General features: G+C 42.4%; 109 protein-coding genes, 3 pseudogenes and 1 riboswitch (2 of these 113 running past the window's edge). Of the genes and pseudogenes, 74 read left to right on the top strand and 38 right to left on the bottom strand.

Annotation, left to right across the window (positions count from 1 at the left end; all coding sequences use genetic code 11):
- Together wecB and AC1ECB_RS20600 are read left to right on the top strand one after the other, a co-directional pair.
- Positions 1-711: the 3' portion of a non-hydrolyzing UDP-N-acetylglucosamine 2-epimerase gene (gene wecB / locus AC1ECB_RS20605; RefSeq protein ID WP_485665542.1), read on the top strand. Its footprint begins 366 nt before the window's first position; only the last 711 of its 1,077 coding nucleotides appear in the window; the start codon falls outside the window, past its left edge; it ends in the stop codon at positions 709-711.
- Between the two features lie 23 nt (positions 712-734).
- Positions 735-3,677 (top strand): glycosyltransferase, encoded by a 2,943-nt coding sequence (locus AC1ECB_RS20600; RefSeq protein WP_485665541.1) that lies wholly within the window; start codon positions 735-737, stop codon positions 3,675-3,677.
- A gap of 134 nt (positions 3,678-3,811) precedes the next feature.
- Here the strand turns inward: AC1ECB_RS20600 and AC1ECB_RS20595 are convergent, their stop codons facing one another.
- The 4 genes from AC1ECB_RS20595 to AC1ECB_RS20580 all read right to left on the bottom strand — a co-directional run bounded on the left by AC1ECB_RS20595 (position 3,812) and on the right by AC1ECB_RS20580 (position 9,643).
- The gene (locus AC1ECB_RS20595) at positions 3,812-5,197 is read right to left on the bottom strand and encodes a glycosyltransferase family protein (RefSeq protein WP_485665540.1); all 1,386 of its coding nucleotides are present in this window, start codon (positions 5,195-5,197) and stop codon (positions 3,812-3,814) included.
- 54 nt (positions 5,198-5,251) lie between these two features.
- The gene (locus AC1ECB_RS20590; protein WP_485665539.1) at positions 5,252-5,926 is read right to left on the bottom strand and encodes a glycosyltransferase family protein; all 675 of its coding nucleotides are present in this window, start codon (positions 5,924-5,926) and stop codon (positions 5,252-5,254) included.
- Entirely contained in the window at positions 5,913-7,679 is a 1,767-nt protein-coding gene (locus AC1ECB_RS20585) for a glycosyltransferase (protein ID WP_485665538.1), read from the bottom strand. The genes AC1ECB_RS20590 and AC1ECB_RS20585 overlap by 14 nt, the downstream gene beginning before the upstream one ends.
- A gap of 236 nt (positions 7,680-7,915) precedes the next feature.
- Positions 7,916-9,643: a DUF6385 domain-containing protein gene (locus AC1ECB_RS20580; protein ID WP_485665537.1), complete on the bottom strand. Its 1,728-nt coding sequence runs from the start codon at positions 9,641-9,643 to the stop codon at positions 7,916-7,918.
- Positions 9,644-9,884: 241 nt separating this feature from the next.
- Between AC1ECB_RS20580 and AC1ECB_RS20575 the strand changes: the two genes are divergently transcribed.
- Genes AC1ECB_RS20575 through AC1ECB_RS20565 form a run of 3 tightly spaced genes read left to right on the top strand, consistent with a single transcriptional unit; the run spans position 9,885 to position 15,042 of the window.
- Positions 9,885-11,864 (top strand): glycosyltransferase, encoded by a 1,980-nt coding sequence (locus tag AC1ECB_RS20575; RefSeq protein ID WP_485665536.1) that lies wholly within the window; start codon positions 9,885-9,887, stop codon positions 11,862-11,864.
- Positions 11,861-13,609 carry a glycosyltransferase gene (locus tag AC1ECB_RS20570; protein ID WP_485665535.1) on the top strand — a complete coding sequence of 583 codons (1,749 nt, stop codon included), beginning with the start codon at positions 11,861-11,863 and terminating at the stop codon, positions 13,607-13,609. The genes AC1ECB_RS20575 and AC1ECB_RS20570 overlap by 4 nt, the downstream gene beginning before the upstream one ends.
- Entirely contained in the window at positions 13,588-15,042 is a 1,455-nt protein-coding gene (locus tag AC1ECB_RS20565; RefSeq protein WP_485665534.1) for a glycosyltransferase, read from the top strand. The genes AC1ECB_RS20570 and AC1ECB_RS20565 overlap by 22 nt, the downstream gene beginning before the upstream one ends.
- On the opposite strand, the gene AC1ECB_RS20560 is transcribed toward AC1ECB_RS20565, so the two are convergent.
- The gene (locus AC1ECB_RS20560) at positions 15,008-15,220 is read right to left on the bottom strand and encodes a hypothetical protein (protein ID WP_485665533.1); all 213 of its coding nucleotides are present in this window, start codon (positions 15,218-15,220) and stop codon (positions 15,008-15,010) included. The two genes, AC1ECB_RS20565 and AC1ECB_RS20560, sit on opposite strands and share 35 nt — an antisense overlap.
- A gap of 35 nt (positions 15,221-15,255) precedes the next feature.
- Positions 15,256-15,549, bottom strand: coding sequence for a PAS domain-containing protein (locus tag AC1ECB_RS20555; RefSeq protein WP_485665532.1), 294 nt, complete (start codon positions 15,547-15,549; stop codon positions 15,256-15,258).
- A gap of 335 nt (positions 15,550-15,884) precedes the next feature.
- Between AC1ECB_RS20555 and AC1ECB_RS20550 the strand changes: the two genes are divergently transcribed.
- The 4 genes from AC1ECB_RS20550 (at position 15,885) to AC1ECB_RS20535 (ending at position 19,034) form a co-directional block, all read left to right on the top strand.
- Entirely contained in the window at positions 15,885-16,286 is a 402-nt protein-coding gene (locus AC1ECB_RS20550; RefSeq protein WP_485665531.1) for a BCCT family transporter, read from the top strand.
- Positions 16,287-16,612: 326 nt separating this feature from the next.
- Positions 16,613-17,095: an ABC transporter permease gene (locus AC1ECB_RS20545; protein ID WP_485665530.1), complete on the top strand. Its 483-nt coding sequence runs from the start codon at positions 16,613-16,615 to the stop codon at positions 17,093-17,095.
- Positions 17,096-17,296: 201 nt separating this feature from the next.
- The gene (locus tag AC1ECB_RS20540) at positions 17,297-18,394 is read left to right on the top strand and encodes a uroporphyrinogen decarboxylase family protein (protein ID WP_485665529.1); all 1,098 of its coding nucleotides are present in this window, start codon (positions 17,297-17,299) and stop codon (positions 18,392-18,394) included.
- A complete protein-coding gene (locus AC1ECB_RS20535; protein ID WP_485665528.1) occupies positions 18,387-19,034 on the top strand; it encodes a corrinoid protein in 648 nt (215 codons plus the stop codon). The genes AC1ECB_RS20540 and AC1ECB_RS20535 overlap by 8 nt, the downstream gene beginning before the upstream one ends.
- Here the strand turns inward: AC1ECB_RS20535 and AC1ECB_RS20530 are convergent.
- Positions 19,020-19,712 (bottom strand): DUF3841 domain-containing protein, encoded by a 693-nt coding sequence (locus AC1ECB_RS20530; protein ID WP_485665527.1) that lies wholly within the window; start codon positions 19,710-19,712, stop codon positions 19,020-19,022. The genes AC1ECB_RS20535 and AC1ECB_RS20530 overlap by 15 nt on opposite strands.
- Positions 19,670-20,122, bottom strand: a complete 453-nt coding sequence (locus AC1ECB_RS20525) for a DUF3841 domain-containing protein (protein ID WP_485665526.1) — start codon at positions 20,120-20,122, stop codon at positions 19,670-19,672. Before AC1ECB_RS20525 ends, AC1ECB_RS20530 begins: the two co-directional genes overlap by 43 nt.
- Before the next feature lie 395 nt (positions 20,123-20,517).
- Here AC1ECB_RS20525 and yedF point away from each other — a divergent pair, with 395 nt between their 5' ends.
- The 8 genes from yedF to AC1ECB_RS20485 all read left to right on the top strand — a co-directional run bounded on the left by yedF (position 20,518) and on the right by AC1ECB_RS20485 (position 27,290).
- Complete coding sequence (gene yedF, locus AC1ECB_RS20520) at positions 20,518-21,108, top strand: sulfurtransferase-like selenium metabolism protein YedF (protein WP_485665525.1); 591 nt, start codon at positions 20,518-20,520, stop codon at positions 21,106-21,108.
- A 5-nt stretch (positions 21,109-21,113) separates the two neighbouring features.
- On the top strand, positions 21,114-22,256 hold the full coding sequence (locus AC1ECB_RS20515) for an aminotransferase class V-fold PLP-dependent enzyme (RefSeq protein WP_485665524.1): 1,143 nt from the start codon (positions 21,114-21,116) through the stop codon (positions 22,254-22,256).
- Entirely contained in the window at positions 22,257-22,493 is a 237-nt protein-coding gene (locus AC1ECB_RS20510) for a putative Se/S carrier protein (protein ID WP_485665523.1), read from the top strand. It begins immediately after the preceding gene.
- A gap of 19 nt (positions 22,494-22,512) precedes the next feature.
- On the top strand, positions 22,513-23,670 hold the full coding sequence (locus AC1ECB_RS20505) for a double-cubane-cluster-containing anaerobic reductase (RefSeq protein ID WP_485665522.1): 1,158 nt from the start codon (positions 22,513-22,515) through the stop codon (positions 23,668-23,670).
- Positions 23,671-23,673: 3 nt separating this feature from the next.
- A complete protein-coding gene (locus AC1ECB_RS20500) occupies positions 23,674-24,504 on the top strand; it encodes an acyl-CoA dehydratase activase (protein WP_485665521.1) in 831 nt (276 codons plus the stop codon).
- A 171-nt stretch (positions 24,505-24,675) separates the two neighbouring features.
- A complete protein-coding gene (locus tag AC1ECB_RS20495; protein WP_485665520.1) occupies positions 24,676-25,305 on the top strand; it encodes a glycine/betaine/sarcosine/D-proline family reductase selenoprotein B in 630 nt (209 codons plus the stop codon).
- 271 nt (positions 25,306-25,576) lie between these two features.
- Positions 25,577-26,485, top strand: a complete 909-nt coding sequence (locus AC1ECB_RS20490) for a selenium metabolism-associated LysR family transcriptional regulator (RefSeq protein ID WP_485665519.1) — start codon at positions 25,577-25,579, stop codon at positions 26,483-26,485.
- 13 nt (positions 26,486-26,498) lie between these two features.
- Positions 26,499-27,290, top strand: coding sequence for a cache domain-containing protein (locus AC1ECB_RS20485; protein ID WP_485665518.1), 792 nt, complete (start codon positions 26,499-26,501; stop codon positions 27,288-27,290).
- A 403-nt stretch (positions 27,291-27,693) separates the two neighbouring features.
- Here AC1ECB_RS20485 and AC1ECB_RS20480 read toward each other — a convergent pair whose 3' ends face one another.
- Positions 27,694-28,221 carry a DUF3794 domain-containing protein gene (locus tag AC1ECB_RS20480; RefSeq protein WP_485665517.1) on the bottom strand — a complete coding sequence of 176 codons (528 nt, stop codon included), beginning with the start codon at positions 28,219-28,221 and terminating at the stop codon, positions 27,694-27,696.
- 283 nt (positions 28,222-28,504) lie between these two features.
- On the opposite strand from AC1ECB_RS20480, the gene AC1ECB_RS20475 reads away from it, so the two are divergent.
- From AC1ECB_RS20475 to AC1ECB_RS20460, 4 genes are all read left to right on the top strand, one after another.
- Positions 28,505-29,056, top strand: coding sequence for a DUF3794 domain-containing protein (locus AC1ECB_RS20475; RefSeq protein WP_485665516.1), 552 nt, complete (start codon positions 28,505-28,507; stop codon positions 29,054-29,056).
- Positions 29,057-29,088: 32 nt separating this feature from the next.
- Positions 29,089-29,712 carry a DUF3794 domain-containing protein gene (locus AC1ECB_RS20470; RefSeq protein ID WP_485665515.1) on the top strand — a complete coding sequence of 208 codons (624 nt, stop codon included), beginning with the start codon at positions 29,089-29,091 and terminating at the stop codon, positions 29,710-29,712.
- Between the two features lie 24 nt (positions 29,713-29,736).
- Positions 29,737-30,300, top strand: a complete 564-nt coding sequence (locus AC1ECB_RS20465; protein WP_485665514.1) for a DUF3794 domain-containing protein — start codon at positions 29,737-29,739, stop codon at positions 30,298-30,300.
- A 280-nt stretch (positions 30,301-30,580) separates the two neighbouring features.
- Complete coding sequence (locus AC1ECB_RS20460) at positions 30,581-31,714, top strand: hypothetical protein (protein WP_485665513.1); 1,134 nt, start codon at positions 30,581-30,583, stop codon at positions 31,712-31,714.
- Between the two features lie 120 nt (positions 31,715-31,834).
- Here AC1ECB_RS20460 and AC1ECB_RS20455 read toward each other — a convergent pair.
- From AC1ECB_RS20455 to AC1ECB_RS20440, 4 genes and pseudogenes are all read right to left on the bottom strand, one after another.
- Positions 31,835-32,026: pseudogene (locus tag AC1ECB_RS20455) on the bottom strand (SPOCS domain-containing protein); the annotation flags it as partial.
- A gap of 137 nt (positions 32,027-32,163) precedes the next feature.
- Positions 32,164-32,658: a DUF3794 domain-containing protein gene (locus AC1ECB_RS20450; protein WP_485665512.1), complete on the bottom strand. Its 495-nt coding sequence runs from the start codon at positions 32,656-32,658 to the stop codon at positions 32,164-32,166.
- A 179-nt stretch (positions 32,659-32,837) separates the two neighbouring features.
- A complete protein-coding gene (locus AC1ECB_RS20445; RefSeq protein WP_485665511.1) occupies positions 32,838-33,272 on the bottom strand; it encodes a hypothetical protein in 435 nt (144 codons plus the stop codon).
- Positions 33,273-33,392: 120 nt separating this feature from the next.
- A complete protein-coding gene (locus tag AC1ECB_RS20440; protein ID WP_485665510.1) occupies positions 33,393-33,902 on the bottom strand; it encodes a hypothetical protein in 510 nt (169 codons plus the stop codon).
- Positions 33,903-34,182: 280 nt separating this feature from the next.
- On the opposite strand from AC1ECB_RS20440, the gene AC1ECB_RS20435 reads away from it, so the two are divergent.
- From AC1ECB_RS20435 to AC1ECB_RS20420, 4 genes are all read left to right on the top strand, one after another.
- Positions 34,183-35,295, top strand: a complete 1,113-nt coding sequence (locus tag AC1ECB_RS20435; protein ID WP_485665509.1) for a glycosyltransferase family 2 protein — start codon at positions 34,183-34,185, stop codon at positions 35,293-35,295.
- A 59-nt stretch (positions 35,296-35,354) separates the two neighbouring features.
- Positions 35,355-37,580 (top strand): glycosyltransferase, encoded by a 2,226-nt coding sequence (locus tag AC1ECB_RS20430; protein ID WP_485665508.1) that lies wholly within the window; start codon positions 35,355-35,357, stop codon positions 37,578-37,580.
- A 66-nt stretch (positions 37,581-37,646) separates the two neighbouring features.
- Positions 37,647-38,312, top strand: coding sequence for a glycosyltransferase family protein (locus AC1ECB_RS20425; RefSeq protein WP_485665507.1), 666 nt, complete (start codon positions 37,647-37,649; stop codon positions 38,310-38,312).
- Positions 38,313-38,337: 25 nt separating this feature from the next.
- The gene (locus AC1ECB_RS20420) at positions 38,338-39,726 is read left to right on the top strand and encodes a glycosyltransferase family 4 protein (RefSeq protein WP_485665506.1); all 1,389 of its coding nucleotides are present in this window, start codon (positions 38,338-38,340) and stop codon (positions 39,724-39,726) included.
- A 74-nt stretch (positions 39,727-39,800) separates the two neighbouring features.
- On the opposite strand, the gene AC1ECB_RS20415 is transcribed toward AC1ECB_RS20420, so the two are convergent.
- From AC1ECB_RS20415 to AC1ECB_RS20390, 6 genes are all read right to left on the bottom strand, one after another.
- Entirely contained in the window at positions 39,801-41,072 is a 1,272-nt protein-coding gene (locus AC1ECB_RS20415; protein WP_485665505.1) for a glycosyltransferase family 4 protein, read from the bottom strand.
- A 31-nt stretch (positions 41,073-41,103) separates the two neighbouring features.
- Entirely contained in the window at positions 41,104-42,681 is a 1,578-nt protein-coding gene (locus AC1ECB_RS20410) for a hypothetical protein (protein ID WP_485665504.1), read from the bottom strand.
- 65 nt (positions 42,682-42,746) lie between these two features.
- Complete coding sequence (locus AC1ECB_RS20405) at positions 42,747-43,727, bottom strand: FkbM family methyltransferase (RefSeq protein ID WP_485665503.1); 981 nt, start codon at positions 43,725-43,727, stop codon at positions 42,747-42,749.
- A gap of 90 nt (positions 43,728-43,817) precedes the next feature.
- Complete coding sequence (locus AC1ECB_RS20400; RefSeq protein ID WP_485665502.1) at positions 43,818-44,786, bottom strand: class I SAM-dependent methyltransferase; 969 nt, start codon at positions 44,784-44,786, stop codon at positions 43,818-43,820.
- A gap of 163 nt (positions 44,787-44,949) precedes the next feature.
- Positions 44,950-46,704: a peptidase G2 autoproteolytic cleavage domain-containing protein gene (locus AC1ECB_RS20395; protein WP_485665501.1), complete on the bottom strand. Its 1,755-nt coding sequence runs from the start codon at positions 46,702-46,704 to the stop codon at positions 44,950-44,952.
- A gap of 76 nt (positions 46,705-46,780) precedes the next feature.
- Positions 46,781-49,231, bottom strand: coding sequence for a glycosyltransferase (locus AC1ECB_RS20390; protein ID WP_485665500.1), 2,451 nt, complete (start codon positions 49,229-49,231; stop codon positions 46,781-46,783).
- Positions 49,232-49,583: 352 nt separating this feature from the next.
- On the opposite strand from AC1ECB_RS20390, the gene AC1ECB_RS20385 reads away from it, so the two are divergent.
- On the top strand, positions 49,584-50,732 hold the full coding sequence (locus AC1ECB_RS20385) for a glycosyltransferase (protein WP_485665499.1): 1,149 nt from the start codon (positions 49,584-49,586) through the stop codon (positions 50,730-50,732).
- A 69-nt stretch (positions 50,733-50,801) separates the two neighbouring features.
- On the opposite strand, the gene AC1ECB_RS20380 is transcribed toward AC1ECB_RS20385, so the two are convergent.
- The 3 genes from AC1ECB_RS20380 to gmd (AC1ECB_RS20370) form a co-directional block, all read right to left on the bottom strand.
- A complete protein-coding gene (locus AC1ECB_RS20380) occupies positions 50,802-52,967 on the bottom strand; it encodes a peptidase G2 autoproteolytic cleavage domain-containing protein (RefSeq protein WP_485665498.1) in 2,166 nt (721 codons plus the stop codon).
- 172 nt (positions 52,968-53,139) lie between these two features.
- Positions 53,140-54,201, bottom strand: a complete 1,062-nt coding sequence (gene gmd, locus AC1ECB_RS20375) for a GDP-mannose 4,6-dehydratase (protein WP_485665497.1) — start codon at positions 54,199-54,201, stop codon at positions 53,140-53,142.
- 63 nt (positions 54,202-54,264) lie between these two features.
- Positions 54,265-55,353 carry a GDP-mannose 4,6-dehydratase gene (gene gmd, locus AC1ECB_RS20370; protein ID WP_485665496.1) on the bottom strand — a complete coding sequence of 363 codons (1,089 nt, stop codon included), beginning with the start codon at positions 55,351-55,353 and terminating at the stop codon, positions 54,265-54,267.
- A gap of 294 nt (positions 55,354-55,647) precedes the next feature.
- On the opposite strand from gmd (AC1ECB_RS20370), the gene AC1ECB_RS20365 reads away from it, so the two are divergent.
- Together AC1ECB_RS20365 and fdhF are read left to right on the top strand one after the other, a co-directional pair.
- Positions 55,648-56,421, top strand: coding sequence for a class I SAM-dependent methyltransferase (locus tag AC1ECB_RS20365; protein ID WP_485665495.1), 774 nt, complete (start codon positions 55,648-55,650; stop codon positions 56,419-56,421).
- Positions 56,422-56,928: 507 nt separating this feature from the next.
- Positions 56,929-57,047, top strand: a riboswitch (molybdenum cofactor riboswitch).
- A 299-nt stretch (positions 57,048-57,346) separates the two neighbouring features.
- Positions 57,347-60,034, top strand: a complete 2,688-nt coding sequence (gene fdhF, locus AC1ECB_RS20360; RefSeq protein ID WP_485665494.1) for a formate dehydrogenase subunit alpha — start codon at positions 57,347-57,349, stop codon at positions 60,032-60,034.
- 599 nt (positions 60,035-60,633) lie between these two features.
- Here fdhF and AC1ECB_RS20355 read toward each other — a convergent pair.
- The 3 genes from AC1ECB_RS20355 to AC1ECB_RS20345 form a co-directional block, all read right to left on the bottom strand.
- The gene (locus AC1ECB_RS20355; protein ID WP_485665493.1) at positions 60,634-61,392 is read right to left on the bottom strand and encodes an energy-coupling factor ABC transporter ATP-binding protein; all 759 of its coding nucleotides are present in this window, start codon (positions 61,390-61,392) and stop codon (positions 60,634-60,636) included.
- Positions 61,389-62,201 (bottom strand): cobalt ECF transporter T component CbiQ, encoded by an 813-nt coding sequence (gene cbiQ, locus AC1ECB_RS20350; protein ID WP_485665492.1) that lies wholly within the window; start codon positions 62,199-62,201, stop codon positions 61,389-61,391. Before cbiQ ends, AC1ECB_RS20355 begins: the two co-directional genes overlap by 4 nt.
- Positions 62,202-62,368: 167 nt before the next feature.
- Positions 62,369-63,415, bottom strand: a complete 1,047-nt coding sequence (locus AC1ECB_RS20345; RefSeq protein ID WP_485665491.1) for an energy-coupling factor ABC transporter permease — start codon at positions 63,413-63,415, stop codon at positions 62,369-62,371.
- Between the two features lie 372 nt (positions 63,416-63,787).
- Here AC1ECB_RS20345 and AC1ECB_RS20340 point away from each other — a divergent pair, with 372 nt between their 5' ends.
- The 4 genes from AC1ECB_RS20340 (at position 63,788) to AC1ECB_RS20325 (ending at position 67,648) form a co-directional block, all read left to right on the top strand.
- Positions 63,788-64,801, top strand: coding sequence for an FAD:protein FMN transferase (locus AC1ECB_RS20340; RefSeq protein WP_485665490.1), 1,014 nt, complete (start codon positions 63,788-63,790; stop codon positions 64,799-64,801).
- A 14-nt stretch (positions 64,802-64,815) separates the two neighbouring features.
- Positions 64,816-65,472, top strand: coding sequence for an NUDIX hydrolase (locus AC1ECB_RS20335; protein WP_485665489.1), 657 nt, complete (start codon positions 64,816-64,818; stop codon positions 65,470-65,472).
- Positions 65,469-66,716 (top strand): sensor histidine kinase, encoded by a 1,248-nt coding sequence (locus AC1ECB_RS20330; protein WP_485665488.1) that lies wholly within the window; start codon positions 65,469-65,471, stop codon positions 66,714-66,716. Before AC1ECB_RS20335 ends, AC1ECB_RS20330 begins: the two co-directional genes overlap by 4 nt.
- Positions 66,717-66,787: 71 nt before the next feature.
- Entirely contained in the window at positions 66,788-67,648 is an 861-nt protein-coding gene (locus AC1ECB_RS20325; protein ID WP_485665487.1) for a response regulator, read from the top strand.
- 335 nt (positions 67,649-67,983) lie between these two features.
- Here the strand turns inward: AC1ECB_RS20325 and AC1ECB_RS20320 are convergent, their stop codons facing one another.
- The gene (locus AC1ECB_RS20320) at positions 67,984-68,541 is read right to left on the bottom strand and encodes a hypothetical protein (protein ID WP_485665486.1); all 558 of its coding nucleotides are present in this window, start codon (positions 68,539-68,541) and stop codon (positions 67,984-67,986) included.
- A 353-nt stretch (positions 68,542-68,894) separates the two neighbouring features.
- Between AC1ECB_RS20320 and gvpN (AC1ECB_RS20315) the strand changes: the two genes are divergently transcribed.
- The 7 genes from gvpN (AC1ECB_RS20315) to AC1ECB_RS20285 all read left to right on the top strand — a co-directional run bounded on the left by gvpN (AC1ECB_RS20315) (position 68,895) and on the right by AC1ECB_RS20285 (position 74,706).
- The gene (gene gvpN / locus AC1ECB_RS20315; RefSeq protein ID WP_485665485.1) at positions 68,895-69,824 is read left to right on the top strand and encodes a gas vesicle protein GvpN; all 930 of its coding nucleotides are present in this window, start codon (positions 68,895-68,897) and stop codon (positions 69,822-69,824) included.
- A gap of 6 nt (positions 69,825-69,830) precedes the next feature.
- A complete protein-coding gene (locus tag AC1ECB_RS20310; protein ID WP_485665484.1) occupies positions 69,831-70,145 on the top strand; it encodes a hypothetical protein in 315 nt (104 codons plus the stop codon).
- Between the two features lie 143 nt (positions 70,146-70,288).
- Positions 70,289-71,071 carry a GvpL/GvpF family gas vesicle protein gene (locus AC1ECB_RS20305; RefSeq protein ID WP_485665483.1) on the top strand — a complete coding sequence of 261 codons (783 nt, stop codon included), beginning with the start codon at positions 70,289-70,291 and terminating at the stop codon, positions 71,069-71,071.
- On the top strand, positions 71,065-71,319 hold the full coding sequence (locus AC1ECB_RS20300; protein ID WP_485665482.1) for a gas vesicle protein GvpG: 255 nt from the start codon (positions 71,065-71,067) through the stop codon (positions 71,317-71,319). Before AC1ECB_RS20305 ends, AC1ECB_RS20300 begins: the two co-directional genes overlap by 7 nt.
- Before the next feature lie 139 nt (positions 71,320-71,458).
- Positions 71,459-71,809: a gas vesicle protein gene (locus AC1ECB_RS20295; protein ID WP_485665481.1), complete on the top strand. Its 351-nt coding sequence runs from the start codon at positions 71,459-71,461 to the stop codon at positions 71,807-71,809.
- Between the two features lie 71 nt (positions 71,810-71,880).
- Complete coding sequence (locus tag AC1ECB_RS20290; protein ID WP_485665480.1) at positions 71,881-74,028, top strand: CDC48 family AAA ATPase; 2,148 nt, start codon at positions 71,881-71,883, stop codon at positions 74,026-74,028.
- A gap of 141 nt (positions 74,029-74,169) precedes the next feature.
- Positions 74,170-74,706, top strand: a complete 537-nt coding sequence (locus AC1ECB_RS20285; protein ID WP_485665479.1) for a DUF6143 family protein — start codon at positions 74,170-74,172, stop codon at positions 74,704-74,706.
- A 129-nt stretch (positions 74,707-74,835) separates the two neighbouring features.
- Here the strand turns inward: AC1ECB_RS20285 and AC1ECB_RS20280 are convergent, their stop codons facing one another.
- The 3 genes from AC1ECB_RS20280 to gvpA (AC1ECB_RS20270) all read right to left on the bottom strand — a co-directional run bounded on the left by AC1ECB_RS20280 (position 74,836) and on the right by gvpA (AC1ECB_RS20270) (position 76,421).
- Positions 74,836-75,255, bottom strand: coding sequence for a hypothetical protein (locus AC1ECB_RS20280; protein WP_485665478.1), 420 nt, complete (start codon positions 75,253-75,255; stop codon positions 74,836-74,838).
- Between the two features lie 201 nt (positions 75,256-75,456).
- The gene (locus tag AC1ECB_RS20275) at positions 75,457-75,975 is read right to left on the bottom strand and encodes a hypothetical protein (protein ID WP_485665477.1); all 519 of its coding nucleotides are present in this window, start codon (positions 75,973-75,975) and stop codon (positions 75,457-75,459) included.
- 209 nt (positions 75,976-76,184) lie between these two features.
- The gene (gene gvpA / locus AC1ECB_RS20270; RefSeq protein WP_485665476.1) at positions 76,185-76,421 is read right to left on the bottom strand and encodes a gas vesicle structural protein GvpA; all 237 of its coding nucleotides are present in this window, start codon (positions 76,419-76,421) and stop codon (positions 76,185-76,187) included.
- 98 nt (positions 76,422-76,519) lie between these two features.
- Between gvpA (AC1ECB_RS20270) and AC1ECB_RS20265 the strand changes: the two genes are divergently transcribed.
- From AC1ECB_RS20265 to AC1ECB_RS20235, 7 genes are all read left to right on the top strand, one after another.
- Positions 76,520-76,858: a hypothetical protein gene (locus tag AC1ECB_RS20265; protein ID WP_485665475.1), complete on the top strand. Its 339-nt coding sequence runs from the start codon at positions 76,520-76,522 to the stop codon at positions 76,856-76,858.
- A 593-nt stretch (positions 76,859-77,451) separates the two neighbouring features.
- On the top strand, positions 77,452-77,700 hold the full coding sequence (locus AC1ECB_RS20260; RefSeq protein WP_485665474.1) for a gas vesicle protein GvpG: 249 nt from the start codon (positions 77,452-77,454) through the stop codon (positions 77,698-77,700).
- 227 nt (positions 77,701-77,927) lie between these two features.
- Positions 77,928-78,503 (top strand): DUF4489 domain-containing protein, encoded by a 576-nt coding sequence (locus AC1ECB_RS20255; RefSeq protein WP_485665473.1) that lies wholly within the window; start codon positions 77,928-77,930, stop codon positions 78,501-78,503.
- Between the two features lie 421 nt (positions 78,504-78,924).
- Entirely contained in the window at positions 78,925-79,275 is a 351-nt protein-coding gene (locus AC1ECB_RS20250) for a gas vesicle protein (RefSeq protein ID WP_485665472.1), read from the top strand.
- A 66-nt stretch (positions 79,276-79,341) separates the two neighbouring features.
- Positions 79,342-79,632, top strand: a complete 291-nt coding sequence (locus AC1ECB_RS20245) for a gas vesicle protein K (protein ID WP_485665471.1) — start codon at positions 79,342-79,344, stop codon at positions 79,630-79,632.
- 10 nt (positions 79,633-79,642) lie between these two features.
- On the top strand, positions 79,643-80,473 hold the full coding sequence (locus tag AC1ECB_RS20240; RefSeq protein ID WP_485665470.1) for a GvpL/GvpF family gas vesicle protein: 831 nt from the start codon (positions 79,643-79,645) through the stop codon (positions 80,471-80,473).
- 45 nt (positions 80,474-80,518) lie between these two features.
- On the top strand, positions 80,519-80,794 hold the full coding sequence (locus tag AC1ECB_RS20235; protein WP_485665469.1) for a gas vesicle protein: 276 nt from the start codon (positions 80,519-80,521) through the stop codon (positions 80,792-80,794).
- 188 nt (positions 80,795-80,982) lie between these two features.
- Here AC1ECB_RS20235 and AC1ECB_RS20230 read toward each other — a convergent pair whose 3' ends face one another.
- The 3 genes from AC1ECB_RS20230 to gvpA (AC1ECB_RS20220) all read right to left on the bottom strand — a co-directional run bounded on the left by AC1ECB_RS20230 (position 80,983) and on the right by gvpA (AC1ECB_RS20220) (position 82,343).
- A complete protein-coding gene (locus AC1ECB_RS20230; RefSeq protein ID WP_485665468.1) occupies positions 80,983-81,375 on the bottom strand; it encodes a hypothetical protein in 393 nt (130 codons plus the stop codon).
- 244 nt (positions 81,376-81,619) lie between these two features.
- Positions 81,620-81,856 carry a gas vesicle structural protein GvpA gene (gvpA, locus tag AC1ECB_RS20225; protein WP_485665467.1) on the bottom strand — a complete coding sequence of 79 codons (237 nt, stop codon included), beginning with the start codon at positions 81,854-81,856 and terminating at the stop codon, positions 81,620-81,622.
- Positions 81,857-82,106: 250 nt separating this feature from the next.
- Positions 82,107-82,343, bottom strand: a complete 237-nt coding sequence (gvpA, locus tag AC1ECB_RS20220; RefSeq protein ID WP_485665467.1) for a gas vesicle structural protein GvpA — start codon at positions 82,341-82,343, stop codon at positions 82,107-82,109.
- 858 nt (positions 82,344-83,201) lie between these two features.
- On the opposite strand from gvpA (AC1ECB_RS20220), the gene gvpN (AC1ECB_RS20215) reads away from it, so the two are divergent.
- The 7 genes and pseudogenes from gvpN (AC1ECB_RS20215) to AC1ECB_RS20185 all read left to right on the top strand — a co-directional run.
- Positions 83,202-84,131: a gas vesicle protein GvpN gene (gvpN, locus tag AC1ECB_RS20215; RefSeq protein ID WP_485665466.1), complete on the top strand. Its 930-nt coding sequence runs from the start codon at positions 83,202-83,204 to the stop codon at positions 84,129-84,131.
- A 6-nt stretch (positions 84,132-84,137) separates the two neighbouring features.
- Positions 84,138-84,395, top strand: a complete 258-nt coding sequence (locus tag AC1ECB_RS20210) for a hypothetical protein (RefSeq protein ID WP_485665465.1) — start codon at positions 84,138-84,140, stop codon at positions 84,393-84,395.
- Between the two features lie 71 nt (positions 84,396-84,466).
- Entirely contained in the window at positions 84,467-85,525 is a 1,059-nt protein-coding gene (locus tag AC1ECB_RS20205) for a GvpL/GvpF family gas vesicle protein (RefSeq protein WP_485665464.1), read from the top strand.
- Positions 85,526-85,596: 71 nt separating this feature from the next.
- Positions 85,597-85,764, top strand: a complete 168-nt coding sequence (locus AC1ECB_RS20200; protein ID WP_485665463.1) for a GvpL/GvpF family gas vesicle protein — start codon at positions 85,597-85,599, stop codon at positions 85,762-85,764.
- 111 nt (positions 85,765-85,875) lie between these two features.
- Positions 85,876-86,142: a hypothetical protein gene (locus tag AC1ECB_RS20195; protein WP_485665462.1), complete on the top strand. Its 267-nt coding sequence runs from the start codon at positions 85,876-85,878 to the stop codon at positions 86,140-86,142.
- A 111-nt stretch (positions 86,143-86,253) separates the two neighbouring features.
- Positions 86,254-86,814 (top strand): archaeal heat shock protein Hsp20, encoded by a 561-nt coding sequence (hsp20, locus tag AC1ECB_RS20190; RefSeq protein ID WP_485665461.1) that lies wholly within the window; start codon positions 86,254-86,256, stop codon positions 86,812-86,814.
- A gap of 224 nt (positions 86,815-87,038) precedes the next feature.
- Positions 87,039-87,921: pseudogene (locus AC1ECB_RS20185) on the top strand (transposase); the annotation flags it as partial.
- Between the two features lie 724 nt (positions 87,922-88,645).
- Here AC1ECB_RS20185 and AC1ECB_RS20180 read toward each other — a convergent pair.
- The 5 genes from AC1ECB_RS20180 to gvpA (AC1ECB_RS20160) form a co-directional block, all read right to left on the bottom strand.
- A complete protein-coding gene (locus AC1ECB_RS20180; protein ID WP_485665460.1) occupies positions 88,646-89,065 on the bottom strand; it encodes a hypothetical protein in 420 nt (139 codons plus the stop codon).
- 118 nt (positions 89,066-89,183) lie between these two features.
- Positions 89,184-89,702 carry a hypothetical protein gene (locus AC1ECB_RS20175; protein WP_485665459.1) on the bottom strand — a complete coding sequence of 173 codons (519 nt, stop codon included), beginning with the start codon at positions 89,700-89,702 and terminating at the stop codon, positions 89,184-89,186.
- A 316-nt stretch (positions 89,703-90,018) separates the two neighbouring features.
- Positions 90,019-90,255 carry a gas vesicle structural protein GvpA gene (gene gvpA / locus AC1ECB_RS20170; protein WP_485665458.1) on the bottom strand — a complete coding sequence of 79 codons (237 nt, stop codon included), beginning with the start codon at positions 90,253-90,255 and terminating at the stop codon, positions 90,019-90,021.
- 250 nt (positions 90,256-90,505) lie between these two features.
- On the bottom strand, positions 90,506-90,742 hold the full coding sequence (gvpA, locus tag AC1ECB_RS20165) for a gas vesicle structural protein GvpA (protein WP_485665458.1): 237 nt from the start codon (positions 90,740-90,742) through the stop codon (positions 90,506-90,508).
- A gap of 252 nt (positions 90,743-90,994) precedes the next feature.
- Positions 90,995-91,213, bottom strand: a complete 219-nt coding sequence (gene gvpA / locus AC1ECB_RS20160; protein WP_485665457.1) for a gas vesicle structural protein GvpA — start codon at positions 91,211-91,213, stop codon at positions 90,995-90,997.
- A gap of 595 nt (positions 91,214-91,808) precedes the next feature.
- Here gvpA (AC1ECB_RS20160) and AC1ECB_RS20155 point away from each other — a divergent pair.
- Positions 91,809-91,962, top strand: a pseudogene (locus tag AC1ECB_RS20155) (GDP-mannose 4,6-dehydratase); the annotation flags it as partial.
- Positions 91,963-91,976: 14 nt separating this feature from the next.
- Here AC1ECB_RS20155 and AC1ECB_RS20150 read toward each other — a convergent pair.
- Positions 91,977-92,858 carry a LysR family transcriptional regulator gene (locus tag AC1ECB_RS20150; protein WP_485665456.1) on the bottom strand — a complete coding sequence of 294 codons (882 nt, stop codon included), beginning with the start codon at positions 92,856-92,858 and terminating at the stop codon, positions 91,977-91,979.
- Between the two features lie 171 nt (positions 92,859-93,029).
- Between AC1ECB_RS20150 and AC1ECB_RS20145 the strand changes: the two genes are divergently transcribed.
- The 20 genes from AC1ECB_RS20145 to AC1ECB_RS20050 form a co-directional block, all read left to right on the top strand.
- Positions 93,030-94,001 (top strand): DMT family transporter, encoded by a 972-nt coding sequence (locus AC1ECB_RS20145; protein ID WP_485665455.1) that lies wholly within the window; start codon positions 93,030-93,032, stop codon positions 93,999-94,001.
- Positions 94,002-94,222: 221 nt separating this feature from the next.
- Positions 94,223-95,236 (top strand): ABC transporter substrate-binding protein, encoded by a 1,014-nt coding sequence (locus tag AC1ECB_RS20140; RefSeq protein ID WP_485665454.1) that lies wholly within the window; start codon positions 94,223-94,225, stop codon positions 95,234-95,236.
- Between the two features lie 78 nt (positions 95,237-95,314).
- Positions 95,315-96,115 carry an ABC transporter permease gene (locus AC1ECB_RS20135; protein ID WP_485665453.1) on the top strand — a complete coding sequence of 267 codons (801 nt, stop codon included), beginning with the start codon at positions 95,315-95,317 and terminating at the stop codon, positions 96,113-96,115.
- Position 96,116: 1 nt separating this feature from the next.
- Positions 96,117-96,914 (top strand): ABC transporter ATP-binding protein, encoded by a 798-nt coding sequence (locus AC1ECB_RS20130; protein ID WP_485665452.1) that lies wholly within the window; start codon positions 96,117-96,119, stop codon positions 96,912-96,914.
- 16 nt (positions 96,915-96,930) lie between these two features.
- Positions 96,931-98,103 carry a pyridoxal phosphate-dependent aminotransferase gene (locus tag AC1ECB_RS20125; RefSeq protein WP_485665451.1) on the top strand — a complete coding sequence of 391 codons (1,173 nt, stop codon included), beginning with the start codon at positions 96,931-96,933 and terminating at the stop codon, positions 98,101-98,103.
- 88 nt (positions 98,104-98,191) lie between these two features.
- Entirely contained in the window at positions 98,192-99,307 is a 1,116-nt protein-coding gene (locus tag AC1ECB_RS20120; protein ID WP_485665450.1) for a glycosyl hydrolase family 18 protein, read from the top strand.
- 191 nt (positions 99,308-99,498) lie between these two features.
- Positions 99,499-100,887 (top strand): LCP family protein, encoded by a 1,389-nt coding sequence (locus AC1ECB_RS20115; protein WP_485665449.1) that lies wholly within the window; start codon positions 99,499-99,501, stop codon positions 100,885-100,887.
- A 213-nt stretch (positions 100,888-101,100) separates the two neighbouring features.
- Positions 101,101-102,006 carry a quinolinate synthase NadA gene (nadA, locus tag AC1ECB_RS20110; protein WP_485665448.1) on the top strand — a complete coding sequence of 302 codons (906 nt, stop codon included), beginning with the start codon at positions 101,101-101,103 and terminating at the stop codon, positions 102,004-102,006.
- Positions 102,003-103,595 carry an L-aspartate oxidase gene (gene nadB, locus AC1ECB_RS20105; protein ID WP_485665447.1) on the top strand — a complete coding sequence of 531 codons (1,593 nt, stop codon included), beginning with the start codon at positions 102,003-102,005 and terminating at the stop codon, positions 103,593-103,595. The genes nadA and nadB overlap by 4 nt, the downstream gene beginning before the upstream one ends.
- Positions 103,592-104,422 (top strand): carboxylating nicotinate-nucleotide diphosphorylase, encoded by an 831-nt coding sequence (nadC, locus tag AC1ECB_RS20100; protein WP_485665446.1) that lies wholly within the window; start codon positions 103,592-103,594, stop codon positions 104,420-104,422. Before nadB ends, nadC begins: the two co-directional genes overlap by 4 nt.
- 162 nt (positions 104,423-104,584) lie before the next feature.
- Complete coding sequence (gene mrdA, locus AC1ECB_RS20095; protein WP_485665445.1) at positions 104,585-106,396, top strand: penicillin-binding protein 2; 1,812 nt, start codon at positions 104,585-104,587, stop codon at positions 106,394-106,396.
- A 103-nt stretch (positions 106,397-106,499) separates the two neighbouring features.
- Complete coding sequence (locus tag AC1ECB_RS20090; protein WP_485665444.1) at positions 106,500-107,144, top strand: precorrin-2 dehydrogenase/sirohydrochlorin ferrochelatase family protein; 645 nt, start codon at positions 106,500-106,502, stop codon at positions 107,142-107,144.
- The gene (hemA, locus tag AC1ECB_RS20085) at positions 107,113-108,462 is read left to right on the top strand and encodes a glutamyl-tRNA reductase (RefSeq protein ID WP_485665443.1); all 1,350 of its coding nucleotides are present in this window, start codon (positions 107,113-107,115) and stop codon (positions 108,460-108,462) included. The genes AC1ECB_RS20090 and hemA overlap by 32 nt, the downstream gene beginning before the upstream one ends.
- The gene (gene hemC, locus AC1ECB_RS20080) at positions 108,425-109,360 is read left to right on the top strand and encodes a hydroxymethylbilane synthase (protein ID WP_485665442.1); all 936 of its coding nucleotides are present in this window, start codon (positions 108,425-108,427) and stop codon (positions 109,358-109,360) included. Before hemA ends, hemC begins: the two co-directional genes overlap by 38 nt.
- Before the next feature lie 22 nt (positions 109,361-109,382).
- A complete protein-coding gene (cobA, locus tag AC1ECB_RS20075; protein ID WP_485665441.1) occupies positions 109,383-110,900 on the top strand; it encodes a uroporphyrinogen-III C-methyltransferase in 1,518 nt (505 codons plus the stop codon).
- A gap of 2 nt (positions 110,901-110,902) precedes the next feature.
- Positions 110,903-111,868, top strand: coding sequence for a porphobilinogen synthase (hemB, locus tag AC1ECB_RS20070; protein WP_485665440.1), 966 nt, complete (start codon positions 110,903-110,905; stop codon positions 111,866-111,868).
- A 22-nt stretch (positions 111,869-111,890) separates the two neighbouring features.
- Positions 111,891-113,204 (top strand): glutamate-1-semialdehyde 2,1-aminomutase, encoded by a 1,314-nt coding sequence (gene hemL, locus AC1ECB_RS20065; RefSeq protein WP_485665439.1) that lies wholly within the window; start codon positions 111,891-111,893, stop codon positions 113,202-113,204.
- A 206-nt stretch (positions 113,205-113,410) separates the two neighbouring features.
- The gene (locus tag AC1ECB_RS20060) at positions 113,411-114,436 is read left to right on the top strand and encodes a GGDEF domain-containing protein (RefSeq protein WP_485665438.1); all 1,026 of its coding nucleotides are present in this window, start codon (positions 113,411-113,413) and stop codon (positions 114,434-114,436) included.
- Positions 114,437-114,776: 340 nt separating this feature from the next.
- Positions 114,777-115,193 (top strand): transposase zinc-binding domain-containing protein, encoded by a 417-nt coding sequence (locus AC1ECB_RS20055; protein ID WP_485665437.1) that lies wholly within the window; start codon positions 114,777-114,779, stop codon positions 115,191-115,193.
- A 65-nt stretch (positions 115,194-115,258) separates the two neighbouring features.
- Positions 115,259-115,343 carry the 5' end (the start) of a hypothetical protein gene (locus AC1ECB_RS20050; RefSeq protein ID WP_485665436.1) on the top strand. Its footprint extends 89 nt past the window's final position, so the window shows 85 of its 174 coding nt (coding positions 1-85); its start codon is at positions 115,259-115,261; its stop codon lies off the right edge, out of view.

The raw sequence follows: 115,343 nt of genomic DNA, 5'->3' as shown, positions 1-115,343 counted from the left end.
GATAAGGTACCTGAAGAGGTAAACAGACGTCTTATAGACCAATGCAGTGATATATTATTGCCTTATACTGAACGTAGTAGAGCCAACTTAATTAAGGAAGGCATTGCAAGTAATCGAATCTTTGTTACCGGGAATCCGATTGCAGAGGTTTTACAATATTATGAGTATCAGATTCAGCAAAGTAATATTCTTGAGCAGCTAAAGATTACGCCGAAAAATTATTTTTTGGTAACGCTTCATCGAGCGGAAAATGTAGATGATGCAAATAGACTGGTAAATTTTTTTGAGGCTTTTATAAGCTTAAAACAAAAGTATGACATACCGATTATTTTTAGTGTTCACCCTAGGACACGCTCACAAATAGAAAAAAATCAATCTATAACCAGTTGGGACGGACTTACTAGTTTAGAACCAATGGGTTTATTTGATTTTGTCCAATTAGAAAAAAATGCTGCTTGTATATTAAGTGATAGCGGTACAGTTCAAGAAGAATGTTGTATTTTGAAAGTACCTAGTATCACGCTGCGCGACGTTACTGAACGGCCAGAAACCATTGAGACTGGAAGCAACCTATTAACAGGAAGCAATCCTAATGACATATTACGTTCGGTAGAGTTAGTTATAAATAAAGCGTGTGAGTGGTCTCCACCGAGCGAATATGTAAAGCAGAATGTTAGCCAGACAGTTGCGAAAATAGTCCTAGGAAAATAGTTCTTTTATGGAGGGAGCTAAGTTTGAACAAATATTCAATAGTATGTATATGTCAGGTCTATAATGAAATTGAGAAAGGAAACCTCGATAGATTTATCCACTATATAAAGCCGATAGTGGATGCAGTGGTTGTATATGATGATGGCAGTACAGACGGTAGTTATGAACATATGCTAACTGTCACACCTTATGTTATCAGAGGAGTAAAGAATAACTTTGATAATAGGCGAAGGCATAAACAAAGATTATTAACTGAGGCTTTAAAGTTGTCACCGGATTTTATACTTTGGCTGGATGCAGATGAGGTTTTGGGTGCTAATACTGCTGAAAATCTGCAAAATTTATGTCAATTTTGTATACAAAACGATTTCGACGGGGTTTCCCTCCAAAATATAAATATCTGGAGGAGTAAAACGTGGAAAAGACTTGATAGCTTATATGATACGGAATGGTTTGTGCGGTTATGGCGTGTTACTCCTGAAATATCTTTTGATCAACGTACATCTGCTCTTTATCAACAGCCATATCCTGAAAACTTGAGGAAAATAGTATGTGTGACAAATTTTAAAGTTTTGCATTATGGATTCTCAACAATCAAGAACCTCGCTTATAGATATTTAAGGTATAAGTTAAAAGGACAGTGTGGATATAATATGTTGGACCGGCTCATTAGTGAAGAAACTCTTGTATTGGAACAAGTACCAAAACAAGAGTTTCCCGAGGGTTTATGGTTGGAGGATGATCCACCAATAGCAATGAGCTTTTTAGAATCTCTAACCGAAGTCGAAAAATACCGAAAGTCGGTATTCCGTCCCCAATATTCAATAATATGTTTAATATATAAAGATGTAGAATGGCTTAAATTTATATATAATCAAGTGTTGAAGTATACAGATTTAAGTGATAAAGAATTTTACTTTGTGGCAAATAATGCGACAGAAGATGTTTTAAATTATCTAAAGGATAACTATATACCACATTATATATATAATAATACCCTCAATCAGCCGGATGAATGGTACATTAATAATATATATCGTGCATATAACTATGGTGCAAAAAAAGCACAAGGTGATTTTTTAATCTTTATTAATTCTGATATGGCATTTTCCCCGAATTGGTTTGAAAACCTGTTAAAAGTATATAATGGAACTAATTGTGTAACATCTCGGTTGGTTGAATCTGGAAAGTTAACAAGCGGGATGTATGGGGTTGAAAAGAACTTTGGATATACGTATAACTCATATAATGAAGATGAATTTAATAAATATGTAGTCAAAATTATTGAAGATTCGCATCCTGATAGTAGGTTATATATGCCCCTATTAATCCGGAAACAGCATTTTGAGTTAGTGGAAGGATATCCGGAAGGTAATATTATTCCAAGCAGTAATATTTTTAGTCCTCAATTGGCGCAAAAAGGAGAAGCAAATATATCTGGAGATAAAGTCTTAATAAAAAAATTACTTATTCATAATATTAAACATCAGACATCATTTGATAGTATCGTTTATCACTTTCAATGTGGTGAATTAGATAGTGAACCAACAAAGAATTTTGATCAACCAGGTGCTAGAATTGCTATTTGTAACGATATTGTTACCGGCTCAATGGGAGAAAAAGTTTTATGGGACTTTCTGCTGGATAACTGTCCATCTACTATCGGTGTTGATACTAGGATAGTAGGTAAAAATAATTTTTCTTTAGAGGCAAAAAAATATATAGATTCCCAGCATCCGGAGGTATCAGTCGTTTTACAAAATGCAACATTTATAGACTTTGTTGATCAAGAAAAGTTCACAATTGCTTTTTTACAAGATAATTTACGCCAAATGGGAAAACCTTCCTTGCAGCAGGAAAGAAATCTAAAGTTAGCACACAAATTAGTAACAAATTCTATCCAAACTGCCTTATCCTATCCTGAGTATGATTTTGAAATTATTCCTATAGGTGTAGAGGAAACTTTATTTCAATGGAATGAACTATTTCAAAAGGTCTTGCAAGATATCTCCTGGCAACACAGTCGAGTAAGTAATAAATCAAAGCCTATGGTTTCAATAATCATGCCGACTTATAATCAAGATCAATTTATTGCCCAATCTATTCAAAGTGTAATAGAACAAACATTTACTGATTGGGAATTAATTATTGTAAATGATGGGTCAACAGATAATACGGTTGATATTATAAGGAAGTATAACACATATTGCTATGGAAAAATAAAAATAATTAATAAAGAAGTGAATCAAGGAATAGCGTTAGCAATTAATGATGGTTTGCGCGCAGCTAGAGGAAAATATTTTTGTTGGTTAAGTTCTGATGATCTATTCACTTCAAATAAGTTAGAAAAACAAGTATCATTTTTAGAACTACACTCAGAGTATGGTATGGTCTTCAGTGGGTATGACTGGATCGATGAAAAAGGCAATTATTTAGGAACTATTATAGAAAAGGAGTTAGAAGGAGCCACATTTTATCGAATATTATTAGTACGGGATTGTATACATGGTTGTTCTATTATGATTAGGAGGGAATGTTTGGACGAAGTCGGTATGTTTAATCCTGACTTCAAGTATGCCCAGGATTATGATATGTGGTTACGGTTGGCGACGAATTTAAATATATCCTACTTAGCTGAAAGTTTACTAAAAGGTAGAATTCATAGCAAGGCAGGTACGAATGAGGGGAAGAATGAAATAGATGCAATACATGTTATTTTTACTTTTATTTTGAACTATACTGCATCTACCAGATTATTTGAAAAAGCTGGATTTGACAACTCTAGCGATGCTTTAACTTGGATATTAGAAAGGTTATATGATCAATTCTGTAACAAAAATGAAGAATTGATGCAAATTAAACGAGGAATAGAGTGGATTTTAAGTAATAGAAATATTCCGGAAGAAGTATCTAACTTTATTATAATGCTTGATAAAAAAATTGAATGCAAATTAAACCAGACATAGATTTTTAAATAATGATGTCTGCCCTAATGCAACAAACCCGCGAATTTCGCGGGTTTGTTGCATTAGAGCAGAATTAATTGGAGGCGACTCATGAAAACAGTTCTTTTTATCATTAGGGTGGAGAATTCAATGACCTACATTTTGCAGTTGGTTTTTAAGTCATTAATGGTAGCTAGAAGGCTTATTATTTGATCCACATGCTCGGTTTCATCTGCAAATTTCCATTCAAGCAACTTACTATCACTCCAATCACAGAATGATATATTGCTATGAGAATTACTCAAATAACCAATGTTCTGCTTACTACTTTCGATCAAATCTTGCAATATACTATGGTTATTTACCAATATATACTCACATTTATTACCTCTGTATAACTCGATATCCTTTCGTACTTGCTTCACATCAGATAAGTATTCAATCAATTGCGGGAACCCATCAAATGATTTTCCGCAATTGTATTGCTTTATCTTTGCCGCGATGTTCCCGCTAATATTATTTGATAATATGAAACAACCTGCGGTCAGGCTTTCAAAGAATGTAAAGGAATAGGTTTCCGGACAAATTGACCAAAGAAAAGCTATATCAATTTTATGCGCTTGTATGGCCTCTACCATCTTTTCGTCTCCCTGTTTCAGCACCGAAACAGGAATATAAGAAACTCCCGCCAGTTCTTCCTGCCAGCTTCCGAGATGATAGAAGTCATAGCTTTCCTTACATTGGTTAACAACTTCTTTCCATTGGAGATAACCTTTAATTGGTGATTGCCCTCCAATATATCCGATTTTAATTTTAGGGCTTGGCATATCAATAGCATTTCTTAGCTTCATTAATACGTTTTGGTGAGGAACTACTTGGCATTTTTTTTCAAGGTCTCTATAAACTGATCCCCATATATGTTTAGGGATTTCTGAAGGGAAAATAAACTTGCCCTGAAAGCGATAAATAAAGGCTTCCATTGTACTCCCGATCCTATTTCGGACATCAAAATAGCAACAATCTTGGCATGCCTCTGATCCAAATGGTTGCGCTCCACAGTATTCAAAATTATTTTTAAGCAAGTTGTACTGTGGACAAATAGTGTAAAAATCATGTATATAAAGATAGCTTTGATGCGGTTGTAGTGATTCTTCTAAAATGCTTAGCGCTTTTAAAAAGAAACCCATCATGTGATGAATTAGAAGGGCCAGTACGTTTATTTGTTCGGTTTTCCTCAAACGCTCAAAAAAAAGTGATAATTGCTTAACCGAAAAAAAGCCTATAAAAACGCTGTCAATATTTAATCCTAATAATTGATTCCATTCAATATTTCCTTCTTCATAACCATAGTTTTGAAGAGGAAATATTTGCACATAATGCAGATTGTTGTCCTTACAAAATATTTCCTCTACTTTCATTAGTTTTTCCACGCCTCCGGTTGTCACCAGTAAATAATTTGTATGAGAAATTGCAACAATCACATTACGCCGTAAGAATAATTGATCAAGCATTTCAATCTTTATCTGTGATGAATTGGTCAATATAATACCTCCTTGTATAATAATAATCTACTATAGTTATGCTGTGAAAGTGATTTAACAAGGAAACAAGTTTTTTGAATATTCCTCCAAAAAAACCTTGCGGTATGCATCGAACCCGTTACTAACATTGACAATTCCGCAATCATGAACACACCAGGGCTCAACCTGGCAGGGAATACCTACCTGGTATCCGGCGCGGATAAACTCCATGCTTTGGGATAGATCATAAAAGTGCCAACCAGTAAAAATATCATCCCTCCACGGAACATCATACTGAGTAATCATCATAAGTCCATCTATACCCTGAACTTTTTGATATTCACCATTAATGTCCAAAAAAGAAAGCAGTTCCATTTTTCCGCTATGGCTGTCAAAGACTTTACCATAATTACACTTCGATTCCCACCAGACACCAGTAGTTGGAATTTTGGCACTACCCGCAAAGCCAATCATACCAATATTCGAATGTTTAAGAAATAAGTCAACAATATTGTTAATAAAGTTTTTATTAACAATAAAGACATCCTGGTGTAGATATACTTTATACTTCGCATCAGATGAGCGCATTGCAGAGTTGTATGCCTTAGTTATATATTCCGCATCCTTAATTTTAATAATTTCAATTTCAAAACCATCGGGTATAAGTAAATGATTTATATATAAAAGTGACTCCTGATATATTTCTTCATCATTTACACAGGTGATGAAGCATATTTTATTTGGATTCATGCTGTGCCTCCTTGACCTCAGCAATCAGTTCCAGAATCTTGGCATCCTTTTGATTTAATTGATTAAGCAAGCCCAGTGCAACCTCTGTCTTTCCCGTCTTAGAAAGAATATAAGCAAGATGGTAAGCCGTTATGGGATCTTGTTTATCCCTTTGATAGGCGTTCTCCAACAGTGTTAGCGCGCTTTCAGTCAATTTATGTTCATAACAGCAAACTGCTATTGTTTGTAGAAGTTCCTCTTTTTTAACAATATTATTTTCGGTAACCTGTATTATATCGTTTGTTGAGAAAACACTGCTTTCAATAAACTCCATAAGAGTATTGAGGGTCTGTGTTTTATCGATGTCGTGTTCTATTCGTCTTAATAAAAATACTAAATTAAGCGGTGCCTTTAATTTAGCTGCAAATATATATTGATTTGCCCGATATTGCTGGGCCAAGTTCGGATCCCCCATTAATTGAGTAACTTTTTTAATAAAATCACTATCTTGCTCAGTTTCAGGAAAAGTTGTCATTCGATACTCCTGAACACAGTACCCTAGTTCTTTAAAAGTTTTATCAATTTCATACAAGGTAAAAAAACGCAAGGGAGTTTTGTCTAAAATTCCGGCAGCCTCATAGGTCCAAAATCCTTGCAGCATTTTCTTTATTACACTAAAATGCATAACATTAGGAATAGACACTAATAATTTTCCATATGGTTTTAAATATTGTTTGAATATGGTAAGAGCCTTCCCGGGATTGTGTAAATGTTCCAACACATCCGCAAGTAGGATATAGTCAAAAAAATTCTGGGGATATGCTAATTCTAATTCCTCTATGTTTTGATCAGATACTTCTGCAAACAGTGCAGCACTACGTGCTGCAGTTTTATTTATTTCAATGCCATAAAGTGACGCTTTTTTATACTTATTTTTCAAGTGTAAAAGTGTTCCACCACAGGCACACCCAACTTCTAGAATATTTAGCGGAGTATCTTCCGGACTATCTGCCAATGCTGCAACCTCAAATCTAATTAAAGAAAAATAACTTGAGTCAAAACCCCATTTGTCCGCAAACTTATTACCGTTTTCTTTTAGTAGGGCCGCATATCTGAAGTTATCTTGTTTAAAAGATACACTTCCAAAATGATGGATAAACGTGTCTTTACATAAAATTAGGCGAAACCCCGCTAGCCGAATTCGATAGGAAAGGTCGTCATCCTCAAAATTTCCAGGGCTGAATTGCTCATCCAAGAGCCCAACCTGCTCCAAAACACTTCTCTTAATAAGCAGGCAAAAGCCAACAAGTTTCAGACGTTCTTCCCACATCTTGGGATTAAACCTATTTACCGTTTCTGCAAATAGCTGCATCTCTGTTTCAGAGTGATAATTTACGCTAATTGCCTGATAGTTGGATACATTGTTAGTTATGGGACCTACCGCCCCAATCTCATTTTCGCTATAAAGGCACTGCACAAGATTATCCAACCAATTACTTGTAACTATGACATCATTATTAAGTAATAAGATATTATCCCCAGTGGATACGGCAATTCCTTGATTGCAGCCTTTGGGAAATCCAACATTTTCCTTGTTATAAATAGTTTTTATATCTTGTTGCTCTTTGAGCCAGGAATTTGTTCCATCTGTGGAGTTATTATCAACAATGATAATCTCATACTCGTTCTTCTTAGTATACTGACGTATACTATCAATACATTTTTTTGTATACTCCAATTGGTTAAATGTTAATATTACAATGCTGGTTTTCATTGTGTCCCCCTATTTTAACTTAGAAAACAACATTTCTACTTGAGACTATCAGCTAAATGGCTCGGGAAATGCTGTTTACTAACAAAGGACTTCCGCTCCTTTTTTGATCATTCTATATATTAAACTATGCCGAACATATTTTTTTGGTTCTTAATAGGAAGGCACCAAAATAATACATTTCCCTCATCATATTGATGAGGGAAATGTATTTGGCAGTTGATGGTAAGGGTGTAACCTTATCCAACCGTATTACCTTGGAAGAAGACGTTGAGGGTTACGGCACTATTGGTGGCATCTTGTGCATAGTAGTACACACGGGCGTATTTGAGGAAGACACCGGCGACAAGGGCTGCTGTGCCGTTGTAGGCGATGGTATACGTGGCGCCATCTTTTATCCAATTGTTGCCGTCTGGGCTCATTTGCAGGTATGTTATTGCGTTATTTGGTGACGGGGAGGCGTTAACTACGCCATACGTCCATTGGCCAAGGCCCAATACTTGTCTTTCAAAGCCAGGACCGCCGTTAGTGATGCCTGTGAGAGAAGGAAACACGACATCAGTTGTAGCGAGAGACACGGAAACGGGAAGCAGTTCACTATTAGTAGTGATAGGCAGAGCGGTAGAAGCACTAATAGGAGTAATAGTGGTAGCACTGATAGGAAGAGCAGTATCAGCACTAATAGGAGTAATAGTGGTAGCACTGATAGGAAGAGCAGTATCAGCACTAATAGGAGTAATAGTGGTAGCACTGATAGGAAGAGCAGTATCAGCACTAATAGGAGTAATAGTGGTAGCACTAATAGGAAGCGCGGTAGAAGCACTAATAGGCAGAGCGGTAGAAGCACTAATAGGAGTAATAGTGGTAGCACTGATAGGAAGCGCAGTATTAGCACTAATAGGAGTAATAGTGGTAGCACTGATAGGCAGAGCAGTATCAGCACTAATAGGAGTAATAGTGGTAGCACTAATAGGAAGCGCGGTAGAAGCACTAATAGGCAGAGCGGTAGAAGCACTAATAGGAGTAATAGTGGTAGCACTGATAGGAAGCGCAGTATTAGCACTAATAGGAGTAATAGTGGTAGCACTGATAGGAAGCGCAGTATTAGCACTAATAGGAGTAATAGTGGTAGCACTGATAGGAAGAGCAGTATCAGCACTAATAGGAGTAATAGTGGTAGCACTAATAGGAAGCGCGGTAGAAGCACTAATAGGCAGAGCGGTATTAGCACTAATAGGAGTAATAGTGGTAGCACTGATAGGCAGAGCGGTATCAGCACTAATAGGAGTAATAGTGGTAGCACTAATAGGAAGCGCGGTAGAAGCACTAATAGGCAGAGCGGTATTAGCACTAATAGGAGTAATAGTGGTAGCACTGATAGGCAGAGCAGTATTAGCACTAATAGGAGTAATAGTGGTAGCACTGATAGGAAGAGCAGTATCAGCACTAATAGGAGTAATAGTGGTAGCACTGATAGGCAGAGCGGTATCAGCACTAATAGGAGTAATAGTGGTAGCACTGATAGGAAGCGCGATAGAAGCACTAATAGGCAGAGCGGTAGAAGCACTAATAGGAGTAATAGTGGTAGCACTAATAGGCAGAGCGGTGTCAGCACTAATAGGAGTAATAGTGGTAGCACTGATAGGCAGAGCGGTGTCAGCACTAATAGGAGTAATAGTGGTAGCACTGATAGGCAGAGCAGTATTAGCACTAATAGGAGTAATAGTGGTAGCACTAATAGGCAGAGCGGTATCAGCACTAATAGGAGTAATAGTGGTAGCACTGATAGGCAGAGCAGTATTAGCACTAATAGGAGTAAGAGTGGTAGCACTGATAGGCAGAGCGGTAGAAGCACTAACGTCTAAGCTTCCGGAAGTATCGGTTTTTAATGCTGCATTAGTATCACTACCATAAATTTGCACCTTCATTGATTGGGCTTGGTCTTGAAAGGCCTTATAGTTAGGCATAGTTTCTTTTTCCCCCTTAATTGAAGTTGGATTTCTGCAATAACATAAGAGGTAATAAGAATATTAACATAACGTGCTAATATCTACCTCATGATATAGTCTATGAGCGTTGATAAATAAAGGTTAACATCATAAACATAAAAAATAGATTTCTTCTATGTAATTTAAATAGGGGACTATTAGGCACCATGCGAACCAGTCGAACATATATTAAATGGGACACATATTCGGGGGTGGAGAAATGCCTGCAATTAGCTTATGTATGATTGTTCGTGATGAAGAAAAATGTCTTACCAAATGTTTAGCCAGTGTTCAAGAGGTAGTCAATGAAATCATTGTCGTAGATACAGGTTCTAAAGATGAGACAAAAAAAATTGCTGCTGGATTTGGCGCCAAGGTTATAGATTTTATTTGGAATGGTAGTTTTGCAGATGCCCGCAATGCATCCCTTGAAGCTGCCAACGAAGATTGGGTACTGTTCCTTGATGCCGACGAATATCTGGAACCTTCTTCACATGAGGCATTACGTAAGGCAGTGGCGCAAGCTGATGTAGAAGGCTACTATATACCTATTGTTAATATCTATGGCAATGAGCAGCAGCCTGAGCAGTGCCGGGACCTATTGTTCCGTCTGTTCCGTAATCGAAATGAATATAGATTCTGTGGCATTATTCATGAGCAAGTACTAAATTCAATCCTGGAGAAAGATCGCAATGCCAATCTTGCTATTGCCCATGATGTTACCATCTATCATTATGGATATTTAGACAATCAGGTTCAGGAAAAAGATAAGATAAACCGCAACCTTGCACTACTGGTGCAGCAGATTAAAGATTTTCCTGAAGACAAATATGTGTTGTATCAATATGGATTGGAGCTTTACCGGGCTGAGCGTTATGGGGAATCCATCGAAATGCTGAAAAAATCACTCGCAGGTCTGAAACCGGGAGGACCTGAAAGTATGTATTTGCCCAAACTAATCAGGCTGCTTGTTATGGCTCATTATCAGGCTCGCAGATATGAAGAGGCGGTCGAATATGTTAACTATGGTTTATCGCTATATCCGGACTACGCTGATTTGTATCATTATGGTGGGCTGTGTTTCTATGAACTTAGAGCGTTCGGCACTAGCTTTGAGTATTTTATGAAGGCTACAACACTAGGTGAGCAAGCCTATGTATATGGCTCCTATCCTGGTGTAAGAGGGTTTAGAAGCCATTTTTACATGGGGAAAATTTGTGAAGAGTTTGGCAGCGAGGAAGAAGCTCTTGGGCATTATTTGGCAAGTTTTCGGGAGAACTCTTCTTTTCATATCGCGTTAGAGCAGATCATACGAATTTTGGTGAAAGGTGAGGAAAGTGACGATGTAAGAATTGCCCTTGCTACTATGTGTGAGTGTTGTACGGCAGACGCTAAATTCCTGGTAGGGCGCATGTTATTTATGGAACGCTCTTATAAATTAGCAGGGGAATATCTTGAGGCAGCAGCCTCTGGTGGACTAAATACAGCTGAGGTTGCTATCTGCCTGGCTATTTGCCTTAGTCAGCAGGATCGGGTAATTGAGGCTGTAAACCTGCTTGATGAATATATAGATGACAGCGATCATTATGTCAGAGTAATGGTTAACAAAGCCATCATCTTCTGGCTTCAGGATAATGCTTTCAAAGTGCGAAGTATTACCGATAGTCTGCTACTAGTAGGCTTGGATGATGATTTTATGGCAATAGTTAAGCTGTTGAGGTTACAGCCTAATGAGGACGTGGGTTTCGTAAACGTAAGGCCGGACTCATCAGAGCTACTCTTTGATATATTACTAAGAGCCATGGATCATGGAGATTTTAAAAAAGTAGATGAGATATTAGCCAGGATGCAGCAGGCGTGGATAAAGAGACATGGCTATAGGCTCATGCAAATGTATTTAAGCCATAAGCGGCTTAACGATGCAGAGCGGTATGGACATATCTACTTAGTGAGTAATCAGGACAGTTTTGATGCACTTGTAGGCATGGGGGATATAAAAAGTAAAAAAGCAGAGTACTGGGAGGCAGCTGAATATTACCGGGTTGCTGTTAGCGTTGCTCCTTGCAGTCCCAGGGCATATGTCAGCTTATTGAAGATGTATGACAAACTCTGTCTGGAGACTTTGAAAACTGCTGTAGAAAAACATCCTGACGTCGAACTGTTTAAAGCGATGCTGGAGCAGGAGGCGGCAAGACAATGACAGGGCTGATCAGTATTGCTATGATTGTAAAAAATGAAGAAGATATGCTGAGAGCCTGCTTGGATAGTGTTAAAGCGGTAGTTGATGAGATTGTGATTGTGGATACAGGATCAGTTGATAAGACCATGGAGATAGCAAAAAGCTACACCGATAAAGTATATAATTATTCATGGCAGGGAGATTTTAGTGCTGCGCGTAATTTTGCTATCGCCCAGTGCAGTTGTGAGTGGATTTTGGCTGTAGATGCAGATGAACGTTTAGAGGTTGGGCATGAATTCTTGCGAGAGCTAATTACAAGTACAACGAAAGAGGCATTTATAATACCACTTAAAAATTATAGCGGCCCTGGCGGCAGTGATTATAATGTAATTGGCGTGTTAAGGTTGTTCCGCAACCTGCCGCATTATCGCTATATTGGCAAAATACATGAACAAATTGCCATTGCCGACCAAGACGTTGTCGGATACAGTGACTATCCGATTATCAGTCACAGTTATATAGAGCCGCGCCGTCGTCAGGACAAACGCAGGCGCAATATGCACATGCTTGCAGAACAGTTAAAACATGAGCCGGAGAATGAGGCATTTATAAAATATTATCTGGGTTGTGAATGGTTGGGACTGGGACGGTATCAGCAAGCCTGCGCTTGTTTTCGTTGTGCGTATGAGCAGCTTGATAAGAGTCATATATTTTTTCGGTCAAGTGCTGTACGAAGTCTGGTTGCCTGCTTACGATATATGGGAAAATTTGAGGAAGCGTTGGCTATTTGTATGAGAGAAACAGTGGTATATCCGGAATATACCGATTTGTTTTTTGATGGTGGGGTAGTGTTGGAACAAATGGGGGAGTATGAGGCAGCGCTGCGGTGGTTTGAAGCTGCTGTAGGTTTAAGAACGCCGCTTATTGTGTACCAGCATAGCAATGGGACGGAAAATTTTTTATCTCAATATCACTTAGGACATTGTTGTCAGAGGCTGGGGAAATCTGAGAAAGCTGCTGAGTGGTATGAAAAGGCGCTTGCGGCTAACAAAAATTTTATTTATCCGTTATATGGGCTTTTTATGGTGTTGGTGACTAAGAAAAGTTGCGAGGAATTAGTAAACTACTTCACCGAACGAGGGTATGTGGCAACTGGTGAAGGTCGGCGGGCGCTGGGGGCGCTTTTTTTTGCCAGTGGCCGGCCTGATTTAGCGATAAAAGTATGTAGTCAGGCAGAAAGACCAAGCATTCCTTCAATTGATTTGGCAAAGTATTACCTTTACGGTGGTGATTTTAAGCAGGCATTAACAATGATAGAGGAGCTTCAACCCAGACAAGACCCGAATGATGCGGTGATAATGAAGCTGGAAATACTTTGTTATATATTTCTGCGTGATTTAAGCGCCGCTAAAGCAAAGTGCCTGATTATGTGGCGATATGAGCCTAGGCGTGCTGAGGCTCTGGCTCTGTTAACGCTTATTAAAAGATTAGGCGGTCATCGACTGAAGATCAGTGAACAATATGAGTCTGTTTTGGTAGACAGTTTACTTAGGATAGTTGCTGATTGCGCGCGTTCGTACGGCGAAAATTCAGGCGTATATATTGAGGTGGCCAAGTGTTGTGAAGAAATCATGAGCGACTTAGAACAGGGAAGTAGAGCCTTGCTCGATTTTTGGAAGAGTGAAATAAAGGGTATAGAGATGCTGCTTGATGTAAGGTATAAAAGTGTGCGAGGTTTATATGTATGGAAAAAGGATGGTTGCTAACAGCTTGTCTTATTGTAAAAAATGAGGAGCATTGTTTAGGGGATTGTCTTAACAGTATTAAGGATTGGGTAGATCAGATTGTGGTTGTAGATACAGGCTCAACAGATAACACGGTGCAAGTCGCCAGACAATATGATGCCCAGATTGAGTACTTTCCGTGGAAGGATGACTTTGCTGCAGCACGAAACTATAGTCTGCAATTTGCTGAAGGTGACTGGATTTTGGTGTTAGATGCTGATGAACGGATCGAAGGAGATTTGACAATCCTATCAGACTTAGTGGCTAAAGATTATGAAGGCTATTATCTTACGGTAAAAAGTCCTTTAGGGACGGAAAAAATTGAGGTTGAGGATTATGTTGTGAGATTATTCCGTAATGGCCGGGGGTACAAATTTATCGGAGCGATCCATGAGCAGATTGCAGGCAGTATAAAAGAGCGTAAGGGACAGGAGGCACTTGCTTTTTCGGGTATTATTGTCAGTCACAGGGGATATGAGCCTGAAGAAATTTTACGCAAGCAAAAGATGGTGCGCAATAGCCAGATAATTAAAAGTCAGTTAGCACGGCGGCAGGATGATACCTTTATGCTATACAGCCTTGGTACTGAATTAATACAACAGGAAAAGTATGGAGAAGCATGCAAGGTACTTATGAAAGCGCTTAGACATATGACGGGGAGAGAAGGGTACTTTCGAGAAGTTATACTGCTTGTACTTATGGCAAGTCTCAAAAATGGTGCTTATGTAGAAACGGAAGATTTGTTTGTTAAATCGCTGGCAATGATGCCTGCGGATAGGGATATCTTATTTTTGGCAGGACTGAGGCAAGCAGCATTAGGAAATTATCGTTTGGCCGGGGAACTGTTTAACAAAGGGGGCATTAATACTGTACTAGTGCCGCCACCGCTACTTTATGCGATCGTTGGAGAGCTTTTTTTTAGGCAAGGAATCTGGCAGGAGGCGGGTATTTACTTTATGCAGTCATTGGAGGCGGCACCTTCGTTATATAGTGTGGTGAGGCTGATTGAAGTTATAAAACAAGGGGAAGCGGGGGCTGCTAAGAATTTGGCTGATGCTATGGGTGAGAATTTTGCCAGACTGGCACATGAGGCTTTTCAAAAAGAAGAATATTATGCGGCTGCTGCTATTTGTCTTGTTACCATGGATAAGGATGTTGGCCAAAATTTTGATCAGTGCAAAAGTTTATATCAATCTGTTATAAAACAAGCAGACGGAATGCCGATTAGTATTAAAGGCTATCTGGAATTTTTATTTAAACAAATGGAGATATGCAATGCGGTTTTAGTAAACGACAAAAAGTGCCAGATAGCACAAAACTATCTGGCAGAGGCAGCCAATAGAAGTCTTAGGGTATGGTTAACGTTGTGGCCGGAGCATATCATGCCGAAAAGTATTTGGGAGTATTGTTTGTAATTAGAATAACATCGGCGTCTAGTGTATCAACTTGTTCCTGGACTTTCTCGCGCAGATTTTCTGGCGAGTTATGCAAGCCTGATTCCAAGTATACTACAAGAAAATTAATGCCTGATTGCTGCATAGCAAGTTTAAGTTCGTCTTTCATAGTTTGGCAAGCCAAAATTATTGTTAGCATTAATGTCACTTCCAATCAGTCTCATACTATTTCGCTTAATTAATATTGCAAATATCATGCCAAGCAGTTGTGATGTTGAGGCTGTATATAGAAAGAGGACCTTGAAGAGCTTGCGTTATGGATTCCCTGGGCAAAGAGTTCTTTACCTTTTTTCCAAGCATAGTATGACGATCAGTGGCCTCAATTCTTTCAAAAGCCCGGTTATAAATTAGAATGGTTCCATCTTTATCTGCAGCATATACACCCTCTGATATAGCATCGATAATTTCATGTAATAACTGATTTTCCCTAGTCAAGTCTTCCAGACTTTTTGGTGTTTTTTCAATCATCTAATGATCCATCCTTTGCATATCATACTTAAAGAAAAGAATTTTTTCACTGAAAAAATTCTTTTCTTTTGTTTGTGAGTCCAGTGTATACAACACTTTCGGCTAGCAGGTGAAAAATAGTTTTTCATTAGCAGATAAATTTTACATCAAAATCATAGTAAGACTCTTGCAATAAATGAGGACTTTTTGCAAGAGTCTTACTATTTGGCTAATTTTTGCATGATGTTGTGATGATGGCATGATAATTGCAATACTTACAAGGCGTATCGATTCTTAATAAGGAAGGGGGCTTATGGGAGTTACTTATACCATTGAAAAAGTTAGGAGGGGTGAAAATGAGTACAGAGGAAAAAGGAATTGATAAATGGCTATTTTGGCCACCGCTCATATTGGTTGCCGTTATATGTAGTGCAATTATTCTGAATCCTGAGGGTGGAACTAACGCCGTAAATAAGGTATTTTCCTTTTTGACCGGCCCAATGGGATGGACCTATGAGGTTTTTGTTTTAGCGAATTTAGGGGTCGTACTGTATTTTATCTTTGGCAAATTTGCCAATAAGAGATTTGGCGGGGATAAGCCGGAATTTAGCACTTTTAGTTGGCTGGGGATGCTTTTTTCCGCCGGTACTTCCGCCGCGATCGTATATTGGAGTCCGATTGAATTTTACTTCTATCTTACAACGCCTCCTTTTAATATTATACTCTGGCTTTATTCATATTTTCTCTCTATCATATAGGGTGATGATTTAGCCCTATTATGTTTTTTTCTGATATTTATCTATTTATCAGAAAAATATTCCCTGAGGGTTCTTCATAGACACAGTCAAAGAGTCTGTACTCACAGACATTACCGTAAAAAAGGGTTACGAGTCATTATAATAATATAGCAATTATCAATTGGTGTCGAATTTGCTCATCGAAAAAGACAATTAGTGCATTTTCATTATCTGTGTTACGATAACACTAAGATAGCTTATTTTTAAGTAGCAAATAGCAACCAAACTAACATGGAAAACTTCCGAGGCGAAAAAATTGGTATTACCCGTGCGGTCTACGCAAAAACGTGACACCTTATATCTATGCTTTCAGTGCTGTCCCAGTACCACTGCTGACGTCATATGCTATCAATTTATTTCCGACTTTCCAGACAGCTTCTATCTTTTTGATTTGGTTGACTGCGTTCTGGGTTATTTTAGGTACAACCATTGGTGCCGTTATGAGTATTGACAAACGTTATTTGGAAACTGCGTCAATCTTGGAGATGCCTAAAGCGGAGAGGCTTTTTAAGGTAGTTTTGCCGGCGGCATCTCCTAGCATTTTAGTTGGCTGTTCCATAGCATTAACCTTATCGTTTATGATGTTGGCTGTTGCCGAAATGTTTGGCGCAAGCTCCGGCATGGCTTATTTTGTCCAATACTATTCCGACTTTGCAAAATTTGATGTGGTAATGCTTGGTTTTTTGTTTACATCAGCGGTTTTGGTTTTGATTATGTATATCTTTGATACAATCAAACACCGAATTTTACATTGGACAATCAATAACTAAACATTGAGTTTCATAGTTTGCAAACGCAATGATCCGCAAGTGGATTGCGAAATGTGATAGAAAAACGGGACGGTGTTAGCGCATGGCAAAACACCGTCTTTTAACAACCAAATAACTAGTATCTTTCGATTCGGCTGTGTGGTTTAATAAGTTGGCTGTTTTGCTTGATGCTAAATATATTAAAGATGGGACTGAAGTGGTATGCAAGATCAAATGACGCCAGATCAAAGAGCGGCTGCTATTGTTAATGGCTCTGCGGTTGATAGATTGCCATGTAACCCCAATATTGCAAATGGAGTTGCCAGAGTCTATGGGTGTAAAATTTCCGAGTTTAATTACAATCCTAAAGCTATTGCCGCAGCCCAAATGGCTGCTTATCATAAGTTTGGCTGCGATAGTTTACGGATTTTTACAGATTTATTCCCATGGGCAGAAGCGATGGGGGCAACAATTGCTTTTCCCGAGGATGATACGGCTGATTTGCTTAAACCTGCAATTTCCAGCGTAGAAGATATTGATAAATTGCAGCCGGCTAATCCTTATAAGGACGGACGGCTGCCGGTACAACTGGAAGCAATGAAATATCTAAAAGACTTTGCAAAGGATGAAATTAAGTGTTCTGCAGGTATCGTAGGAGCGTTTACTAACGCATTTTTTCTGTTCAATACAAACAAAACGCTAAAGCTTATTCACAAAAACCCTGAAGCAGTACATAAACTTTGTCGGGTTTCACTTGAAACTTGTAAAGCTTATGCTAAAGCAGCACTGGATATTGGCTTGAATCCCACTATATCAGAACCGATGTCATCTTGTACTGTCGTTAGCCCAACGGTTTTTCGCAAATTTTCTTTACCTTATCTCAAAGAGCTTGTAGATTTTATTAAAAACTATGGGTCTAACCCGGTTGTGCATATCTGTGGTCAGACTAATAAAATTTGGCAGGATGTTGTTGACCTGGGAATTGGCGGTATCAGCATTGATAATGTAGCAAGCTTAAAGGAATGTAAGTTTGCTGTTGGTTCGCAAATAAAAATTATGGGTAATGTAGATCCAGGTGGAATCATGTATTCAGGAACTCCACAAGAAGTTCGCCTTAAAACGTTGGAGGGAATTCTGGATGCTTATGATTCGCCTAAAGGCTATGTGGTTATGTCTGGCTGCAGTTTGCCTGTAGAAACGCCTTTTGAAAATATTCAAATGATGATGGACACTGTACGGGAGGTTGGTTATCCTGTTTGTCCTGAACGTGTTATAGAAATGATTGTGCAAACTAAGAAGGGATTAGAACGAGATGAATAACAAAGAAGAATTATTAAAATTATTATCAGAATGCGTAGTAGAAATGGAAGATGACAAAATTATTTCAATAGCAGAAGAATATATAAAATCCGGATATCCTGCCATTGATGGCATTATGTATGGATTGGTAGATGGAATGAATAAGGCTGCCGACTTGTATGAAAATGAAGAATATTTTATACCGGAGCTCTTGATTTGTTCTGATGCTATGTATAATGGGCTGGATATTTTACGCCCACATTTGGATAAATCTGATGCTAAGGAAAAGATTAAGGTGGTCATAGGCGTTGTAGAAGGTGACACCCATGACATTGGGAAGAATTTGGCCAAAATCATGTTGGAAACAGCAGGATATGAACTTATCGACTTGGGACGTGATGTTCCTGCTGCTTCTTTTATTGATTCTGTTAGAAACACGGGAGCGAGTGTAGTTGCACTTGCAACTCTAATGTCTACTAGCATGAATAATATGAAAGAGGTTATTCATTTACTGAATGAAGAGGGGCTGCGTGAAAACGTACAGGTTATTGTAGGCGGAGGACCTATTTCAGCAGCTTTCGCCAAGCGGATCGGTGCTGACGGATATTCATCAAGTGCAGTGGAAGCGGTTAAATTGGTTAATAGTTTAATTGTCGTATAGTCTAGTTTGTTTTATATAGAATGATAAAGAACCTGCCCAAATAACAGAAGTGTTATTTGGGCAGGTTCTGAACTTTATGGAACAATTTGTTGTATCCACTGCCGATCCAGATACCACAGGCCTGCCTGCATATCCGGATACAGATAGGAGCCGGTCTCCTTTATCTGCTGGTTGTACCGGAACAGTCTTTGCCAACTGTCCCGGAGTTTTTTTGAATTGGGGATAAAACGGTGTGGTATATACATCCCCCTCGTAATGAATTCCATAGCGGGCCAGTTTTGCAGCAAATTTCGCTTCTTCCTCCGCCGTTTCCCCGATATACTGCAGGTTCAACACCTTGTTCCAGTCGCTCATCCGAAAAAACACCGCGTTCTCTACGGGAACGCTGAGCTTCAGGATTTGACATCCAGAATGATGTTCTAGATACTTGATGTCACAAAAAGTCCAGATGGCCGATTCTGCTTCTTCTGGCTTTGGGGAAATACGTTGGGCATTCTCTATATACCAGGAATACGCCTGTAAAAACACGGCAGATACTTCTTCATATTTCCGGACGATGTACTCCAGTTTTACATAATGATATCCCTGTTCCAGCAAGTGCCGGAACACTTCATCCGTCTGGGCCGTGTACAGTGTTATTTGGTTATGCTGACAATCCATTCTTTCCTCAGTTCCCATAGGGTACCCACCCTGACCTTACTCAAAATGATACTTTCGTCAAACAATCGGTCCCAGCTTTTGATGATCTTTCGTTTGATATTGGGATAAAAAGGTTTCATATAGGCGGTACAGTCGTCGACTCCGTAGCGGGCCAGCAAGGTGTCGTGCTCTTTTTTATCCTGGGCATCGGCCGGGATGTACATATAGTTGACAATTCTGCCCCACTTATCAATGTCCATTGTAATCAGCCGGGCTTGTTCAACCAGAATTTCCAGTTGAACATTCCCAGGGCTGTTTTCTATTTTGTCTTCCTCTGTTAAAGACACCCAGATCGGGTATTGTACATCTTCAGGTGGCTGCACTATTTTGCTCGCCGCTTGATAATACCAGTTGTACACATCCAGGGATAGCGCAGCGTGTTCCTCCATTTTGTTGACGATGCAGAATGTTAAGCTGTATTTATTGCCATTTTACAATGAGTAAAACAATGGTGTCAACCTTTATAGATTATTTCAATAAAGCAGTTCTAAGAGCATTCGAAGCAGTCCCTCACAAACACAGTTAAAGAGGCTGTATTTTCAGACAGTACCGCAAAAAAGATTTACAGGTTATGATGATTATAGCAATTATCAATTGATATTGAAATTGCTCATTGAAAAACACGATTAGTACATTTTAATTATCTGTGTTAGGATAACACAAAGAAAGCTTATTTTTACGTAGTAAACAGCAACCAAACTACTAAAAATGGCTGTTAGTTTTATGTCCGTAGACACCTAACAGTCAGATTAAAAATTGTTACAAAAGTAAAAGGAGATAATCAATGCAACGGATCAACGCAATCGGTGATGCCTGTCCCCTGCCTGTAATCAAAACTAAAAAAGGTCTAGCTGAAATAGAGAGCGGTCAGTTGGAGGTGCTGGTGGATAATGCGGCAGCTGCCCAAAACATCCGCCGGTTCGCTGAGTCGGCAGGATGTCAATATGACGTATTGCAAAAGGATGGTATTTTTCATATCACACTGTTAAAAGGAACAGCCCAACAATGCGATTTTTTTGCCGGCAGCGAGGCAATTGCTGATAAAACGGTTGTTGTTCTGCCTGCTGATACCATGGGAGCCGGTGATGACGAACTGGGGCATATCCTGATGAAGGGGTTTATTTTTGCTCTCACCCAGTTAGATACATTACCCAATACCATCCTGCTTTACAACACTGGTGCAAAACTATCGGTACATGGCTCAACCTCCCTGGAAGACTTAATTACTCTGGAAAGGGCCGGGGTTGCAGTCCTGACTTGCGGCACCTGTCTAAATCACTTTGGACTCGCAGAGCAGCTCGGTGTAGGGGAAGCAACCAATATGTATCGCATAGTGGAAGAGATGCGTGACGCTGGACGCATCCTCCGCCCTTAATAGCCATGATTTATTTTGATAACGCAGCCACCAGCCTACCTAAGCCACCGGCAGTGGGATTAGCGGTTCTGGCGGCCATTAATACTTTTGGCGGGGCCGGGAGAGGCGGCCATCCCGCTCCTTTGGCGGCGGCCCGCTGTATCTTTCAGGCTCGCAAAGCAGTAGCTGAGTTACTAGGGTCTTCTATTGACCAGACGGCTTTTACCGCCAATGCGACGGAAAGCCTGAATATTGCCATCCTTGGTCTGCTGACATGGGAAGACCATGTTATTACCACCTCCCTGGAGCACAATTCTGTTCTGCGTCCGCTTTACAAGCTTCGTTCCCAGGGAATGGGATTATCGATTATTGGCATTGATCAAAAGGGAAATTTGGATTACGACGGGTTTCGCCGTTCGCTTCGTCCCAATAGTAAAGCAGTAGTCTGCACCCATGCATCCAATCTGACCGGCACACTTACCAATTTGGACTTCATAGCAAATTTCTGCAAAGAAAACGGCCTGCTGCTGATTGTGGATGCATCGCAAACAGCCGGTGTGTTTCCCATTTATGTGGACAAGTTGGGTATTGATGTTCTCTGTTTTACCGGACACAAAGGGCTTCTGGGACCGCAAGGCACCGGCGGACTTTGCATCCGCAAGGGGCTTGCTGTGATGCCACTCAAGGTAGGAGGCAGCGGACTACACAGCTATTCCGAAACCCACCCTGCAGCTATGCCCGAGGCCTTGGAGGCAGGCACGGCCAACGCCCATGGCATTGCTGGCTTGTTGGCTGGAGTTGAGTACATTTTCGAAGCGGGTATGGATACTATACGCAACAGGGAGCTGGAATTAACAAAACTTTTTCGCCAAGGTATTTCGGCAATTTCCGGGATTCGTGTCTATGGAGATCCGGATATGCCTCACGCTCCCATTGTAACCCTGAATATTGGTTCTATGGATTCAGGTGCAGTAGGAGATCGCCTGGAAAACCTATACAATATTTGCGTACGAACCGGTGCTCATTGCGCCCCGTTGGCTCATTTGGCTTTGGGGACCCAGGAGCAGGGAGCTGTGCGGTTCAGCTTTTCCACTTTTAATACAGAAGAGGAAATCCTAACAGGAATCAGAGCGGTTGCTGAAATTGCCGCAGAATGGGAGCAGGGATAAATGGCCAGACAGAAACAACCCAAATTGGTTATTACCTTTCCCACCACCACCGCTGCGATGGCAATGGAAGCTGCCTGTGAATCTAAGCAAGGACGATTAATACCTATTCCACGGGAAATTAGCGGCGGATGTGGACTTGCTTGGTGTGCAGAGCCGCATTTGGAGGACATATTGCTCCAGTTGATGGCTAAACACAATATTGAATATCAGGAAAAGCGAGTTATTTCACTGTATTAACGAAGGGAGAGATATGTGCATGATCCAGATGAAGACCGAGTTGCCACAAGTATTTGAAAGCTTTGCGGAAGCAAGGCAAAATGGATTTCTAGCCATGAAAAAAATTAAAGACAGCGGAACAGGTGTCGTGGGACAGTTCTGTACATATACTCCTCAGGAGATTTTTACGGCTGCAGGCCTTGTCAGTGTAGGCTTGTGTTCTACCAGTGACGAGACCATTCCCGCTGCAGAAAAAATATTGCCGAGCAACCTGTGTCCGCTCATTAAGTCCAGCTACGGTTTTGCCATTACCGACAAATGCCCTTATATGTATTTTTCCGACCTGGTGGTGGGAGAGACTACCTGCGATGGTAAAGTGAAAATGTACGAACTTCTGGCTAAAGAAAAAAATGTCCATATTTTGGAGCTTCCCCGGCGCCAAGATACCCTGGAAGCCAAGGCTCTCTGGCGGGCGGAGCTGGTGCGGCTAAAGGAGCGTGTGGAAAAAGATTTTGGTGTTACCATTACTGATGATAATTTGCGTGATGCGATTCGCAGGCGGAATGTCGAGCGCAGATTGCTGAAGGAATTGTATGAGTTGTCCCAACTGACCCCGCCGCCCATTACCGGACTGCGGCAGCTGCAAATCCTTTTCGGTGCTCAGTTTAAATTTGATTGGCATGAAAAGGTTGCGGAAATACAAAGAGCAATTGACAGCATACGTGCAGCTTATGAAGCAGGAGAACGTCCGGTTTCCGAAGCTGCGCCCCGGATTCTAATTACTGGTTGCCCTATGGGCGGCGTTACTGAAAAGGTAATTAAGGTAATTGAGGAAGCCGGCGCGGTCGTCGTTGCTTTTGAAAATTGCACCGGTGCGAAACAAATGGATCGGCAATGCCGGGAGGAAGGGGATCCTCTTACCAACATCGCCGACCACTACCTGCAGATTGGCTGCTCTGTCATGACGCCGGACAACAACCGCTTTGAGCTTTTGGAGCGTCTCTGTAAACAGTTTCAGGTTGATGGTGTGGTGGAAATGACGCTGCAAGCCTGTCATACCTATGCGGTAGAAGCGCATTCAATTAAGGCGTTTCTGCAGGAAAAAGGCATGCCCTACCTACAATTGGAAACCGACTATGGCACGGCGGATATTGGCCAGCTGTCCACACGGGCCGGTGCCTTCGTGGAGATGTTATAGACAATGATAAAAGCATCTATCGGCATTGACTGTGGTTCTGCTGCATGCAAAGGCGTCCTCCTCCAAGAGGACGCTATCCTCGCTTCGTGTTCGCAATCCACTGGCTGGAGTCCGCGGGATACTTCCCAGGCGGTTTTGGAGCAGCTTTTGACGAATGCAGGGCTTGAAAGAGAAAATGTACATATTGTCGCGACTGGATATGGCCGAGTAGGCATAGAGTTTGCCAATCAAACGGTGACGGAAATCACCTGCCACGCACTAGGTGCAGATTACCTAGTGCCAGGTGTACGCACTGTCATTGATATTGGCGGGCAGGATTCAAAGGTCATTGCCGTAGAAGCCGGACAGGTCCGCTCCTTTCAGATGAATACTAAGTGTGCCGCAGGCACTGGCCGCTTTCTGGAAATGTCGGCCAACCGGATGGGGATTGGTTTAGCAGAATTCTCGGCCTTGCTCTCTGCGGGAAAAAGCTGTTCATTAAGCAGCATGTGCGCCGTATTTGCCGATTCGGAAATCGTATCGCAGCTGGCAGCAGGAAAAAGCCGCGAGGAAGTGGCTGGCGGCATTGTTCAGTTAGTTGTAGATCGCACGGTTGCCTTAGCGGCCCGGGTGGAATATTCTCCTCCTATATTGCTGACAGGGGGCTTGGCGGACATGCAGGGAGTTCGAATCGCGTTAGAGAAGCAGACTGGTTATCCGGTGGTTTCTTTGGAGTTGTCCCGTTTTGCAGGCGCTATTGGCGCCGCAAGAACTTACTGGGTGAAAAGGGCAAGGAATGCCAATAAAAAGTCCAATTTTAGTGAACCAGTTCAGGAGTCCGCAAGTGTATTATGAAATTGAGAGGGAAATTATGAAAAAAATTCACTGTTTTATCCAAAAATATAATTTGATTCTGGGGAAAAATATTAAAGGCGCCTACCGGGGAGGCAAATTGGAAGACTAGTAAAAAAGTATAACAGTAGCTACCTGCAAAGAGCAGGTAGCTACTGTTATATCTCAGGGAAAGTGGCTCTGGCTACCTCCGGCGGTATCGTACCTGTTGGCAATCCTGACCGTATCCAATCCGCCTCTGCCACCAAGTGGGGCAAGTATGACGTCGAGACCATGGACGCCTTGAAAAAGGGTGAATTTATGACCATCCATGCTGGCTTTGACCCTGCTGCTGCCAACAATGACCCTAACGTTATTGTTCCGTTGGATGTAATGCAAGAGTATGCCAAAGAAGGAAAGATCGGCGGCGTATATAAATACTTCTACTCCACCGTTGGTACTGGTACTACCCAGGCTGAAGCCGCCAGAATGGGAAGAGAAATTGCACATGAGCTGGTAAATGACGGCGTTCAGGCTGTTATCTTAACCTCCACCTGAGGCACCTGTACACGTTGCGGTGCAACGATGACTAGAGAAATCAAAAAGGCTGGAATTACCATCGTTCAGATGGCTAACCTGATTCCGGTTATGAAAACAGTGGGCGTTAACCGTATGGTTCCGACCATCTCCATTCCTTATCCTCTTGGTGACCCGGCTTCTTCCAAAGAAGAGCAGCATAAGCTTCGCAAACATCGCGTAGGTGTTGCTTTAGATGCTCTAAGCACAGCTATTGAAGAGCCAACGCTCTTTGAGGTAAAAATCTAATAGATTGTCATTGCACTCCGCCGGTATTATTCCGGCGGAGTGTGTGGCATACAGGCAAAATAAGCCCGGTGTATTAATAGCAGTAAGGAAATGCCGGGGGAATTATTTAATATTTAAAAGATCAATTCAAAAGTGTAAAAATAGCAGCAGTTAAATATCTGATATAATATAATATATATAGAAAATCTATTATAATCCCACAAAATATTCGATAGCATATAACTGCTGCTTTGTGCAGCGCTTGAGCGGAGTATCACGGGAGGTAGCAAAGATGGAAATGAAACAACTGGAAGCATTTATTGCAGTGGTTCAACACAACAGCTTTTCCAAGGCAGCCGACATGATCTATTTGTCTCAGCCAACCATCAGCGCCCACATCAGTTCCCTGGAGGATGAGCTAGGGGCGCAGCTGCTGATACGTTCTACCAAGGCCGTTTATCCAACCCAGCCAGGCAAAGATCTATTTTACCGTGCCAAAAACATCCTTGCCCTGCGCGATGAGGCTATCAGCAGTGTCAATAGAGTTGACCGGGAATTGAGTGGAGAAATCAGCATCTTAGCTTCTACCGTGCCCGCTCAGTTTCTGCTGCCGGAAATCATTACGGCCTTTCAAAAACAGTATCCCCATATTGTGTTTCATGTCCACCAGGCAGACAGCATGCAGGTCGTGGAAGGACTTTTAGGGTACCGGTATGATTTTGGCATAGTGGGTACAAGCGTTAATTCCCGCCGTTTGATAACGGTTCCTTTCTATCGTGACACGCTGGTAATGATCACTCCCCAATTTATAGTTAATGAAGGAGAGATTTATCGCGACCTGCCATTATTTTTACGGCAGCAGCCTTTTGTGATGCGCGGGGACGGCTCCGGTACCCGCATGGAAATGGAGCAACTACTGCATAAACAAGGAATTTCTGTCCAAAATCTGAATATCGTGGCCTACTTCCAAGATACCCAGAGTATCTTATCCGCTGTGTCCCATGGGATGGGGGTATCCTTCGTTTCTAAAGTTGCTGCCACTGCCTATGAAAAGATTGGGCAAATCAAGGTATATGACCTAGAGCAGCAGGCATTCGCCCGACAATTGTACCTTGTTTTTAAAAAAGAATTGGTGTTATCGCCGGTCCAAAGGCTTTTTGTCACTTATCTGGAAAATTATTTTACTAGTGCAACTTTTTAGAGGGGAGAAGCTTGTGAAGAGTATACGAACTTTTTTTATCTTCATCATTACTGGAATTACCTTACTGGTATTTAGTATTCAGACATCTGTTTCGTCAACACAAATCAGGGATTATGCAGTAAACCAATTAGAAGAAAAGTTATTGATTCAGGCTTCGCAAGAGGCAACGTCACTGTATACTCCGATTAAAGAGATTTCCGATGAAGCAATAACCCTGAGTAATATGATTGGAACTATGACGGAGTACCGGGAAGATATTGTAATTAATTATATTATGAGAAGTGTACAAAAAAGTAAGACCTTTGCCGGTGCCGGTATGGCGTTTGAACCGTATAGTTATCAGCCGGACGTGAAAAATCATTTTCCATACATCATGAAGGACAAAAACGGCATCCCGGTTTTAACGTGGGAATATAGCGTAGTGGATTATCATGCTAAAGGGTGGTATAAATTAGGTATTAACTCTCAAAAACCGGTTGATTATTCAGAGCCGTATGTAGATCAAAGTGATCCCAATCTGATCTGGGTAACTTGTGTTCACCCAATAGAAAAAAATGGTAACCGCATTGGAGTGTCTGAAGCGTATTTTACCTTAGACATGTTTAAGAAGCAGCTGGCAGACATTCGCGTGGGTCAGAATGGTTATGCCTTCGCACTTACCAGAGCCGGTTTGGTGATTGGCAATTATGCCGGCAGCAAATCTGAGCCGGCGAAAGACTTATCAGTAAAACTTACGGAAGTAGCCAACAAGGATTGGCAAGCGGTAGGCGAAGCTGCGCTTTGGCCACGATGGCAGAAAATTTGACACAAGCCGTAAGTAGGTTTAAATTATAGTTGGCTGAATGGGTAAGACCTATAGCATCAAGGAGAATGGTCAGTCGAAATTGTCCATTAAATACGTTTGTTTTTTCTCTCTCAAAACGAGGAGAGGGTGCCTCTCGTAGGTTAAAAAACCTAGTTGAGACACCCTCTTCTTTGTTTTCTTATAGTGCTCTCTTAGCGCGACAGCCCACTTCCGGTGGTAACTCCAAGTCTTCTGCCGAAATAGTAGTTCCTTATTGCTCCTCGGTCAAGATTGCCTCTTTCCGAATCTATTGTTTCCAACCATGATAAATAGCCTTATTAATTTACTGTATTATACCCGCCCTGTACAGAGCGACTCGCGCGACGTGCAGGGCAATTGCTTACGAAACTGGAGGGAATGTCATTTAAGGAGTTTGTTGGTTGTAAGATTGGCCGGTATCTAGCTCAGGACGGCAAGTAGGAGCAAATACTTCTGGGTTAGTTGACTCAAAGAAATTGACAAAACATGGATTGCATTGATGGGGGGGCAGTGGATGATAGGATCGTGCCAGTTTTATGCCCAAAATTCTTACATTTAGCGAGATTGCCAGCTCTCTTGCGTTGATAAGCTGTAGTTGTTGAGTATTAATATCACATTTCAGATACGCATTCATGCCAGTGCGTGCACGATAATGCACAAAGGTTTCGTCAAAAGGCAGCCTAAAGAATATAAAAGTTACAGGCTGTGTGCCGTTGTGAACAGATGCCACGTATTCTGCACAAATGCTGATATAGCCGGTAATACGCATTTGTCTGGGTGATACTACGCATTGCTCAATTACTGGTGTTGATGTTACGCGCAGTAGAAAATCAATGTCAGGTTTATCACCAGGGATTGTTAAGTTACTGTTGGTGACAAACTGACGGGCTCTTCTGTGCTTCGGACGAGCCATATTTTTTTCCTCCTTAATCTAATGATATACGCTCTGCATGCAATTATATGTATTATTTCTGGAGCTTTATTAGTAGTTTATGATTTTAATTGAAATGTGTTCCGTATATAACTTTAATAGTCTTTTTGATCTTGGATTATCTAACAGTAATACAGCGTTTTCTAGCGTTTATGTAGCCGTGTTTAGGAACTACCCAACAGTATACTACATATAATGAAGCAGATGAATAAAGAACATCCGAGGTTTTTCTAACAGAATATCCAAATAGTAAGGAGGAATATACATGGATGACAGCTTGATTACCGTTGCTGGGCTCTGTGACATTAGAAGAATCAATTTTACAAAAGGAGTAGATAATTTTTGGACTCAAATCTCGATCCAGGAGAATTTAAATATTCCTGATATAAAACCAGAGATCGAGCAAATTACAGGAGTAAATGTGGCAGTAAGGATCATTAGAAAAAAAGTAGTTGTAACACCTAGTACAGACTCGTGTCCAAATTTTGAAGGCAAATTACTTACAGGGCGGAAATTAATTGTTGAAGGAGAACTTTGCCAGACAATATCCTATATTGCTGCTCGCTGTGAACAACCTGTACATTCAGCTCGTTTTGTCATCCCGTTTTCCGCTTTTATCGTCATTCCCAAGTTGGTGCGGGTTTGGTACAAAGACGATGACCAAGAGGTAGATTCTCTGCATACAACTTACCAGATTAATACCTGCTTAGAAGACGTATTTGTCAAAAAAATTACCCCAAGAGAGGTATTTGATAATGTAATGTTATTACTACAGGCTGTACCGGTTACAGCCGACATTTGTCTTGATGAGGGTTAGTCAGACAATATGTACAAAAAGGAGGAAGAAATGTGAGGTATTGCGATAAAGAACCTGACAAAGAAAATGTCAGCATAGAGTCCGTGGATTGTAGAGTTATGGGTAAGTTTCAGAAACCGAGGTGGTCTGAATCTGAAGATCGAACTCAACTTTTGACTATTAACGGTATATGTTCCCCGGAAAAGCTAGAAAAGTTTTTAGATGACGGTGCTATCCGGCGATGGACGGAGCTGGTGGTACCGGAGGTGTTATGTATTCCATCAGTTAAACCCGATATTGAACAACTAATAAGTATTTCTGCTGCTGTGGAACTCATCTGTGAGCGGGTAATCAGCACACCGTTCAAAACAACCAACCCCAAGTTGTGTCCTCCTATTTTTAATCAGGAAGGTACAGCAATAACCGGAAAGAAATTGGTGATAGAAGGAGTTCTGCGCCAAAAAATTGTATATTCTGCCTGCCAGACGCAAAGTGTGCATGCTGTGCATTTCGATACGCCGTTCTCGGCGTTTATTGTCCTCGATCCTCAGGATCCGCTCACAAAAAAATTTAAGGTAGACGTCTGTATTGAGGATATATTTGTCACAGATATTACTCAGCGAAAAATATTTAAAAATGTTACATTGGTCATTAGGGCGTTGCCCCTCTTACGCTAAACAAGAACAGGGAGGTTTTCACTGATGAAAGTATGTCAATGCTTTGGGCAGAACGCTGTTGAGATAATCGGCTTGTGTGACCCAGCCGAAGCGACCATATTTGTGGAGCGGCAGGATGAAGAGGATTGTGTTGAGGTAGGAGCTTGGACACAAATATCTGTTCCAGAATTATTTAGAGTCCCTGCCGATAAACCTGATATCGGAACGATTGACAAAGTATTTGCTGAAGTAAAAATTATTTCAACTAGAATTGTAAATACACCAATAGGGCCTTGCCCCACAAAAGAAAATATTGAAGGCACCAGACTGACTGGGAAAAAACTGGTGCTTGAAGGCGTATTAAAGCAAAAGCTCGTTTACACTGCAGCTAGAGCGGATCAGCCGGTTTTTACTGTGCATTTTGACGCAAAGTTTTCGGCATTTATTGTTTTAGCACCACATGACGATCATAAAGATTTTTGCGTAGAGGCCTGTATTGAAGACGTATTTGCGATACCATTTAATCCAAGAGAAGTATTTAAAAATGTAACGCTGTTTTTGCAGGTAAAACCGTTTAGTGATAGCGATAGTCGTGTTTATTTTGAATGAACATATAATTGAATAAATATATTAATAGTAAAAAGAGGTCTCCCAAAAGCTAATTAGCTGTTTAGGAGACCTCTTTGCTATACGTTTAATCTTCGTATTTAAATGCGAAACCATTTCCAACTCTAGTGTACGGCTGAATAGTGGTTGGTGCATGAAAACCATCGGGGAGAACAGGATCTCTACCCTGTTGCTTGCAATAACCGCTATTATATGACTTGTAGTTATATTTGTAAGAGAGCGGTTCCAAATCATAGTTATGATTTGGCTTGCAGTTCTGGTTGTGAGAAGGAGAATTATAATCGGCGCTGTGATTCGGCTTGCAGTCATAGACGTGAGAGGGAGGAGTATAATCGCCACTGTGATGAGGCTTGCAATCCTGGTCGTAAGAGGGCGGCTTGCAGTCGTAGTTGTGATGAGGCTTGCAATCCTGGTCGTAAGAGGGCGGCTTGCAGTCGCAGTTATGATGAGGTTTGCAATCCTGGTCGTAAGAGGGCGGCTTGCAGTCGTAGTTGTGATGAGGCTTGCAATCCTGGTCGTAAGAGGGCGGCTTGCAGTCGCAGTTATGATGAGGTTTGCAATCCTGGTCGTAAGAGGGCGGCTTGCAGTCGCAGTTGTGATGAGGCTTGCAATCCTGGTCGTAAGAGGGCGGCTTGCAGTCGCAGTTGTGATGAGGCTTGCAATCCTGGTCGTAAGAGGGCGGTTTGCAGTCGTAGTTGTGATGAGGCTTGCAATCCTGGTCGTAAGAGGGCGGCTTGCAGTCGCAGTTGTGATGAGGCTTGCAGTCGTCATCGTGATGAGGCTTGCAGTCGTAGTCGTGATGAGGCTTGCAGTCGTCATCGTGATGAGGCTTGCAGTCGTAGTCGTGATGAGGCTTGCAGTCGTCATCGTGATGAGGCTTGCAGTCGCAGTCGTGATGAGGCTTGCAGTCGTCATCGTGATGAGGCTTGCAGTCGCAGTCGTGATGAGGTTTGCAGTCGTCATTGTGATGAGGTTTGCAGTCGTCATTGTGATGAGGTTTGCAGTCGTCATTGTGATGAGGTTTGCAGTCGTCATTGTGATGAGGTTTGCAGTCGTCATTGTGATGAGGTTTGCAGTCGTCATTGTGATGAGGTTTGCAGTCGTCATTGTGATGAGGTTTGCAGTCGTCATTGTGATGAGGTTTGCAGTCGTCATTGTGATGAGGTTTGCAGTCGTCATTGTGATGAGGTTTGCAGTCGTCATTGTGATGAGGTTTGCAGTCGTCATTGTGATGAGGTTTGCAGTCGTCATTGTGATGAGGTTTGCAGTCGTCATTGTGATGAGGCTTGCAGTCGCAGCTGTAATTAGGTTTGCAGAGACTTCCATGACTAGGCTTAGAACACTTTTGCTGCGAGTGTTTAGGGATGCGAGAAAACTTAAGTTTACACAGTTTTAATAGTACTATTGTGTTAATCATTCGTGAATTAACAACTTCAGTTTCGGAAATTCTAATTCTAGTTTGCAGGCAAGTATTGAAACGTTCACGAGCAAACCGGTGAAGCAGCAAACCGTTGAACGGTATCTCAGCTTGGAGGAAGTGTATAGGTTGTGAGTGGTCAGACGAACATGCAACATATTCTATACGGATACATACATGTCCAGTAAAAAAAATCTTTTTCCGTATAGTTATAGTTTTATCAATTTTTGTAGTTGTTGAGGTGCGAAGTATGGATTGAATATTAGGCTTATGTTTGGGTACGGTGAGCATACCGTTTACGGAAATTTGAGTACGTCCCATATTCAAATCTCCTCCTATCTTCATGTGATAAAGTAGGTAGTTTGTTTAGTTGTTTACGGTAAGGGCTAGAGTTCTTGTGGCAGCTACCTACTAAGTACTGTTGCAAACTAGAAGTGGTAATTGGCATTGTCATCATGTGGGTGGGAACAATAATTGTATGCTTCTTCAAATACCGGGCAGATAAATATGACTGTGTTTACTATCAGGCATCTGCAATCTAAGCAGCGGACAGAGATATCTTCTATTGCCGAGCATACTTGGATTACTTCATCCTTGATCGGGCCTAATAATATTAAACTGCAAAAGGGAATTTCAAAATGGGCACAATGGACCGACTGGCAGGGGTCATCCGCGGCAAAAGTAACCTTGATCTGTTTTGTGCCTTCGACAACAACCTTGTTCCCAACAGGGGTACAAATAATTTTAGCTGAGCAAATGACTACGTTTACACACACTTCCAACACATAGCGGATGTTAGGATTGGGGTGTGGCATACATAATTTATCAGTTTCGCAGAATTCAGTGAAGGGATGTCGGGGAGGACAATTTGGAAACTGTGATGTCGGAGTAATACCTGTAACATCAACACACTTACTACTCATGATGGTTCCTCCTTATCTATGAAATGTCTTTTATCTTCTATTTGTATTATATTATGTTTTCAGGAGGACTTCTGTTACTATAACTAGATATTAATTCAAACTATTATGTTCGGTTGCGTATTATAGAAACTAATAAAAAAAGCCGGTGCGTCTGCGCGCCCCGGCATCGTGGCTTTATGCTATTCGTCTGTGAGACAAGCGCCACCGCTTGTTAGTCCTATTGAGGAAACATCATCCCAATTAATTAAAATGGAGGAAGGCACTGTATAAAGTGTTTCGGGGGCTCCGGTGAAGCCGAGTACCGGTGTAACTCTTGAGGCGCTAACTGGGTCGTCGGTAAAAGTCGGACAGCAGATGTTTCCGGGAATACATGCTATCGTCATGCGAATAAAGCGAGGACCACAACAGTCTCCTATACGTAGGCCTGTAGATTCTTCTTTTTGGCTATCATCTGAATCTGATGCGGGACTATCAGGGCGGGAATTTGTGAACCGACCACAATCCCAATCATCAATTGTTCCTTGGTATACGATACCACATCTAGTGACAATAGTTGCACTTAGGTTTCCGACCAGGCAGCCCAAATTTAACCTATCTTCATTTCCGGGGGTCATGATTACATTACTCCTTTCTTCCAATTTTAAGATAAGCGGAATACCGCGTTCACTTACCTAACGTTTGTAAGTACGAAACCCCGGAGACCGGGGCTTCGTTGTTAAAGAAAGCAAGTTAATCTAAGCAAAACAAGCAACAGATGGGCCGATGGCGGCAATCTCATCTAAGCCAATTAATACAGTGTCATCTTCACTAAACAGAGGAGTAAAGACGCCTCCGAGTGTAACTCCTACAGCAATAACTGAGGCAAAAAGAGTAGCAACAACAGTAAGGTCAATAGTAGGACAGCACACAAAAGCAGGCGGGCAGGTTAGGCGCAGGCAGATAAATTTGGGGTCATTAACGCATTTAACATCAACATCAACTTCAACCGGTTTGGGGCAATGAGGTTTTTTGTCATCTTTGTCATCGTCATCTTTGCAGTCTTTTTCTTCTTTGTCATAGCCCATAGTCATGGCTGGGAAAACAACCGGGCAGCCGTATTGCGCACGGGTTTTATCGTCGTCTTCTTCAACAACGACTCCTTGGAATATAAAACCACAGCAGGTTACGACAGTAATAGCAGCGTTTCCTAATACGCAGTCAAGATTAAATCCTTTTCCTTTTGCCTTTTTTCCACAAAATGGCATAATTGAATCTCTCCTTCTTAAAATGTTTTTTTGGCTCTCGCCTACTATATACTATGCAACACTATAGTTAAGTGCTTATGAAAAATAGATTTCTTTATTTTGTATATCAGGTTGCACACTGTAATATATGTATCACCCTGAGAAATGTCATATTGTCTTGTGAGATAAATTTTTGTAACTTGCTGGTCCTCTGCATGTAGTGGGGACCAGCTTATTTTTCACATCTCAGTGTCGCTAGGAATAAAGTAATTAGAAGCATATATTTTGAGGAGGTAGTAACATGCCGGATAGTGCTAAGCAATCCCACACACCTATAACTATTAGTTTATGTATGATTGTAAAAAACGAGGAGGCTACAATTGAGCGTTGTTTGCGAACGGTTGAGCAAATTGTCGACGAAATCATAATAGTAGACACAGGTTCAACAGATAAAACAAAAGAACTGGTGAGCCAGTTTACCAATAACATCTATGACTTTGAGTGGATAGATGATTTTTCTGCAGCTCGTAATTATGCTTTTAGTAAAGCAACACAAGAATTCATTCTCTGGCTGGATGCGGATGATGTTCTTTTTGACCAAGACCGTCAAAAGTTACTTGAATTAAAAGCAACTCTCAGTCGGGAAGTTGAAGTCATTACTATGCTTTATTATTTGAGTTTTGATCCAAGTGGAAACGTAGCCTGTCAAATACGCAGGGAGCGTTTAGTTAAGCGAGAAAAAAATTACCAGTGGATGGGAGCGGTTCACGAATTTTTAGACGCGAAAGGCACTCATTTAGATACAGGAATTGCCGTAGCCCACAAGCCCTTAAAACACGATAGTGATCGCAATCTTAAAATCTATGAACGACGGCAATTAAAAGGAGAAGAATTTTCACCGCGAGATCTATACTATTACGCTAATGAGTTAAGAGAACATAATCTCTATAACCGGGCAATTGAGTGTTACCAAAAATTCTTAGAAACTAAGCAAGGAGCGTTTGAAGAGAAAATTGCTACCTGTGCCAGTTTAGCTGATTGCTATTATTTGCTTCATGACGAAGAAAATGAGCTTAAGTATATATACCAATCTTTCCAATATAGTACTCCCAGAAGTGATTTCTGCTGCCGGCTGGGTTTTAATCATCTTAATAATAATCGAATAAAGCAGGCTATATTCTGGTATACACTGGCTACCCATCTAAAGACTGCTAATTCTTCATGGGGGTTAGTGAATAATCAATGTGAAACCTGGTTGCCTCATCTTCAGCTGTGCGTATGTTATTCACGCCTTGGAGACTACAAATTAGCTTACGAACACAATGAAAAAGCGGCAAAATTTATTCCCGATAATCCAATGATTCACCACAACCGGAAACTTCTGCAAAGTAAACTGAATATTGAGCCCTTCTGAGAGTGATTAACTTAAATTCCAGAGTTGTGTTAAAGCCTATAATTAGAGGAGGTCTCAGAGTGGACTGCTGTCTCACCAGTATTATTGTCATAACCTACAACAAGCTAGAGTATAACAAGCTTTGCATTGAAAGTATTAGACAGTATACACAGCCGGACTCTTATGAACTTATTGTTATAGATAACCACTCAACCGATGGCACGGTTGAGTGGTTGCAAGGCCAGCAAGATATAAGATTAATTCTAAATAGTGAGAATACCGGTTTCCCTGTAGGTTGCAATCAAGGCATAAAAGTGGCTAAGGGAAATAGTATTCTCTTATTAAACAATGACACTATTGTGACGCCCAACTGGTTAACTAACCTTACCAAGTGTTTATATAGTTCCAGCAATATTGGTGCAGTTGGTGCAGTTACCAACTCGTGTTCAAATTTTCAAAGCATTCCTTGTGAATATGCCTGTGTGGAAGAAATGATAAGGTTTGCCACACAGGTGAACATTTCTAACCCGGAACTTTGGGAAGATAGAGCGCGGTTAGTTGGTTACTGCCTGTTAGTTAAGGCTGAAATAATCAATAAGATTGGGTTGTTGGATGAGGCATTTTCACCTGGAAATTACGAAGATGACGATTATTGCTTGCGTATTAGAAACGCCGGTTATCGCTTAGTCTTATGCCGGGATACTTTTATTCATCATTTTGGCAGTGTATCTTTTGGAGAACAGACTAATCAATTAAACAACCTATTGGAAACTAACAGACAGAAATTTATCGAAAAATGGGGCTTGCCTCCGCACTTGGCTGCGCCATACGAGCTTACCCAAGACCTAATGGTAAGAAATTGGTTTTCTTATCAATATGAATATAGCTATTTTCAGTTCTGGATAGAAAATACAAGAAGGAAATTTTTTTCGTTTATAGACAAAGCTGAGTTTGCTTTGTTGTCAGGCAATTTAGAGAAGGCCGCGGTATTAGTTAAACAAGCAGCAGATTATGCATATCACTCTCATCCAGGGTTTCTCGTTTCGCCAAGGTTAGAACTAATTCTTCGCGAAATTGCAAACAAACTAAATGGTCGAGCAGCTATACAAGTACCACCCAGAAATACAGAGAAGAGAAATGTTATGCATGTATTAAGTCAAGGTTACGCAGCTAGTAGTCACACTAGAACAATAGAGCGCTGGATATGCATGGATTCTCAATCAGTTCATTCTGTAATAGTTACTCTCAATAGTACAACTGTTCCTCAATCGTTAAAAGACGCAGCAATTTACTCTGGCGGCTGGTACACTACCCTTGACACTGCCAAGTATAGTCTGTGTAAAAAGGCAAAAATACTGCGTAATGCAGCAGCTATGTGGGCAGATGTAATTGTTTTGCATATTCATCCCCATGACCCGGTTGCACCGATAGCTTTTGGTGTTGTAGGCGATCGACCCGTGGTTTTTGTCAATCATGCGGACCATGCTTTTACTATCGGCATGAGTGTAGCAGACATAATAGCTGATCATAGGGAGGTTGGTCAAGAAATAACTTTATCCCGCAGAAACATGAATAATTCCTTTAGACTACCGATTCCTTTGAGCATACCGCAAAATCTACCTGATAAACAAACCGCGAAAAGGGAGTTAGGAATAGACGAGGACAAGATAGTCTTCTTGACAATTGCTTCACCCCATCAATTGATAGCTTGTGGAGAATATAGCTTTTCGCATTTGATTAGAGAGTTGATTAATAGACACCCAAATATTGAGATTTTAGTCGTAGGGCCCTCTGATATTGGAGAGTGGACACAACTCAAGCGGCTAAGTAATGGACGAATAAGAGTTTTCGATATCCAGCAGAATTTGAATAAATTCTACAGTGCGGCTGATATATATTTAGATTCGCTACCTGTAGGGTCGCTTGCAGCAGCACTTGAAGCAGGTGCTTTGGGTATTCCGGTTGTTGGCTTGGCGACAGATTTTGCCGCACATTTTAGTGGTGACATAGCACCAGATATTGTAAAGACTCACTTCTCTATTCGTGAAGAGCTGTTGACGATTATCGACAAACTAGTAAATGATGAAGTATACCGTGCTAACCAAGGGAATCATATAAAATCTGCCCTACTTCAGCACCATTATTTAGGATGGCAGGAGAATTTAAATACGTTATACTCTCTCCTGCCTATTACTCATAAACCTGCTGAAATACCGGTTATAACAGAACAGAACGCTACTAACAGTGATATCGTTTGGGCGTACTTTCAATGTCGATCTGGATTAAGCCGTTCCAGCTTTAGCTAAAGAGGGGAGGGGGACCAGGCAAACTAAAGTTTTAAAGATTATGTTAAAACCTAGAAGGGGGTAACCATGAACGCAAGTAAAATTTGTTTCATAACCTGCGTTAATAGTGATGAACTCTATCGAAAATGTCTGTCCAATATTAGCCTGCTGGATGTTCCAGCAGGCTATGAGATAGAAACGCTCTCCATAAAAGATGCTGATTCCATGGCAAATGGCTACAATAGAGCTATCTGTCATAATGATGCCAAATATAAGGTGTATTTGCATCAAGATGTATTCATTATTAATAAATCATTTATTCACGACTTTTTAACTATTTTTAGCGATGAAAAAGTAGGTATGATTGGAGTCGTTGGTAGTGCCCAGATTCCTCTTAATGGTGTCTGGTGGGAGTCACGCGATAACTTTGGCAAAGTATATGAAAGTCATATCGGGATAATGCGTTTATTATCATTTAAAAACGTAGAATCCAAATTTGAAGAAGTACAATGTATAGATGGTCTTATTATGATAACTCAATATGATGTACCGTGGCGCGAGGATATTTTCACCGGCTGGCATTTTTATGACCTATCACAAAGTTTAGAATTTATACGAGCTGGCTATAAGGTAATCGTCCCTCGGCAGAATAAACCGTGGTGCATCCACGATTGCGGGCTGACACTTGTTAGTAATGACTTTCATAACTATCGCCAACTATTTTTAAACGAGTATGGCAGAGATTTAAGATAAACCGGCGTAATGAAGAGGGATGCTGATGCGAATTGTTATTGACTTGCAGGGGGCACAATCAGAAAGCCGCTTTCGTGGAATTGGTCGCTATAGTATTTCACTAGCTAAGGCGATAGTGCGTAATCGTGGAACTCATGAAATTTTTATTTTACTAAATGAACTTTTCCCAGATACAATTGAGAAAATTAGAGAGTCATTTACTGGAATTCTCCCTAAGCATCATATTATGGTTTTTGGTGCAGTAGGACCTGTTAATGAATTGAATATAAAAAATGAATGGCGAGTACTTGCTTCAGAGTTGCTGCGAGAAAAGCTCATTAAGGATCTTGATCCTGATATTTTACTAGTGAGTAGCCTGTTTGAAGGGGCATCGAATAATACAATCTCTTCAGTAGGTAAACTTTTTTCTGAAATTCAAACTGCTGTAATCTTCTATGATCTTATTCCTTTGCTGTATCCCAAGACCTACCTTGCCGGGGGATCTGCAAAAAAATGGTACTATAGAAAACTAGAATTTTTAAAACAGGCGAATTTGTTGCTGGCAATTTCTAAATCGGCTCAAAAAGAAGCCCATGAGCAACTTGGTATTGAAGAAGAACGAATTATTAGTATATCCTCAGCAGCCGATGCTGCATTTTCAAAGGTAGATATATCTGCCGAAACTATTTTAATGTTACGTACTCGCTTTGGTATACAGCGAAGTTTTCTTATGTATACGAGTGTGTTTGAACCACGCAAAAATTTTGAAGGTTTGATCCAGGCTTTCGGGTTTTTGCCAACAGCTTTGCGAAAAGAGTATCAATTGGTGCTAGTTTGTAACTTGGGTAATGAGCAGAGAAAAATCTTACGTAATGTTGCAGCCAAAGCTGGATTGGATCAAGATGATTTGGTTTTAACAGGCTACGTATCAGACGAGGAGTTGCTGATACTTTATTCATCATGTCACTTATTCGTCTTCCCCTCGTTTCATGAAGGTTTTGGTCTACCTGCTTTAGAAGCAATGTCTTGCGGTGCGGCTACAATAGGATCTTCTACAAGTAGCATTCCGGAGGTTATTGGTAGAGAAGACGCGCTTTTTGATCCTGCATCAACAGAGAGTATGGCCTGTTTGATTGAGCGCGTACTTACAAATCCATCATTCTGGCAATCGCTTAAACAACATGTAGTAAATCAGTCAAGACAATTCAGTTGGGATAAATCTGCAATAATTGCGATTTCGGCATTAGAGAAAATATATAAAGAAAAAGTTGAGGAAGATTGTAATAGCTATTCAAAGCTGATTGATGAAATATCACGGATAGATAGTAAAATTAAGCCAACGAATCAGGATATTATTACTACTGAGGCTGCCATTGCGCAAAACGAAAAACTGGCGTATAGAATGAAGAGATATTTTGAAATGACCATAACATAGCAAGAAAGGAAAAGACGCCGCTGGTACTACTGCACAACAGTAGTACCAACGGCGTCACCACTTGGATGGTATGGTCAATGAAGGCAATGAATATACCAATTTCCATGTAACAAAACATCGAGAAGATTTGTAGTACTTTCAGCCCACGACAACACCGGCATATCCCCGGATAATGGCATAATCTCTTTTTCGTAGAGCTTCATCCATTGCACAAGTGCTTCGCTTAAACTATTCTCATCTAAACCGGTGAAATAATAAGCATGCTGTCCTGCAATCTCACGAAACACAGGAATATCACGTGCTATAATTGGCAGCTTGCGCCTTGCAGCTTCAACAAGCGGTAATCCAAACCCCTCGCCTTCAGAAGCAATAAGCAGGCAAGTAGCGGCACCATAGATCTTTTCTAAATATTCGTCACTGACGTTCCTCAACCAAAACAGTCGCTTTCCTAACTCCTGATGATTTCTCAATCGGTTCACTAACGTATCCACCATCCAGCCCAAATTGCCCACAATGAATAAATTGACTTGTATGTTATCATTCCAAAGTTTTTCGAAAGCAGCCAGCGTCTGTAAATGTCCCTTACGTGGTTCTATAGTACCCACCATCAAAAAACTGGGGTTCTTCGCCATCTTAGATAGGATCATTTCTACATCACCTGGCAAACCAAACGTTGGTGCAGATCGCTCTATGTCAGAACCAAGATGAAACCAGCCAATAGGAAACGGTTGCATACGATTGACCATGTTGTTGTTCATCCATTCATGCAGATCATCAGCTACCGAGCGGGAGATGCATATAGCTCCATCGAAAGAGGTTATCGTTTGAAGCCATCTATTGTGGGCAGTAGATACACTATTAGCAAACACTTGTGGCATTAAAACCGGCAGTAAATCATACACTACGAAATACACGTGCGCGCCAAATCCTTTAATGTCGGTTAAAAAATTTCTTTGGGAAAATACAATTATTGGTTGCCAATCTAGACCTAGGAAAACATCTCCCTGTGCCACTTCAATGGGGGCATCTTTTATCCATTTACGCGGACAGTCCAGGAAGCGTAATGTGAAATTCCTTGCATAGCGATATCCTAATTTGTAATTAGTTGCGAAAATTGGCTCAACCCTATATCCTTGAGGTGGATTTTCCAGTAATTCTTTTAATATGCTTCTGGTAACCCGATGTATTCCAGTTTTTAAATCCAGTTGGACTAATGCTGATATATCTACTAACAGCTGTCGGGATGGCCTTTTCTCCGCTTGATTTTGCGTATAATATTTGCCGGCACAGGCCTCTGGATTATGGTTTGAGTTTGATGCTTGTGCCTCCTGCAGATCAATTCGCATCCGACCCTCCTTCTTCTGTGCTCATGTCAATTTACCTATAGATGAAAACGGCTTCAATAAATCCGAGCCCAAGTTTTTTGGCATCGTCTGATAGCCCAAGCTCTTGCGGTGACTTAGCATTAGGTATTTCAAATTGTAATAGATAAAATTTATCACACTGTTCCGGTAATGCCAAATTAATCAAAAATGGCTGGTTATCGCTCAAACTAATGAAAAATTCAGTGACTGCTTGATTGTTCACAGTTACTTTAATATGCTGCTGCGGCAGCAAGGAATTGACATATGCCTGTAACTTAAATTGAATGAAGGCAGGAGGGCATATCGCTTCAGAGGGTATAATCAGCTCTGCGCAGCACCCATCTACCCAAGTGCCCCAGTCCTCCGCAGCGCGGAATCCGTCGCAGGTGTATAAAAAACTATTCCCAGAGGACCGAAAATCTATTGTAGTGACTTGCTTGCGTAAATCATTGTAATTAATTTGCTTCCAGGGTCTGGGGGGAACAACTGTCGAGTGAACAGACACCTTGCGTCGCAAAATAGGATCTAATTGATCATACCCCCAAGCGCCGAACAGGCTGCGAAAAAGATTGGGTGCCTTAAACTCGCTGTTAGCACATTTACCTTTTGACATAAGCCGATTATGGCCAAAGATTTGTTTCCAAAAATCCCCTGCTAAGATAGAATGCCCGAGAGGATAAACTTTGGCATCACTGGCGACCATAGCCCCCCCAGGCCTTAATGGCTCTCCTAATATAAAATGCACGTCTTTATTAAAATATTTCGCTTCTACACCCAGTGAACTGCTTACTGTCAGGACAAGCTTGATATTTTCATTACTTAGCAGAGAATAGCTGTTGAAATTAACGATTGACCCCCTGCCAAGGTTACGAAGAAGATAAATCATTTGATCAGCCATGCCTAACGGGTGGGGACAAATAAGGATATCGGAACACTGCGCTGTGAGCTCTTGAATCCTCGCACAATAGTCTCGCACCTTGACCGTTCTACCAGCTTGAATAACAGATGCATCGTTGCTCGTCTGTCCAACAAACATTGCCGATTCCGGCTGAATAAAGGCCTGATCCGCTATATCCCCAATACATAAAGCCCGCAGTACATTCGCGTAATCATACGCGCAATCGAGCTGAAATGACCATCGATGTAAGACATTACTTATAGCATCATTATTTGTGCTAACTGCAAATAAAAGATCAGGTAGAAACCGTACGGGATGAACAAAGAAGTTCATATATGGAATACCATGCTTAGAAAGCCACCTGCACATACTTGGGGCTATCTCAAACCCTATAACCAAATCACCTTCAGATGGTAATAATGATTGAATCCATGGGGGTAGCTCCACAGTTTCTTCCTGAAGCTGAATCCAGGACTGAGTAGTCGATATTTCCAGTTCCTCAAGTTTTTTAACATGGCTGTTGAAATCACTGGTGAGCGAATAGAAGAACTTAGGCATTATACCGGTTGCCAAGGCGATAGGGTTACTTAATAGTCTATACAGGACTCGAAAAGCGAAGTGAGTGTGAGGTGAACGCAAAAAATCTCCCAAGAACACAACTTGGTTTGATTTCGGAAGACCTGCTCTCATCATAAAATCTCCTTTACCTGAGCACAACAGAATATCTGATTAATTCATATAGTGCTAACAATACAAGGCTAGTTGCTTTCCAGTTTGCTTACCAGGCTGCTATATATTGCCACACAATATGGCTGGTTGAATCTTTTCAGGTGGTCTAAGAAACTAGATATTTTAGCATGCTGCTGCAGTTTTTCAACATTCAGTATAGTCCAAGCGTAATAATAGACTTCACATGGATCTGATTTTTTTCTGGCCTCTTTAAAAAACAAACTATCCATTTCGGAGCTGCCTTCCAAGATGGTTTTCCCATTTAAGATTGATAAATTAGATTCATGAATCATAAGAAAATCCACTACACATTTAGGCTGTAAACGACAATTTACTTTCTCAACCGTGTTTTGATTTTTAATAATATAGGGATGATAACCAAGGTTTGAAAAAAAATCAAAATAGTCATCCATTGTTCGCTGTGACCAAGATAGGCACCACCCATTAAACTCAGTATATATTGGCGGATAGCTGGCGGTTTCTAAAAAGCGTGACATTCCCTTGACTACTTCGATCTCGGATCCTTCAACATCTATTTTGATTAAATTTACACTGGCAGCATCAATATGCTGGCTCCAGTCGTCAATGCTAATCCCATTAATCAGGGAGTCATTTTCATGATTAAAGAATGAATTAACTAGGTGACCAAAAGGTCCGTCATTATGAAAGAAATATACGCCGCTTTTTTCTGTAACAGCACTTGGTATAATTGTAACGTCAAATTGATTATGCTCTTGCGCTTTTTTCATTTGCGCTGCATTTTCAGTGTTAGCTTCAAAAGCATAAACTTTATAGCCATTTGCGCCAAAAACAAATGAAAAAATTCCAAGATTAGCCCCGATATCTAGAAAAATGCCATGCGGATTGTAAAAGTTGAGTAATTGAACTGATTGATATAAGAGTGCATTATTTTTTGCTTTCAATTCTCTGGAAATGGGATCAGTACTGTTTTTGTTAACAAAAAAAACAATATCATGGCTACCATCAGATAAAATGTAAAGATCGTCCATCTCTCTATCCCCTTTTTGTTAAAACTCGTAACTGTTGTTTTTAAGATCTAAGAACACTCGATTTTTGAGAGTTCCTCTGTGTCCCTCAAGTCATTCTCCTTTGCTTGAGGAGGTTTTTTTTATAAAGGTACGGGTCAGGGCATAATGGGCATTTTCGTTATTACGAGCAATCTCTTTAGCAAAAGAGTCAGATCCTGCAGGTAGAGTCACAGCCCAATTATAAGGTTTTTTTAATAACAAATGAACGGAACCAAAAAGGAATCCTTCGTGAAAAAGTACTAAATTCGGATATGCCGCTTCTTTATCGGCCAAAGATTGAATCGAACGGGCTGATTCAAGAAAATCAACTAATCGCCGGCGTGTATAAAAAGTTTCGTCAGAAGGGATAGTCTCAAGATCCCCGACAAGCGTTAATCCTGACGGCTTAATAATGTAATCATCAATTAGCTGTGGTGTAAACAAGATACAGTTATTATCAAACCATGGACGGTCCTCGGGGCCTTCTAAACGAAACTCGGTAGAAATTGACGCGTAGCCGCCTGGTTTTAGTACTCTGGCTATTTCCTGGGTAGCAGCTGCGACAGCAGCTAATGAGCCAAAGTGTTCGAGCGATCCCGAAGAGTAAATGCCATCGAAAAAGGAAGAGGGAAGCCTAAGTTTGCGTGCATCTGTATTTACGGGAATTACATGACCCCAGGGAAACTTTAATTCTGAATACCATTGCGGCTCAAGCATCATGCCGATGGGTGATACGTCTGACCAGGGTGTATTCTCCATATATCGATCACAGGGAAACGTAATACAGCCCCTGGACGCCAGAAAAAAAGTGGTTAACTCTGTGCCAGCCCCGATCCCGGCAAAGGTATTTCTTTCTTTGATCAAGCCGAATTCTTCAAAAGCTCGTATCGCCATTGCACATTCCCAATGCTTTGAATCCGGAATAACCTTGGGATCCTTAATCCCAAAACGCTGCATCTCGACTGCGGCGAATTGTTCTAATAATGGCCGTAAATGAGAACTCTCAAAATCTTTTAAATCGATTACTTTTGAATAGTTCATGGCTGCCTCCTAAATTTGTTATAGAATTTTGGCCTACTTTTATAGACGGAAAGAGGCTGAGAGTGGTTCCGTACCCCCAGCCTACTTTACCTTGTTCAAGATTGATAAGTTACTCCACTGGCAAGCTAAAAGCGTACACGTAAGGGCAGTGTATTATCGATTATCAACGAAACATTATCAGAATCTGAGTGTCGCTTACGCGTTTCAGCACCCGGTACCCGTTAAGCGAGGCAGTGGCAATTCCGCCGTTGCCAACGCTGCAGTAACCATTGACCTGGCAGGTGCCGTCGTGCCGCACCAGTATCTGCCCCAAAAGACCTACCGGCACCCATTCGGTCCGCCGCAGGCGGGGGATATACGTCAGGGTACTGTCCCAGTCCGGGTTCAATACCGGCCTTATTTCTGTGTGTTCGGGGATGATCACATTGCCTGCGTCGTCGGTTTCTGCCGGTATAACAACTTCCTCTTTCTGAATCCGTCCCCATTCGTCTGTAAGATATTTGTCCTTCCAGCGCAATTCCCCGCTGTTAGCCAGCACGGAATAGTTGATGCTGGTTACCCCCAAAATATAGTCGTCAGGCTCAGCTTCCCGGATTTTTTCGCCGTCCAGTGTGACAAAATACCCGGGAGCGATCGTCTGGCCGTCAATCGTCTCGAACATTTCTGCGTAGTCGGCACCGCCGGTAAACCACGTGCCGTCAATATAGCCGTTAGTCAGACCTGTGTACGGAGAATCAGCAGAGGAATCTACGCCAATAATTTTGGCACCTAAGCCCATGAGCTCATCAGGACCGGTACCGTTGGCCAGGAACCAGGAATATGGAGCATCTGCCGCACCGTACTGACCCATAATATGAGCGCCGGTAAAAGAGAGCGTATTCGTATTAAAACCCTCCGCATGGGAGTTAAGGGCATCGGCAATAGTGAATCCGCCTTCTGCGTGGGAACGGATACCACTGGAAGTTGTGCTTTGGCCTTCGGCGTGCGAATATGTGCCACTGGCTAGTGTTAAAAGGCCTTCGGAGTGGGCCCCATGACCGCTAACGTTATCCACACCCGCTGTTGTGCTAAACCCTTCGGCATGGGAACCCGCGGACAGAGCTGTTGTGCCAATCCCTTCGGCATGGGAACCCAAGGCCAGAGCATTAGTGAATCCGCCTTCTGTGTGGGAATACCCGCCCGAGGCATTTGTGGTGTTTCCCTCGGCATGAGCCCCTAGACCGTTCTCGTTATCCACACCCGCCGTCGTGCCAAACCCTTCGGCATGGGAACCCGCGGCCAGAGCTGTTGTGCTTCCGCCTTCTGCGTGGGAAGCCTGACCGCTGGCTGTTGTGGTGTTTCCCTCAGCATGGGAGGCCTCACCGCTGGCTATTGCGTTTCCGCCTTCTGCGTGGGAAGCCTCACCGCTGGCTGTTGCGTTTTCGCCTTCCGCGTGGGAAGCCTCACCGCTGGCCTCAGTGACATATCCTTCTACGTGGCTATAATTGCCGATCGATATCGTTTGGTAGCCTTCGGCATGAGAAGCCTGACCGCTGGCATTTGTTTCTGATCCTTCGGCATGGGTGGCACTGCCGCTGGCCGTCGTGAACCAGCCTTCGGCGTGGGCCGCCGTATTATTGGCTGTTGAGCTATACCCTTCGGCATGAGACCAGTAGCCGCTGGCTGCAGTGCTTTCCCCTTCGGCATGGGCAGCCAGACCTTGAGTTGTTGTTCCTGATCCTTCGGCATGAGAAGCATTGCCGTTAGCTATCGTAGCCCAACCTTCGGCATGAGCTGCGCTGCCGTCCGTTTCATTTATGCCGGCTACTGTAACAGACCCCTCGGCATGAGAGGCAAAGCTGTTTGCAGTTGTATTGAAACCTTCTGTGTGTGAAAAGGAGCCACCCCGGAGCATCGGGGTGTTTTCTGTGGTAGACATTTTAATCCCTCCTAAAGTCATGTCTATTTCAGTATATGTTACATAATCTTGGAGTGACACTGCTGTTGCCTTGATTTTATCTACCGCTTTCCCCACAAGATGAGGTACTCGTTAACAAGAAGTTTGTAACCATATTCTCAATACGATGATCGGCTTCGAACTTTTCTCGCGCTTTTATTGAGAGGCTTCTCAGCATCTCAGGTGTTCTCATAATTGTATCCAGCACTATCTCGATCGACGCACTTATTCCATTTTCGTTAAGCACGAGCTCATTGTCCAGCCCGAATCCGCTTTGGCGGTTTGTTATAATAGGTCGCCCTAGCGAAAGAGCACGCACTAGAGCATGACTCATGTGTACTCGCTCTTGCTTTCGACAAGCGACGACGGTATCAGCCGCCACTAACAAGGTGTCAAAGTCCATTTCGTCATGAGAGTTTTCGAAGATCAGTCTATTCTTTAAGTTTTTTGCAATGAAATGTTTGTTAATTTGTCCAAAAGTCTCCTGATCAACAATTTTACCGCTGAGCAGGAAGAAGATGCGCCGGGATACTGCTGTAATGTTGCGTGTTTTTTCAATGTAGGCTGCAATTCCCTCGGCAATTTCTGCAAGGTATTTGACTTTCACAATCGAACCGAAGGCACCAATTAGAACATCGTGCTCCTGTATACCATGAGAACGCCTCCAGCTTCGCGCTGCCCGGACCAGCTGTGGAATGGCCCGGTCATCAATACCCATGGGAATGTATTTTATTGACGAAACAAACGTAGTATTTATTCCGATCTCTTCTCCCAGGCATTTCTCAACCAGGGGTGAATGTGAAATTAAATGGCTGCCTTTTTCCCTCAGCCAGGCTGAACTAAAAGCTTGCTCTATCGGCATAAAGTTTTCCAGATTAGTTAAGCCTCCCGCGGTTGCGGCTTGTATGCGCGGAATTAAAGCACTGTCTAAACCGATGGTATAAGTAGTAAATAACTCACTAAATTTTCCTGAACAATAGAAATAGTACACTAAACCAAACAGGTAAACCAAATCGTGAGCAACGACAATATCGGAAGCTTTACCGAATTTCTGGAGCAATTCCACCCCAAAGCCAAGGCTATCTGAGATTGCCAGATTATAAATAACAGGATTATCAAAGTCGGGGATATCGAGAGCAAACGATTTGTAACTTTTGATCCGAACATTCGGATAAGCCGGCAGCTTTTTAGCGTTCGTGTCTGCGGTATAGAAAAGTACTTGTTTATCAACACCTGCCGGAATAGCAGAAGAATAGTCAGCAACACCGCAAAAGATAGCAGGTGTATTGCTGACAACCCGTACGGCCATGTCATTTCTCCAGGCCGAAAAACGGTTGACTGCATCTTCACAAGCTTTAGTAAGAATACGGGGAGCCTGTTCCCAATGTGATTTAAAAAAACTGCGCAGTTTACTATAATATTCTGACCTGGCTGGTGTGGTCATAAATTGCAGGAAGCTAGCTTCATCTAGCTTCCTGCTTTGTGATGAGTGAAGAAAACAAGCACCGGTGAAGTCGCCTCCCGTCTCTAAGATTTCTCTGTTCATTGGTATATTGATCGCGAAAACCTTTGCTTCCAGAAACAATGCCTCCAGGAAGGGTATTCCGAAGCCCTCATCGACAGATAGATGAGCAACAAGTTTTGAATTCATCTGTAACCGCAGCTTTTCAGCCTCTGTGATTGCACAGTCTACGTTAAACAGACCAGCGCTGGTAATCTGTTTGATAGCCTTGTACTGGTCCTTAGTTGGCGTAGTAATATTGACAGGTTCACCTGCTATTTCGGAGGCTTGTTTTAGTAATGCAAGAGCTTGCGTAGTATTTTTTGACCTATGCGAGCCTAGGATTGAAAATATGTCGTGCCGCAGAGTCTTGTCTGAGGCACAGGGGACTTGATACTCCGGTGACAGGTTTGGGTATATAACCGTAATTCGTTCCCTGTCCAATCCGAGATAGCGCACTAGGTGCTCTTTCACGGTTGCAGAAATTGTGATAACCCCATCAGCCTTACGCAGCCGGTCCAGACTATTGTGGTAACATTCAACCAGTACGGGAGAGCGTAGATAATAGGACGGGTATCGTAACGGTATAAGATCATAGGCGATACAGAGTGTGGCGCAGTGCGTAATATCAAATCGTGCCGGTAGAATGAAGGGCGTAGCATCAACATATATCGCGAAGTTGAAATCTCTGGCAGCTTTTTCGATTTCATAAGATGAAATGTGAATGTCTTCTTTGCCAAATTGATTTGGAATAATATTGATACAATGAGAGAAAGAACATTTTGTAAGAAGGGGATCATCTTCAGCTAGACGGCTATTGGCGTATAAAATCAAACATATAACATGGCCGGAGGCATGAAAATAGTCGATTAATGCACGTACATACCTACCCATGCCGCGATCAGCAGCCTCTGTACTAAAAACGCGCCCGTCAATTCCGATAATATGCCGGTTCTTGTGTGGGCTGCCGAAAGCGGTTTTGTCAATTACCATATTATCTTTCGACATATAATCAGTTCCTTTACCTAAAAATGGACGATTGTATTAGGAAGCGGGATACGAGGGGTACTGGGCACCAGGTGAAACTCTGGTACATTGCAGTATATGCGTTAATTACAAAAGCGTGCGAATAAGTGCCATTGTCCAGGGAAAGCCGGTTCCCAGTATTCACAGGTTTTTCAAATATGAATAATATATATAAGAATATAAACATTTGAATACTGTGAGTCGGTAAAAAAAATATGACAACCTTACGGTTGTCGAATAGAGAGGAAAAGGACTAGATAAAATGCGAGAAAAGGATCAGTATTTTCCTAGTAAAAAATATGTAAATCAAATTTCTGCTCCTGGACGAGAGATAATGGAAGCACATAAAAGTCTTACTGATATAAAGCGCGTGTTATTTATGGATGATCGTGTTCCTTTGAAAAATTTAGGAGCCGGTTATCCAAGAGCTAAAAGAATCTTACAGACAATCACCGAAAATGGCTGGTTTATTACTTTTTATCCATTATACCAACCTAATCTAGTAGATGATTGGCAGGATATTTATGAAGCTATTCCTGACACGATTGAGGTTATACGGGGGTATGGCATAAATAAACTGGAACGCTTCCTGACAGACCGGGCTGGTTATTATGATGTTTTATTTATTAGCCGGCCACCAAATATGATGAAAATAAATAAATTGTATAACAAAAGCCCGGGTTTATTTTCCGGACTAAAAATAATCTATGATGCCGAAGCAATTTGGTCAATCAGGGAGATTCAGAGGTTAAAAATACAAAGAAAGTCAATACCGGAAAAGGTAGCGGCCAAATGCATTGACAATGAATTGGCATTGGCTAAGGTCTCACATACCATTCTAGCTGTATCTAATCAAGAAGCACAGTATTTCAGAAATGCCGGATATAATGATGTCCATGTTTTAGGTCATGCATTAGCGGCTAACCCAACGCTTAAAAATTTTGAAGAACGAAAGGATATGTTGTTTGTAGGATGTCTGGAGGAAGACGGCTCGCCTAATGTTGATTCGGTGATGTGGTTTACAAGCGAAGTGTTACCGTTGATCAACGCCGTCCGCAAGGAACGGGTTAAGTTATATTTAATAGGTAAAAATGGAGCAAAAGCGCTCAGAAAAATTAATTCTCCTGACGTAGTTCTGTTAGGCACTATTGATGACCTTACAGACTGGTATAATAATTGCCGGATTTTTATTGCGCCGACGAGATTTGCAGCAGGCATTCCTCTCAAAGTACTTGAAGCTTCTGCGCATGGAATTCCTGTTGTGGTAACACCTATTTTAGCAAAGCAGCTGAGCTGGCGGCATGAACAAGAGGTTCTGGTTGGGGATACAGCAGCAGAGTTTGCCGAGCAGTGCAGGCGTCTGTATACTGATAAAGAGCTTTGGCAACAGCTTAGAGAAAAAGCTATCAATCGGATTGTCACGGAATATGATATTGTTCACTTTGCAAATTACCTGGACAAAGTTTTGAATAGGGCTCGATAAACTATAGTTTATCGAGCCCTAAAAAGGTGATCTGAAAAGCTGCACGTAAGGTCAGTGTATTATCGATTATCAGCGGAACATTATCAGAATCTGCGTGTCGCTTACGCGTTCCAGTACCCGGTACCCATTTGGCGCAGCAGTGGCAATTCCGCCGCTGCCGGCGCTGCAATAGTCATTAACCTGGCAGGTGCCGTCGTGCCGTACCAGGATCTGCCCTAGTAAACCTACCGGCACCCATTCAGGCCGCTGCAGGCGGGGGATATACGTCTGGGTATTGTCCCAGGCCGGGTTCAGTACCGGTCTTATTTCTGTGTGCTCGGGGATGATTATATTGCCAGTGTTATCTGTCTCTGCCGGTATGACAACTTCCTCTTTCTGGATCCGTCCCCATTCGTCGGTAAGATATTTGTCCTTCCAGTGCAATTCCCCGCTGTTAGCCAGCACGGAATAGTTGATGCTGGTTACTCCCAGAATATAGTCTCCAGGTTCAGCTTTCCGGATTTTTTTGCCGTCCAGTGTGACAAAATATCCGGGAGTGATCGTCTGACCGTCGGTCGTCTCAAACGTTTCCGCGTAGTCGGCACCGCCGGTAAACCATGTACCGTCAATATAGCCGTTAGTTAGACCTGTGTACGGAGCAGCAGCAGAGGAATCTGAGCCAATAATTTTCGCACCTATACCCATATTATCAGATCCGGTACCGTTGGCCAGGTACCAGGAAAATGCAGTAACTGCTTCACCATACTGCCCCATAATATGAGCGCCAACATTATTGGCTATTGTGCCTATGCCTTCGGCGTGAGAAGCTGGTCCGCTGGCAAGAGTGTTGATTCCTTCAGCGTGAGAAGCTTGACCCAATGCGCCAGTGTTTTCTGCACCTATGCCTTCGGCGTGAGAAGCGTTACCGCTGGCGGTAGTGCTTTGGCCTTCTGCATGTGAAGCCGGGCCGTTGGCATGAGTGGCGTTTCCCTCGGCATGGGCGGCTGTCGCAGCGCTAGCGACGCTCGTGCCTATGCCTTCTGCGTGCGAAGCCGTAGCGTCGGCTGTTGTGGTGTTTCCTTCGGCATGTGAAGCCATACCGCTGGCGGTAGAGCCTTGGCCTTCGGCGTGAGAAGCTTGACCCAATGCGCCAGTGTTTTCTGCACCCTGGCCTTCGGCGTGAGAAGCCATACCGCTGGCAGTCGTGCCTTGGCCTTCGGCGTGGGAAGCCTCATTGCTGGCAGTCGTGCCTTGGCCTTCGGCGTGAGAAGCATTATTGCCAGCTGTTGTGTTGTACCCCTCGGCATGCGAGGCATTACCGCTGGCGGCAGTGCTAAGGCCTTCGGCGTGGGAATAATTGCCGCTGGCCACTGTTGTATTGCCTTCGGCGTGAGCCCCTAGACCGTTATCGTTATCCACTCCCGCTGTTGTGCCAATTCCCTCGGCATGAGATCCCCGCGCCAAGGCCTTGGTAATTTTTGTTCGATCAGCCGTATCATAAGTTCCTTCGGCATGGGAGGAGTTTCCGCTAGCTACAGTATAATCGCCTTCGACATGGGAAGCATAACCGGCGGCTGTTGTTTGGTAACCTTCTGCATGTGAAGCTTCGCCGCTCGCTGTTGTGGTGTTTCCCTCAGCATGGGAGGCTGCGCCGCCGGCAGTTGAGACTAGGCCCTCGGCATGAGCGCCCTCACCATGGTTTTCATCGATTCCCGCGGTCGTGGCCAACCCCTCGGCATGTGATCCTCTGGACAAAGCACGGGTACCGATAACAGGTGCACCGGCTCGTGGCAATGAGGTAGAGCCTTCGGCGTGAGAGCCGGAACCGCTGGCCAAGGCGTTCAGTCCTTCGGCATGGGCAGCCTGACCTCCGGCTGTTGTTTCTGCTCCTTCAGCATGGGCGGCATTGCCGCTGGCCGTCGTGAACCAGCCTTCTGCGTGGGCCGCCGTATTATTGGCTGTTGAGCTATATCCTTCCGCATGAGACCAGTAGCCACTGGCTGCGGTACTTTCCCCTTCGGCATGGGCAGCCAACCCTCCCGTTGTTGTTCCTGATCCTTCGGCATGGGAAGCACAGCCACTGGCCGTCGTAGCCCAGCCTTCGGCATGAGCCGCGTTGCCTTCCGTTTCGTTTACGCCGGCCACTGTAACACACCCCTCGGCATGAGAGGCAAAGCTGTTTGCAGTTGTGTTAAAACCTTCTGTGTGTGCAAAAGAGCCATTCCGGAGCATGGGAATGTATGTTGAAGTTGACAATTTTAATCCCTCCTAAGTAGTGTCTACTTCAATATATGTTACATAATCTTGGGATGACACTGGCTGTAGCTTTTGGTTTATCTACTGCTTTTGGATCAAGTGCAATTACTCGTTAACAAGAAAGTCCACAACCATATTCTACCTTTCCCGCTCCAGTCGCTAACCCTGAAATTCAATTATTTTTGCATAACAAATCCCGTTGTGCATTTTTTAGATCTTCTGCAACCATCATACTCACAAGGTTTTCGAAGCTTGTCTCCGATGTCCAGTCTAAGTTCGCTCTTGCTTTGGCCGGATCACCTAGTAAAAGATATACTTCATTTGGTCTAAAATAGCGAGGGTCTATATGGACAAGTTCCTTGCCGCTAGCCGGCTCTATTCCCTTCTCTTCCAAACCGGTGCCACGCCATACAATAGTAATGCCGGCATTTTTAAACGCTAACTCTACGAATTCTCGTACCGAATGAGCCTTGCCTGTGGCAATAACATAATCCTCCGGCTGCTCTTGCTGAAGCATCAGCCACATAGCTTTTACATAGTCACCGGCATAGCCCCAGTCTCGTTTGGCATCAAGATTTCCAAGATATAAGCTTTCTTGTGAGCCAAGCTTAATGCGTGCTGCTGCCCTGGTGATTTTACGGGTTACAAAGGACTCGCCGCGGATAGGGGACTCATGATTAAATAAAATACCATTACATGCGTATATCCCGTAAGCTTCCCGATAATTAACTGTTATCCAGTAACTGTATATTTTAGCTGCGGCATATAGACTACGAGGATAAAAAGGTGTCGTCTCCTTTTGCGGCGTTACTTGCACCTTGCCAAATAACTCACTAGTGGATGCTTGAAAAAAACGGGTTTTTGCTGTCAATCCGAGGATTCGGATGGCCTCAAGTAGTCTTAAGGTGCCGATAGCATCAGCATTAGCTATATCTTCTGGTGTTTCAGATGAAACTTGTACGTGACTTTGCGCAGCTAGGTTGTAAATTTCATCAGGTTGAACTTGTTGAATGATACGAATTAAATTTATAGAATCGGTGAGATTACCATAATGAAGAGAAAAACGAATATCAGTATCGTTAATGCCGTTATATACGTGATTAGTCCGATCTGTGCTAAATTGAGAGCTTCTGCGTTTTATTCCATGCACATAATATCCTTTATCTAACAGAAGCTTAGCTAAGTAAGCTCCATCCTGGCCAGTGATACCGGTAATTAACGCAACCTTTTGCACAAAATACCTCCTTTCTTTTTTACTCGACAGGAGTAACTTCATACTTTGCTGATAGCACTGTTCTTACTCGCTCCAATTACTAACTTTGAAACCGTTTCTCTTGCATAATAAATCCCGCTCGGCATTTTTTAGATCTTCAGTAACCATCATACTTACAAGCTTTTCGAAGCTGGTTTCCGATGTCCAGCCTAATTTTTCTTTTGCTTTGGTCGGATCACCTAGTAAAAGATTCACTTCGGCTGGTCTAAAATAGCGAGGGTCTATATGGACAAGTTCCTTGCCGCTAGCCGGATCGATTCCTTTTTCTTCTAATCCGGTGCCACGCCATACAATAGTAATGCCGGCATTTTTAAACGCTAACTCTACAAACTCTCGTACCGAATGAGACTTGCCTGTGGCAATAACATAATCCTCCGGCTGCTCTTGTTGAAGCATCAGCCACATAGCTTTTACATAGTCACCGGCATAGCCCCAGTCTCGCTTGGCATCAAGATTACCAAGATATAAGCTTTCTTGTGAGCCAAGTTTAATGCGTGCTGCTGCCTTGGTGATTTTACGGGTTACAAAGGACTCGCCGCGGATAGGGGATTCATGATTAAATAAAATACCATTACATGCGTATATCCCGTGAGCTTCCCGATAGTTTACTGTTATCCAGTAAGCGTAAATTTTAGCGACGGCATATGGACTACGCGGATAAAAAGGGGTCGTCTCTTTTTGGGGTGTTTCTTGTACCTTCCCAAATAACTCACTAGTGGATGCTTGATATATCCGGGTCTTTGTTGTTAATCCGAGGATTCGAATGGCCTCGAGTAGCCTTAAAGTTCCAACAGCATCGGCATTAGCTGTATATTCCGGAGTTTCAAATGAAACTTGGACGTGACTTTGCGCAGCCAGGTTGTAAATTTCATCAGGTTGAACTTGTTGAATGATACGAATTAAATTTGTAGAGTCGGTAAGATCACCATAGTGGAGAAAAAAACGAATATCATTTTCGTGAATGTCTTTATATAAATGATCAATCCGATCAGTATTAGACTGAGAGCTTCTGCGTTTTATTCCATGTACATAATATCCTTTAGTTAACAAAAACTCAGCCAGGTAAGCTCCATCCTGCCCAGTGATTCCGGTAATCAACGCAACCTTTTGCACAAAATACCTCCCTTCTTTTTCTAGGAGTAGGACTAATACGGCCGCATTAGTAATAAAGTCATTACTCCACTAAAAGTAATTTCATTTATACTATATGATTTAGGCTAAGTGAGTGTTACATAGCAAGAGAGCGTATAAAGATAACAACTGAATTACATAAACATAATGCCAAAAGCCCCACGCTATCCGGGGCTTTTGGCATTATGTTTATTTACCATTGTTACATATCGATCTAGGTATGAATACTATAAAATGTATAGTTGCCCCAATGTTGATGATGGAGGATGTTTAGTAGTGAAAGATTATTCATTGTATAGTGGCGAGCGCCAAACTGGCGTAACACTTGATGAAATTAGGTATGACCATTTAGCAAGATATATTTTTGCTGGTGAAACAATTAGAAAAATTAAAAAGAGAAGTTTATCAATTTTAGATGTATTTACAGGGACAGGATATGGTGCTTTTCATTTAGGGAATAGCTTAAAAGGCACAGTGGTTGTTTATGGTATAGACGGTTCTAGAGAGGCAATTGATTTCGCAAATGAGCATTATATTCTACCTAATATTTTTTTTTGCTACAAATTATTTCCGTTTGTTCTTCCTACTCAAGCGTATGATGCGATTACATGCTTTGAATCATTAGAACACGTAGAGGATGACGATAGTTTACTAGAGGAAATAATTAAAAGTATCAAGCCAAGCGGCTTGTTATTTATATCGACTCCTAATGAAGCAATTCAATCACTTGACAAAAATCCTAACAAATTTCATATCAGGCATTATCTTCATAAGCATGCAATAGAGAAAATCACTCAAAAAGGGATGGATTTATTATCATGGTATGGACAAAATGTTTATACATTTGTAGATGGATATACTCAGGGAACACTACTTTCAAATCAAGAGATGGATTTGAAAAAAGATGTAGAAGGGCAATTTACTATTTATCTATTTCAAAAGATATCTAAAAAATTTGCGGGAAGAAGAGTTATTTCTACTGCCGGTATGCCAATAAGAGGTAGCGAATCAGTAAGATGCACTTGCAGTTATTTAAATAAGGATAGGTGAAAAAAGAAAACAAACACTACAGCAGTAACTAAATAATAGCTACCAGCATACTATACATTGAATAAACCCCTATATGGATAGCTAAGCTGAAGGAGGGAATATAAAATGGGATTTGGTTTTGGCGGTTGTGGTAGCCATGGCCGTGGTGGAAGTTCGTGGGTTGTGATCATCATCATCATAATTTTACTGTTATGCTGCTGCGGTGATGACGATAGTTTAAGCTGTTAAGCCTATATTTAATTAAGTCAATACTTACAAATAAAAGCTGTCGCACTAAGTAACTTAGTGTGGCAGCTTTTTCTTTGGCGAATTGTCAAGCTATTAATGATATCCTGGCGTTATTTTGGACTAGAATTCAAAATATTTGTATTTATTTTCACATAATATGCAGGAATTTTAAAAATTATATTGAATATTTACAAAAAGAATATAAATAAAAATAATATAATCAATATAAAAAATATATATATAGAAAAATAATATAACAAATATAAATAAAATATATGGAAATGCGGATACCTCCGAGTTGTCTTATCTAAACTTGCAAGAGCATGATTTGATGACCGCAGGGGTAGTGGGAAACTGTTACGCCTCCCGTTGGTAAAGGAGTGTTATTGTAATTTCCAGGAGCAACCCTACCTTTATGTCTATCCTGTAAAGTTATACTTTATAAACGTATACAAGCAGGTGGCAGTAGTGGTATTTTTCACTATGCGTGGAGAATATTCCTGGATAATTACTTAATAGTTAGGCTCCTTGCTGCGGGTGGTTTTTGTTTGCCTATTTTACCTACTGTCTATAGGAGCCTTATGGAAGGTCAAATCTCTTTCAAAGTTCGAATAACTTGCTTTATCTCACTAGGGCACTTGTACACTCTAGGAGATATGCAATTATTATATAAATTTTAAGGAGAGTGATATCTATAATGGAAATGATTTCCATTACTGTCGATGGTCAGACAGTGCAAACATGTAAGGGGTCCACGATTTTAGAAGCTTCGCGTGAAGCGGGTGTTACCATTCCAACTTTATGTCATCTCGCCGATTTAACTCCGGAAGGGTCATGCCGGGTATGTGTTGTTGAAGTTGAAGGCGCACGGGGATTAGTTACGGCCTGTACTTATCCTGTAGCCGAAGGAATGATTGTGCGCACTAATACTCCTGCTATTCGTGAAGCGAGAAAAAGTGTCATCGAACTGATGCTGGCAAATCATCCCCAAGAATGTCTTTCCTGCCAGCGTAATCTGGATTGTGAATTGCAAGCTTTAGCAAGCGCATTTGGTGTTAGACAAATTAAAGCTGAAGGCGAACGACGCCAATTTGCCATTGATGACAGCAACCCTTTCATCATTAGGGACAGCAATAAGTGTATCCTGTGTGGACGCTGTGTACGTGTTTGTAAGGAAATGCAGTGTTGTAACACGTTAGAGTGGACTGAACGTGGTTTTAATACCAAGGTAGCGCCAGCTTTTGATACCGATATGATTGACTCTTCCAATTGTGTATTTTGCGGCACTTGCGTATCTGCTTGCCCAGTAGGTGCTTTAACAGAAAAGCCAATGAACGGCGTAGGGAAGCCGGATAAAAAGGTTAAAACAACCTGTCCTTTCTGCGGCGTTGGTTGCAATTATGATCTAAATGTCAAAGACGGTAAATTAATTGGCGTGACTTCCAACCTGACAAGTGTGGTCAATGGACGACTAACCTGTGTAAAAGGACGTTTTGGAACCGATTATGTTCATAGTCCTGAGCGTTTGACCACACCGTTAATAAAGAAAAATGGCGAATTCGTGGAAGCATCCTGGGAGGAAGCGCTTGATTTAATTTCTACTAAATTTAAGGAAATAAAAAATACGTATGGCAGCGATGCGCTGGCGGCTGTCAGTTCAGCCCGGTGTGTAAATGAAGAAAACTATATCATGCAAAAGTTTATGCGCGCAGTTATTGGTACGAACAATGTTGATCATTGCGCCCGTATCTGCCACGCTCCTACTGTGGCCGGTCTGGCAGCTTCATTTGGTTCTGGCGCAATGACCAACTCTATTAATGAAGCGCCTCAATGTAAAGTGATATTTTTGATCGGCGGTAATCCTACAGAAGCTCACCCGGTGATTGGCGCTAAAATACGTCAAGCTCTGCGTAACGGTGCTACATTGATTGTTGCCGACCCACGCAGGATCGAACTGGCAGGTAAAGCCCATGTGTGGATGCAACTAAGGCCAGGTACGGATATAGCTCTTATTAATGGCATGATGCGTATTATTCTCAAAGCTGGTTGGCATGATCAGAATTTTATTAATTCTTGTACAACTGATTTTGATAAAATGGCAGATGTCCTTGAGAAATATACCCCGGAATATGTGGAAGATATAACTGGTGTGCCGAAGCATTTACTGATGGAGGCAGCCAAAATTTATGCAACTGCTGAACGGGCATCCATATTCTATACACTTGGTATTACCGAACATATTTGTGGTACTGATAACGTTATGAGCTTGGCTAACTTAGCCATGTTAACTGGCAATGTGGGTAAACTTTATTCAGGTGTAAACCCGATGCGTGGACAGAATAATGTACAGGGTTCTTGTGATATGGGGGCTTTACCTAATGTTTATTCCGGTTATCAGTCCGTCACAAATGCAGCAGTACGGGAAAAATTTGAAAAAGCATGGGGTGTAAAATTGTCAGATAAAGTCGGTCTGATGATGCCTGATATGTTTGATGCCTCTATTGCTGGTAAACTGAAAGCTATGTATGTTATGGGGGAAGACCCGATACGGTCGGATGGCGATGCCCACCATGTACGAAAAGGTTTTGAGCATCTTGAATTTCTGGTAGTGCAAAACATTTTTATGACTGAGACGGGAAAATTGGCTGATGTCATACTTCCAGCAGCTTCTTTTGCTGAAAAAGATGGCTCATTCACCAACTGTGAACGCCGTGTGCAGCGAGTTCGCCAAGCAATTGAGCCTATCGGCAACAGTCGCCCTGACTGGCAAATTATAAGAGACTTGTCAAACAAAATGGGATATCCGATGTCCTACAGCCACCCCAGTGAAATTATGGATGAAATGGCTTCATTAAGTCCGATGTTCGCCGGTCTGTCCTTTGAGCGTATTGATGAGAACGGATTGCAATGGCCAGTACCGGATAAAGAACATCCGGGCAGTCAGTATCTCCATGTCGATGGCAAATTTGCCTGTGGGAAAGGTGTGTTTAAAGCTATCGAACATCAGCCGCCTGCTGAATTGCCAGATGCTGAATATCCTTTCATGCTTACTACGGGACGTATTCTTTATCATTATTGTTTAACTACGGCTGGTTATTCCAAACATCTGACAGAATACCGCCCTGAAGAACGTGCTATGATTCATCCTGATGATGCGAAACGTCTAAATATTGCTGATCAGGATTTTATCACAGTCACATCGCGCAGAGGTACAGTACAAGCTAGAGCTTGGGTAACTACTGACGTATTGCCTGGTGGAATCTGGATGTCTTTCCATTACCACGCATGTCCTACTAATGAGGTCACCATGGGTTGCGGTGATAAAGTTACAAAAACTTATGAATATAAAGTATGTGCGGTAAAAGTTGAAAAAACTGCAGTGTAATAATACAGTTAAGCCCCAGCGTGGGATATGATCCTCTTATAATAAAGCGAAACTAGTAGCAAAATCTCGCCGGTATCATAGTATATAATATCTCCCCACTACATAATAAAGGAGGTATATATATATATGGGTTTTGGTTTTGGTAAAGGTTGTGGTGGCCATGGCGGCAATAGTTGGGTCATAATAATCATTATAATTATCCTATTATTTAGCTGCATTGGTGATGACAGTTCAACCTGCTGATTTGCTAACAAAGCCGGCTCTAAAGTAGTACCTGTTCTATTTGGGTATAACATGAAAATTGAGTAGTTTTGGTTGTACCAAAACTACTCAAGTACAGTGGGCGGTTTTTGTATTTTAAGGAAAAATTTCAGTTCGCATCTGCCCAAAGATTTAGATTGATTTTTGTATACACAGATGTTATAATGAATACATGAATTAAGTATACATAGCCGTTCGGTGGCAGAATGAACATTAGGTTCGGGGTCTGTCACTGGCCGTGTCGAGTATGCAACACAAAAAAACCCCATCATTGAATTTTGGAATATACCGAAATTCTATGATGGGGTTTTTTCATTATTTAGCCTTATTAAACCAGTTTACTGTTTTGGCGGATGACAGATAGGGCAGCCTTGCATGCGGAAAGGTTTTTCTAAATGCGCTTCATTGAGAAGTTCTTCATTGTTGAAGATGTCCAACGTGGGGCCGTCAGCAATGACTGTACCGGCATTTAACACGACTGTACGGGCACAGAGGTCTAAAACCAGATCCAGGTCATGGGTAGCAATAATCTTTGTATGCTCAAAGGTTTTAAGCAAGTTGATAAGTTGGCGTCGTGCGGCCGGGTCCAGGCCGGCGGTAGGCTCATCCATGACTAAAATGCAAGGGTCCATGGCCAGGACAGTGGCAATAGCTACTGAACGTTTTTGACCGCCTGATAGCCGGTAAGGCGTGCGATCCTTAAGATGTAATGCTCCTACTGTAGTTAGGGAAGCTATTACGCGGGCATCAACTTCTTCGGGGGGGAGCCCCAGGTTCAGGGGACCGAAGGCAACATCGTCATATACTGTAGGCATAAATAGCTGGTCATCGGAATTTTGGAACACCATACCGACGGCGCGGCGCACATGGGGTAAGGTTTTTTTCGTTACTGGATAACCGCCGATATTGATTGAGCCGCTAGTGGGAAAAAGTACTCCAATCAGATGGGAAAGCAAGGTGGTTTTTCCTGAGCCGTTGGCGCCGACGATGGCAACTGACTCGCCGTGGGTAATACGGACAGACAGGCCACGAAGGGCTTCTGTTTGATCAGGATAGGTATAGGTTACATCTTTTAGTTCGACAATATGATGGCTCATTGGAAAACCCCCAAGAGTAATTTACCTAGCAGTTCTGGAACATCAAAAAAGCGGATTAGTACGAAAAAGACCAGCCAAAAGGTAAGATAGCCTATGTCTGATAGGGTAAAAGTGCTGGTACGCATCAGCCGTACTTCGCCGTCAAAGCCGCGGCAAAGCATAGATTGATAAATACGGTTGGCCCGGTCAACGGAACGAATCAACAGTTGACCTAAGAGTGAACCCCATGCCCGGAACTGAACCCCATCGCCATGGAACGAGCGTAAGCTGTAGGCGGTCGTGGAGCGCACAAATTCATCTACTAAAACATGCAAATAGCGGTACATAAATAACAACTGAACAACAATAATTTTTGGTACGCCAATCCTGAGTAATGCCGATCCAAGGGCATCAATTCCTGTAGTTGCTACCAAAATCAAGGCGGTAGTAATTGTCAGGCATAGTCTGATGGTGATAGAAAAAAAGGAAACCCAGCCACCGGTAATGACGATAGAGCCGAATTTAGTGATTGGCGTATGATCGAAAAGCGGATTGAATATGCCGATAAACAGGACAAAGGGTGCTACTAGCAGCAGTCGCTTACATATGGGGGCAACAGGGAGGTTGCCTAGGGAAAGTAAGACTGCCGGAAAAAGAAAAAAAGGAAAGAGCCCGGTAATTTCATATTTGGAGAAAGATGTAACGGCAATGATAAAACTAAGGGCGGCAATCAGCTTGACGCAAGGGTTGAGGTGGTGAATAAAGGTGTTTTGGTTGGAAAGCGCGTCAAGATAGCGTAAGTCTATCCAGTTTGCTTCAATTTTTAGCATAATCAACCTCTTTTACAAGCATATATATTCTATACTAAAGAAGTTTACGAATACAGGCGTGTGGTGTGTTGACAACGCTCCGCCCTAGCGTTTGACTTCTGCTTTTGCCAACACACCACACGCCTGCAAAGATTTAACATGTTATATACATAGGAAATCTATTTGAATTATTCCTTAGCGAAGCGCCGTAAGCCTTTACCAATAGAGTAAGCAAAGGCTAATGTTAACAGTGATCCTAAGATACCGGCAAAGGAAGTGCCACTGTCAACAGCTGGCCAAGCGGCATTTTCTTCAGTTGCTTTAGCTTCGGTGGCTGCTGGTTTTTCTTTTTCTGGTTGCTTCAGGTTATAGTCAGGCAAAAATGCGGTTTTTTCTTGTAATTCGGCAAAGAAGCCATGAATTCCTTCCGGAGCTTTTAATTCATCTTCACCGGTAACTCCAGCAATAGACCATTCAAGACCATCCGGGTTGGCGGAAGCAAACCAGCTTAGCGCACCGCCGGTAAGCATGGCGGCAATAAGCAGGGTAACTAATACTCCTTTGATAGAAATAGCGCCAAAAGGTTGTCCTTTAGCTGTTTTCAGCAAAATTTCCGGTGATTCTTTCATAATAAATATTACGATAGCGGCAGTAACCAGTCCTTCAACAAGGCCAATAGCTAAGTGAATAGGCTGCATTAAAAGAACAAAGGTGCTAAAGGGTAGTTCGGAAATCCCGGAAAAGAGGGTTTCCAATACAACGCCGAAGGCCCCCAGTTGCAAGCCAATTACGGCAGCTAATACCGAACCAATGAATAGGCGTCCTTGTGAAGGGGTTTCACCTGTTAGGGGTTTATAAATAAGCGGGTAGCCAATGAAGCAGGCCAAGAAGCCCATATTGAAAATGTTACAGCCCAGTGCTAAAATACCGCCATCGGCAAAAAATAAGGCCTGAATGGTTAAGATAGAGGTAATGGTTAAGAAAGCGGCCTGTGGTCCCAATAAGATGGCGAGCAAGAGTCCGCCGCCTATATGACCACTAGAGCCTGTACCAGGGATAGTAAAATTAATCATTTGGGCGGCGAAGACAAAGGCTCCAAGCACTCCCATAAGCGGGATTTTACGATCATCAAGATCATTTTGTACTTTTTTTGCAGCATAAGCGGCCAAGCCAGCTGTTGCTACCCACATAGCCCCGCCAACGACCGGGGAAATAAGTGCGTCTGCCATATGCATGATTTAATCACTCCTAATAAATTTAATTACTAACTTAAAGGGTAATGATGAGGACAAAAAAAGACTACTAAGAAACCCTGGTCATTGCTGCCAGGAAGAGACTTTCGTAGCCTTGTTCAGCGGTATCAAATTGTGTAGAAAAAACAGTTCACCGGTTCTTCAGAACCCAGGCATCTTCATGACACACTGCATTGTGAATATTTTCATCTATAGAGATTCATTCTATATAAGTTGAGTTATTCCTGCTAAGTAGGTGGATTTTTTTGAATTTTGTACGTTAATGACAGGATACTCTTTCTGTTGCGCAATTCGATGGTATAATGAATACTAGGGGAGAACTAACCATTATATTGTGTCCGGAGGTTGCAATTTATGAATGTATTAAGTCGTGTAGGATCAAGTGTATTGCTGATTTTTCTACTTGTTGTTGGTGCAGGCTGCTCAACGGGCAGCCCATTTGCTGCCAAACCGTACAAAGAAACTCAGTTTCTTATGGATACGATTATTGAGATAACGGCGTATGGTAATAGCGATGAGGAGGGTGTTAAGGCGGCATTTGCGGAGTTTAAACGGATTAGTGAGTTGACAAATCGTTTTGATGAGAGCAGCCAAGTGTCTAAGATCAATCAAGCGGCAGGCAAAGAAAAGGTGCAGGTTGATCCAGATGTTATTGCCATGCTAAAGCTGGCGCGCAGCCGGTCTGAGCAGCTGAATGGTGCGCTGGATGTAAGTGTAGGTGCGCTTACGGAATTATGGAGTGTAGGCCATAAAGGGGAGTTTGTGCCTAGCGATTCCGAGATTAAAGCGCTTTTACCATTAGTCAATTTCGTGCTAATTGAGATTGATGACAAGGCCAATACTGTGTTTTTGCCAAAGCCCGGCATGCGAATTGATCTCGGGGCAGTAGCCAAGGGGTATGCCGACAGGAAAGCCATTGACACTCTTAAAGCTCATGGGATCAAGTCGGCATTAGTAAACGCTGGCGGCGATGTACGGATTATCGGTAAGCGCCCGGACGGACAGCCTTGGCGTATTGGTGTACAGGACCCGCGGGATTCTGAAGGTATTGCTGCCAAATTAGCACTAGTTGACTGGGATGTGCTGGAGACATCAGGCGACTATCAACGTTTTTTTATCAAAGATGGTGTACGGTATTCACATATTATTGATCCTCATACTGGATATCAGCCACAAGGAGTTGCCAGTGTCACTATCGTAGCAAAAGCAGAGAACAATGTGGATATACTAAGTACTGCCATATTTGTGCTGGGCGTTGAAAAGGGGCAAGAGCTGCTTAAGCAGTATCCGGGGACGGAAGCTATTTTTATTACGACTGATGGGAAAAAGATAATTACACCTGGCTTAGAAGGAAAGATAGAGCTTTAATAAGGGGTGAAGCCATGGATACTCATACTGTGAGAAGGGCCCTGGCGGGTGCATTACCCAGTCAATCTGGGAAAATTGCCAATGCAGAGGATTATCTGCAAGCTGCTGTTACTATACCGCTTATTGAGATAGCTGGACAACCATCGATTTTATTTGAGGTGCGTTCAGGAAAACTAAACTGGCAGCCTGGCGACATTTGCTTTCCCGGTGGTCGTATCGAGAACAGGGATAGCAGTCCATTGGAAGCAGCAGTGCGGGAGACGGTGGAAGAACTTGGGGTGAAAAAGGGCGATATTGCGGCCTTGGGAGCACTGGATTTATTAGTCAGTCCTATCGGTGTTATTCTTTATCCTTATGTAGTATATATAACAACTGACATACCATTGGTACCCAATATGGATGAAGTAGCCGAGGTTTTTACTGTGCCGCTGGATTTTTTGCTTGCAGCTAAACCTCAGACAGCGTTTATGGAGACAGCTACCAAGCCACTGGATGGTTTCCCGTTTGAGCTGCTGTCGCCTGAGTATCCCCGGGGCTACCGGGGCCGCGCTAAATATTCGGTGCTTTTCTACCAATATAATCACTATGTTATCTGGGGGGTAACAGCAAGAGTTTTGGCGGCCTTTATTGGCATTTGTCAGAATAGGATGAGCGGGTATCCCTTATTATGATAACTAATGTTGTATTGTTGGTTAGTATAACAGGCTTGCTATTTACCTATCCTTTTGACGGGTATTTCCGGTTTACGCTAAGTGTGGTTGTACTGGCCACACTGTTGTTGTATTTTAAGCGATTGCCTATTGTTCGGGTCGCGGTTTTATCAGGGGCGTTGGTTCTCTTGCTTCGTACAGCTTTAAAATATCCATTTGTTGATGATACAGTGTTTATTGTCTTTATGCATAACCTGCCGTCCTTTGGGTTTTACCTGGCCTACGGACTCTTATTTAAGGTCTTTAAGATACGCGATCACACTGGCAGTATCCCGGCTCTTATTCTGCTCTTAAGCCTTTGTGATATTACCAGTAATTGCGTGGAACTTATTATTCGCTGGGAACCTGTCGGTCGCAACCTGGAAACTATTTTCCCCCCTTTAGTGGGAGTAGGGATTGGTCGTGCAGTATTAACGGCGGCCAGTTATTATTTACTAAAGCGCTATCGCGACTTTGTGCTGGCTGAAGACTATGCGGCCCGCTATGCTGAATTAATCTTAATTATTGCTAAGCTTAGGGCGGAGTTATTTTACCTGCAAAAATCGTCGGCAGATATTGAGTTAGTCATGGAAAAAAGCTATACGTTGTCGCAAACTCTCAAGAAGGCTTGTCCTGATGAGTTAGCACAGCTTGACTCGCCTGCCGCCCGGGCGCTTGAGATTGCCCGTGAAATTCATGAGGTCAAAAAGGACTATTACCGTGTAACCAGAGGAATTGAAGAGATTCTTGATGTAGCAGTAAGCGACGAGGGGCTGCCAGTCTCTGAATTTTTTCAGATTGTTGAGCAAAATACCAGAAGATACATTAGTAGTTTGAACAAGCCGGTTACCATTACGTTTAACTATAACGGCGGATTAATCACCGACAAGTATTACAACATTGTTTCCATTTTGAACAATCTGATTATCAATGCCATTGAGGCTGCGCTGCCTGCCGGCGTTATTGCGGTAACAGGGCAATGCAGTGATGGCAATTTAATTTTGATTGTTGCCGATAATGGTCCGGGCATTGCCCCCGAAGAAACCGAGCTAATATTTGCTCCCGGGTATTCTACCAAGTTTTCGGAAATAACTGGGCAAATGTCGACAGGACTGGGGCTTAGTCATGTTAAGAATTTAACGGAAGGATTAGGTGGTGAAATAAAATTGACATCCCAACCAGGGAAAACAGTATTTACGGTATTGCTGCCGCTTGCCAATTTATAAAGCGCAGTAACTGACAGATATATGATATGGCATAGGCCTTTGGATAGTAAGATAGTAGATGGGGTGGGGAAATGCGGTTTGTCATTATTGAAGATGATGTAAGTATTCGAAAAATCACCTGCAATATTATTAAAAAATATGATTTGGGAACCGTTGTGGCAGAATGCGGCGATGGGCTCAAGGGCGAGGCCGTTATTGCCGACTATTCACCAGATGTGGCTTTGGTTGACTTGCTGCTGCCAGGGCAGGACGGGGTTGAATTAATTAGAAAACTCAAGGAAAAAGGCATGGATACCTCGTTTATTATGATTTCTGAAAGTACCAGTCAGCCCATGATTACTAAAGCGTACGAGATCGGAATTGACTTTTATATTCATAAGCCAATTAATGTGTTAGAGATTACCTCGGTAATCCGCAAGGTGGAAGAAAGCAGGAAGTTACGGGCAGTTATGTCACTGATTTCCCAAACAACGGCCCGTTATGTTAGTCCTGATGCTAAGCCGATCGAGCAGGATGACAATGCTAAACGAAACCGGATTAACCGGATATTTTCAGAGCTGGGCATCATTAGTGAAGCCGGGGCCAAAAATATTTACCAGTTAGCCCAGTTGGTCAATGTTCGTCTGAGTCACGGGCAGAATCAGACTTATCAGCTGCATGAACTGTATCAGGAGTTATCAGTGGCTATTGGGCAAGATGTTAAAACCATTGAACAGCGGGTCAGGCGAGCTATTGCCAAAGCCATGCAAAATGTGGCTAATATGGGGATTGAGGATTATCACGATGATAAATTTGAAATGTATAGCGGCGCACTGTTCGATTTTAAGGAAATTAGACACGAGATGGCTTCTATCCAAGGGAAGAGTGCTTATCATGGCAAAGTTAATATTAAAAAATTTATTGAAGGCGTATTGTTTTTAGCTGCTGAATGAAACCACATTCCTCTCTTTTTTTTACAGTTTTTTGTATTTTATATACTTATTTAATAATAAGATATATTATGTCTCTTTTTGTAGTCTTTTGTAGATGGTTGATTACATTCAATTCAGGAGTGAAACAAGGTAACAAAGCAAAATAATTGATAAAAAAAGACGACTCTAACATTCAAAGAATGAATTTGAGTCGTCTTTTTCAATATAGTTATTTAATTCCCTGAAAAAACGGTAGGCTTTTCAGCGCCCTCCGCTTTGCGTAGAGTGCCTTTGTTTACGGTATGTTAAGCGCAACATGCGGTTGTGCTTGTTTTAGGATTGAGGGGCATGGATTTTTAGGCTTTATCAGGATCGGTTCTACATGGTTCTATTTCTTCGACGGTCAGAGATACAAGACCGACGGCGGCTGCTGGAGTCCCGATTGCAGTGGAAACAGTATTCGCTATATTTAGCGGTGCTTGCAAAGTGATATTGGTCGCACGCAGTTCAAATGTGGAAATTGGATTTCCAACACAAGAACAAAGCGATCCGGTACCCAAAATTTGCATTGCGGCAATTTCGTAAGTTGAGGTTGCAGTAGTGAAAGCTAAGCCGATTCCGAAACCAGTCTGGCCTGCTGTTTGCGTTACGAGTTCAATAGGCGTGCCGTCTCTTACTATCTGGAATTGCACCTGGGCAAATCCAGGCGCGGTAAGCGTAGACTGGCTGGCAAGCGGCGTAAAAGTAGCGCCCCAGTTGATTACGGCCCGTACCAGATAGGCAGCATGGCGTACAGGTATGGCAAGGGTGGCTAACGATACCGTACCGCCAGCAGGCAAATTGATAGGGAAGGGCGGAGCTATGGTATTGGCTTGATAGTTAAACACTCTTTCAATATTTTTTAATATGGGCATAAATAAGGATCCTCCTTTTTTGATACAAAATATAGTAGAGAAAACTCTATTACATTGTATGTCGTATGCTAACAAAATGATGATACGTAATCGGTTTTTAATCTAATCATTTTATTAAAGTATTCTTCATATCCTATAATGCACTGTACAATATGATTCATATCATACGCAGCAGAAAACAGATTAATGGTTAACCTGGCAAAAAAGTAGAATTTTAGGAACAAATTTGATAACCCGTCATATCATGTTAGCAAAGAGAGCTTAATACAAGTGAAGGCGCTTTTAAAGCAAAGAGAAAAATTATGTAAAAATTGAAAGGAAATTTACATTTAGTAGAGAGGGGTGATTTTTTGATGATTATTAAAGAGGCTTCCAATTTTCAAATACCTACTGCTCAGTCGGATTTTATCGAAAGTGAGTATATAAATGGCATTACTAACCGGGCGTTAGCCTATATCAAGGCAGGTTTTGCCGTTCACTTGCGTGGCTGCTCCGGTACCGGGAAAACATCATTGGCTATGCATATATCTGGGAAATTGGGAAGGCCGGTAATGCTTATTCATGGTGACGATGAACTCAGCACGTCTGATCTGATTGGCGGCAGGTGTGGTTTTCGTGTGCGCAAGGTAATGGATAATTTTATACAATCCGTACTCAAAACCGAAGAAGATATGCTTCAACGCTGGATAGATAGCCGGTTAACAGTAGCCTGCAAGTACGGATATACCTTGATTTACGATGAATTTACCCGTTCACGGCCTGAAGCGAATAACATACTTTTGCCGGTTTTACAGGAGCAGATTTTGGATCTCCCCATTATTCGTAGTGAAAACGAACACTACATGAAAGTACATCCACAGTTCACAGCGATCTTTACTAGTAATCCGGAAGAATACGCAGGGGTTTATCGCAGTCAGGACGCCTTGCGGGACCGCATGATTACAATTGATCTAGACTATTTCGACAAGGAAACGGAAGTGCTTATTACACGGAGCAAGTCCGGTTTATCGTTAGACGATGCCAAACGCATCGTAAATATCGTACGTGATCTTCGGGCTACAGGAAAATGCGAATTTGCGCCTACTGTACGTGGATGCATTATGATCGCCAAGTCCATTAATGTCCTGGGCATACCGGTGGACGCACAGAATGACATGTTTTGCCAGATATGTACGGAGGTTCTAGGTTCGGAAATTACCAGGTCCTGCAATATTGACAGTCAAAGACCACTAAAAGATCACATCTCTACATTAATTCAAACCTATTGCCAAAAAGGAGAATGAATAGTTATGAAATCTCTTTCGGAAATAAAAGGTATGCGTTGTATTCCAACATCAATAGTCCGTAAAATTACCAGCATGCCCCGAATGGAAAATACTCGCAAAGATTATTTGGAACTATATGTATTGGCTAAGGAAAAGAGCCGGATGGAACAGGAACTGAGAATGCTGGATGAGAAACGAAATAATCTCTTGAAAAACTTAAATTTTATTAAAAGCAAAATGGTGGAATATCAAGAATTGGTAAACCACAGCATGAAAGATCAGTGTAAGTTATCAACCAGTACTACTTCGAACTTACCTTGCTGCAAAACTACGGTATAGAGTTGGATTTTCAACTGGTTGGTTCGTTGCCGTCAAAGAGCTTTACAACGATAGAACTCAAAAAAATTACCGGAGGACAATTAGAGACTGCCCCAAAACTCCAGGGACTTCCTGCTTGTTAAAAGGTAATTGTAGTGGAGGAGATGAGTACAGTTAACAACGACACGAGCAAATATGTTTATTGTATCATAGAGAGCGCCGAGCCGCTTATTTTTGATGCTGTACCAATTGGCGGGGGACAGAGGGTTTTTACCGTACATTATCAAGACCTAGCGGCTGTAGTAAGTGAATCGAATTTGAAAAAATATACTGTTAGCAGAGAACATGCTATTGCTCACCAGAAAGTCTTGGAAGCGGTATTAAGTGAACGGACTTTGTTGCCAGTACGTTTTGGTACGGTGACTGAAACCGAAAGCGATATCATAAATTTTCTTTTAAAACCCCGATATAAGGAATTGAAAGCGTTACTTAAGCATATGAATGATAAAAATCAATATGGCCTACGAGTTTTATGGGCAGATGAAAAACAGGTGTTTAAAGAAATATTAGAGGAAAATTCTGATATCAAAAAACTCAAGAATAAATTATCTCAAATACCGACACACCTTAGCCTCAATCAGCAGATTGAATTAGGACACATGGTCGAAGCCGCCTTGATGGAAAAGAAAGAAGTATGCCAGTCTGGAGTAATGAAACCTTTAAGTAAAATCGCCTGTGAGGTAAAGGAAAATGATCTATACGGGAATCATATGTTTGTTAATGCTAATTTTTTGATAGAGAAAAGCCGGCAAGATGAATTTGACGCCAAGATCAATACATTAGCTGAAAGTTATGGCTCTGGGGTTCTTTTTAAATATATTGGTCCTATACCGCCCTATAATTTCGTAGAAATTATAGTTAATCTAAAGGATGTGAGGCTATGTTAGCTTCTTTATTATTTTTTCCCTTAAATGCGCCGGTCACAGGCATAGCTGCTTTAGCAGAAAAATTTGTCGAACAGATTGACGCTGAATACCGGGACAAAACAAAAATTAGAATGGAACTCGCAGAAGTGCAAATACAGCTAGATCTGGACCAGATCAGTGAAGCCGAATACTGTGAGCAAGAGCAGGAACTGATGAAAAGATTGGCGGTAATTGAGGCGTTGGAGAGAGAGGAAGAAGAGGAGGGTTAACAAGGACTGGGAGGGATAAGTGAAGCAAAAGAAGTTATCGTTAGCTTTCTTCACAATAGGTTTAAATTACCTAAAGAGACGATTCAGGTAGTTGGATTTTATATAGGCTAGGTGAACTAGACAAAGAGGTGGATTAAAAATGGTACCGACAAAAAGCACTGGAGGAATAAGCCTGCTTGATGTCGTCGATAGAATACTTGACAAAGGGATAGTTATCAACGCCGACATTTCAGTTACGCTGGTGGGAGTTGAGCTATTAGGTATTAAGCTAAGAGCGACCATAGCCTCATTTGAAACAGCGGCAAAATATGGTGTGCAATTTCCTTTCGATTTGCAAATGAATGAAAAACTGCTGAAAGAGGCTAAAGAAAACAAAGAATTTTGTCCAAAATGTAATAAAGTATCAGTTAAAGAGGAGTTGCTTGCAACGGGCTGCCCGTGGTGCGGATGGATAAGTGCCCGGGCACGGCAAGCTTTGTCGGCGCGTTGATGGTACATATGGCATTTTAGAAGTCGGGCTGGCGCGAGTGAAAGAACAACAATAGGAGGATTTTGCAAGCAATGGGGAAAAACGAGGTGGTATCTTTAAAAATTGCCGAAGCATTGTCCAAAGATGTAGGGAGAAATTTTGCCAGATTTGATCCTGGTGATTTCACCAAATTGGGCGTAGAAATCGGCGATATAGTGGAAATGGTTGGCCGGCGTCGTACTGCGGCCAGAGTTATGCCTGCCTTTTCTGACGACAGGAACAAAGGTATTATTCAAATTGACGGCATAACTCGTGAAAATGTGCAAGGTAGCCTGGGAGATAAAATTAATGTATATAAGGCGGAACCTGTTTTGGCCCAGGAGATTACCTTGATACCATTAGGTACGGTGCCTACTGGACGAATGATAAAAGATACCAGCTATTTGGGGAAATTTCTTGAAGGTGTGTGCGTTACCAGTGGAGACCGGGTACGGGTAAATCTATTTGGTTCCAACGCGCAGGACTTTCGTGTAACGGCGACAAAACCAGACGGACTAGCTTTAATCAAAGCTTCTACGCGGGTGAAAATGAACCCAATTGATAGTACTGGCGAGAAAAAAGGTCTGGGACAAAAAATTAGTTACGAGGATATCGGCGGTCTGGAACGTGAAGTTCAGCGTATTCGTGAAATGATTGAGCTGCCACTAAAATATCCGCAAATTTTTGAGCACTTAGGGATTGAGGCTCCTAAAGGAGTTCTGCTTGTCGGGCCGCCGGGGACAGGTAAAACATTGATTGCTAAAGCGGTTGCGGGAGAGACTGATGCTAATTTTACCCAAATTAGCGGGCCGGAAATTATCGCTAAGTTTTATGGGGAAAGTGAGGCGAATTTACGCGAAATTTTTGAGCGAGCCAGGGCTAATGCACCAAGTATTATATTTCTGGACGAACTGGATGGAATAGCTCCTAAACGCGCCGAGGTCACCGGTGAAGTAGAAAAGCGAGTAGTAACTCAACTGTTGGCTCTTATGGATGGCTTGGAATCCAGACAAGAAATTATCGTCATCGGGGCAACTAACCGGCCGGATGCAATTGATCCAGCCTTGAGACGTCCCGGACGTTTTGACCGTGAAATCAATATTGGTGTTCCTGATAAAAACGGACGGTTAAAGATCCTGCAAATACATACAAGAGGCATGCCGCTTGCGGCGAATGTGGAATTAGTTCAACTGGCAAATATTACCCATGGTTTTGTAGGGGCTGATTTGGCAGCCTTGTGCCGAGAAGCTGCTATGATTACTTTACGTAGTGTTTTACCTGAGATAGACATGAGTCAAGATTATTTGCCATATGAATTACTGCGGGATTTGACAGTATCAATGGAGCATTTTCTCCAGGCTTTAGCCGAAATTGAGCCCTCAGCAATCCGGGAAGTTTTTGTTGAAAACCCTAATATTCATTGGGATCAGATTGGAGGATTGGACGGGGTTAAGCAAGAGTTGCAGGAAGCTATTGAATGGCCAATTAAATATGAAAAGCTTTACCAACAAGCCCTGATTCCTTCTCCTAAAGGCATTCTGCTGTACGGACCGCCAGGCACAGGCAAGACCTTGCTGGCCAAGGCAATAGCTACAGAATGTCAGGCTAACTTTATATCAATTAAAGGCCCTGAATTGCTTTCCAAGTGGGTGGGAGAATCAGAAAAAGGAGTGCGGGAAATATTTAAGAAGGCTCGGCAGGTTGCTCCTTGCATTATATTCTTTGATGAACTGGATGCTATGGCTCCTAGGCGTCAGGCTGGCGGCAATAGTGGTGATGCTACCATGGATCGCATTGTTGGCCAGCTTCTTACTGAGATTGACGGGCTTGAAAAACTTAAAAGCGTTAATGTTGTAGCGGCAACAAATAGGCCGGATTTAATTGACGAAGCGCTGCTTCGTCCGGGACGGTTTGATTTAATGCTGGAAATACCTCTGCCAGATCTGAAAGAACGGGGGCTTATTTTTGGCGTACACACGAATGGCAGGAGACTAGCCGATGACGTTATTTTGACTGAATTGGCCAGGAAAACTGAAGGGTGGTCAGGTGCTCAGATTGAGCTGGTATGTAATAATGCGGCCAGATTATTAGTCCGCAATTGTATTATGGTTGGCCAGTTGGATGCAGTTGAATTGATTCTGCAAAGACAGCATTTTCAAACGGCTATTGATAAGCTTCTTGTAATGAAAACAATTTTCTGAAACTTATCATTATGTCTTTGGCATTAAAGACTGTAGTGCCATGAATTAGTCGTAAGCGAAGGTTAATTCATGGTGCCACAGTCTTCTTGGTCATCTGATAAAATACAAGGATTATTAAAGATATTACAAGGGGGAAGGTTGATGGCGAAAAGGGGGGTTATTATCCCTAACTCGCTGTGTGAATCTATTCAGGGCCGATATTTTCTGGGACAGACCAACGTCTTAAGCTTTAGCGACGGCAGAAATGCATGGGGTGGATTATTTAATCCAATCGATTCTCAAGTAAAATTATTTGTAAATATATTCACTATTACCAACATATCCGGGACGGATTTTTTGGCCGAAATTTGGATTAATTCCCAAATGCCTGGGACAGGAACGGCTTCCAATATGGTAATGCCGTCTAATATGACATTATCTATGATACCGAGACCGGTAGTGGAGTTGAATTTTGCTCAAGAGATTGCTGATGTGCCAAATGACGGAGTGAATCCTTTTGATAGGGTAATTCCTGCCATAACGACAGTTGTAGCAGAAAAAGACGGAAGGTTTATTATTCCGTCGGGAGGCTCTTTTGCCATCTTTTTAGTAGGGCAGGAGATATCTTGCTTGCAGGCTAGAATTGCTTTTGGCTGGTGGGAAGAAAAGGCAAGAAACATGGGAAGATCAAGATATTAAAAGAAGGTTTCGATATCAATAATGATTTATGCCGAATAAAAAACGGGGCTGCCTCTCATAGGTTCAAAAAACCTATTTTGAGACCCTGTTTCAGGACTGATGGACAAGTTTTTTTAGGTTTTATCAGGTTCAATTCTTTACAATAATTTTTGCCATGCCAAGGCACCTAACCGGGCTACATTGACAACATTCAATTGCAAATTTCTTAAAACAGTTACTAGAAAATAGTTTTGTCTGGCCGGGAAGAATAGTATCAGTTAAAGGAGATCTGCAGCCGGCTTCTGCAATCAAAACTTTCATGATACAGCACCCCTTGTTGACTATCCAGATAAAACTATCTATTTTATCTGTAGCGTACCAATATACTCTTGCTTGAGTATCACAAGGTTGATCAATGATTATAGGTGGTAATTCAGAGAAGTATGAATTGCATGTTTTAGGCAGAGCATGAATGGGCGATTTATAGGATTCTAGTTCGGTGTGGCGGTTAACAGAATTAAACGAATCAATACTTCCCTTTAAAGTGGTTTTTTGTTTATTTTCAGACATATATGCACACATCTCCTTGTATGATTAAAATAAGCAAATGGAGTTACCTCTAGCCCGAATGTTCTTTGAAAAATCAACTTGATTGTTCAGAAAGGGAGTATTCCATTGTCTCAATTTCTTGAATTTGAGACGATTGCGAAAAAAAAAAATCCTCCTACAAGCAGCAGGATGATTATAAATGAATAGAGATTACATTCCATATTAAAAACTTAGATCAAATAATTCATAGAGATATTCTTGAGTGCACCGGCGTCGTTCTAGTTCTTGGGCTTTGAGATTTTTGACAAAGACGGCAAGAAATTTACGCTGCTTTGGTATAATTTCCTGACGTTCTATTTGAAATGAATCCAACAAGTTAGTTGTTTCTTGACGCACATTATTAACTGAGGCCATTGTTTTTTCACGTAAAGCGTGACTTGTTTCAGCATGAGTGATTTGGAATTGTTTAAGAAAATCGTGTATTAGTGCTTTTCTTTCTGTAATTTCTTCTAACGCCTGCTGTTTTCGAATAACTTCTGCATCATAACATTCTTGCTGAAATTTGCTGAGCTTTTCAGCTTGTTCATGGCTCATGTACTGAAAGTGTTCAGCACATGAATTGAGGAAATTTTTTGCGATTGAAACTGTAGCCTGGCGTTCGGTTATTCGGTTTTGTCTATCAAGTACAGCTTGTTGCCTTCTTTGAGCTTCATTTTCCAGACGACATTTCCTGCTACCCATAAAAATCACCACCTTTCGTTTAAACTTTCTCCTCTGTGGAGGGTGTTTAAAAGGTTTTTCTGTATTCATGTTAAGAAGGATTACTTCATCATACTTGCAGGAAGGTTTCTTCAGTATAGGCTGATATCACAGCGCCAGGTGTAATTCATTACAGCTGGCGTTGTGATCAGTGGATTCAAAGTATTAATTATGGAACGGGAAGAGTTGTTTTAAAAACCACATTCATTAAGCTGGTGATGGGGGTAAACATCTACGGTAAGACCGATTGCTTCAGCATATTTGAGGAAGGTTTCAACAGAAGCAATTACTACCCGCGCCTCAATAGCTAATAGTTCAATCCCAACGAGAGAAACACGAGCCCAGACGTCAACAACGATCCCTTTATCCAGGATGCGGTCAACGACTTCAACCAGACTGGAGGATGCCATTGCAGTTCTAACGGCCATTTTTTCACCTCCTTTCAGATAGTAAAATGACGAGATATGATGATGCTGCTGCTATATTACGGTAACTTTTACTGTATTATATGCCGGAGGGGCAGAAAGTGTCTTTACTACCGGCAAATGCATTTTTGGAATTTGTAGGATCTATAGTTGGAAACGCAGAGCTTGATAGTAGACAAGCTTATTGGCAGGCGCTGCTTTTTACAAAAAATTTTGCAATGCCAAGGCATTTTACCGACTCACATTTACAACATTCAATGGCAAATTTTCTCAAACAATTACTGGAAAATAGTTTTGTCTGGCCAGGAAGAACTGTATCAGTTATAGGGGATTTACAGCCGGCTTCTGCAAGCAGAACTTTCATGGTACAATGGCCCTTGTTGTTTATCCATATAAAAATATCTACATCATCTGTAGCTTGCCAATATACTCGTGGTTGAGCATCACAAGGTTGAGCAATTGTTATCAACGGTAATTCAAAGAAGCATGAAGCGCATGATTGGGGATGGGAATAAATACATGGTCTTGCTTTGGTGTGGTCTTTAACAAAATCAGACGGAGAAATAGTTTCATTAAAATTAGCTTTTTTTTCGGTTTCGGACATACATATACCTCCTTGTAAAATTAGTATGAGTGTATTTCTTTGTATTTTATGAGGGTTATAAACAAATGGTGCTTTACAGGGACAAATGAAATGTAAAGAAATCAATCTAAGCAGAAGCAAAGGGACATTCTTTTTATAACCAATCCTGGTGTTAGTGGCAAAAAACATAAGAGTAGTGCCCTGTTGTCGGATAGACATCAGGGCACTTTTCATAAGGAAACGGATCAATGGTTAACTTGGGAAAGAAGTGGAATTTAGGAACAAATTTGATAACCTGTCATATCATGTTAATAAAGAGAGCTTAATACAATTGAAGTCGCTTTTAAAATGAAGAGTAAAATTGTATTCTGGTATTATTTTTAAATATATTGGTTCTATACTTCCCTATATTTTCGTAGAAATTATAGGGAAGCTAAAAGGAGTGAGGTTATGTTAGTCGCTCTATTGCTTTTTCCCTTAATTGCTCCGGTCGCGGGCATAGCTGCTTTAGCAGAAAAGATTGTCGAACAGAGTGACGCTGAATACCGGGACAAAACAAAAATTAGCATGGAACTCGCAGAAGTACAAATACAACTAGATCTGGATCAGATCAGTGAAGACGAATACTATGAGCGAGAGCAGGAACTGATGAGAAAATTGGCTGTAATTGAGGCATTGGAAGAAGAGGAAGAAGGGTGAGGGAGGGGGGAGAGAATAAGATTTTCACATAACACAAAAAAGCTACTTCAAGCATATAATGTTATATAAGACATAAAGGAGATGATAAAAATAGGAAAAGATGACACCGATAAGGTTTTGTCCTGGTCCTGTCGGTTGCGTCTTTCACCTTATGACCGGCTGATTTCCTGTAAAGACTCGTATACGAAACTCTTGGTTTCACTTATATTTTAAGGGGGAATTAATATATGGATTCAATGTCAAAAACTAATGGTAAAGATAATTTAGAGGATGGTCGATATCCAAAATCAGGTTTAACTCTTTTAAAATGTGGAACTCCTGGCATAGCATCGATAACTATACCGACATGTGGAACGCCTGTAGGAGTTACTGTTGCTTCTCTTACGACAAATACTTCTTGCTTTTGTAATCCACGCATAAAGCTTGAATTTGCTAGTAATGTAACAGTTCCAGCTGCTAAGGATATAACTTTAAACTATCAGGTATTTAAGCAATGTAACAATCAGTACCAAGCAGTTGCTGTCGGACCAAAATGGGTTTTCGAAAGAGCCCGTGCTGTTGCTGTAAATCCTTGTGAAACTGTATCTTTAGTTACTACAGATACAGTCTCATTCTTCGTTTGTGATTGTGGTGATTGTCCAAGTAAATGCTGTACCTATACTGTAGTAGTAACTCCTGACATTAATATGGATGGTGGTACTGTTAGTATTATTACCAATGCGACACTTTGCGCAATAATTGTAGAGGGTGCAAATCAATGTTGTAATGCTCCCCGGTCTCAAGACACGAATTCGGAAATTTAAGTGTGCATAATTCCTCTCATTTTATCTAATTGTTCCGCTACTTCTTTATCTCTTGTTTATTATATTGGAGTGAACCATTTCTCACGTTTTACCCTTTCCAAACCAAATTCTATAAACACCACTGGGGCTGTGTTGAAACTTAGTTTCAGCGCGGCCTTATTGTATCTACTCCGGCATTTCTATTAACGAAGGATTAATTCTTCGTTAATGTGTTGTATATAGTTAGAGAAAATGCGAAATTTAGGAATAAAATTACTAACCCGTCATATCATGTTAGCAAAGAGCGGCTTATACAATTGGAGGCGTTTTTATAAATAGATGAAATGTACAAGTAGAAAAGTAAATTGTTAAAGTACGAGGTGCAATGCTAATAACTTATTGTTTTTTTCTCTAATTGTTTCCGATCAAGGAGGTTTGAAAAATGGTGCCGACAAAAAGCACAGGAGGAGTAAGCCTGCTTGATGTCGTCGACAGGATACTTGACAAAGGGATAGTTATCAACGCCGACATTTCAGTTACGCTGGTGGGAGTTGAGCTATTAGGTATTAAGCTAAGAGCGACCATAGCCTCATTTGAAACAGCGGCAAAATATGGTGTGCAATTTCCTTTCGATTTGCAAATGAATGAAAAGTTGCTAAAAGAGGCTAAAGAAGACAAAGAAACTTGTCCAAGATGTAATAAAGTATCAGCTAAAGAGGAATTGCTTACAACCGGCTGCCCGTGGTGTGGATGGGTAAGTGCCAAGGTATTGCAAGTTTTGTCTGAGCGTTGATGGTACATAAACCTTTGACGTGTACAAAGGACTTTGCGTAAGACAAATCTTTTTTTAGGAGTAAGTATGCATATTGATATTGATGAAGGGAATTTGCAGGCAGGTGTTCTGGGTTTGGTGTTGGCTCTGGTTGAAATTATCCAAGACGCGCTTAAAACGCAGGCTCTTCGACGAATTGAAGGAGGAGGATTGGATGATGATGAAATTGAGCGGCTTGGCAACGCTCTTATGGAGTTGGAGCAAACTGTAACGAAGATTAAGGTTGAACAAAACCTTCAGTCGGCAGTTGAACAGATCCGTACTGGCCTTGATGACATAATAAACGAGGTGGTTGATATATTTAATCCAAAGGAGTGAGTGGAAGATTATGCCTCACAACAAGAATTATTCTTTGGCCGGTGATGCTGGTAGTTTAGAGGGAGCTGCTGGCGTTTTGCCGGCAGGGCGATATCTTTATTGTGTGATCGAGATTGGCGATAGCTTGATACAACCGACCATGCGGGGTATTGATGAAAAGTATGTTTATGCGATACAGTACAGGGATATTGCTGTGTTAACGCATGATTGTAAGTCGGAACCGTACAATTCTGACGATGAAAGACAGGTGATCGACTGGGTATTGTGTCATGAGAAAGTGATCGAAGCAGCAATGAGTAGTTATGCTAATATCTTGCCATTTGCCTTTAATACCATTGTTAAAGGCAAACCGGGCGAAGTGGCGGCAGACAGTCTGATTCATTGGCTTGAAATGAATTACAGTCGGCTAAAAAGCAAACTCAAAATCGTCTGCGGTAAAAAAGAATATATTGTGAAAGTATTTTTGGACTGCTGCATAGCGGCAACTGAACTTATGAATACCGACTTTGAACTAAAGGCACTGCAGGAGGAAGTGAATGTCAGCGCCAAGGGCAAAGCTTTTTTAATGCAAGGAAAGCTTCAAACCCTGCTAAAACAAAAGCTGGCCGATCATGCAGATAAGTTATTTCATGATATCTATGCAAGCATTACCCAAACTATTGCAAAATACCAGGTTGAGAAGGTTAAGCCGCCGGAAAAAGACGAACTGATGTTGTTGAATTTGTCATGTTTGGCAGAAAAAAATGAATGTGAAAAATTGGGCGAAGCCTTGGAGAAGATTAATTATTCTGGTGTTACGGTAAGTTTCAGTGGTCCATGGCCACCTTACAGTTTTATGTGATATATCGCAGCGTCTACAATTTGGCGGAGCAGTCAGGAGGGTAAGATGCAACCTACGCGCGAACAAAAGGTAACTCTCAATGACTTGCTGGATCGTGTTTTAGATAAAGGACTGGTGTTAAACGCCGACCTTTTAATTACGGTGGCTGGTGTGCCACTCTTGGGTGTCAGTCTAAGTGCGGTGCTAGCGGGCGTAGAAACTATGAATAAATATGGTTTGTTTACTCAATGGGATAAAGAAATCCGGCGTGAAGAAAGCAGGCGGCAGGGTGCTTTGACAAGCCAAGCCCCAACGGCCAATCAGGAATTAAAAACGATATAAGGCAGGCTAAAACGGTGAAGACGGATTTTACGAAAGATTGGGTTATTAGCTATACAGCCAATAGCCCAATCTTTCGTATAGTGGACGGTGTATATGGTGGTATTGCTCTTCCTGCTTGATTATACTCTAAACAGCTTAAACGGAAGCTATTTGGTACAGTTAATAATTACGATTTTTCTATGGCCTGGTCAGATAGTGTTAAGCATGACAATAGCTTCACCAATGCATTTGCTTGCTTCAAATGTACAGCCTATTGAACAGCCTATGCATTCGACCGTAAATCCCGTTAACAAGGTACTGGAAAAAAATTTTGACTGGCAGGGAAGAATAGTATCTATTAAGGAGGGTCTGGAGTCGGACTGGGTAATCGTTACCTTCATGGCAAAATGCCCCTTATTTGCTATAAATATAAATCCATTTATAGGGTCTGCAGCTTGCCAATACGTTATAGCTTCGCTGTCACAAGGACACTGGTCAATGTTTAGAATGGCTAATTCAATAAAGTTCGGCTGACAACTCGCCCTCATTGCAGGTTTAAAAATAGAATCCAAGGCGGTAAGGGCTTTAACAGAATCAGACATATCATTCTCTCCTCATTAAAACGTTACGGGTGTTTTGGGCATGATTAGGTTGGTTGCCTGGGGTTTTTATATTAAAAAAAATCCTCCCACAATTAGCAGGAAGGATGATTACTAATCCATAGTGGTAATGAGAAATGAATCCAACAAGTTATAGGCTGATATCACAGCGCCAGGTGCAATTCATTACATCTGGCGTTGTGACCAGTGGATTGAAAGTATTAATTATGGAACGGGAAAAGTTATTTTAAAAAGCACATTCATCATGCTGGTGATGAGAGTGAACATCTACGGTAAGACCGATTGCTTCAGCATATTTGAGGAAGGTTTCAACAGAAGCAATTACTACCCGCGCCTCAATAGCTAATAGTTCAATCCCAACGAGAGAAACACGAGCCCAGACGTCAACAACGATCCCTTTATCCAGGATGCGGTCAACGACTTCAACCAGGCTGGAGGATGCCATTGCTGTTCTAACGGCCATTTTTTTCATCTCCTTTGATATCCTAAGATAGGTAATATAGGCATATATCATACGTCAGCTGTAATTAATTAGATTACAGTTGGCGATTGCCCCAATGTAATGAGAATCAAAAACAGTTCTTTGGTATGACTTGCTGAGTATATGCGTGTGGGGAAAAATATGCGAGTTATCCATGCGGTAATGTTTTCTTTTTAGTGAGGGATACTCAGTTTTACCTCAATCAGTAAAAGTATTGACATTAAAAGTTGTTTTAAAAAGCACATTCATCATGCTGGTGATGAGAGTGAACATCTACGGTAAGACCGATTGCTTCAGCATATTTGAGGAAGGTTTCAACAGAAGCAATTACTACCCGTGCCTCAATAGCTAATAGTTCAATCCCAACGAGAGAAACACGAGCCCAGACGTCAACGACGATCCCTTTATCCAGGATGCGGTCAACGACTTCAACCAGACTGGAGGATGCCATTGCAGTTCTAACTGCCATTTTATCACCTCCTTTAAACTAGTAAAATGACAAGGTATGATGATGCTGTTGCTATATTACGGTAACTTTCACTGTATTATATGCTGGAAGTGTGGAAAGTGTCTTTACTACCGGCAAATGTATTTCTGGGATTTGTAGGATCTATAGTTGAACACAGAGCCTGATGTAGACAAGTTTAAAAGAAGCATCAATGAAGCAGGTACGGAGTATATCAATCATATGCTGCTGCTATATTACGGTAACTCTCACTGTATTATATGCCGGAGGTGTGGAAAGTGTCTTTACTACCGGCAAATGTATTTCTGGAATTTGTAGAATCTATAGTTGGAAACGCAGAGCTTGATGGTAAACAAGCTTAAAAGAAGCATCAATGAAGCAGGTACGGAGTATATCAATTATATGATGATGCCATATTACGGTAACTTTTACTGTATCATATGCCGGAGGTGTGGAAAGTGTCTTTACTACCGGCAAATGTATTTCTGGAATTTGTAGGATCTATAGTTGGAAACGCAGAGCTTGATAGTTGACAAGCTTAAAAGAAGCATCAATGAAGCAGGTACGGAGTATATTAGAAAGAAAGTTCTCAATCAAGTCTTTCTGAAGGTTAGCGGGCTTCGCCAGGATAACTCCTTTTCTAGCCTGTTTTTCTCCAATAGTCTATCTGTATTATACGCCGCAGGAAACGGATTAATGGATAATTTAGTAAAAAGTGGAATTTAGGAACAAATTTGATAACCCGTCATATCATGTTAGCAAAGAGAGCTTAACACAAGTGGAGGCGCTTTTAGAGTGAAGAGTAAAATTATGTAAAAATTAAAAGGTAATTTACATTTAGTAGAGAGGGGTGATTTTTTGATGATTATTAAAGAGGCTTCCAATTTTCACATACCTGCTGCTCAGTCGGATTTTATCGAAAGTGATTATATAAATGGCATTACTAACCGGGCGTTAGCCTATATCAAAGCAGGTTTTGCCGTTCACTTGCGTGGCTGCTCCGGTACCGGGAAAACATCATTGGCTATGCATATATCTGGGAAATTGGGAAGGCCGGTAATGCTTATTCATGGTGACGATGAACTCAGCACGTCTGATCTGATTGGCGGCAGGTGTGGTTTTCGTGTGCGCAAGGTAATGGATAATTTTATACAATCCGTACTCAAAACCGAAGAAGATATGCTTCAACGCTGGATAGATAGCCGGTTAACAGTAGCCTGCAAGTACGGATATACCTTGATTTACGATGAATTTACCCGTTCACGGCCTGAAGCGAATAACATACTTTTGCCGGTTTTACAGGAGCAGATTTTGGATCTCCCCATTATTCGTAGTGAAAACGAACACTACATGAAAGTACATCCACAGTTCACAGCGATCTTTACTAGTAATCCGGAAGAATACGCAGGGGTTTATCGCAGTCAGGATGCCTTGCGGGACCGCATGATTACAATTGATCTAGACTATTTCGACAAGGAAACGGAAGTGTTTATTACACAGAGTAAGTCCGGTTTATCGTTAGACGATGCCAAACGCATCGTAAATATCGTACGTGATCTTCGGGCTACAGGAAAATGCGAATTTGCGCCTACTGTACGTGGATGCATTATGATCGCCAAGTCCATTAATGTCCTGGGCATACCGGTGGACGCCCAGAATGACATGTTTTGCCAGATATGTACGGAGGTTCTTGGTTCGGAAATTACCAGATCCTGCAATATTGACAGTCAAAGACCACTAAAAGATCACATCTATACATTAATTCAAACCTATTGCCGAAAAGGAGAATGAATAGTTATGAAATCTCTTTCGGAAATAAAAGGTATGCGTTGTATTCCAACATCAATAGTCCGTAAAATTACCAGCATGCCCCGAATGGAAAATACTCGCAAAGATTATTTAGAACTATATGTATTGGCTAAGGAAAAGAGTCGGATGGAACAGGAACTGAGAATGCTGGATGAGAAACGAAATAATCTCTTGAAAAACTCAAATTTTATCAAAAGCAAAATGGTGAAATACCAAGAATTGGTAAACCACAGCATAAAAAATTAGTGTATGTTATCAACTATTACTACTCCAAACTACAAATTAAATTCTAAAGAAAAGAAAGAGAGGGGCGAATTTTGCAAAATCAAGTGTATTTATACGGTTTGCTAGGAAGAAATGATCATAACAAGCCTTTTACCAGTGTGGAAATTGATGGGGAAAAGGAGCCGGTCATAGGTTTTTGGTACAAAAACATAGGATTTGCGATTAGTCGGGCGCCAACCTATTCATTTGACGAATTGACCCGGGAAGAGTTGGTGGATTGGTTTATTAAGCACCTCAACGTTATTGAAATAATACATCGGAATTATCCGCTTGTACCAGTGAAACTGGGAACTGTTATCAATGATATAGAAACAGTTCAGCAGGTGCTCGCGCAGAACGAATGTCAGTTTAATCAATTGCTGGACAGTATGGCTGGAAACAACGAGTGGGACTTGACTGTTTCTTGGTGTGATTTACCAAAAGTTTTAGCAGTGGTTAGTGAAGAAGAAACAATCAAGAATTATAAAGAACACCTTGTGACTACAGGACAAGTCAGTCAGCAAGATCTAATTAAAGTTGGTGAAATGATTAGCAGGGCACTTGCTCGTCAAAAAAAGAATATAGGGAGTAGAATACCGGCTGAATTAGCCCCGCTTCTTACTGAATATTATATAAATGAAGTAGCTGGCGATAATATAGTTCTTAGTCTGGCTATGCTGGTAAAGTCCGGACAGGAGGAAGCAGTTAAGACAAAATTAGCAGCTTTAGATAATACTTTGCTGCAAAACTATGGTATAGAGCTGGATTTTCAACTGGTTGGTCCGTTGCCGCCAAAGAGCTTTACAACGATAGAGATCAAAAAAATTACCGGAGGACAATTAGAGACTGCCCAAAAATTCCTGGGACTTCCTGTTGGTGCTAGTTTAAAGCAAATCAAGGACGCTAAAAGGGTACATTTGCGCATAAGTCATCCTGACATAAGTATTTCAGGAGAAAACGAATTGGCGCAAAACGAACAAGTTCAGAAAATTGTCGCTACCACTGGAATGCTTGAAGAGTATTGCCGTCATTATGGTTATTGTTCGCTGCCGGAAAACCCGGACGATAGCTATATTCTCAGGATTATTACGCCGGATAAAAGGCAATCGTAGTGGAGGAAATGAGTACAGTTAACGACACGAGCAAATTTATTGTATCATAGAGAGCGCCGAGCCATTTTCTTTTGCTGCCAGTACGTTTTGGTACGGTGACTGAAACCGAAAGTGATATCATAAATTTTCTTTTAGAGTCCAGATACAAGGAATTGAAAGCGTTACTTAATCATATGAATGATAAAAACCAATATGGCCTACGAGTTTTATGGTCAGATAAAAAACAGGTGTTTACCTAACTATAATTTCGTAGAAATTATAGTTAGCCTAAAGTAAGAGCAGGAACTGATGAAAAAATTGCCTGTAATGAGGCGTCGGAGAGAGAGGAAAAAGAGGAGGGGTAAGAAGGAATGGGAGGGATAAGTGAAGCAAAAGAAGTTATCGTTAGCTTTTTTCACAATGAGTTTAAATTACCTAAAGAGGCGATCCAGGTAGTTGGATTGAGTAAAAAAGGCGAGGAATGGTGGGGGACAGTGATCATGACTCAATGTAACCAATACCTTAGGATGTTAGGGTATCCCCCGGTATTTGATAAAAACACATATACCATCGTCCTGGATATGGAGATGAATATTCTTTTATATAATCTAGGTGAGTTAGACAAAGAGGTAGATTAAAAGAGGAATTGCTTGCAATGGGCTACCCGTGGTGCGGATGGATAAGCGCCTGGGCATTGCAAGCTTTGTCTGTGCGTTGATGGTACATAGTGAGAGTGGAGGGACAAGAAAATGCGTGAGCGTAAAAATCAGAAAGATAATGATTCTCAAGATAAACTGGGTTTTTCGATAAACTTAGGCGGTATGCAGGGTATTTTTCAGGGATTATCCAATCTGATTCAGACGCTTGACCAGATGGACAGGAGTGGCCAAAACGAAATTTCCCGGACGGGAAACATAAAGGGCTTGAGCAAGGAGGGATTAAAAGGCGTCTATGGTTTTAGTATTAAACTGGGAGGGTGTGGTTCGCCTGTAGTTGAAAAGTTCGGTAATATTCGAGAAAGTGATGACGGCCCAGTAATTGAAGAGGTCCGGGAGCCGATCACTGATTTATTTGTAGAAGAGACGCATGTGCTTGTAGTGGCTGAATTGCCTGGCGTAACTGAAGGCGAAATTATCGTAGAGTTGAAGGATGATGTTTTGCTAATCAGCGCTATGTCCCCGGTTGTGCCTGGACGGAAATATGCAAAAGAAGTGCTGTTAAGTGTTCCTGTTAAGGCGGATTCTTTAGTAAAACATTATAACAACGGCATTTTAGAAGTCAGACTGGAGCGGGTGAAAGAACCACAATAGACCAGCTAATTAAAGTCAAGAGAAAGTTGCAAAAAACTCAAACAAAGGTGGAGATTAACAAAGGGCACAGCAAAGCTGACATTATAGCCGAATAAAAGACGGGGCTGTCTCAATAAAAATTGAAGCGGTCCTTAAGGTTCTTAGGAAAAATACAAGAGGCAGGTTCCAAGGAACCTGCCTTTCGGTGTAAAATACCGGGAGTGTAAAATTAAGTGTGTAAGTTCGAAGAGATGCAAGATGCATTAAAAGATATTTTTGGCTCCATGTTTGAAACTATGCTGCAAGGCGAAATGAACAGCCACCTAGGTTATAAAAATAATGAAAAGGCAGAAAAGTCAAGTGAAAATCGACGTAATGGTTATTTGAGTAAAACAGTTAAAACTGCTTATGGCAATATTCCGATAAAGGTTCCTCGAGACCGTGACGCTAGCTTTGAGCCGCAGCTAATTCATAAACGGCAAAGGGATATTTCCGGTATAGAGGAGAAGGTTTTATCCATGTATGCCAAAGGTATGAGCCAACGGGATATCGCCTCTACTATCGAAGACATATATGGGTTTGAAATGTCTCACGAAACGATTTCTGAAATTACGGATCACGTTCTTGAACAGCTAGAAGATTGGCAAAATCGGCCTTTGAAAAATTTTTATACTTTTGTTTTCGTAGACTGCATGTATACAACCATCGTTCCCAGCAAGGACTATAAGGGCCTTTACCGCTAACCTGAAGAAACTCTATGGTGCACCCAGTTTAAAAGCGGATCAGATGGAATTTGGGAAGTTTAAACAAACCTGGTCAAATTATTCAAGAGCCATTAATGTTTGGGAAAGAAACTGGGCCCATGTAGAGCAACTCTTTCAATACGGAAGCGCAGTAAGAAAGATTATGTATACCACCAATGCTATAGAAAGCATAAATTCCAGTTTTCGAAAAGTGACAAAAAAAGGGGCGTTTCCTAATGAAAACGCACTACTAAAACTGCTTTATTTACGAATAACCGAGCTATATAAAAAACGGAATTATCGTCCAGTTCCTAATTGGGCAATGGTACGCAACCAGTTAGATATGGACACCAATATGCAGGCCCGAATACGGAAATATCAATAAAATTTTTAAGCAAACTTACACACTTTACTTGACAAGCCCTAAATGCCTTTTTTCGGCCAGTTTCTTTTTACTCCTCACTCCATGACTGATCTGCAAAAATGCTATTTTTTAAAAAACATGAGAAATGGCTGCCTCTCATAGGTTCAAAAAAACTATTCTGAGACAGCCCCGTTTCAGGACTGATGGACATGGATTTTTTAGGCTTTATCAGATTCGGCTCTGCAGGGTTCTATTTCTTCGACGGTCAGAGATACAAGACCGTCGGCGGCTGTTGGAGTTCCGATCGCAGTGGAAACAGTATCTGCTATATTTTGCGGTGCTTGCAAAGTGATATTGGTCGCACGCAGTTCAAAATAGGCGTGCCGTCTCTTACTATCTGGAATTGCGTTTTAAGAAGCGCAAACCCAAAGGGGGAAAACTTCGCAGTAAGCGGCTATGCAATTGTCGTGCCCAAGGTGTAGAGGCTTGTAACCACAAACGTTACTTTTCCCAGCCTGACTGCGACTCAGGCTGGGATAGTTCCCGGGAGTGGTTTTTTAATGGCTATCATCTCTATGTGCTTACCGCTAAATGGCGCTGTCCTTTAATAAAAGGAACTAACTGTTCCTGCTCTTTTCCTTGTTCTAACTCCAAGTATGGACGTACATTTCATACTTTTTTGAAGGATAATCCCCGTTTATTTATTAAAATTCAACGCGGTTCGCAAGAGTGGAATTTGGCAGGTTTAACTTTTTACAAAAAATTTTGCAATTCCAAGGCATTTTATAGGCTCACATTCACGACATTCAATGGCGAATTTTTTCAAACAATTACTGGAAAATAGTTTTGATTGGCCGGGAAGAACCGTATCAGTTACAGGGGGGGCGCATCCGGCTTCTGCAAGCAGAACTTTCATGGTACAACGCCCCTTGTTGTTTATCCATAAAAAAACATCTACATCATCTGTAGCTTGCCAATATACTCTTGGCTGAGTATCACAAGGTTGATCAATTATTATTGGCGGTAATTCAAAGAAGCATGAATCGCATGCTTGGGGATGGACACAAATGGATGATTTGCCGTATCCTGCTTCGGTACGGGCTTTAACAAGATCAGATGGAGAAATATTTTTATCAGAAGTAGCTTTTTTTTCAGTTTCAGACATATATATACCTCCCTAGTATAATAGTATTAGATCCACCGGATAGCGTAATTTCCAGTAAGGAAAGAGCACTCAGGGGGACCGGTTCTCAAAATCAAATGAATAGAGATTATATTCCATATTAAAAACTTAGATCAAATAATTCATAGAGATATTCTTGAGTGCACCGGCGTCGTTCTAGTTCTTGGGCTTTGAGATTTTTGACAAAGCCGGCAAGAAATTTACGCTGCTTTGGTATAATTTCCTGACGTTCTATTTGAAATGAATCCAACAAGTTAGTTGTTTCCTGACGCACATTATTAACTGAGGCCATTGTTTTTTCACGTAAAGCGTGACTTGTTTCAGCATGAGTGATTTGGAATTGTTTAAGAAAATCGTGTATTAGTGCTTTTCTTTCTGTAATTTCTTCTAACGCCTGCTGTTTTCGAATAACTTCTGCATCATAACATTCTTGCTGAAATTTGCTGAGCTTTTCAGCTTGTTCATGGCTCATGTACTGAAAGTGTTCAGCACATGAATTGAGGAAATTTTTTGCGATTGAAACTGTAGCCTGGCGTTCGGTTATTCGGTTTTGTCTATCAAGTACAGCTTGTTGCCTTCTTTGAGCTTCATTTTCCAGACGACATTTCCTGCTACCCATAAAAATCACCACCTTTCGTTTAAACTTTCTCCTCTGTGGAGGGTGTTTAAAAGGTTTTTCTGTATTCATGTTAAGAAGGATTACTTCATCATACTTGCAGGAAGGTTTCTTCAGTATAGGCTGATATCACAGCGCCAGGTGTAATTCATTACAGCTGGCGTTGTGACCAGTGGATTGAATAACGCTCTAAAAGCGGCTTTCAATCCTTACTGTACTGTAAACAGCCAATGTGCTACGATTAATAAACACATATGTTGAAAGTAAATATTAGGATATCGAAAATCAAAGTATTAATTATGGAACGGGAAGAGTTGTTTTAAAAAGCACATTCATCATGCTGGTGCTGGGAGTGAACATCTACGGTAAGACCGATTGCTTCAGCATATTTGAGGAAGGTTTCAACAGAAGCAATTACTACCCGCGCCTCAATAGCTAATAGTTCAATCCCAACGAGAGAAACACGAGCCCAGACGTCAACAACGATCCCTTTATCCAGGATGCGGTCAACGACTTCAACCAGACTGGAGGAAGCCATTGCAGTTCTAACTGCCATTTTTTTCATCTCCTTTGATATCCTAAGATCGGTAGTATAGGCTTATATCACATCGTCAGCGGTAATTAATTAGATCACAGTTGGCGATTGCCCCAATGTAGTGAGAACCCCAAAGTCCTTTGGTATGATTTGCTGTAGTATATGCATGTAGGGAAAAATGTGCGAGTTATCTATGTGGTAATGTTTTCTTTTTAGTGAGGGATATTCAGTTTTACCTCAATTAGTAAAAGTATTCACGGAAAAAGTTATTTTAAAAAGCACATTCATCATGCTGGTGCTGGGAGTGAACATCTACGGTAAGACCGATTGCTTCAGCATATTTGAGGAAGGTTTCAACAGAAGCAATTACTACCCGCGCCTCAATAGCTAATAGTTCAATCCCAACGAGAGAAACACGAGCCCAGACGTCAACAACGATCCCTTTATCCAGGATGCGGTCAACGACTTCAACCAGGCTGGAGGATGCCATTGCTGTTCTAACGGCCATTTTTTTCATCTCCTTTGATATCCTAAGATAGGTAATATAGGCATATATCATATCGTCAGCGGTAATTAATTAGATTACAGTTGGCGATTGCCCCAATGTAGTGAGAACCAAAAACAGTTCTTTGGTATGACTTGCTGTAGTATATGCATGTAGGGAAAAATGTGCGAGTTATCTATGTGGTAATGTTTTCTTTTTAGTGAGGGATACTCAGTTTTATCTCAATTAGTAAAAGTATTCACGGAAAAAGTTATTTTAAAAAGCACATTCATCATGCTGGTGCTGGGAGTGAACATCTACGGTAAGACCGATTGCTTCAGCATATTTGAGGAAGGTTTCAACAGAAGCAATTACTACCCGCGCCTCAATAGCTAATAGTTCAATCCCAACGAGAGAAACACGAGCCCAGACGTCAACAACGATCCCTTTATCCAGGATGCGGTCAACGACTTCAACCAGACTGGAGGATGCCATTGCTGTTCTAACGATTTTATCACCTCTCTTAAACTAGTAAAATGACAAGGTATGATGATGTTGCTGCTATATTACGGTAACTTTCACTGTATTATATGCCGGAGGTGTGGGAAGTGTCTTTACTACCGGCAAATGTATTTCTGGAATTTGAAGGATCTATAGTTGGAAACGCAGGCAGGAAATAATACGAATGCTGCTGGGTTTAAATAATTTAAAATAAGTTCACATAACAAGGGGCTGTCTCAATAAAAATTTGAGGCGGCCCTATTTTTTGAGAAAAATGCGAGAGGCAGGTTCTCAGAACCTGCCTCTCAGTGTAAAAATTAAACATACTTATAGATAAGCCGGTGCCTACTAGGCCCGGCTTTGGATACGAGTCAAGACTCCCGCCTCTATAGGCGGCGTTAATTCAGGTGGAGTAGACTCTCCACCTGAATCCCCAATGTATCAGCTATGCTGAAATGAGTTCACTTTCTCACTTTTTGCCGACGGCTGAATACTATAAGATGTGTAATTGGTAGCGTCGAACTGGGAGGGGAAATGATGAAAAGAGCGCTCATTTCCGGTATTAGCGGCCAGGATGGGGCCTATCTTGGATTATGTACAGGTTATGTGGCTGATGTTGCAGCAAGAAACACCGGATGATTATGTTGTTGCCACCGGGGAAACTCGTTCTGTGCGTGAATTTGTTGAGGCTGCCTTTCAGAGCATAGGTATCTATTATCTGGAGTGGCAGCGGACTAGAGGAAGTTGATTATGAGATCTAAAGCTCAGTGTAAGCTTCTTTGAACATTTCAAGGAAATGGGAGGCCGCTGTAGACAGAGTGTGTTTTTTTAGCCAGATGATAGCAGCCGTTGTTATGAGTGCGGGACTGGTTATATTTTGTATCAGCAACGGCGAGTCCTGGAGAAGATTGATAGTTGTGTCAGGTACAATAGCAATACCCAGTCCCAGCTTAGCCCAAATGAGTAAGGACGTATTGTCATCACTGGTGCAAAGAACATTTGGTTCAAAACCAGCCTGCCGGCAATAGTCGATAATTATTGTTTCATAGCGCCGGTGAATTAATAAAGGATTGTTTTTGATTTTAACAAAAGATAAAGGCTCTTTGTCTCCAATTGTAACAGCATCAGGCAGGGCAACTATTACCATATTTTCCTTTGGTAAGGTTAGATAGTTATATAAGGAAGTGTTAATGGGAAGACGTACTAACCCAATTTCGATAATGCCGGTATTTAGTAATTCTAATATACGCCGTGAATCTCCCAGACGTAAGTCAAAGGAAATTTTTGGATAGATCTGATGAAATTTTTGAATAAATTCGGGTATTAGTGTTCTGCCGGAGGATGTGATGGTACCGATTGTCAGCTTGCCGCTTATGCCATTGGCCACTTCCTGTATCTCACCAATGGTGGTGGTAATTAGTTCTATGATTTGTTCGGCTCTATTTTGTAATATACGCCCTGCTTCTGTTAAGTTAATATGTTTTTTTGTTCTTTCAATTAGTTGCACGCCCAATTCTTTTTCCAGCAGGATAATTTGCTGGCTTAAGGGTGGTTGGGTGATATGCAGTCGGGTGGCCGCTTTGGTAATCTGTCCGGCTTCTGCAATCGCAAGAAAGTATTTTAGTTGGCGAATATCCATGTTGACGACTCCTTCAATCCTGCAAGTATTCGAATATCGAATGCAAAATAGTCTTAACAGATATTTTAACTATGTTTCGTATTTTGTTATAATCATACTTGACATACGGCATGGTGTCAAAGTTGTTTAGTAAGCGAATATGGGCAATCACTAAAAAAGGAAATGATAACTGTGAAAAAAGCTTACATATATATTATGCTAGCGGCTGTTATTTTCAGCACCATGGAGATAGCCGGTAAAACTGTGGCGGCTGATATTAATCCCTTTCAACTGAATTTTATCAGATTCTTGATCGGGGGAGTAATATTGCTGCCGGCATCAATTCAAGCGATAAAAGGGAAAAATATTGAGTTAAATAGAAATGATTATTTATATTTTTTAGTAACTGGATTTTTGGGTATCGTCATCAGCATGTCTTTTTTTCAATTTGCTATCCTTTATACGATGGCTTCGACGGTGGCTATCATATTTAGTGCCAACCCTACATTTACAACGCCGATTGCGTATTTTTTATTAAATGAAAAGATCAATAAAAAGGTAATGCTATCCCTGGCAGTTAGCTTGTTGGGTGTGCTCTTTATTTTAAATCCCTTTGGGATACATACGGATATGAAAGGCATCATTTTAGCCATATTATCGGCCATAACCTTTGCGCTCTATAGTGTTGTTAGTAAAAAGAGAGTAGCAAGGTATGGCAGTATTGTGATCAATTGTTTTTCCTTTCTGGCAGGTGATATAATTTTATTGGCCTTGATGCTGATTTCACATTTACCTTTGTTTGAAACCTATCAAAAAGGAAATATTACCCCGCTTTTAGTCGACATTCCGATAATTTCCGGGATTAATTATAGCAATATTGCTGTTCTGATTTATCTTGGCGTTGTTGTAAGTGGCTTGGGCTTTCTGTTTTACTTCATGGCTATGGAGAAAAGTTCCGCTGCTGTCGCGTCTATCGTATTCTTTATAAAGCCAGCCCTGGCGCCGCTATTTTGTCTCCTTATTTTACGGGAAGCTCTTACTACGTACACTATTATAGGAATCATACTAATTTTGGCAGGCGCATATATTATGATGTTAAGCAATAACGATCATAAACAAGGCGCTTATTTGGCAGGCAGCTATTTCTTGGGCAAGGCGAAATGAAACTGAAATTTATGTTTTGTGCTAGTCACGGTGTGGCGTTACCTCGCTATAATGAATCGTTTTTCTAAGGGAAAATAGAGAATATAGGTACTCGCAAAGAGTACCTATATTTTTTTTGGCTTTTCTTTAATGGGGAAAAGGATAAAAGAAATTTTGCTCGAATATGTGATAGATAAAACTTTATAAGGGGTATCTTAGTTAATGTTTTGGAGGGATTTTTCGTGAAAAAGAAACTGGTATCCATGCTGCTTCTCGCAGCTATGTTAGCAATGGTTGTTGCTGGCTGTGGCGGTAATAAATCCGCAGAAAAAGTGTCCCAGGGCGGAGAGAAAAAGCCGATTGTTATTGCGTATACTCCCTGGACCGGTTATGGTGCTCTGTTCGTAGCCAAAGAAAAGGGCATGTTTAAAAATAGGGGCGTTGAAGTAGAGTTGCAATCCATCGAAGGTGTCGGTGACCGGAAACAGGCACTAGTAGCCGGCAAAATCCAGGCTATGGCGGCCTCACTTGATGTATCGGTTTCGGCGGCTGGGGAGGGTGTCCCCATGAAATTCATCTGGGCCTTTGATTCTTCTAACGGTGCAGATGGCTTGATTGTGAAAAAAAGCAAAGGTATTGAAAAAATTGCCGATCTCAAAGGCAAAGAAATTGCCTTTCACCGTGGTTCGGCTTCCCATTTTCTCTTGTCTACCCTGCTGGAGCAAAATGGCTTAACCGATAGCGATGTTAAAGCTGTAGATATGAAAGCCAGTGAAGCGGCGTCGGCCTTTATGGCTGGCAAAGTGGATGCTGCTATTACCTGGGAACCGCACCTGGGTAAAGCAAAGGCAGCCGGTGAAACCGTGTTGGCTACAACCAAAGATACGCCTGGTCTGATTGCTGACATACTGGCCGTCCGTGAAGACCTGGCGGCTAACAATCCTGAAACAGTACAAGCCATTGTGGCTGCGCTGGCTGAAGCCACAGATTATATGAATAATAATCCGGAAGATACCAACAAAATTTTGGCAGATGCTTTCAAGATGAAACCAGAAGAGGTAGCTGCGGATATTCAAACTGTAAAATTTTATGACCTGAAAGAAAATCTTGAGTTTTATGGCACCAAAGAAAAACCAGGCGCTATCTATGATGTCGGTAAGCGGGCCGGTGAATTCTATGTAAAACTTAAGCTGTTATCACAGGCACCTGATTTGAACAAATATATTGACAGTACTTTTATTACCAAAGTCAAGTAGGATACTAGCGAAGGTTTAAGGCCGCGCTAGAGGCGTCAGCGCTTCTACGCGGCCTTTACAAATTAAGGAGGATGAACTATGGTCAAATGCAAACTTTTAACACCAAAAGCAGATATTCCTGCGCCTTTATATATTGCCTTGAGCGCATTGACCTTTGCTTTGCTCGCTGCCATCTGGTCGGCGCTTACATATAGCGACTTGATTCCCCCCATGTTTTTACCGTCACCGGATAAGGTGGTAAAAGACGGGGTTGTCTTATTTTCTGAATTCGATTTAATGAATGATATTTGGGCCAGTGTGTTCAGGGTAACTGTTGGCTTTTTGCTGGCTGCCGTGATTGCTGTACCCCTGGGGATTATGATGGGCAGTCTCAAGGTCTGTGAGGCATTGGCCGAGCCAATGCTTAGCTTTATTCGCTATATGCCAGCCTCGGCCTTTATTCCGCTGTTTATTCTGTGGCTGGGTATTGGTGAGAGTGAAAAAATCGCCGTCATATTTTTTGGTACCTTCTTTCCCTTGGCACTTATGATTATGGATGTGACCAAAAATGTCGCTCATGACCTGATTGATACTGCTTATACCCTGGGCGTTTCCCGCTGGGGCGTTTTTCGTCGGATTATTTTGCCGGCAAGTATGCCGGGTATTGTGGACACGTTGCGAATTGCTTTTGGCTGGGCGTGGACATATCTGGTTGTAGCGGAGATTGTGGCTGCCGGTTCCGGCCTGGGATTTATGATTATGCAGGCCCAACGGTTTTTGAAAACAGGCAATATTATTGTTGGTATTATTGTAATTGGTGTTATTGGCATTGTTATTGATATTGTATTCAAATGGTTATATGCCAGGATGTTCCCCTGGATGGGAAAAGGAGGACGGTAGCATGACAAGAATGACGCAAGATAAAGTAATCATTGATGGTGTAAGCAAAATATTTACGGGCAAAGAGCGTCAGGTTATTGCCTTGGCCGAGGCCAGTTTTACCGTCAAGCCCAGTGAGTTTGTTACCATACTCGGTCCCTCAGGCTGCGGCAAATCGACTATTTTGAAAATTGTTGCTGGTCTGGAAGAACCGACCTCAGGCCGGGTACTCCTTGACGGACGGGAAATAACCGGCCCAGGGAGTGACCGGGGCATGGTATTCCAGACCTATACTTTGTTTCCGTGGTTGACTGTGCGGGAAAACATTGAATTTGGGCTGGAGGTTGCTGGCAAAAGTAGACAAGAGCGCACCGAGGTTTCCGATCATTATATTGAAAAGATTGGCCTCAGAGGTTTTGAGACCTTTTTTCCCCGTGACTTGTCAGGAGGTATGAAGCAACGGGTGGCTATTGCCCGGGCTTTGGCCAATGATCCCGAAGTGCTGCTAATGGATGAGCCATTCGGGGCCCTTGATGCCCAGACACGGACAGTTATGCAGGAATTGCTCTTAAGTGTGTGGGATGAGTCCCATAAGACCATTCTTTTCGTTACTCATGATGTTGATGAAGCCGTCTTTCTTGGCGACACCATCTATGTAATGACAGCCCGACCAGGGACGATCAAGGCAAAAATCAATGTGGAGCTGCCTAATGAACGTACCTTTGATCTAAAACTTACTGATGACTTTATTCGCATTAAAAAGGAAGTCATGGGGCTTATCAGGGAAGAAGCGTGGAAAGCCGCTAATACCAATACGTAAATCACGGAGGTCAGCTATGAAAAAATTATCCCAAATTACCGAAACTTTTTCCGAATCAGTCATTCGGGAAATGACTCGCATCTGTGATGAAGCAGGTGGCTATAACTTGTCGCAGGGCTTTCCCGATTTTGAAAGTCCTAAAGCTATTCAGGAAGCGGCCATCCGTGCCATCCAGGCGGGATTTAACCAGTACCCGGTAACCTTTGGTGAGCCTGAGCTCAGAGAGGCCATTAGCCGAAAGGTTCGTGAGTACAATCACATCGAATGCAACCCTAAGACCGATATTACCGTCACCTGTGGTGCCACTGAAGCCATGATTGCCACGTTGAAGGCTCTTATTAACCCTGGCGACGAAATCATTATTTTTGAGCCGTTTTATGAAAATTACGGCCCGGATTCTATTTTGTCAGGAGCTACGCCACGCTATGTAACATTGTATGGACCTGACTGGCACTATTTGGCAGCAGAGTTGGCAGCTGCTTTCAATGAAAAGACGAAAGCCATCATCATTAATACGCCCAATAATCCGACAGGCAAGGTATTTAGCAAGGAAGAGCTTGCGGAAATTGCTGCTCTGTGTATCAAATGGGATACCTATGCTGTCGCTGATGAAATCTATGAGCATATTCTCTACGACGGTGCTAGGCATGTATCAATTGCCTCTCTGTCAGGTATGGCTGAGCGGACAATCACTATTAATTCCATTTCCAAGACCTATTCGGTCACTGGTTGGCGGGTGGGTTGGGCTATCGCCGCGCCGGAAATTACTAAGCGCATCCGTAAGGTGCATGATTTTTTTACTGTCGGAGCACCCACGCCACTTCAACATGCTGCTGCTGAGGCTATGACCTATGGGCCGGAATACTATGAGGGATTAAAAAATCATTATGGCGAAGCCCGCGATTTTGTTCTGGACGCATTGCGACAAGCCGGGTTTAAATGCGAGTTGCCCCAAGGCGCATATTATGTACTTACTGATGCCAGTAATATTATGGCGGGTTTAGGAATAACCGATGATACTGCCTTTAGCCGCAAACTGATTGAATTGACAGGCGTGGCTACTGTGCCAGGTTCCTCGTTTTATGCGGATAAAACCAAAGGCAGCCGCCAAGTCCGGTTTTGTTTCTGTAAAAAATGGGAAACCTTAAAACATGTTGCCCAGGTGTTAACGACCAAGCTGCCCAAGTAACTGGACATAGACAAAAAATTGCCAGGCATAAGAACTGTCACCCAGCCAATACTATTATTGATGCAAATCAACAATAGTAACGGAAAGGGTGACAGTTTTGCGTGTTAATACATACTACAAGGTAATCACAAGTGTTCTTCTCATTCTCTTTGTTATTGCTGCTGTTGTTGTCGGTGGTTGCAGTACGGCTAACAAACCGGCTCCTAAGCTGCTGCCTGGTGATCAGGCTAATCAAATGAGTCCTGGCGCGCCAGGCAATGTTGTCATGCCGGCGCGGATGGTTATTGGTTATTATGAAAATCCTTGGCCGGGAACACCGGATCAAACAGGCTCATTTCCCAGTATGAAAGCCCATGCCAAGAGCATGTCGGCAGTCGGCCCTTTCTGGTATAGAGCTACCACTGACGGTACGCTGGAAGCCAAGGATAGCCAGTTGGTTTATGACACAGCTCGTCAACTGGGTCTTAAAATGTACCCGCTGGTAACAAATAAAACCGGATCAACTGATGTAATCCTGGGAGATCCGGCCATCCGTACCAAGGTAACAGACAGTATTATTAAGATGGTTCAGGAAAAAGGCTATGATGGCATTAATATCGATTTTGAGCTACTGCCACCAAAACATAAGGACAACCTGACAGCCTTCATGGCCGAACTTTACCCCAAGATGAAGGCTATCAACAAAACGGTCATTATTTCCGTGTTTCCCCGGGTGGACGTGGCGGAAGACGTATCAGGTGCCTATGACTATCCGCAGCTAGCCGCTAATGCCGATTTTCTGCAGATCATGACCTATGACAACCACTGGGCTACCTCTGAGCCAGGTCCCATCGCACCAGTCGACTGGTTTGATAAAAATATCAAGTATGCTATCGAGAAATGTGGCGGACCGCATAAGGTTATTATCGGGGTCAGCGCCTATGGTTATGATTGGGTAGGCAAAAAGGGTGAAACCATAAAATATGTTGATGCCATTGTCTTAGCGGAAAAGAACGGCGCAAAAATAAATTATGATGACAAAGCACAGGCCCCATGGTTTAAATACAAGGACCATGAAGTCTGGTTTGAGAATAACAAAAGTACAGCCGCTAAACTGGATATTGTGGCCAAATATAACCCGGCCGGCATTGCTATCTGGCGCTTAGGCCAGGAGCAGCCTGAAATATGGGGAACTATCGACAAAAAGTTTCCTAAAGGACAGTAATGGGTTTTAGCCCAGCCATGGGTTACAAATAAAAAAGATATACCTGTAACAACAAAGCGATTAAAAAAATCCTTGACCTGAAACTACATTTTTTGCTATACTTTAGAATAAGCCCCCAGTGCTAGGGGGCTTATCTTGTTGTGTGATTAAAGTAAAATGTTGTAAAAGGATGAGGAAAGGGTGATTGTGTCATGGCATCACGCCTCGAAAAACGGATTACGGATCAGCGTAAAACCCGGCGCAACCGGTTTTTACTTATATTAACCTGTTTTCTTTTATTTGTTAGTGTAGCAGGTGCCACTTATTATTGGGCAACTGGCGGCACATTTGAAAAAGCCCGGCGGGTTGGCGCCGATGTTGTCGGGTTGCCGCACAAGGTTAATATTTTGGTAATGGGTGTTGATGAACGCAGTGATGATGTTGGCCGTTCCGATACTATGATGGTTGTTACAGTAGATACTTCGACAAAACAAGTGTCTTTACTGTCAGTACCGCGTGATACCAGGGTCAAGATTCCCGGCAACGGCTGGGATAAAATTAACCATGCCTATGCCTACGGCGGTCATAAACTATCGCAGAAGGCTGTCGAGGATTTGCTGGGTATTCCGATGGATTACTATGTGCTTATTAACTTTGCTGCCTTCAATAAAATTGTCGATGCTGTCGGTGGCGTGACTATTAATGTCGAAAAACGCATGTATTATGAAGACCCCTATGACAACTTGGTGATTGATCTGCAACCTGGCGAGCAAAAACTGGATGGACGTACAGCCATTAAATATGTGCGTTACCGGGATGAAGAAGGCGATATTGGCCGGATTGCCCGTCAACAAAAATTCCTCAAAGCCTTGCTTGACGAAGTGACCAGTCCATTTATCTTGCCCCGGGTACCAAGCATCATCCGGGAGGTAAATGCCGCGGTTACGACTGATATGACAACCGCTGATATGATTAAGCTGGCTAAACTGTTAAATGATGCTGGCAAGACTGGACTGAAGGCAGCTATGGTGCCAGGGAAACCGGCATATATTGATGATGTTAGTTATTGGCTGCCTGACATAACCGAACTGCGAGCCTATGTAGCCGCATCGCAGGGCGTTACAACAAATGATAAGTATTTCGCCGAGGTGCGTACTACGGCAATTCAATATGAGCGTTCTATTCCGAAAGAAATGAAAATTGTTGAGTTGCCTAAGAAACCGGTTGAAACTAAGGACACTCAAAAACCTGCTGTAACTGACTCCAAGGCACCAAATAAGCCGTCGACCACAGACAAGGCGAAAGTGCCTGAAAGCAAGGCGGTAGCTGCCAGCGGTAAGCTGCAGTTTGAGGTAATTAATGCCAGCGGTATTAATGGCGCTGGTGAGAAAATGGCAGCTACTCTCAGAGGTCAGGGCTATAATGTTGTTAGTGTGTCTGGTTCTGGTTCTGGCAATAAAAACACCCTGGTTGTTGCCAATAGCAATGAAGCTAGCGGTAAGTTAACAGGTTTGCCTTTCAATTATGCGCTGCAGATTAATAATGATAGCAGCCGGGCGAATGTGGTGCAGGTAATAGTCGGGAAAGACTATGTGAATTAACTGGAAATCGGGTGACTAAGGTTGTCTCGCCACTAGTCAGGTATATGCTTTAGCATATGCCTGACTATTTTTTTGCCAAATAGCGCGGGCGTTTATCACTAGAGTAAGTCTTGACAACTGTATTGACAGTTGTCTTGTCATAGAGATAGAATAGGTATATGAGTAATGGTAATCATAATACCTATGGAACTTTTTTTAGGAGGAACAAATACCTTGACAGAGCTAAAAGAAGAAATAGAGAATCTAAAACGAAAACGAAATGCTCTTATCCTGGCGCATAACTATCAACTGGACGAAGTGCAAGAGGTTGCGGATTATGTTGGTGACTCCTTCTATTTGAGTAAAGTCGCAGCCAAAATAGAGAGTGATGGTATTGTTTTTTGCGGTGTTCGCTTTATGGCTGAGACAGCAAAGATACTCTCGCCTGATAAGGTTGTATTATTGCCGGAGATTGATGCGGGTTGTCCATTGGCTGATACTATTACCGCTGAGAATGTGAGAGAGCTTAAGTCTCAGCATCCGGGTGTGCCGGTTGTTTGCTATGTCAATTCATCGGTGGAAGTAAAGGCGGAAAGTGATATATGTTGCACATCTGCAAATGCAGTTAAGGTTGTAGCATCACTGCCTGGTTCGAAAGTGATTTTTATTCCTGATGAAAACTTAGGCGATTATATAGCAAAACAATTGCCGGACAAAGAACTGATTTTGTGGCAAGGGTGTTGTGTCACCCATGCAAAGGTAAAGACTGAAAATGTAACCCAGGTAAGGCAGCGATATCCTGAAGCCAAGGTTCTGATTCATCCGGAGTGTATACCGGCTGTGGTAAAATTGGCTGATTTTGTGGGCAGTACGTCGGAGATTATTCGCTATGTCGAAAATTCACCGGCAGAGGTCTTTGTTATTGGAACAGAAGTAGGTGTTTTGTGTAAATTAAGAGCTGTTTGCCCGGAAAAACAGTTTATTTTGCTTCATTCTGGCCTGGTATGTCCGAATATGAAGAAGACAAGACAGCAGAGTATTTATGATGCTTTATTAAATAACCGTTACGAAATTAATGTGGACGAGACAGTTGCGGAAAAAGCGCGACATACGCTCACCCTCATGCTGGAGTTGGCATGAGGTCAGAACGGGGCTATCTTACTTCAAAACACAATGAGCTCATATGCGCAAGTAAAGAGTATGATGTTATCATTGTCGGCGCAGGTATTGCCGGCATGTCTGCGGCTTTATTATTAGATTCCAGATTAAAAGTGGCTATTGTAAGCAAGGAACCACTTGCGGAATGCAGTACATATAAAGCGCAGGGTGGTATGTCCGTAGCGGTAGGGCCGGATGATAAGATAGAGGAACATATTGCGGACACGTTACGAGTCGGACAAGGGATTTGCCGGGAGGAAGCGGTAAAGGTTTTGACATCTGAGGGGCCTGAGGCTTTGGATTTTCTGATATCTCTGGGAGCTAGTTTTTCCCATAATGAAAAAGGCTTGCTGTTAACCAGGGAGGCTGGACACTCCCGCAACCGGGTAGTACATTACTATGACTATACCGGGAAATACATTGCGGAGTTATTAGCAAGTAAAGTTAACGCCTCTACGAACATCGACCGCTTGGATTCATGTTTTTTGGTGGATATTTTAACAGATCAGGAGAGGTGCTGTGGTTGTGTGGTTGTTCTGGCCGGTAAACTCGTTTATTTCCGGTCTGCGGTCGTTGTTGTTGCCACAGGTGGATATAGCGGTTTGTATGCTCGTTCTACCAATGCAATCTCGTCAAATGGTGATGGTGTGGCGGCAGCCTATCGGGCCGGAGCTGTTATTGCTGATATGGAGTTTGTTCAGTTTCATCCGACAGCGTTTACCACAAAATCCGGCAGGGTATTTTTGTTAACAGAGGCACTGCGGGGTGAGGGTGCCATGTTGTTAAACGCAGCAGGGCAAAGATTCATGTCAACCTATCATCCCGCAGGAGAACTGGCTCCGCGGGATGAAGTGTCGCGGGCTATGCTGCAGGAGGCAGGCAAACAAGGGGGCAAGCCGATTGGTTTGGATGCCAGACATCTTGGCAAAGAATACTTAATGGACCGGTTCCGGCAAGTGTATGCCGAGCTTGCGCAAAATAATTATTTTATGGAACAAGATATTATCCCTATTGCACCGGCGGCACATTATACCATTGGGGGGATTAAGACCGATCTTTGGGGTAAAACCAATGTAGTTTGTTTATATGCATGTGGCGAAGCTGCCGCGACAGGGGTTCATGGTGCCAACCGGCTTGCCAGCAATTCGCTGCTTGAAGGGATTGTGTTTGGCCGCCGGGTTGCTGCAAGCATCAATGATAATTTCCCTGCCAAAAGAATGAATTCTGTGCAGTTGACTTGTACTACGGGAGATATCGGCAATTACAATGGCGTAAGTGCACTGCGGACGAAATTAGAGCTTGCTGCCGGAGTGGTACGCCAGGGGAAAGGGTTGGAGGCTGCATTACAGTGGGTACGTGACAGTAAGAAAAGTTCGGTGATTCCCCTTGATGACATGCAAAGCTATTCTGCCGGTAATGCTTATCAGCTAGCTGCGTTATTGCTGGAAGCAGCGTTACTGAGGACAGAAAGCAGAGGATGTCACTACCGGATGGATTTCCCGGAGAAAAATGATCAAGATTTACAGAAACATATTTTACAACAATGGGGAAGGAAGACGGTTATACAATGAACAAGCTGGCATTGGAAGAACTGTTGCGACAGGCATTAATCGAGGATATCGGGTATGGGGATGTAACAAGTGAGGCGATTTTTTCAGAAGAGCATGTATCGCAGGGGTATCTTGTTGCTAAACAAGATATGGTTTTGGCAGGAATGCCGGTTTTTTCACGGGTATTTGCCCTGCTTGATGAAAGAGTGAAAGTTATGCCCCAATACGTTGATGGTGATTGGGTGCAACAGGGGGAAAAGTTTGCGCAGTTACAAGGTCCAACCCGGGCATTATTGGCCGGGGAGCGGGTAGCCTTAAATTTCTTACAACACCTGACAGGGATAGCCACTACTGCGAGGCAATATGTTGAGGCCTGCGGGGATCAAAATACATTAATTGCCGACACTCGCAAAACTACACCAGGGTTGCGCATGCTGGAAAAATATGCTGTAACTATCGGGGGTGGTACAAATCACCGTTATGGTCTGGATTCAATGGTATTAATTAAGGATAATCATAGTAAAGCCGCAGGTGGTATTTTGGTAGCTGTGCAAAAGGTGCGTAATAGGATGTCGCCATATATTAAGGTGGAAGTAGAGGTTGAAGATTTAAATCAGGTCCATGAAGCATTGCTTGCAGGTGTCGATGTTATTATGCTTGATAACATGCCGCTGCCGATGATCGAAGAGGCTGTAAAGCTCATTAACCGTCAGGCATTAATTGAGGTATCCGGCAATATTACCGGGGAACGAATAGCTGAATTGGCGGCAAAGGGAGTAGACATTATTTCCAGTGGAGCGCTTACCCACTCTGTAAAAGCTGCGGATATTAGTATGAGATTAGAGTGAATATTCCATTGACTCAATGTAAGAAAAAGAACCGCGTCAGCGGTTTTTTTATTTTCCTACAATAGCCCGCCATGGCTAAGGATTGGCGAAAGCTGTGTTTTCTTTAGCTATTTATGGGATACTATGTAGTAAATTTGTCATTGAGGAAAAGGTGACAGCCATATGTGGGAAAGAAACCGGCGCATTAGGATATTAGCCATGATTGTCATTGGTATAATCGGTGTACTTACTTTTCGATTAGTATGGATGCAACTGTTTCAGGGTGCCCAATATAAGAAAATAGCGGAACAGAACCGTACCAGACAGATTAATGCACTGGCACCGCGCGGCACAGTGTATGACAGAAATGGTGCAGTCATTGTGACCAATAGACCAAGTTTTGCTGTATCTATTATTCCTAACGAATATAACAATTCACAAGAGAATACATTGTTACTGGCTGCTATTACCGGAGTAGCTGCAGAGGAGATTCGGCAATTGCTGCAGAGCAGTGTGGATTTTCCTTATACGCCGGTACCTATCAAACGGGACGCCGATGCGGCAACGATTGCAAAAGTCGAGGAGCGTCAGTCTTATCTGCCAGGCGTAGTCATTGAGGCCATGCCTGTCAGACACTATATGTATAATGAACTGGCGGCCCATGTGCTGGGCTATATTGGTTATATTAATCAGCAAGAATATGCAGAGCGTAAAAAGCAAGGTTATCATCCGAATGATCTAATTGGAAAAGACGGCTTGGAGGGGGAATGGGAATCTATTCTGAGGGGTACAGACGGTGCCCGGCAGATTGAGGTCAATGCTGTGGGGGAAGAAGTACAGCCAATGGGTGATCGTCCGGCAATACCGGGGCAAGGGCTAGGGCTAACCATTGACGGCAATTTGCAAAAGGCAGCAGAAGAGGCTCTGACAGCGCAAGTGGCAGAAAGCCGGAAAATAGGTGCACCAGCAAAAGGCGGAGCCGTTGTGGTACTTGATGTCAAAACAGGCGGCGTATTAGTTATGGCCAGTAACCCAGCCTTTGACCCCAATCGATTTGCCGGTGGTATTAGTAGTAAAGAATGGAACCAACTTATCAACAATCCCAACAATCCTCTCACTAACCGCGCTATCCAAAACATCTATCCACCGGCCTCGGTATTCAAAATTATTACAGCTGCGGCCGCGCTGGAGACGAATGCAACAACAACCCAGGAGATATTTGATGATAAAGGGGTATATGTCCTAAACGGCTGGAGCTTTTATGGCTGGAATACCAAGGGATTGGGGAAATTGAATATTGTCGATGGTTTGGCCTGGTCAAGTGATCCCGTATTTTATGAATTAGGCAACCGCCTGGGGGTGGATACGTTAGCCTCCTATGCACTGACCTTTGGTTATGGACAAACCACAGGCATTAAGCTCGCAGGTGAAGAAAAGGGGCTGGTTCCAACTGCTGAGTGGAAGCAGACTAATTACGGTGAAGTCTGGTATCCGGGCGAAACTCTGATTGCTGCGATCGGTCAGGGCTATTATCTGGCAACCCCCTTGCAACAAGCCATGCTGGCCATGACAGTTGCCACTGGCGGTATTATATACAAGCCGATGCTGGTAGACAAAGTACTGACAATAGAAGGAAATATTGCCCAAAAAATTGAGCCTGAGGTTATTAGGAACGTGTATCTCAGGCCTGAGGTGTGGGAGACGATTCGGCAGGGTATGCTGGCAGTTACAACTAAGGGTACAGGAGCTTCAGTTTTTAGCGGTTTCCCCAAAACGGTGGCCGGGAAATCCGGCTCAGCCGAAACCGGACGCGGTACTACTCATTCCTGGTTTGTTTGTTATGCACCGGCAGAAAATCCTGAGATTGCCATGTCAGTTTTTGTTGAAGATGGTGGCGAAGGCTCAATGGCAGCTGCGCCGGTCACCCGCCGCATATTGGAAGCTTATTTTGCTTTACCCGTCAAACCGCTGCCGCCAGCAACGAGAACTGATTAAAGTGAATATTTAAACTATTGGCTTGATAAAGGAAAATTACCTTTTGACAGCGAAATGTGGTAAAATATTTGTATGTTACTAGCTTGTCCAGGACGTGAAACAAATGGAATTATACCCTATTAATCTCAAATTGACCGGACGGCGGTGTGGTGTTATCGGCGGCGGTTCGGTAGCTGAGCGCAAAGTAATGGGACTTTTGACGGCCGGTGCCGAGACAAGTGTATTTAGCCCTGTACTGACACCAAGGCTTAGCGGCTTGCAGGAAACTGGCCGCTTGGCATGGATACCGCGTACCTATCAGGCCGGTGATTTACATAATTTTTTTTTGGTGTTCTGCGCCACGAATGATCCGGAGATAAACCGTCAGGCAGCGGCAGAAGCCCAGGCAGCAGGAGCTTTGGTTACTATTGCTGATGCGCCTGATTTATCTGATTTTTATGTGCCAGCCCATGTAGCCCATGGGGATTTATTACTTACGATTTCGACCGGTGGTGGTAGTCCGGCACTCTCAAGGCGGCTCAGAGAAGAGCTTGCCGCAACGTATGGACCGGAATATGGCCATTATCTGACGCTGCTTGCCAAGCTTAGAACAGAAATGAAGGACCGTTTGCCAACAGCTAAGGACCGGGAAAAATTTTGGCGTGAAACCATTGATCAGGAGACACTTGATTTGCTTAAACAAGGCAAGTTTAGCGAGGCAGAGGAGAGAATACGAAATGCAGCTTGTTGTATTGGGCCTGAATCATAGAACGGCCCCGGTAGAAGTCCGGGAGTGTTTCTCTTTTTCAGAAGAACAAATCAAAGCAGCCTATAAGCGTATTTATGAATATGATGATATTCGGGAATGCGTTATTTTGTCTACCTGCAACCGGACTGAAATGTATGCGGTTGTGGAAGATGCCGATGATGCTTTGACGGTTATGCAGGATTTCCTTGACTATATGGCACCCAACGTGTTCGCTGAGACAAACTATGATTATCTATTTTATTTTCAGCAAGAGGAATGTATCAGGCATCTATTTAGAGTAAGCGCCAGCCTTGATTCACTGGTACTGGGTGAGGGGCAGATTCTCAGTCAGGTAAAATCAGCCTACGCCATTGCCCGGATCGCAGGGACCACTAAGACGGTCTTAAATACACTGTTTAACAGGGCTATTGCTGTTGGAAAAAGGGTGCGAACTACCACCCGGATTGCCTATAATGCGGTATCTGTCAGTTATGCTGCAGTGGAACTGGCTAAGAAGGTACTGGGCGACTTATCTGCCTCTAATGTATTGGTGCTAGGCGCTGGCGAGATGAGCGAGTTGGCGGCACGCCATTTGGTGGCCAACGGTGTTAAGACTGTGTTTGTATCTAACCGTAACTTTAGCCGGGCCGAGGCTTTGGCAGACAAGTTCCGGGGTGTTGCCGTGCCTTTTGAAGATTTTTTGAAATGTGCGGTTGATGCTGATATTGTGATTACCTCCACAGGAGCACCGCACTATATTATTCAGACCTGGGATGTGGCTCATCTGATGCCCAAACGGCAGGGGCGGCCGATTTTCTTTATTGATATTGCCGTACCACGGGATATTGAGCCTGAGGTAGGAGCTATTGCGGGTGTAACTCTTTATAATATTGACGATTTAGAGGCTGTGGTTGAGTCCAATATGCGGGAACGGGAACAGGAAGCTGCTGAAGCTGAAAAACTGATTGATGAGGAAATGGCTGAGATTATTGACCGTTTTCGTTATTTGTCCTACCAGCCGATGCTGGCTCAGTTAACTGATAAAGCCGAACGTATTCGTCAGCGGGAAATAAAGCGGGCTTTGACCAAGCTGCCGGACATTACGCCGGAAGAACGGCGGATATTTGAAAATATGTCGAAGATGATTGTGAGAAAACTGCTCCGCGACCCCATTGTCCGACTGAATGAGGCAGCCGGTACGGACAAGGAGTACTATTACAAAGATGCTTTGCGTAAGATGTTTAAGCTTGATATTGCATTGGAAATAAATCGGGAAGATCAGCTGGGAGAGGAACGAGAGCGTGAAACAAAAACTTGTCATCGGTACGCGCGGCAGTAAGCTGGCTTTGTGGCAGGCTAATCATATAGCCGCTTGTTTACGGGAGCACTACCCCAATATAGTAATTGAATTAAAAAACATGGTAACGACAGGAGATAAAATCCTGGATGTACCGCTGGCCAAAATCGGCGGCAAGGGTCTATTCACCAAGGAGCTGGAAGTTGCCATGCTAAGCGGAGAAATTGATCTGGCTGTGCATAGCCTTAAAGATATGCCGACCCAATTGCCGGAAGGTTTGATACTGGCCGCTGTGACTGTACGGGTCGATCCGGGGGATGCCTTAATCAGTCCGGAATATAAAACGCTGGATAAGCTGCCTGTTAACGCCAAGGTAGGTACTTCCAGCCTGCGACGCAAAGCTCAGTTATTGAATGCCCGCCCCGATCTTACCATTGTTGACCTGCGAGGAAATCTGGATACCAGGTTAAAAAAGCTGACAACAGAAAATCTGGATGCCATCTTGCTGGCAGTTGCCGGCCTGAGACGCTTGGGGTGGGCTCAGCATATTACCCAGGTATTGCCGCAATCGATTTGTCTGCCTGCCGTCGGGCAAGGGGCATTAGCCATTGAAGCAAGAGAAAATGACGCTGAGACTATGGCTATGCTGGCATTTTTAAACCACGAGCCAACCCGCCAGGCTACATTGGCCGAGCGTACCTTTTTGGCTGAGGTGGAGGGCGGCTGTCAAGTACCGATTGGTGTTTATGCTCAGCTTGAACAAGGCGGTCAACTTAGCCTTAACGCTGTTATTATGTCGCCTGATGGCAAAGAAGCTATTCGGGATACTATTGCTGGCAGTCCGGCAGAAGCAGCCATGCTGGGACAAACACTGGCTATGCGTATGCTGAATAATGGCGGACGTGAGATATTGGCGAAGTTATATGAGAACCAGGAATAGATGGGGTTTAAGGGAGGATGCTATGAAGCAGGGAATTGTCTACTTAGTTGGCGCCGGTCCTGGAGATTACGGGCTGATTAGTTTGAAAGCAATAGAGTGTATTAAACAAGCCGATACTATTGTGTACGACCGGTTGGCTGATGACCGGCTGCTGGATCATGCCCGGTCCAAGGTTGAACTTATTTATGTGGGGAAAGCCTCCAGCGATCATACTATGCGCCAGGACGATATTAACCAGTTGCTGGTAGAAAAGGCATTAGAGAATAAGGTGGTTGTCCGGTTAAAAGGCGGCGATCCGTTTGTCTTCGGTCGCGGTGGCGAAGAAGCAATAAAATTAGTTGAGCATGAAATTCCGTTTGAGATTGTTCCTGGAATTACTTCTGCGATATCTGTACCGGCATATGCCGGAATTCCTGTAACCCACCGGGGAATTGCCACTTCTTTTGCTGTTATTACCGGACATGAGGACCCTACCAAGACAGAATCTACAATGAAATGGGACAAATTGGCTACCGCGGTGGATACGCTGGTATTTCTTATGGGAGTGGAAAATTTGCCCTATATTACAAGTAAGCTGATTGAACATGGCCGTCCGGCTGATACGCCGGCTGCTGTCATTCGCTGGGGCACTAAACCGGAACAGGAAGTGCTGGTGACAACAGTTGGTCAGGCGGCTCAAACTGTTGTTGCCAGGGGCTTAAAGCCGCCAGCTATTTTTATTGTTGGCCATGTCGTCTCACTACGCGAGCAACTGGCGTGGTTTGATAATAAACTGCTGTTTGGGAAGAAGATACTGGTTACCCGGGCTCGCGAGCAGGCCAGTGTTCTGACAGATGGTCTGGCGAAACTAGGCGCTGACTGTATTGAGGCCCCGGCTATCAAGATTGTGCCGCCTGAAAGCTATGGAGAGCTTGATGACGCTATTATCCATATTAAAGAATACAACTGGCTGATTTTTACGAGTGCTAACGGCGTAGACCATTTCTTTGAACGGCTGGCTGCCGCCGGGCTGGATACGAGGGCTATTGCCGCTAAGGTGGCTGCCATTGGTTCGCAAACTGCTGACAAGCTAAAAAGTTTTGGTATTACTGCCGATATTGTTCCGGCTGAGTTTAGGGCTGAAGGTATTGTTGAGGCATTAGCAGATTATATAAAACCTGGCATGAAAATACTGATTCCCCGTGCTTTGGTGGCGAGGGACGTTCTGCCGGCGAAACTGACAGAGTTAGGAGCTGATGTGAAGGTTGCGCCTGCCTATCGTACAGTTGCCGGTGATACTAACGGACAAGAGTTAGCCGCTAAACTGGAGCAAGGTTCCATTGAGCTAGTTACCTTTACAAGCTCCTCGACGGTGACTAATCTATTAGATTTGTTAGGGGAAAATGGGGCACAGCTTGTTGCCAAGGCCAAAGTAGCCTGCATTGGTCCCATTACTGCCGAGACCTGTATAGCTCATGGCATTAAGCCTGATGTTATTGCCGAAGAATATACCATTAAGGGGTTAATAGAAGCTATTACAGCGTTGTATGAGGGGGAATAACCATGTCAATGATTTATCGCCCCCGGCGGCTTAGGGCTACCGGCGGTATTCGCAGTATGGTGCGGGAGACGGTGTTAACGCCGGCCAACTTGGTCTATCCTTTGTTTATTGTGCCTGGCACTAATGTCAAAAAGGAAATTTCCTCCATGGTGGGAAATTACCATTTGTCAGTCGACAAGGCTGTAGAGTTGGCGCGGGAAGCATATGCTCTAGGCATCCCGGCGGTGCTGGTATTTGGTTTACCTGAGTACAAGGATGAACGTGGCAGCAGTGCCTGGGACATGAGCAGTCCGGTGCAGCAGGCTATTACGGCCATCAAACAGGCAATACCTGAACTGGTTGTTATCAGTGATGTTTGCTTATGTGAATACACAAACCATGGACATTGCGGTCTTATACATGGGCAGCAGGTGGATAATGATGCAACATTGCCACTACTTGCCCAAGTGGCACTTAGCCACGCCAAAGCGGGGGCAGATATGGTGGCTCCGTCGGATATGATGGATGGCAGGGTAGCGGCTATCCGGGCATTGCTGGATAATTCCGGCTACAGCAATGTCAGTATTATGTCTTATGCGGCCAAGTATGCTTCTGCCTATTACGGACCTTTTCGCGAGGCCGCTGATTCGGCTCCGCAATTTGGAGACCGTCGGGCCTACCAGATGGATCCGGCCAATTCCCGCGAAGCGCTCCGGGAAGTTGCACTGGACATTGAGGAAGGTGCGGACATTGTGATGGTTAAGCCTGCCTTAGCCTATCTGGATATAGTTCGCCAGGTTAAGGATGAGTTTTTGTTGCCGGTAGCTGCGTACAATGTAAGCGGCGAGTATGCTATGATTAAGGCGGCGGCGGCCCAGGGGCTGATTGACGAGCCCCGTATGGTTATCGAGTCGTTAACAAACATGAAACGTGCTGGTGCTGATATTATTATTACCTATCATGCGCTTGATGCTGTCAAATGGCTATAAGAACCCGAAGGGAGATTTCAATATGACATTTACATTGAATAAAGCAGCAACTGCTTTTGCGGAAGCCAAACGATATATTCCTGGCGGTGTCAACAGTCCGGTTCGTTCGTTCCGGGGTGTTGGCGGTACGCCACCCTTTATTGCCAGAGCAAACGGTAGTCATATTTTTGATATTGATGGTAATGAGTATATTGATTATGTAGGTTCATGGGGTCCCATGATTTTGGGGCATGCCCATCCTGAGGTGACGGCTGAGCTGCGTGTTGCCTTGGAACGCGGCACCAGTTATGGCGCTCCTACGCTCCTGGAGACCGAGCTTGCGAGGTTGATTACGGAAGCCATTCCTTCTATGGATCTTGTCCGTTTTGTTAATTCAGGTACAGAGGCCACAATGAGCGTCCTGAGAGTGGCCAGAGCATATACCAAACGCAGTAAGATTGTCAAATTCGCCGGTTGTTATCATGGTCATCATGATAGTCTGCTGGTTAAGGCCGGTTCAGGGGCAACTACCTTAGGTGTGCCTGACAGCCCTGGTGTACCGGAAGGGATTGCGGGTAATACGATAACAGTTGATTATAACGATGTTCAGGGATTAAGCAAGCTATTTGAACAACAAGGGGAAGAAATTGCGGCAGTTATTATTGAACCAGTACCTGGAAATATGGGACTGGTATTGCCGAAACCGGAGTATCTGGACAAGGTACGTGCTATTACCGAACAGTATGGTGCACTGCTGATTTTCGATGAGGTCATGTCCGGTTTCCGGGTAGCGTATGGGGGGGCGCAGGAAGTCTATAATATTACTCCCGATCTTACCTGTTTGGGTAAGGTGATTGGCGGAGGTCTGCCTGTGGGTGCCTATGGTGGGCGGCGGGATATTATGGAATTGATTGCACCGGCCGGACCAGTATATCAAGCGGGTACACTGAGCGGTAATCCGCTAGCGATGACGGCCGGACTTGCTACTTTGCAGATAGTGACACAGGATGCTGACTTTTACGAGAAAATTACAGCCAAAACAGCGGCACTGTGTGCCGGTATTCAGGCTAAAGCTAAGGAGTTTGGCTTTGCCTATCAATTTCACCAAGCCGGTTCGATGTTTGGTCTGTTTTTTAGTGAGCAGCCTGTTTACGACTATGCGAGTGCCAAATGTTCAGATACAGCTGCGTTTACTATCTACTTTCACGCTATGCTGGAGCAAGGTATTTATTTTGCCCCCTCTCAGTTTGAGGCTTCATTTATGTCTGCTGCTCATACCCAAGAGGATATCAATGCGACAATTTACGCCTGTGGCAATGCCTTTAAGAGAGTGGCTGAATACGTCAGTAAACAGTAAAATACAAAGAAACAATCCCTGTGGATAATTTTTACAGGGATTGTTTTGTTATTTTGTAGAATATTTTGTAAGAATATTACAAGAACTGCGGAATTTTTTACAAGGTTATCAGCAAAAGAAAAAGCTTACTTTTTATTCTGAAAATATGATACTATTGTACAAGAAGCATACATCTCCTCCTAGTGTTTAAAGGAGTTTGAAAAACAATGAGTGCAAGTAATGGTAGGGATATAATAAAAATATGGGGCGATCCTGCCACACAACTGCAGTTGATTATCAGACGAATGGGCGCTATTGCCGTGTTGTTTTCTTTAACAGCCGCCGTAGTTAATCAAGGGCCTCAGTGGTTGGTGATTACCGGCTTAGCCAGTGTATACATTCTTTATAACATGCTCTTATGTTGGCGTTTGGCTAAGCTGCGTTTGGGTGATTTAGCTATTAATTTAGTGCTGTGTGCCGGACTTACTGTAGTTGGAGCAAATTATAGCAATATCTTATACCATTTGTTGCTAATACGGATGGTGCTCATGGTGGGACGCGACCGGGCTATGCGTCTGACGCTGAGTATTGCATTTGTTTATGTGACTGCGCAGCTCTTTACAACCCATGCTATGGCGGCAGATTTTTGGCTTGATGTAGTATTCAATGTAATTAGTTTTGCACTGCTGTCCGGAACAGCTGTTTATATGTGTAATGTAGTAGAAACACAATGGAAAAACCAAGGACAGATTGCTGAACTTATGCGAGAAAATGCGCACCATTATGAGTTAGCGCATACGGATCAGCTGACAGGCTTGTTAAATCACCGGGCCTATCTGGAAAAGACAGCTAACATATCGCAATATATTTTACTGATTGTTGATATTGACCATTTTAAGCAATTAAATGATGCTTATGGTCACTTATTTGGTGATCAGGTCTTGGAAATGGTCGGCAGGATGTTAAAAATGAGTATTCGGAGCAGGGATATGGCTTTTCGCTATGGCGGTGAAGAATTTGCGCTGGTATTGCCGAGTACTTCGCTTGAATTAGGTCTAAAGATTGCCGAAAGGCTGCGTTTTCAAGTGGCCAATTGCGATTTCGTTCATAAAGGGGAACGTGTTAAAATTACCATTAGTATCGGGGTAGCGCGTAAGAGTCCGAATGTAGCCTGCCAGGATGCCTTCAGTAAAGCTGACAGTGCTTTGTACCGTGCCAAACGGCAGGGGCGCAACCAATGTGCGGTATTTTAAACAAGCGAAAATAGATTGCCACACTAAAGCTGCAATGAAGTGACCGGAGTAGCAGTTTACTCAAGCCATTGCGAGCGTAGCGTGGCAATTTTTTTATAAGATAAGTATATGTTTTTGAACCGCAGAAACGCAGAGTATGCAGAAGGAATGTCTCGATATACATCTCCCCTCTGCGCTCTCTGTGTACTTTGCGGTTAGAGCCGTATCCTCAAGGGCGCGATAGCGTTTTTTTAATATATCAGAAAGTATAAGATTCGGGGTGTAGTCCTTTACTTGATATATCAGAAAGTATAAGATTCGGGGTGTAGTCCTTTACTTGGAATTTTGGTAAAGTAAAAGCATGGCACACAATACATTATGGCAAATATTCTTCGACAAGAATGAGCATTGGGATAAATTTATAAAGCGTCATGGTAGACGTATTCGAGAAGTTGTGAAAAAAGAAATCAACAAATATCGTTATTGTGGTGATAGCAAGCATGGTTATAAAATGCTAGTATGTGAAGGGTGTCATGATGTAAAAATTATACCTTATCGCTGTAAAAGTAGATTTTGCACGACCTGCTCCTGTGGTGAAAGCGAAGAATGGAGTAGGATGATGTCAGAAGATGTTATCCAAACCAATCATCGTCATGTTGTCTTTACGATAGATGAAAATCTTAGAATCATATTTGAGAAGCACCGTAATTTGCTTAAAGGCTTAATGGATGAAGCAGCGCGTATGATTCGTGATTATTTTCAAAAAAACATAAAGTAATACCTGGAATTATATCCGGATTACATACTTTTGGATCGAAACTGAACTTTAATCCGCATGTCCATATGTTAGTAAGTATGGGTGGTATGAAGGAAAATGGGGAATGGAAAAGTTATGACTTTATCCCTTTTCCCATGCTCCGTAAGCAAT

It is taken from the genome of Sporomusa sp. 246TCP1, assembly GCF_057319775.1.
This window is presented reverse-complemented; position numbering and strand designations above follow the sequence as displayed.

Excerpts from the sequence above, each read along its gene's own strand:
- AC1ECB_RS20530 (WP_485665527.1), bottom strand. The coding sequence starts at position 19,712 with ATGGGAACTGAGGAAAGAATGGATTGTCAGCATAACCAAATAACACTG.
- AC1ECB_RS20480 (WP_485665517.1), bottom strand. The coding sequence starts at position 28,221 with ATGGCTCGTCCGAAGCACAGAAGAGCCCGTCAGTTTGTCACCAACAGT.
- gvpA (WP_485665467.1), bottom strand. The coding sequence starts at position 81,856 with ATGGCCGTTAGAACAGCAATGGCATCCTCCAGCCTGGTTGAAGTCGTT.
- AC1ECB_RS20445 (WP_485665511.1), bottom strand. The coding sequence starts at position 33,272 with ATGACCCCCGGAAATGAAGATAGGTTAAATTTGGGCTGCCTGGTCGGA.
- AC1ECB_RS20295 (WP_485665481.1), top strand. The coding sequence starts at position 71,459 with ATGGTACCGACAAAAAGCACTGGAGGAATAAGCCTGCTTGATGTCGTC.
- cbiQ (WP_485665492.1), bottom strand. The coding sequence starts at position 62,201 with ATGCTAAAAATTGAAGCAAACTGGATAGACTTACGCTATCTTGACGCG.
- AC1ECB_RS20500 (WP_485665521.1), top strand. The coding sequence starts at position 23,674 with ATGATAAAAGCATCTATCGGCATTGACTGTGGTTCTGCTGCATGCAAA.
- AC1ECB_RS20310 (WP_485665484.1), top strand. The coding sequence starts at position 69,831 with ATGAAATCTCTTTCGGAAATAAAAGGTATGCGTTGTATTCCAACATCA.
- AC1ECB_RS20055 (WP_485665437.1), top strand. The coding sequence starts at position 114,777 with ATGGCACACAATACATTATGGCAAATATTCTTCGACAAGAATGAGCAT.
- AC1ECB_RS20440 (WP_485665510.1), bottom strand. The coding sequence starts at position 33,902 with ATGCCATTTTGTGGAAAAAAGGCAAAAGGAAAAGGATTTAATCTTGAC.
- AC1ECB_RS20355 (WP_485665493.1), bottom strand. The coding sequence starts at position 61,392 with ATGAGCCATCATATTGTCGAACTAAAAGATGTAACCTATACCTATCCT.
- gvpA (WP_485665458.1), bottom strand. The coding sequence starts at position 90,255 with ATGGCAGTTAGAACTGCAATGGCTTCCTCCAGTCTGGTTGAAGTCGTT.
- AC1ECB_RS20550 (WP_485665531.1), top strand. The coding sequence starts at position 15,885 with ATGAGTACAGAGGAAAAAGGAATTGATAAATGGCTATTTTGGCCACCG.
- AC1ECB_RS20195 (WP_485665462.1), top strand. The coding sequence starts at position 85,876 with ATGGGAGGGATAAGTGAAGCAAAAGAAGTTATCGTTAGCTTTTTTCAC.
- hsp20 (WP_485665461.1), top strand. The coding sequence starts at position 86,254 with ATGCGTGAGCGTAAAAATCAGAAAGATAATGATTCTCAAGATAAACTG.
- nadC (WP_485665446.1), top strand. The coding sequence starts at position 103,592 with ATGAACAAGCTGGCATTGGAAGAACTGTTGCGACAGGCATTAATCGAG.
- AC1ECB_RS20535 (WP_485665528.1), top strand. The coding sequence starts at position 18,387 with ATGAATAACAAAGAAGAATTATTAAAATTATTATCAGAATGCGTAGTA.
- AC1ECB_RS20290 (WP_485665480.1), top strand. The coding sequence starts at position 71,881 with ATGGGGAAAAACGAGGTGGTATCTTTAAAAATTGCCGAAGCATTGTCC.
- AC1ECB_RS20590 (WP_485665539.1), bottom strand. The coding sequence starts at position 5,926 with ATGAATCCAAATAAAATATGCTTCATCACCTGTGTAAATGATGAAGAA.
- AC1ECB_RS20345 (WP_485665491.1), bottom strand. The coding sequence starts at position 63,415 with ATGCATATGGCAGACGCACTTATTTCCCCGGTCGTTGGCGGGGCTATG.
- AC1ECB_RS20540 (WP_485665529.1), top strand. The coding sequence starts at position 17,297 with ATGCAAGATCAAATGACGCCAGATCAAAGAGCGGCTGCTATTGTTAAT.
- AC1ECB_RS20320 (WP_485665486.1), bottom strand. The coding sequence starts at position 68,541 with ATGCCCATATTAAAAAATATTGAAAGAGTGTTTAACTATCAAGCCAAT.
- AC1ECB_RS20240 (WP_485665470.1), top strand. The coding sequence starts at position 79,643 with ATGCCTCACAACAAGAATTATTCTTTGGCCGGTGATGCTGGTAGTTTA.
- AC1ECB_RS20385 (WP_485665499.1), top strand. The coding sequence starts at position 49,584 with ATGGAAGCACATAAAAGTCTTACTGATATAAAGCGCGTGTTATTTATG.
- AC1ECB_RS20515 (WP_485665524.1), top strand. The coding sequence starts at position 21,114 with ATGATTTATTTTGATAACGCAGCCACCAGCCTACCTAAGCCACCGGCA.
- gvpA (WP_485665467.1), bottom strand. The coding sequence starts at position 82,343 with ATGGCAGTTAGAACTGCAATGGCATCCTCCAGTCTGGTTGAAGTCGTT.
- AC1ECB_RS20060 (WP_485665438.1), top strand. The coding sequence starts at position 113,411 with ATGAGTGCAAGTAATGGTAGGGATATAATAAAAATATGGGGCGATCCT.
- hemA (WP_485665443.1), top strand. The coding sequence starts at position 107,113 with ATGCAGCTTGTTGTATTGGGCCTGAATCATAGAACGGCCCCGGTAGAA.
- AC1ECB_RS20125 (WP_485665451.1), top strand. The coding sequence starts at position 96,931 with ATGAAAAAATTATCCCAAATTACCGAAACTTTTTCCGAATCAGTCATT.
- mrdA (WP_485665445.1), top strand. The coding sequence starts at position 104,585 with ATGTGGGAAAGAAACCGGCGCATTAGGATATTAGCCATGATTGTCATT.
- AC1ECB_RS20305 (WP_485665483.1), top strand. The coding sequence starts at position 70,289 with ATGAGTACAGTTAACAACGACACGAGCAAATATGTTTATTGTATCATA.
- cobA (WP_485665441.1), top strand. The coding sequence starts at position 109,383 with ATGAAGCAGGGAATTGTCTACTTAGTTGGCGCCGGTCCTGGAGATTAC.
- AC1ECB_RS20505 (WP_485665522.1), top strand. The coding sequence starts at position 22,513 with ATGATCCAGATGAAGACCGAGTTGCCACAAGTATTTGAAAGCTTTGCG.
- AC1ECB_RS20245 (WP_485665471.1), top strand. The coding sequence starts at position 79,342 with ATGCATATTGATATTGATGAAGGGAATTTGCAGGCAGGTGTTCTGGGT.
- AC1ECB_RS20555 (WP_485665532.1), bottom strand. The coding sequence starts at position 15,549 with ATGATTGAAAAAACACCAAAAAGTCTGGAAGACTTGACTAGGGAAAAT.
- hemL (WP_485665439.1), top strand. The coding sequence starts at position 111,891 with ATGACATTTACATTGAATAAAGCAGCAACTGCTTTTGCGGAAGCCAAA.
- AC1ECB_RS20585 (WP_485665538.1), bottom strand. The coding sequence starts at position 7,679 with ATGAAAACCAGCATTGTAATATTAACATTTAACCAATTGGAGTATACA.
- yedF (WP_485665525.1), top strand. The coding sequence starts at position 20,518 with ATGCAACGGATCAACGCAATCGGTGATGCCTGTCCCCTGCCTGTAATC.
- AC1ECB_RS20580 (WP_485665537.1), bottom strand. The coding sequence starts at position 9,643 with ATGCCTAACTATAAGGCCTTTCAAGACCAAGCCCAATCAATGAAGGTG.
- AC1ECB_RS20115 (WP_485665449.1), top strand. The coding sequence starts at position 99,499 with ATGGCATCACGCCTCGAAAAACGGATTACGGATCAGCGTAAAACCCGG.
- AC1ECB_RS20575 (WP_485665536.1), top strand. The coding sequence starts at position 9,885 with ATGCCTGCAATTAGCTTATGTATGATTGTTCGTGATGAAGAAAAATGT.
- AC1ECB_RS20335 (WP_485665489.1), top strand. The coding sequence starts at position 64,816 with ATGGATACTCATACTGTGAGAAGGGCCCTGGCGGGTGCATTACCCAGT.
- AC1ECB_RS20570 (WP_485665535.1), top strand. The coding sequence starts at position 11,861 with ATGACAGGGCTGATCAGTATTGCTATGATTGTAAAAAATGAAGAAGAT.
- AC1ECB_RS20180 (WP_485665460.1), bottom strand. The coding sequence starts at position 89,065 with ATGTCTGAAACTGAAAAAAAAGCTACTTCTGATAAAAATATTTCTCCA.
- AC1ECB_RS20230 (WP_485665468.1), bottom strand. The coding sequence starts at position 81,375 with ATGTCTGATTCTGTTAAAGCCCTTACCGCCTTGGATTCTATTTTTAAA.
- AC1ECB_RS20410 (WP_485665504.1), bottom strand. The coding sequence starts at position 42,681 with ATGATGAGAGCAGGTCTTCCGAAATCAAACCAAGTTGTGTTCTTGGGA.
- AC1ECB_RS20420 (WP_485665506.1), top strand. The coding sequence starts at position 38,338 with ATGCGAATTGTTATTGACTTGCAGGGGGCACAATCAGAAAGCCGCTTT.
- AC1ECB_RS20340 (WP_485665490.1), top strand. The coding sequence starts at position 63,788 with ATGAATGTATTAAGTCGTGTAGGATCAAGTGTATTGCTGATTTTTCTA.
- AC1ECB_RS20330 (WP_485665488.1), top strand. The coding sequence starts at position 65,469 with ATGATAACTAATGTTGTATTGTTGGTTAGTATAACAGGCTTGCTATTT.
- AC1ECB_RS20275 (WP_485665477.1), bottom strand. The coding sequence starts at position 75,975 with ATGGGTAGCAGGAAATGTCGTCTGGAAAATGAAGCTCAAAGAAGGCAA.
- AC1ECB_RS20490 (WP_485665519.1), top strand. The coding sequence starts at position 25,577 with ATGGAAATGAAACAACTGGAAGCATTTATTGCAGTGGTTCAACACAAC.
- AC1ECB_RS20280 (WP_485665478.1), bottom strand. The coding sequence starts at position 75,255 with ATGTCTGAAAATAAACAAAAAACCACTTTAAAGGGAAGTATTGATTCG.
- fdhF (WP_485665494.1), top strand. The coding sequence starts at position 57,347 with ATGGAAATGATTTCCATTACTGTCGATGGTCAGACAGTGCAAACATGT.
- AC1ECB_RS20150 (WP_485665456.1), bottom strand. The coding sequence starts at position 92,858 with ATGGATATTCGCCAACTAAAATACTTTCTTGCGATTGCAGAAGCCGGA.
- AC1ECB_RS20130 (WP_485665452.1), top strand. The coding sequence starts at position 96,117 with ATGACAAGAATGACGCAAGATAAAGTAATCATTGATGGTGTAAGCAAA.
- AC1ECB_RS20395 (WP_485665501.1), bottom strand. The coding sequence starts at position 46,704 with ATGTCTACCACAGAAAACACCCCGATGCTCCGGGGTGGCTCCTTTTCA.
- gvpA (WP_485665458.1), bottom strand. The coding sequence starts at position 90,742 with ATGGCCGTTAGAACAGCAATGGCATCCTCCAGCCTGGTTGAAGTCGTT.
- AC1ECB_RS20475 (WP_485665516.1), top strand. The coding sequence starts at position 28,505 with ATGGATGACAGCTTGATTACCGTTGCTGGGCTCTGTGACATTAGAAGA.
- AC1ECB_RS20325 (WP_485665487.1), top strand. The coding sequence starts at position 66,788 with ATGCGGTTTGTCATTATTGAAGATGATGTAAGTATTCGAAAAATCACC.
- AC1ECB_RS20450 (WP_485665512.1), bottom strand. The coding sequence starts at position 32,658 with ATGAGTAGTAAGTGTGTTGATGTTACAGGTATTACTCCGACATCACAG.
- AC1ECB_RS20510 (WP_485665523.1), top strand. The coding sequence starts at position 22,257 with ATGGCCAGACAGAAACAACCCAAATTGGTTATTACCTTTCCCACCACC.
- AC1ECB_RS20465 (WP_485665514.1), top strand. The coding sequence starts at position 29,737 with ATGAAAGTATGTCAATGCTTTGGGCAGAACGCTGTTGAGATAATCGGC.
- gvpN (WP_485665466.1), top strand. The coding sequence starts at position 83,202 with ATGATTATTAAAGAGGCTTCCAATTTTCACATACCTGCTGCTCAGTCG.
- AC1ECB_RS20175 (WP_485665459.1), bottom strand. The coding sequence starts at position 89,702 with ATGGGTAGCAGGAAATGTCGTCTGGAAAATGAAGCTCAAAGAAGGCAA.
- hemB (WP_485665440.1), top strand. The coding sequence starts at position 110,903 with ATGTCAATGATTTATCGCCCCCGGCGGCTTAGGGCTACCGGCGGTATT.
- nadB (WP_485665447.1), top strand. The coding sequence starts at position 102,003 with ATGAGGTCAGAACGGGGCTATCTTACTTCAAAACACAATGAGCTCATA.
- AC1ECB_RS20565 (WP_485665534.1), top strand. The coding sequence starts at position 13,588 with ATGGAAAAAGGATGGTTGCTAACAGCTTGTCTTATTGTAAAAAATGAG.
- AC1ECB_RS20210 (WP_485665465.1), top strand. The coding sequence starts at position 84,138 with ATGAAATCTCTTTCGGAAATAAAAGGTATGCGTTGTATTCCAACATCA.
- AC1ECB_RS20560 (WP_485665533.1), bottom strand. The coding sequence starts at position 15,220 with ATGCTAACAATAATTTTGGCTTGCCAAACTATGAAAGACGAACTTAAA.
- AC1ECB_RS20390 (WP_485665500.1), bottom strand. The coding sequence starts at position 49,231 with ATGTCGAAAGATAATATGGTAATTGACAAAACCGCTTTCGGCAGCCCA.
- AC1ECB_RS20405 (WP_485665503.1), bottom strand. The coding sequence starts at position 43,727 with ATGGACGATCTTTACATTTTATCTGATGGTAGCCATGATATTGTTTTT.
- AC1ECB_RS20090 (WP_485665444.1), top strand. The coding sequence starts at position 106,500 with ATGGAATTATACCCTATTAATCTCAAATTGACCGGACGGCGGTGTGGT.
- AC1ECB_RS20425 (WP_485665507.1), top strand. The coding sequence starts at position 37,647 with ATGAACGCAAGTAAAATTTGTTTCATAACCTGCGTTAATAGTGATGAA.
- AC1ECB_RS20260 (WP_485665474.1), top strand. The coding sequence starts at position 77,452 with ATGTTAGTCGCTCTATTGCTTTTTCCCTTAATTGCTCCGGTCGCGGGC.
- AC1ECB_RS20525 (WP_485665526.1), bottom strand. The coding sequence starts at position 20,122 with ATGGAGGAACACGCTGCGCTATCCCTGGATGTGTACAACTGGTATTAT.
- gvpA (WP_485665476.1), bottom strand. The coding sequence starts at position 76,421 with ATGGCCGTTAGAACTGCAATGGCATCCTCCAGTCTGGTTGAAGTCGTT.
- AC1ECB_RS20415 (WP_485665505.1), bottom strand. The coding sequence starts at position 41,072 with ATGCGAATTGATCTGCAGGAGGCACAAGCATCAAACTCAAACCATAAT.
- AC1ECB_RS20255 (WP_485665473.1), top strand. The coding sequence starts at position 77,928 with ATGGATTCAATGTCAAAAACTAATGGTAAAGATAATTTAGAGGATGGT.
- AC1ECB_RS20285 (WP_485665479.1), top strand. The coding sequence starts at position 74,170 with ATGGCGAAAAGGGGGGTTATTATCCCTAACTCGCTGTGTGAATCTATT.
- gvpA (WP_485665457.1), bottom strand. The coding sequence starts at position 91,213 with ATGGCATCCTCCAGTCTGGTTGAAGTCGTTGACCGCATCCTGGATAAA.
- gvpN (WP_485665485.1), top strand. The coding sequence starts at position 68,895 with ATGATTATTAAAGAGGCTTCCAATTTTCAAATACCTACTGCTCAGTCG.
- AC1ECB_RS20400 (WP_485665502.1), bottom strand. The coding sequence starts at position 44,786 with ATGAACTATTCAAAAGTAATCGATTTAAAAGATTTTGAGAGTTCTCAT.
- AC1ECB_RS20235 (WP_485665469.1), top strand. The coding sequence starts at position 80,519 with ATGCAACCTACGCGCGAACAAAAGGTAACTCTCAATGACTTGCTGGAT.
- AC1ECB_RS20435 (WP_485665509.1), top strand. The coding sequence starts at position 34,183 with ATGCCGGATAGTGCTAAGCAATCCCACACACCTATAACTATTAGTTTA.
- AC1ECB_RS20300 (WP_485665482.1), top strand. The coding sequence starts at position 71,065 with ATGTTAGCTTCTTTATTATTTTTTCCCTTAAATGCGCCGGTCACAGGC.
- AC1ECB_RS20250 (WP_485665472.1), top strand. The coding sequence starts at position 78,925 with ATGGTGCCGACAAAAAGCACAGGAGGAGTAAGCCTGCTTGATGTCGTC.
- AC1ECB_RS20135 (WP_485665453.1), top strand. The coding sequence starts at position 95,315 with ATGGTCAAATGCAAACTTTTAACACCAAAAGCAGATATTCCTGCGCCT.